The 109,240-nt window shown below is 70.9% G+C and carries 114 protein-coding genes (1 of these 114 cut by a window edge); 47 read left to right on the top strand and 67 right to left on the bottom strand.

Going from position 1 to position 109,240, the window contains the following annotated elements; genetic code table 11:
* The 4 genes from J3S20_RS00565 to J3S20_RS00550 all read right to left on the bottom strand — a co-directional run.
* Positions 1-272, bottom strand: partial view of a xanthine dehydrogenase family protein molybdopterin-binding subunit gene (locus tag J3S20_RS00565; RefSeq protein ID WP_216833742.1) — the beginning only. The gene continues 2,041 nt to the left of window position 1, outside the view; the window shows 272 of its 2,313 coding nt (coding positions 1-272); the start codon lies at positions 270-272; the stop codon falls past the left edge of the window.
* Positions 273-335: 63 nt separating this feature from the next.
* Positions 336-659 (bottom strand): hypothetical protein, encoded by a 324-nt coding sequence (locus tag J3S20_RS00560; protein WP_216833741.1) that lies wholly within the window; start codon positions 657-659, stop codon positions 336-338.
* Between the two features lie 11 nt (positions 660-670).
* Positions 671-3,001, bottom strand: coding sequence for a xanthine dehydrogenase family protein molybdopterin-binding subunit (locus J3S20_RS00555; RefSeq protein ID WP_216833740.1), 2,331 nt, complete (start codon positions 2,999-3,001; stop codon positions 671-673).
* Between the two features lie 78 nt (positions 3,002-3,079).
* On the bottom strand, positions 3,080-4,282 hold the full coding sequence (locus J3S20_RS00550) for an MFS transporter (RefSeq protein ID WP_216833739.1): 1,203 nt from the start codon (positions 4,280-4,282) through the stop codon (positions 3,080-3,082).
* Between the two features lie 190 nt (positions 4,283-4,472).
* Between J3S20_RS00550 and J3S20_RS00545 the strand changes: the two genes are divergently transcribed.
* The 3 genes from J3S20_RS00545 to J3S20_RS00535 all read left to right on the top strand — a co-directional run bounded on the left by J3S20_RS00545 (position 4,473) and on the right by J3S20_RS00535 (position 7,146).
* On the top strand, positions 4,473-5,507 hold the full coding sequence (locus J3S20_RS00545; RefSeq protein ID WP_216833738.1) for a YeiH family protein: 1,035 nt from the start codon (positions 4,473-4,475) through the stop codon (positions 5,505-5,507).
* Between the two features lie 62 nt (positions 5,508-5,569).
* Complete coding sequence (locus J3S20_RS00540; protein ID WP_216833737.1) at positions 5,570-6,049, top strand: DUF302 domain-containing protein; 480 nt, start codon at positions 5,570-5,572, stop codon at positions 6,047-6,049.
* A gap of 2 nt (positions 6,050-6,051) precedes the next feature.
* Positions 6,052-7,146: a YeeE/YedE thiosulfate transporter family protein gene (locus J3S20_RS00535; RefSeq protein WP_216833736.1), complete on the top strand. Its 1,095-nt coding sequence runs from the start codon at positions 6,052-6,054 to the stop codon at positions 7,144-7,146.
* On the opposite strand, the gene J3S20_RS00530 is transcribed toward J3S20_RS00535, so the two are convergent.
* Together J3S20_RS00530 and J3S20_RS00525 are read right to left on the bottom strand one after the other, a co-directional pair.
* Positions 7,143-8,069, bottom strand: a complete 927-nt coding sequence (locus tag J3S20_RS00530; RefSeq protein ID WP_216833735.1) for a bifunctional riboflavin kinase/FAD synthetase — start codon at positions 8,067-8,069, stop codon at positions 7,143-7,145. The two genes, J3S20_RS00535 and J3S20_RS00530, sit on opposite strands and share 4 nt — an antisense overlap.
* Positions 8,069-8,662 carry an LOG family protein gene (locus J3S20_RS00525; protein ID WP_343215124.1) on the bottom strand — a complete coding sequence of 198 codons (594 nt, stop codon included), beginning with the start codon at positions 8,660-8,662 and terminating at the stop codon, positions 8,069-8,071. Before J3S20_RS00525 ends, J3S20_RS00530 begins: the two co-directional genes overlap by 1 nt.
* Positions 8,663-8,776: 114 nt before the next feature.
* Between J3S20_RS00525 and J3S20_RS00520 the strand changes: the two genes are divergently transcribed.
* From J3S20_RS00520 to J3S20_RS00505, 5 genes are read left to right on the top strand one after another with little or no spacing between them, the layout of a single operon-like run.
* On the top strand, positions 8,777-9,916 hold the full coding sequence (locus J3S20_RS00520; protein WP_216833734.1) for a M20 family metallopeptidase: 1,140 nt from the start codon (positions 8,777-8,779) through the stop codon (positions 9,914-9,916).
* Positions 9,917-9,919: 3 nt separating this feature from the next.
* Positions 9,920-10,828: a serine hydrolase domain-containing protein gene (locus J3S20_RS29985; protein WP_246602213.1), complete on the top strand. Its 909-nt coding sequence runs from the start codon at positions 9,920-9,922 to the stop codon at positions 10,826-10,828.
* Positions 10,829-10,832: 4 nt separating this feature from the next.
* Positions 10,833-11,156, top strand: a complete 324-nt coding sequence (locus J3S20_RS00515) for a YnfA family protein (protein ID WP_246602301.1) — start codon at positions 10,833-10,835, stop codon at positions 11,154-11,156.
* Positions 11,157-11,168: 12 nt separating this feature from the next.
* Positions 11,169-11,843, top strand: coding sequence for an SDR family NAD(P)-dependent oxidoreductase (locus J3S20_RS00510; protein ID WP_216833732.1), 675 nt, complete (start codon positions 11,169-11,171; stop codon positions 11,841-11,843).
* Between the two features lie 12 nt (positions 11,844-11,855).
* A complete protein-coding gene (locus tag J3S20_RS00505; RefSeq protein WP_216833731.1) occupies positions 11,856-13,199 on the top strand; it encodes a tetratricopeptide repeat protein in 1,344 nt (447 codons plus the stop codon).
* 6 nt (positions 13,200-13,205) lie between these two features.
* On the opposite strand, the gene J3S20_RS00500 is transcribed toward J3S20_RS00505, so the two are convergent.
* Positions 13,206-13,826, bottom strand: coding sequence for a calcium-binding protein (locus J3S20_RS00500; protein ID WP_246602212.1), 621 nt, complete (start codon positions 13,824-13,826; stop codon positions 13,206-13,208).
* Positions 13,827-13,925: 99 nt separating this feature from the next.
* Positions 13,926-15,026 carry a M20/M25/M40 family metallo-hydrolase gene (locus tag J3S20_RS00495; protein ID WP_216833730.1) on the bottom strand — a complete coding sequence of 367 codons (1,101 nt, stop codon included), beginning with the start codon at positions 15,024-15,026 and terminating at the stop codon, positions 13,926-13,928.
* A 50-nt stretch (positions 15,027-15,076) separates the two neighbouring features.
* On the opposite strand from J3S20_RS00495, the gene J3S20_RS00490 reads away from it, so the two are divergent.
* From J3S20_RS00490 to J3S20_RS00480, 3 genes are all read left to right on the top strand, one after another.
* Positions 15,077-16,201, top strand: coding sequence for a pyridoxal-phosphate dependent enzyme (locus tag J3S20_RS00490; RefSeq protein WP_216833729.1), 1,125 nt, complete (start codon positions 15,077-15,079; stop codon positions 16,199-16,201).
* Positions 16,201-17,313 (top strand): alanine racemase, encoded by a 1,113-nt coding sequence (locus J3S20_RS00485; protein ID WP_216833728.1) that lies wholly within the window; start codon positions 16,201-16,203, stop codon positions 17,311-17,313. Before J3S20_RS00490 ends, J3S20_RS00485 begins: the two co-directional genes overlap by 1 nt.
* A gap of 73 nt (positions 17,314-17,386) precedes the next feature.
* On the top strand, positions 17,387-17,809 hold the full coding sequence (locus J3S20_RS00480; RefSeq protein WP_216833727.1) for a hypothetical protein: 423 nt from the start codon (positions 17,387-17,389) through the stop codon (positions 17,807-17,809).
* 10 nt (positions 17,810-17,819) lie between these two features.
* Here the strand turns inward: J3S20_RS00480 and J3S20_RS00475 are convergent, their stop codons facing one another.
* The 10 genes from J3S20_RS00475 to J3S20_RS00430 all read right to left on the bottom strand — a co-directional run bounded on the left by J3S20_RS00475 (position 17,820) and on the right by J3S20_RS00430 (position 27,217).
* Positions 17,820-18,467: a trimeric intracellular cation channel family protein gene (locus tag J3S20_RS00475; RefSeq protein WP_216833726.1), complete on the bottom strand. Its 648-nt coding sequence runs from the start codon at positions 18,465-18,467 to the stop codon at positions 17,820-17,822.
* Entirely contained in the window at positions 18,468-19,694 is a 1,227-nt protein-coding gene (locus tag J3S20_RS00470; protein WP_216833725.1) for an MFS transporter, read from the bottom strand. It abuts the gene before it with no gap.
* A 353-nt stretch (positions 19,695-20,047) separates the two neighbouring features.
* Complete coding sequence (locus J3S20_RS00465; protein WP_216833724.1) at positions 20,048-21,046, bottom strand: calcium/sodium antiporter; 999 nt, start codon at positions 21,044-21,046, stop codon at positions 20,048-20,050.
* Complete coding sequence (locus tag J3S20_RS00460) at positions 21,043-21,399, bottom strand: hypothetical protein (protein WP_216833723.1); 357 nt, start codon at positions 21,397-21,399, stop codon at positions 21,043-21,045. The genes J3S20_RS00465 and J3S20_RS00460 overlap by 4 nt, the downstream gene beginning before the upstream one ends.
* 128 nt (positions 21,400-21,527) lie before the next feature.
* Positions 21,528-22,772: a UDP-N-acetyl-D-mannosamine dehydrogenase gene (wecC, locus tag J3S20_RS00455; protein WP_216833722.1), complete on the bottom strand. Its 1,245-nt coding sequence runs from the start codon at positions 22,770-22,772 to the stop codon at positions 21,528-21,530.
* Positions 22,754-23,890, bottom strand: coding sequence for a non-hydrolyzing UDP-N-acetylglucosamine 2-epimerase (wecB, locus tag J3S20_RS00450; RefSeq protein WP_216833721.1), 1,137 nt, complete (start codon positions 23,888-23,890; stop codon positions 22,754-22,756). Before wecB ends, wecC begins: the two co-directional genes overlap by 19 nt.
* The gene (locus J3S20_RS00445; protein WP_216833720.1) at positions 23,887-24,768 is read right to left on the bottom strand and encodes a LysR family transcriptional regulator; all 882 of its coding nucleotides are present in this window, start codon (positions 24,766-24,768) and stop codon (positions 23,887-23,889) included. Before J3S20_RS00445 ends, wecB begins: the two co-directional genes overlap by 4 nt.
* Positions 24,769-24,889: 121 nt before the next feature.
* Positions 24,890-25,597 (bottom strand): DUF2076 domain-containing protein, encoded by a 708-nt coding sequence (locus J3S20_RS00440; protein WP_216833719.1) that lies wholly within the window; start codon positions 25,595-25,597, stop codon positions 24,890-24,892.
* 126 nt (positions 25,598-25,723) lie between these two features.
* The gene (locus tag J3S20_RS00435) at positions 25,724-26,146 is read right to left on the bottom strand and encodes a CoA-binding protein (RefSeq protein WP_216833718.1); all 423 of its coding nucleotides are present in this window, start codon (positions 26,144-26,146) and stop codon (positions 25,724-25,726) included.
* Positions 26,147-26,470: 324 nt separating this feature from the next.
* Positions 26,471-27,217: a maleate cis-trans isomerase family protein gene (locus J3S20_RS00430; RefSeq protein ID WP_216833717.1), complete on the bottom strand. Its 747-nt coding sequence runs from the start codon at positions 27,215-27,217 to the stop codon at positions 26,471-26,473.
* A gap of 201 nt (positions 27,218-27,418) precedes the next feature.
* Between J3S20_RS00430 and J3S20_RS00425 the strand changes: the two genes are divergently transcribed.
* Positions 27,419-28,408, top strand: coding sequence for a Bug family tripartite tricarboxylate transporter substrate binding protein (locus J3S20_RS00425; protein ID WP_216833716.1), 990 nt, complete (start codon positions 27,419-27,421; stop codon positions 28,406-28,408).
* Between the two features lie 6 nt (positions 28,409-28,414).
* Here the strand turns inward: J3S20_RS00425 and J3S20_RS00420 are convergent, their stop codons facing one another.
* The 5 genes from J3S20_RS00420 to J3S20_RS00400 are packed head-to-tail and all read right to left on the bottom strand — an operon-like array spanning position 28,415 to position 33,306.
* Positions 28,415-29,398 (bottom strand): Bug family tripartite tricarboxylate transporter substrate binding protein, encoded by a 984-nt coding sequence (locus J3S20_RS00420; RefSeq protein WP_216833715.1) that lies wholly within the window; start codon positions 29,396-29,398, stop codon positions 28,415-28,417.
* Positions 29,399-29,447: 49 nt separating this feature from the next.
* A complete protein-coding gene (locus tag J3S20_RS00415) occupies positions 29,448-30,836 on the bottom strand; it encodes an amidohydrolase family protein (RefSeq protein WP_216833714.1) in 1,389 nt (462 codons plus the stop codon).
* On the bottom strand, positions 30,833-31,774 hold the full coding sequence (locus tag J3S20_RS00410; RefSeq protein WP_216833713.1) for an AEC family transporter: 942 nt from the start codon (positions 31,772-31,774) through the stop codon (positions 30,833-30,835). The genes J3S20_RS00415 and J3S20_RS00410 overlap by 4 nt, the downstream gene beginning before the upstream one ends.
* A 6-nt stretch (positions 31,775-31,780) precedes the next feature.
* Positions 31,781-32,419, bottom strand: a complete 639-nt coding sequence (gene gmk, locus J3S20_RS00405) for a guanylate kinase (RefSeq protein ID WP_216833712.1) — start codon at positions 32,417-32,419, stop codon at positions 31,781-31,783.
* Positions 32,419-33,306, bottom strand: a complete 888-nt coding sequence (locus J3S20_RS00400) for a YicC/YloC family endoribonuclease (RefSeq protein ID WP_216833711.1) — start codon at positions 33,304-33,306, stop codon at positions 32,419-32,421. The genes gmk and J3S20_RS00400 overlap by 1 nt, the downstream gene beginning before the upstream one ends.
* 56 nt (positions 33,307-33,362) lie before the next feature.
* Between J3S20_RS00400 and J3S20_RS00395 the strand changes: the two genes are divergently transcribed.
* Positions 33,363-34,148 carry an SDR family NAD(P)-dependent oxidoreductase gene (locus J3S20_RS00395; RefSeq protein ID WP_216833710.1) on the top strand — a complete coding sequence of 262 codons (786 nt, stop codon included), beginning with the start codon at positions 33,363-33,365 and terminating at the stop codon, positions 34,146-34,148.
* A 99-nt stretch (positions 34,149-34,247) separates the two neighbouring features.
* Here the strand turns inward: J3S20_RS00395 and J3S20_RS00390 are convergent, their stop codons facing one another.
* From J3S20_RS00390 to J3S20_RS00375, 4 genes are read right to left on the bottom strand one after another with little or no spacing between them, the layout of a single operon-like run.
* The gene (locus tag J3S20_RS00390) at positions 34,248-35,129 is read right to left on the bottom strand and encodes a DMT family transporter (RefSeq protein ID WP_216833709.1); all 882 of its coding nucleotides are present in this window, start codon (positions 35,127-35,129) and stop codon (positions 34,248-34,250) included.
* A gap of 10 nt (positions 35,130-35,139) precedes the next feature.
* Positions 35,140-36,117 carry an endolytic transglycosylase MltG gene (gene mltG, locus J3S20_RS00385; protein WP_216833708.1) on the bottom strand — a complete coding sequence of 326 codons (978 nt, stop codon included), beginning with the start codon at positions 36,115-36,117 and terminating at the stop codon, positions 35,140-35,142.
* 52 nt (positions 36,118-36,169) lie between these two features.
* Positions 36,170-37,459 (bottom strand): beta-ketoacyl-ACP synthase II, encoded by a 1,290-nt coding sequence (gene fabF, locus J3S20_RS00380; protein WP_216833707.1) that lies wholly within the window; start codon positions 37,457-37,459, stop codon positions 36,170-36,172.
* A gap of 36 nt (positions 37,460-37,495) precedes the next feature.
* Positions 37,496-37,735 carry an acyl carrier protein gene (locus J3S20_RS00375; protein ID WP_092963667.1) on the bottom strand — a complete coding sequence of 80 codons (240 nt, stop codon included), beginning with the start codon at positions 37,733-37,735 and terminating at the stop codon, positions 37,496-37,498.
* 326 nt (positions 37,736-38,061) lie between these two features.
* Here J3S20_RS00375 and J3S20_RS00370 point away from each other — a divergent pair, with 326 nt between their 5' ends.
* Positions 38,062-38,280, top strand: a complete 219-nt coding sequence (locus tag J3S20_RS00370; RefSeq protein WP_216833706.1) for a hypothetical protein — start codon at positions 38,062-38,064, stop codon at positions 38,278-38,280.
* A gap of 133 nt (positions 38,281-38,413) precedes the next feature.
* Here J3S20_RS00370 and fabG read toward each other — a convergent pair whose 3' ends face one another.
* From fabG to fabD, 3 genes are read right to left on the bottom strand one after another with little or no spacing between them, the layout of a single operon-like run.
* Entirely contained in the window at positions 38,414-39,151 is a 738-nt protein-coding gene (gene fabG / locus J3S20_RS00365; protein WP_216833705.1) for a 3-oxoacyl-[acyl-carrier-protein] reductase, read from the bottom strand.
* Positions 39,151-40,041: a GNAT family N-acetyltransferase gene (locus J3S20_RS00360; protein ID WP_216833704.1), complete on the bottom strand. Its 891-nt coding sequence runs from the start codon at positions 40,039-40,041 to the stop codon at positions 39,151-39,153. The genes fabG and J3S20_RS00360 overlap by 1 nt, the downstream gene beginning before the upstream one ends.
* Entirely contained in the window at positions 40,038-40,997 is a 960-nt protein-coding gene (gene fabD, locus J3S20_RS00355; RefSeq protein WP_216833703.1) for an ACP S-malonyltransferase, read from the bottom strand. Before fabD ends, J3S20_RS00360 begins: the two co-directional genes overlap by 4 nt.
* A 236-nt stretch (positions 40,998-41,233) precedes the next feature.
* Here fabD and rpsF point away from each other — a divergent pair, with 236 nt between their 5' ends.
* The 21 genes from rpsF to J3S20_RS00250 all read left to right on the top strand — a co-directional run bounded on the left by rpsF (position 41,234) and on the right by J3S20_RS00250 (position 59,468).
* Positions 41,234-41,719 (top strand): 30S ribosomal protein S6, encoded by a 486-nt coding sequence (gene rpsF / locus J3S20_RS00350; protein ID WP_216833702.1) that lies wholly within the window; start codon positions 41,234-41,236, stop codon positions 41,717-41,719.
* A 6-nt stretch (positions 41,720-41,725) separates the two neighbouring features.
* Positions 41,726-42,013 carry a 30S ribosomal protein S18 gene (gene rpsR / locus J3S20_RS00345; protein WP_216833701.1) on the top strand — a complete coding sequence of 96 codons (288 nt, stop codon included), beginning with the start codon at positions 41,726-41,728 and terminating at the stop codon, positions 42,011-42,013.
* Between the two features lie 39 nt (positions 42,014-42,052).
* On the top strand, positions 42,053-42,979 hold the full coding sequence (locus tag J3S20_RS00340) for a hypothetical protein (RefSeq protein ID WP_216833700.1): 927 nt from the start codon (positions 42,053-42,055) through the stop codon (positions 42,977-42,979).
* Positions 42,980-43,003: 24 nt separating this feature from the next.
* Complete coding sequence (gene rplI, locus J3S20_RS00335; protein ID WP_216833699.1) at positions 43,004-43,576, top strand: 50S ribosomal protein L9; 573 nt, start codon at positions 43,004-43,006, stop codon at positions 43,574-43,576.
* A 182-nt stretch (positions 43,577-43,758) separates the two neighbouring features.
* Entirely contained in the window at positions 43,759-44,970 is a 1,212-nt protein-coding gene (locus J3S20_RS00330) for an SAM-dependent methyltransferase (protein ID WP_216833698.1), read from the top strand.
* 321 nt (positions 44,971-45,291) lie between these two features.
* Positions 45,292-46,830: a replicative DNA helicase gene (locus J3S20_RS00325; RefSeq protein WP_216833697.1), complete on the top strand. Its 1,539-nt coding sequence runs from the start codon at positions 45,292-45,294 to the stop codon at positions 46,828-46,830.
* A complete protein-coding gene (locus J3S20_RS00320) occupies positions 46,820-47,293 on the top strand; it encodes a GNAT family N-acetyltransferase (protein WP_246602211.1) in 474 nt (157 codons plus the stop codon). The genes J3S20_RS00325 and J3S20_RS00320 overlap by 11 nt, the downstream gene beginning before the upstream one ends.
* Complete coding sequence (gene alr / locus J3S20_RS00315; protein WP_216833696.1) at positions 47,290-48,384, top strand: alanine racemase; 1,095 nt, start codon at positions 47,290-47,292, stop codon at positions 48,382-48,384. The genes J3S20_RS00320 and alr overlap by 4 nt, the downstream gene beginning before the upstream one ends.
* Positions 48,385-48,388: 4 nt before the next feature.
* Positions 48,389-49,189 carry an MlaE family ABC transporter permease gene (locus tag J3S20_RS00310; protein ID WP_216833695.1) on the top strand — a complete coding sequence of 267 codons (801 nt, stop codon included), beginning with the start codon at positions 48,389-48,391 and terminating at the stop codon, positions 49,187-49,189.
* Positions 49,186-49,983, top strand: a complete 798-nt coding sequence (locus tag J3S20_RS00305; RefSeq protein ID WP_379793600.1) for an ABC transporter ATP-binding protein — start codon at positions 49,186-49,188, stop codon at positions 49,981-49,983. Before J3S20_RS00310 ends, J3S20_RS00305 begins: the two co-directional genes overlap by 4 nt.
* A gap of 106 nt (positions 49,984-50,089) precedes the next feature.
* Positions 50,090-50,476: an antitoxin Xre-like helix-turn-helix domain-containing protein gene (locus J3S20_RS00300; protein ID WP_216833693.1), complete on the top strand. Its 387-nt coding sequence runs from the start codon at positions 50,090-50,092 to the stop codon at positions 50,474-50,476.
* Entirely contained in the window at positions 50,473-51,165 is a 693-nt protein-coding gene (locus J3S20_RS00295) for an RES family NAD+ phosphorylase (protein ID WP_216833692.1), read from the top strand. The genes J3S20_RS00300 and J3S20_RS00295 overlap by 4 nt, the downstream gene beginning before the upstream one ends.
* Positions 51,166-51,167: 2 nt before the next feature.
* Positions 51,168-52,595 carry a DNA repair protein RadA gene (gene radA / locus J3S20_RS00290; RefSeq protein ID WP_216833691.1) on the top strand — a complete coding sequence of 476 codons (1,428 nt, stop codon included), beginning with the start codon at positions 51,168-51,170 and terminating at the stop codon, positions 52,593-52,595.
* A 54-nt stretch (positions 52,596-52,649) separates the two neighbouring features.
* Entirely contained in the window at positions 52,650-53,624 is a 975-nt protein-coding gene (locus J3S20_RS00285; protein WP_216833690.1) for an NAD-dependent epimerase/dehydratase family protein, read from the top strand.
* A 67-nt stretch (positions 53,625-53,691) separates the two neighbouring features.
* On the top strand, positions 53,692-54,252 hold the full coding sequence (locus J3S20_RS00280) for a CvpA family protein (RefSeq protein WP_216833689.1): 561 nt from the start codon (positions 53,692-53,694) through the stop codon (positions 54,250-54,252).
* A gap of 9 nt (positions 54,253-54,261) precedes the next feature.
* A complete protein-coding gene (gene purF, locus J3S20_RS00275; RefSeq protein ID WP_216833688.1) occupies positions 54,262-55,746 on the top strand; it encodes an amidophosphoribosyltransferase in 1,485 nt (494 codons plus the stop codon).
* Between the two features lie 68 nt (positions 55,747-55,814).
* Complete coding sequence (locus J3S20_RS00270) at positions 55,815-56,546, top strand: SDR family NAD(P)-dependent oxidoreductase (protein ID WP_216833687.1); 732 nt, start codon at positions 55,815-55,817, stop codon at positions 56,544-56,546.
* A gap of 7 nt (positions 56,547-56,553) precedes the next feature.
* Positions 56,554-57,318: a substrate-binding periplasmic protein gene (locus tag J3S20_RS00265; protein WP_216833686.1), complete on the top strand. Its 765-nt coding sequence runs from the start codon at positions 56,554-56,556 to the stop codon at positions 57,316-57,318.
* A gap of 88 nt (positions 57,319-57,406) precedes the next feature.
* Positions 57,407-58,402, top strand: a complete 996-nt coding sequence (locus J3S20_RS00260; RefSeq protein WP_216833685.1) for an aldo/keto reductase — start codon at positions 57,407-57,409, stop codon at positions 58,400-58,402.
* Between the two features lie 10 nt (positions 58,403-58,412).
* On the top strand, positions 58,413-59,009 hold the full coding sequence (locus J3S20_RS00255) for a TetR family transcriptional regulator (protein ID WP_216833684.1): 597 nt from the start codon (positions 58,413-58,415) through the stop codon (positions 59,007-59,009).
* A 54-nt stretch (positions 59,010-59,063) separates the two neighbouring features.
* A complete protein-coding gene (locus J3S20_RS00250; RefSeq protein WP_216833683.1) occupies positions 59,064-59,468 on the top strand; it encodes a host attachment family protein in 405 nt (134 codons plus the stop codon).
* An 18-nt stretch (positions 59,469-59,486) separates the two neighbouring features.
* Here J3S20_RS00250 and der read toward each other — a convergent pair whose 3' ends face one another.
* The 3 genes from der to J3S20_RS00235 form a co-directional block, all read right to left on the bottom strand.
* Complete coding sequence (gene der / locus J3S20_RS00245) at positions 59,487-60,821, bottom strand: ribosome biogenesis GTPase Der (RefSeq protein ID WP_216833682.1); 1,335 nt, start codon at positions 60,819-60,821, stop codon at positions 59,487-59,489.
* Positions 60,822-60,917: 96 nt separating this feature from the next.
* Entirely contained in the window at positions 60,918-62,249 is a 1,332-nt protein-coding gene (locus J3S20_RS00240; protein WP_216833681.1) for an outer membrane protein assembly factor BamB family protein, read from the bottom strand.
* Positions 62,246-62,896, bottom strand: coding sequence for a tetratricopeptide repeat protein (locus J3S20_RS00235; RefSeq protein ID WP_216833680.1), 651 nt, complete (start codon positions 62,894-62,896; stop codon positions 62,246-62,248). Before J3S20_RS00235 ends, J3S20_RS00240 begins: the two co-directional genes overlap by 4 nt.
* A 97-nt stretch (positions 62,897-62,993) precedes the next feature.
* Between J3S20_RS00235 and J3S20_RS00230 the strand changes: the two genes are divergently transcribed.
* Positions 62,994-63,380, top strand: a complete 387-nt coding sequence (locus J3S20_RS00230; protein WP_216833679.1) for a hypothetical protein — start codon at positions 62,994-62,996, stop codon at positions 63,378-63,380.
* Between the two features lie 20 nt (positions 63,381-63,400).
* Here the strand turns inward: J3S20_RS00230 and J3S20_RS00225 are convergent, their stop codons facing one another.
* The gene (locus J3S20_RS00225) at positions 63,401-64,639 is read right to left on the bottom strand and encodes a hypothetical protein (protein WP_216833678.1); all 1,239 of its coding nucleotides are present in this window, start codon (positions 64,637-64,639) and stop codon (positions 63,401-63,403) included.
* Between the two features lie 303 nt (positions 64,640-64,942).
* Entirely contained in the window at positions 64,943-66,265 is a 1,323-nt protein-coding gene (locus tag J3S20_RS00220; RefSeq protein ID WP_216833677.1) for a dihydroorotase, read from the bottom strand.
* Positions 66,266-66,437: 172 nt separating this feature from the next.
* Between J3S20_RS00220 and J3S20_RS00215 the strand changes: the two genes are divergently transcribed.
* Positions 66,438-66,911 carry a cupin domain-containing protein gene (locus J3S20_RS00215; RefSeq protein ID WP_216833676.1) on the top strand — a complete coding sequence of 158 codons (474 nt, stop codon included), beginning with the start codon at positions 66,438-66,440 and terminating at the stop codon, positions 66,909-66,911.
* A gap of 141 nt (positions 66,912-67,052) precedes the next feature.
* Here J3S20_RS00215 and asnB read toward each other — a convergent pair whose 3' ends face one another.
* Genes asnB through J3S20_RS00200 form a run of 3 tightly spaced genes read right to left on the bottom strand, consistent with a single transcriptional unit; the run spans position 67,053 to position 70,765 of the window.
* The gene (gene asnB / locus J3S20_RS00210; RefSeq protein ID WP_216833675.1) at positions 67,053-68,816 is read right to left on the bottom strand and encodes an asparagine synthase (glutamine-hydrolyzing); all 1,764 of its coding nucleotides are present in this window, start codon (positions 68,814-68,816) and stop codon (positions 67,053-67,055) included.
* Positions 68,817-69,866 carry a glycosyltransferase gene (locus J3S20_RS00205; protein ID WP_216833674.1) on the bottom strand — a complete coding sequence of 350 codons (1,050 nt, stop codon included), beginning with the start codon at positions 69,864-69,866 and terminating at the stop codon, positions 68,817-68,819.
* On the bottom strand, positions 69,863-70,765 hold the full coding sequence (locus tag J3S20_RS00200) for a glycosyltransferase family 9 protein (RefSeq protein ID WP_216833673.1): 903 nt from the start codon (positions 70,763-70,765) through the stop codon (positions 69,863-69,865). The genes J3S20_RS00205 and J3S20_RS00200 overlap by 4 nt, the downstream gene beginning before the upstream one ends.
* A gap of 94 nt (positions 70,766-70,859) precedes the next feature.
* Between J3S20_RS00200 and ygfZ the strand changes: the two genes are divergently transcribed.
* The gene (gene ygfZ, locus J3S20_RS00195; RefSeq protein ID WP_216833672.1) at positions 70,860-71,684 is read left to right on the top strand and encodes a CAF17-like 4Fe-4S cluster assembly/insertion protein YgfZ; all 825 of its coding nucleotides are present in this window, start codon (positions 70,860-70,862) and stop codon (positions 71,682-71,684) included.
* A 10-nt stretch (positions 71,685-71,694) separates the two neighbouring features.
* Here ygfZ and J3S20_RS00190 read toward each other — a convergent pair whose 3' ends face one another.
* The gene (locus J3S20_RS00190) at positions 71,695-72,318 is read right to left on the bottom strand and encodes an isochorismatase family protein (protein WP_216833671.1); all 624 of its coding nucleotides are present in this window, start codon (positions 72,316-72,318) and stop codon (positions 71,695-71,697) included.
* The gene (locus tag J3S20_RS00185) at positions 72,315-73,514 is read right to left on the bottom strand and encodes an FAD-dependent oxidoreductase (protein WP_216833670.1); all 1,200 of its coding nucleotides are present in this window, start codon (positions 73,512-73,514) and stop codon (positions 72,315-72,317) included. Before J3S20_RS00185 ends, J3S20_RS00190 begins: the two co-directional genes overlap by 4 nt.
* A gap of 102 nt (positions 73,515-73,616) precedes the next feature.
* On the opposite strand from J3S20_RS00185, the gene J3S20_RS00180 reads away from it, so the two are divergent.
* Positions 73,617-74,435 carry a S49 family peptidase gene (locus J3S20_RS00180; RefSeq protein ID WP_216833669.1) on the top strand — a complete coding sequence of 273 codons (819 nt, stop codon included), beginning with the start codon at positions 73,617-73,619 and terminating at the stop codon, positions 74,433-74,435.
* A gap of 3 nt (positions 74,436-74,438) precedes the next feature.
* Here the strand turns inward: J3S20_RS00180 and J3S20_RS00175 are convergent, their stop codons facing one another.
* Positions 74,439-74,624 (bottom strand): tautomerase family protein, encoded by a 186-nt coding sequence (locus tag J3S20_RS00175; RefSeq protein WP_216833668.1) that lies wholly within the window; start codon positions 74,622-74,624, stop codon positions 74,439-74,441.
* Positions 74,625-74,678: 54 nt separating this feature from the next.
* Here J3S20_RS00175 and J3S20_RS00170 point away from each other — a divergent pair, with 54 nt between their 5' ends.
* Both J3S20_RS00170 and J3S20_RS00165 read left to right on the top strand, forming a co-directional pair.
* A complete protein-coding gene (locus J3S20_RS00170; protein ID WP_216833667.1) occupies positions 74,679-75,365 on the top strand; it encodes an alpha/beta fold hydrolase in 687 nt (228 codons plus the stop codon).
* Between the two features lie 42 nt (positions 75,366-75,407).
* Positions 75,408-75,827: a YybH family protein gene (locus J3S20_RS00165; RefSeq protein ID WP_216833666.1), complete on the top strand. Its 420-nt coding sequence runs from the start codon at positions 75,408-75,410 to the stop codon at positions 75,825-75,827.
* Here the strand turns inward: J3S20_RS00165 and J3S20_RS00160 are convergent.
* Entirely contained in the window at positions 75,778-76,212 is a 435-nt protein-coding gene (locus J3S20_RS00160) for a ketosteroid isomerase-related protein (RefSeq protein WP_216833665.1), read from the bottom strand. The genes J3S20_RS00165 and J3S20_RS00160 overlap by 50 nt on opposite strands.
* A gap of 106 nt (positions 76,213-76,318) precedes the next feature.
* Here J3S20_RS00160 and J3S20_RS00155 point away from each other — a divergent pair, with 106 nt between their 5' ends.
* The 5 genes from J3S20_RS00155 (at position 76,319) to ppdK (ending at position 82,765) form a co-directional block, all read left to right on the top strand.
* Positions 76,319-77,188, top strand: a complete 870-nt coding sequence (locus J3S20_RS00155; protein ID WP_216833664.1) for a glycine--tRNA ligase subunit alpha — start codon at positions 76,319-76,321, stop codon at positions 77,186-77,188.
* Between the two features lie 52 nt (positions 77,189-77,240).
* Positions 77,241-77,501 (top strand): type II toxin-antitoxin system VapB family antitoxin, encoded by a 261-nt coding sequence (locus J3S20_RS00150; protein ID WP_216833663.1) that lies wholly within the window; start codon positions 77,241-77,243, stop codon positions 77,499-77,501.
* Positions 77,498-77,887, top strand: a complete 390-nt coding sequence (locus tag J3S20_RS00145) for a type II toxin-antitoxin system VapC family toxin (protein WP_216833662.1) — start codon at positions 77,498-77,500, stop codon at positions 77,885-77,887. Before J3S20_RS00150 ends, J3S20_RS00145 begins: the two co-directional genes overlap by 4 nt.
* Positions 77,887-80,028: a glycine--tRNA ligase subunit beta gene (gene glyS / locus J3S20_RS00140; protein ID WP_216833661.1), complete on the top strand. Its 2,142-nt coding sequence runs from the start codon at positions 77,887-77,889 to the stop codon at positions 80,026-80,028. The genes J3S20_RS00145 and glyS overlap by 1 nt, the downstream gene beginning before the upstream one ends.
* A 64-nt stretch (positions 80,029-80,092) precedes the next feature.
* Positions 80,093-82,765, top strand: coding sequence for a pyruvate, phosphate dikinase (gene ppdK, locus J3S20_RS00135; RefSeq protein WP_216833660.1), 2,673 nt, complete (start codon positions 80,093-80,095; stop codon positions 82,763-82,765).
* A 416-nt stretch (positions 82,766-83,181) separates the two neighbouring features.
* On the opposite strand, the gene J3S20_RS00130 is transcribed toward ppdK, so the two are convergent.
* The 16 genes from J3S20_RS00130 to J3S20_RS00055 form a co-directional block, all read right to left on the bottom strand.
* On the bottom strand, positions 83,182-85,197 hold the full coding sequence (locus J3S20_RS00130) for a DEAD/DEAH box helicase (protein WP_216833659.1): 2,016 nt from the start codon (positions 85,195-85,197) through the stop codon (positions 83,182-83,184).
* Positions 85,198-85,219: 22 nt separating this feature from the next.
* A complete protein-coding gene (locus J3S20_RS00125; protein WP_216833658.1) occupies positions 85,220-86,689 on the bottom strand; it encodes a BREX system ATP-binding domain-containing protein in 1,470 nt (489 codons plus the stop codon).
* Positions 86,686-87,963, bottom strand: coding sequence for a BREX system ATP-binding domain-containing protein (locus J3S20_RS00120; RefSeq protein ID WP_246602287.1), 1,278 nt, complete (start codon positions 87,961-87,963; stop codon positions 86,686-86,688). Before J3S20_RS00120 ends, J3S20_RS00125 begins: the two co-directional genes overlap by 4 nt.
* A 20-nt stretch (positions 87,964-87,983) precedes the next feature.
* Positions 87,984-88,874 carry a hypothetical protein gene (locus tag J3S20_RS00115; RefSeq protein WP_216833656.1) on the bottom strand — a complete coding sequence of 297 codons (891 nt, stop codon included), beginning with the start codon at positions 88,872-88,874 and terminating at the stop codon, positions 87,984-87,986.
* 19 nt (positions 88,875-88,893) lie between these two features.
* On the bottom strand, positions 88,894-91,188 hold the full coding sequence (locus J3S20_RS00110; protein WP_216833655.1) for a helicase domain-containing protein: 2,295 nt from the start codon (positions 91,186-91,188) through the stop codon (positions 88,894-88,896).
* A 179-nt stretch (positions 91,189-91,367) separates the two neighbouring features.
* Positions 91,368-93,200 carry a glycoside hydrolase family 55 protein gene (locus J3S20_RS00105; RefSeq protein ID WP_216833654.1) on the bottom strand — a complete coding sequence of 611 codons (1,833 nt, stop codon included), beginning with the start codon at positions 93,198-93,200 and terminating at the stop codon, positions 91,368-91,370.
* A 10-nt stretch (positions 93,201-93,210) separates the two neighbouring features.
* A complete protein-coding gene (locus tag J3S20_RS00100) occupies positions 93,211-95,211 on the bottom strand; it encodes a phage tail protein (RefSeq protein WP_216833653.1) in 2,001 nt (666 codons plus the stop codon).
* A 1-nt stretch (position 95,212) separates the two neighbouring features.
* Positions 95,213-95,566 carry a DUF6950 family protein gene (locus J3S20_RS00095; RefSeq protein ID WP_216833652.1) on the bottom strand — a complete coding sequence of 118 codons (354 nt, stop codon included), beginning with the start codon at positions 95,564-95,566 and terminating at the stop codon, positions 95,213-95,215.
* The gene (locus J3S20_RS00090) at positions 95,563-96,138 is read right to left on the bottom strand and encodes a hypothetical protein (RefSeq protein WP_216833651.1); all 576 of its coding nucleotides are present in this window, start codon (positions 96,136-96,138) and stop codon (positions 95,563-95,565) included. The genes J3S20_RS00095 and J3S20_RS00090 overlap by 4 nt, the downstream gene beginning before the upstream one ends.
* On the bottom strand, positions 96,138-96,824 hold the full coding sequence (locus tag J3S20_RS00085; RefSeq protein WP_216833650.1) for a hypothetical protein: 687 nt from the start codon (positions 96,822-96,824) through the stop codon (positions 96,138-96,140). The genes J3S20_RS00090 and J3S20_RS00085 overlap by 1 nt, the downstream gene beginning before the upstream one ends.
* Positions 96,821-98,989 (bottom strand): tape measure protein, encoded by a 2,169-nt coding sequence (locus J3S20_RS00080; RefSeq protein WP_216833649.1) that lies wholly within the window; start codon positions 98,987-98,989, stop codon positions 96,821-96,823. Before J3S20_RS00080 ends, J3S20_RS00085 begins: the two co-directional genes overlap by 4 nt.
* A 1-nt stretch (position 98,990) precedes the next feature.
* Positions 98,991-99,227, bottom strand: coding sequence for a hypothetical protein (locus J3S20_RS00075; protein WP_216835504.1), 237 nt, complete (start codon positions 99,225-99,227; stop codon positions 98,991-98,993).
* 77 nt (positions 99,228-99,304) lie between these two features.
* A complete protein-coding gene (locus J3S20_RS00070) occupies positions 99,305-99,682 on the bottom strand; it encodes a hypothetical protein (protein ID WP_216833648.1) in 378 nt (125 codons plus the stop codon).
* 315 nt (positions 99,683-99,997) lie between these two features.
* Positions 99,998-101,956 (bottom strand): DUF3732 domain-containing protein, encoded by a 1,959-nt coding sequence (locus J3S20_RS00065; protein WP_216833647.1) that lies wholly within the window; start codon positions 101,954-101,956, stop codon positions 99,998-100,000.
* The gene (locus J3S20_RS00060) at positions 101,953-102,438 is read right to left on the bottom strand and encodes a three component ABC system middle component (RefSeq protein ID WP_216833646.1); all 486 of its coding nucleotides are present in this window, start codon (positions 102,436-102,438) and stop codon (positions 101,953-101,955) included. Before J3S20_RS00060 ends, J3S20_RS00065 begins: the two co-directional genes overlap by 4 nt.
* Positions 102,435-103,406, bottom strand: coding sequence for an ABC-three component system protein (locus tag J3S20_RS00055; RefSeq protein ID WP_216833645.1), 972 nt, complete (start codon positions 103,404-103,406; stop codon positions 102,435-102,437). The genes J3S20_RS00060 and J3S20_RS00055 overlap by 4 nt, the downstream gene beginning before the upstream one ends.
* 101 nt (positions 103,407-103,507) lie before the next feature.
* Here J3S20_RS00055 and J3S20_RS00050 point away from each other — a divergent pair.
* Positions 103,508-104,667, top strand: a protein-coding gene (locus J3S20_RS00050; RefSeq protein WP_246602210.1) for an IS3 family transposase whose coding sequence is annotated in 2 segments (ribosomal slippage) — positions 103,508-103,769 and positions 103,769-104,667 — 1,161 coding nt in all. Because the reading frame shifts where the segments join, the coding sequence is not laid out codon by codon here.
* On the opposite strand, the gene J3S20_RS00045 is transcribed toward J3S20_RS00050, so the two are convergent.
* From J3S20_RS00045 to J3S20_RS00005, 9 genes are all read right to left on the bottom strand, one after another.
* Positions 104,616-104,909 carry a hypothetical protein gene (locus tag J3S20_RS00045; protein ID WP_216833644.1) on the bottom strand — a complete coding sequence of 98 codons (294 nt, stop codon included), beginning with the start codon at positions 104,907-104,909 and terminating at the stop codon, positions 104,616-104,618. The two genes, J3S20_RS00050 and J3S20_RS00045, sit on opposite strands and share 52 nt — an antisense overlap.
* A 302-nt stretch (positions 104,910-105,211) precedes the next feature.
* Positions 105,212-106,168 carry a phage tail tube protein gene (locus J3S20_RS00040; protein ID WP_216833643.1) on the bottom strand — a complete coding sequence of 319 codons (957 nt, stop codon included), beginning with the start codon at positions 106,166-106,168 and terminating at the stop codon, positions 105,212-105,214.
* A 21-nt stretch (positions 106,169-106,189) separates the two neighbouring features.
* Complete coding sequence (locus J3S20_RS30670; protein ID WP_216833642.1) at positions 106,190-106,618, bottom strand: hypothetical protein; 429 nt, start codon at positions 106,616-106,618, stop codon at positions 106,190-106,192.
* Positions 106,615-107,337, bottom strand: coding sequence for a DUF6441 family protein (locus J3S20_RS31025; protein WP_216833641.1), 723 nt, complete (start codon positions 107,335-107,337; stop codon positions 106,615-106,617). The genes J3S20_RS30670 and J3S20_RS31025 overlap by 4 nt, the downstream gene beginning before the upstream one ends.
* Before the next feature lie 3 nt (positions 107,338-107,340).
* Positions 107,341-107,649 (bottom strand): head-tail joining protein, encoded by a 309-nt coding sequence (locus J3S20_RS00025; RefSeq protein ID WP_216833640.1) that lies wholly within the window; start codon positions 107,647-107,649, stop codon positions 107,341-107,343.
* Between the two features lie 6 nt (positions 107,650-107,655).
* Positions 107,656-107,931, bottom strand: a complete 276-nt coding sequence (locus J3S20_RS00020) for a hypothetical protein (protein ID WP_007005774.1) — start codon at positions 107,929-107,931, stop codon at positions 107,656-107,658.
* On the bottom strand, positions 107,928-108,578 hold the full coding sequence (locus tag J3S20_RS00015; RefSeq protein ID WP_246602283.1) for a structural protein: 651 nt from the start codon (positions 108,576-108,578) through the stop codon (positions 107,928-107,930). Before J3S20_RS00015 ends, J3S20_RS00020 begins: the two co-directional genes overlap by 4 nt.
* Before the next feature lie 2 nt (positions 108,579-108,580).
* Complete coding sequence (locus J3S20_RS00010) at positions 108,581-108,931, bottom strand: DUF2190 family protein (protein WP_149537207.1); 351 nt, start codon at positions 108,929-108,931, stop codon at positions 108,581-108,583.
* 78 nt (positions 108,932-109,009) lie between these two features.
* Positions 109,010-109,240: phage major capsid protein (locus tag J3S20_RS00005; protein ID WP_456305685.1), on the bottom strand; the 231-nt coding region annotated here is incomplete at its 5' end.

The following is a 109,240-nucleotide window of genomic DNA, read 5'->3' as shown; positions in this document are numbered from 1 at the left end:
GCGGCGTCGCGGATCTCCGTGACCGCCGGATTGTGGCCGAGCCCCGCCACCTCCGCCGCCGTGAAGACTGCGACCACGCCCGGCAGGGCGCGCGCCGCGCCCGCATCCACGCCCAGGATGCGCGCATGGGCGTGCGGGGACCGCACGAAGACGGCATGCAGTGCGCCCGGCGCGGCAAAATCGCTGGTGAAGCGGCCGCCGCCGGTCAGCAGGCGGGGATCCTCCAGCCGGCGGAGCGGTTGGCCGAGGCCGGGAAGGACGTCGAAGGCCATTTGGCTGCCCTGGTTGGTTGGCTGCCGCCAAACTGACCGATCCGCGGCCCTATGGCGAGGCTGCTAGGTGCCGCCCAGCCCGCGGGCCGCCCAGCGCAGCAGGCGGCCGCGCAGGCCGGGGGCGCGTTGGATCGCCTCGCGCAGCGCGCGCAGCTCCGCCTCGGCCTTGGCGCGGGCGGCGGCGGCTTCCAGCGCCTGGCCGCGCGCCACCTGGCGGGCCGCCTCCAGCTCCGCCAGGCGGTTGCGGGTGAAGGCGTCCATGCCCTCCGCCTCGATCCGCGCCAGCCGCGCCTGCGCCTCGCCCAGCTCCGCCCGCAGCGCGGACAGGCCGGGTTCGGCAACCGGCGCCCTGGCGCGGGGGCGCGGCGCCTTCGGCTTGCGGGCCAAGTCGCGCCGCCTCAGCCCGGCCCGCCGGCCTGCAGCGCGGCCCATACCTTCTGCGGCGTCGCCGGCATGTCGATATGCGAAATGCCGCGCTCGGCCAGCGCATCGGCCAGCGCATTCATCACCGAGGGCAGCGCCCCGGCGCAGCCCGCCTCGCCGCAGCCCTTGGCGCCCAGAACATTGGTGCGCGCCGGGCTCGGCTGGCTGGCGAAGCCGAAGAAGGGTGCGTGTTCGGCGCGCGGCAGGCCGTAATCCATGTAGGACCCGCTCAGAAGCTGGCCGGAGTCGTCATAGGCGGTGGCCTCCATCAGCGCCTGGCCGATGCCCTGCACGATGCCGCCATGCGCCTGGCCCGCTACCAGCATCGGGTTCACCAGCACGCCGAAATCGTTCACCGTGGTGTAGCGCACCACCTGGGTCTCGCCCGTCTCCGGGTCCACCTCCACCTCCGCCACATGGCAGCCATTGGGGAAGGCCGATTCCTCGTACTGGTCGGTGTGGGACACATCGAGCGCGCTGGAGGCGCCCGTCTCGCTGCGCAGCTGCGCCGCCAGGTCCATGATGCCGATGCCGCGGTCGGTGCCGGCGATGGTGAAGCGCCCGGCCACGAATTCGATGTCCTCCACCGCCGCCTCCAGCAGGTTCGCCGCCAGCGGCTTGCCTTTCTCGATCACCAGCGCGCTGGCGGAGGCGATCGCCGTGCCGCTGGCCATGATGGAGCGGGACCCGCCGGTGCCGCCGCCGGCGATCAGCAGGTCGCTATCGCCCTGTTCCAGGCGGATGCGATCGAAGGGCACGCCGAGCCTATCCACCAGCACCTGCGCGAAGGCCGAGGCATGGCCCTGGCCATAATCCAGCGTGCCGGTGAGGATGGTGACGCCGCCATCCGCATCGAAGCGGATGCCGCCCATCTCCTTCGATGCCGGCGCCGTCACTTCCAGATACTGCCCGATGCCGATGCCCCGCAGCTTGCCACGCGCACGCGCCTCCGCGCGGCGCTGCGCAAAACTGTCCCACTCCGCGGCTTCCAGCGCCCTGTCGAGCAGCAGCGGGAAATTGCCGCTGTCGTAGCGCATGCCGCTTGGCGCGTCGTAGGGGATGTGGTCGGGCGTGATCTGGTTGCGCCGGCGCAGCTCGACGCGGTCGATGCCCATCTCCCGCGCGGCCTGATCCACCAGACGCTCCATGTAGTAGTTGCCCTCCGGCCGCCCGGCGCCGCGATAGGCCCCGACGGGCGTGGTGTTGGTGAAGACGCAGCGCGTCGAGACCTCCACCAGCGGCGTGCGATAGACGCCGATGACGTTCTTCACCGTATTGGCGGTGGAGGGGATGGTGGTGGCGTTGCTCAGATAGGCACCGAGATTGCCGAAGCCGGTGACCCGCAAAGCAAGGAACTTGCCTTCCGCATCCAGCGCCAGCTCCGCCTCCATGTCGTGGTCGCGGCCGTGGCTGTCGGCCAGGAAGCTCTCGGAGCGGCTGTCGGTCCACTTCACCGGGCGGCCGAGCTGGCGCGCGGCGTGGAGCAGGGCCGGATATTCCGGATAGACGCTGGCCTTCATGCCGAAGGACCCGCCGACATTCCCGGTCAGCACGCGCAGCGCCTCCGGCTTCACGCCCATCACCTTGGCGATGCCGGCGCGCATGCCGAAGACGCCCTGGCTGCCCATGCGCAGCACGTAGCGATCCTCCTCCCAGCTCGCGATGGCGGAACGCGGCTCCATGGGGGAGACGACGATGCGGCTGTTGCGGATGGACAGCTTCGTGACATGCGCGGCACCGGCGAAGGCCGCCGCCACCGCCGCGGCGTCGCCATAGTGGAAATCCACCACCTGGTTGCCCGGCACATCGTCATAGAGCTGCGGCGCGCCGGGGGACGCGGCCTCCCGCATATCGGTCACGGCGGGCAGGGCCTCCACGTCGAGGATCACCGCCTCCACCGCGTCCCGCGCCTGCTTCGCCGTCTCGGCGACGACGATGGCCACGGGGTCGCCGACGAAGCGCACGCGGCTGGTGGCGAGTACCGGCTGGGTCGGCAGATGCGCGGCGCTGCCGTCGCGGTTCTTCTGGCCGACGGAGGCCGGCATGGGGCCGATGCCCGCCGCCTCCAGGTCCTGGCCGGTATAGATCGCGACCACGCCGGGCAGGGACCGCGCCTCGGCCAGGTCGATGCCGCGCAGCACGCCATGCGCATAGGGGCTGCGCACCATGGCGGCGTGCAGCTGGCCGGGCAGGGAAAGGTCGTCGCTGTAGCGGCCCTCGCCGCGCAGCAGAACCGGGTCCTCCTTGCGGGAGACGGATTGGCCGATGCCGAACTTCAGCTGCGCGGGGTCGAGGGGCAGGTTCATGCGGGGATCCTCAGGAGCTTTGCCCCCAAGGTGGGCGGGTATGCTGCAACGCGAAAGCCCCCCGGCGGCCTTCCCGCGTCACTTCGTCGCGGCATGCGGGATTCGCAGCCAGGCCAGGGGGGCCAGCGCCAGGCCCCCAAGCACCAGGAATCCCGCCGCCGGCCCGCCGGTGCCGGAGAGCAGCGCGCCGAACAGCGCGGGGCCGAGGCAGGCGCCGAGATAGATCATCATCATCACGCCGGAGGTCGCGGCCGCCACCTTCCCGGGACCCGCCAGCCGCGCCGTCTCCGCCAGGCAGATGCCGTTCCAGCCGAAGGCGGCGAAGCCGAAGAGGCCGGCCACCAGCCAGACCAGCCAGACCGGCGTGGCCGGCCCCAGCCCGATGCAGGCCAGGCAGGCCGCGGCCATCAGCGCGCCGAGCCCGCAGAGCACCACCGCCGGCGCCACCCGGTCCGCCACCCAGCCCAGCAGCAGCCGCGCGGCGATGGAGACCAGCAGGCCGATGGTCAGCGCCAGCCCCGCCGCCGCGATGGTCCAGCCCGCGACGGTCACCAGCACGGTCGCCAGGAAGGCGGAGAAGGTGAATTGCACGCAGGCGAAGCACAGCGAGGCCAGGCCCAGCCGCATGGTCGGCCCCCCCCGCAGCACCGCCGCGAAGGGCGCCAGCAGCCCCAGCCCGCCCTTGCCCGGCGCCAGCGAGCCCTGGTCCAGCCGCCAGCGCCAGGGCTGCACCGCCATCGCCGCCAGGCCCAGCAGCAGCGCCAGGCCGAGGCAGGCGGCCTGCCAGCCCAGCGTCGCGGCCAGCAGCGGCACCATCACCCCCGCCGAGGCCCCGCCCACCGGCACCGCCACCTGCTTGATGGAAAAGACCCGGTTGCGCAGATGCGGCGGCGCCAGCTGGGACAGCAGGGCGGAGCTGGCGGGGTTCGCCGGGCCATAGGCCATGCCGACCAGCAGCGCGCTGGCCGCCAGAGCCAGCGGGTGCGCCAGCGCCAGGGCCAGCAGCCCGGCCGCCGCACTCGCCAGCATCGCCTGGTGCAGCCGCACCGGCCCGAGGGCGGCCACAAGCTGCGGCGTGGCCAGGGTGGAAACGGCGCCGGCGCCGAAGAGGATGGAGGCGTACCAGCCGACCGCCGCCTTGGGCAGGCCGATATCCGGCAGCACCAGCGCCGCGGTCACCGGCAGCACCAGGGAGGACAGCACCACCAGGGCCTGCGCGCCCAGCGTGACGCCGATGGCCTGGCGCAAAAGGGCGATCTGGGCCTCGGGCATGCCGGCCATGCGCAGTCCTTGAGCGGGGGCATGACCGGCATGCCGTGAATGAGGGGGACTGTCCATGCCCCCGGCCTGCCCCCCGCTTGGCTGGCGCCAGGGTGGGGCCTATACGGAAAAAGGCCGAAAATGCTCCCAGGGCGCGGCTTCGTAAAATGATCCTGCCTTTCGCAAGCCGGATCGGAGTTGGAGATCGGGCATGGCGGGCGTGGCATCGGACGGACAAGGCAAGCCCTCCGGCTGGGGGCCGAAGCTGCGCCGCCTGGCGCCGGGGCTGCTGGTGTGCCTGGCCATCGCCGTGGTCTCCGTCTGGCTGCGCAATGCCTCGGGCATCGCGGCGCTGAATCCGGTGGTGATCGCGCTGCTGGTGGGGCTGGCCTGGCGGTCCGCGCGGGGGCGGCAGCCGGTACTGGATCCGGGGCTCGCCTTCGCCATCCGGCCGCTGCTGCGCTTCGCCATCGTCATCCTCGGCCTGCAGGTGACGGCGACGGAGGTCCTGGCGCTCGGCCCCGGGGCGCTGGCGCTGGCGGTGGTGGTGGTGGGGGTGACGGTGCCGGCGGCGATCTGGCTCGGCCGGCTGCTGGGCGTGCCATCGGGCCTCGCCGCGCTGCTCGGCATGGGCACCGGCATCTGCGGCGCCTCCGCCATCGTCGCCACCAACCAGGTGGTGCGCGCGAAGGATGAGGACGTGACCTATGCGCTGGCCGTCATCACCCTGTGCGGCACGGCCGGGCTGGTGCTGCTGCCGCTGCTGGCCGGGCCGCTGGGGCTTTCGCCGCTGAGCTACGGGCTGTGGGCCGGGGCGTCCCTGCATGAGGTGGTGCAGGCGGTGGGTGCGGCGGCGGCCGGCGGGCCGGAGGCCGCGCAATCCGGCACGGTGATGAAGCTGGCCCGCGTCATGCTGCTGGCGCCGGCGATCATGGCGCTGGGCTGGTGGGTGGCGCGCGGCGCGGCGCAGGGCGGCGGCACGGCCAAGGTGCAGGTGCCGTGGTTCGCCGTGTACTTCCTCGGCATGGTGGCGCTGGTCTCCACCGGGCTGGTGCCGCGGATCGCCATCGATGCCTCCCGCTTCGCGGTGCCGCTGCTGATGGCGGCGAGCGTCGCGGCGCTGGGCCTGTCCACCGACCTGAAGGCGCTGCGGGCGCGCGGCCTGGCGCCGCTGGGGCTGGGCGTGGCGCTGAGCCTGCTGATCGCCGCCATCGCCTTCGTGGGCGTGACGCTGATCGGCGTCTGATCCTGCCGTAACCGCCACCGCCCCTGCCGCGAAGTGCGGGGGACAGGGCGGGAGACGGGGCCATGAGGATCGCACGGCGTGGCTTTCCGGGGATCGCCGCCCTGCTGCTGCTGCTGGCGCCCCAAGCCGTGGCGCAATCCGATGACGGGCTGGTGACGGTGCCGAGCCGCCATTCGCCGGCCGAGACCCTGTCGCGCTTCGAGGCCGCGGTGCGGGCGGCGGGCTGGGTGGTCTTCACCCGCATCGATCATGCCGCCGCGGCGCGGGAGGTGGGGATGGAACTGGCCCCGCGCACCGTCCTGCTGTTCGGCAATCCGCGCGCCGGCACCCCCGGCATGGCGGCCACCCCGACCCTGGCGCTGGACCTGCCATTGCGCGTGCTGGTCTGGCAGGATGCGGCCGGCCAAACCTTCCTCACCCGCAGCAGCGGCAGCGACCTGGCCCGGCGGCTTTTCGGCCGGCATGGCGTGACGGTGCCGGAACAGGGCCAGGCCGCCACCGAGGCCTTCCTCGCCAACCTGGCGCGCCAGGCCACCGAATAGCCATGTCCGCCGTCCTGCCTCTGCCCGTCGCAAGGCCGCATTGGCCGGGGCTGGCGCTCGGGCTGGCCGGGGTGGCGCTGGTGGCGGCGCGGTTGCCGGCCGGCATGGCGCCGGTCTTCGCCGTGGCGCTGGCGCTGGGCCTCGCCTTCGTGCTGCTGGACTACGGCTTTGCCGGCGGCTTCCGCGCCTTCCTGCAATCCGGCGACGGGCGGGCGCTGGGGGCAAGCTTCATCGCGCCGGCGGTCGCCGCCCTGGTGGTGCTGCCGGTGGGGCTGCTGGCCGAGGGGTTCGGGCGCTTCGTCGCACCGCTCGGCCTGCCGCTGCTGGTCGGCGCGGCCATCTTCGGCGTCGGCATGCAACTGGCCAATGGCTGCGGCTCCGGCACGCTGGTGGCGGCGGGGCAGGGGTCGCGGCGGATGTGGGTGGCATTGCCCTTCTTCTGCCTGGGCGGGGTGCTGGGCAGCCTGCTGGTGCCGGCGGCGATGCGGCTGCCGGATCTCGGCGTGGTGGATCTGGGCGCGCTGCTCGGGCCGTGGGGCGGGCTGGCGGCGACGCTCGCCATGCTGCTGGCCGGCGCCCTGCTGGTGCTGCGCGGCGCCCGGCCGCGCGCGGCGGAACTGCGCGCCGGGGCGATCATCGGCGGCCTGGCGGGGCTGATGTTCCTCGCCTCCGGCCTGCCCTGGGGCATCACCACGGGGCTCACGCTCTGGGGCGCCAAGGCGGCGATGATGATGGGGGCGGATATGCCGGCCGCGCCCTTCTGGGCCGAGGGCTGGGCGCGCGCGGCGCTGGACGGGTCGCTGCTGGCGCTGGATTCGTCACTCGCCGATATCGGCCTGCTGCTGGGTGCGCTGCTGGCCGCGGCGGCGCAGGGGAGGCTGCGCCACCGCCAGCCGGTCAGCCTGCGCGGCGCGGCGGGGGCGGCGCTGGGTGGGGTGCTGATGGGGGTGGGGGCGCGGCTCGCCTATGGCTGCAATGTCGGCGCCTTCCTGGGCGGCGGCGCCTCCGGCAGCCTGCATGGCGTGATCTGGGTGGCGGCGGCGCTGCCCGGAAGCTGGCTCGGCATCCGGCTGCGGCCGGTCTTCGGCCTGAACTAGACCCCGAGAACCCGCCGCGCCTCCGCCGCATCCGCCGCGATCGCCGTCTTCAGCGCCTCCAGCCCATTGAAGGTGGCGTCGGGGCGCAGGTAGCGCACCAGGCGCACGCCGATCTCCTGGCCGTAGAGGTCGCCGCTGAAGTCGAACAGGTGGGTTTCCAGCCGCGTCACCGGATCCCCGCCCAGCGTCGGGCGGCGGCCGACATTGGCGACGCCCGGCACCACCCGGCCATCGGCCAGGGCGACGCGCACCGCATAGACGCCCCGCGCCGGCTCCAGGTGCCGGCCGAGCAGGATATTCGCGGTGGGCCAGCCCAGCTCGCGGCCCAGCTTGTCGCCGTGAAAGACCTCGCCGCGCACTTCCCAGTCCCGGCCGAGCTCGGCGGCTGCGCGGTCGGGGTAGCCGTCCTGCAGGGCGCGGCGGATGCGGGTGGAGGAGATGGGCCCGCCCTCATCCACCACCGGCGGCACCACCGTCAGGCCGATGCCGCGCGCTTCCGCCAGGGTCGCCAGCAGATGCACGTCGCCGCCGCGGCGGTGGCCGAAGGCGAAGTCGGCGCCGCAGGCCAGATGCTTGGCGCCTACCGCCTGGTGCAGCACCTGGTCCACGAAGGCCTCGGCCGGCATGGCGGCGAGCCGTGCATCGAAGGGCAGGGCGAAGACGATTTGCACGCCCTGCGCGCCGAGCGCCTGGGCCTTGGCGGGCAGCAGGGTCAGGCGGAAGGGCGGGTCCTCGGGCCGGAAATGCTCACGCGGATGCGGCTCGAAGGTCAGTGCCGCCAGCGGCAGGTCCGGCCGCGCGGCATGGGCGGCGCGCAGCACCGCGGCATGGCCCAGATGCACGCCATCGAAATTGCCGAGCGCCACGGTGGCGCCGCGGGCCGCCTCCGGCACCGCGTGCCAATCGGCCAGGATCGCGGGCATCACGCCTGTTCGGGCCGCAGCCAGGGCTGGGTGCCGGGGGGCGGGGCGAAGGCGGCCAGCTTGTCCAGCGCCTCCGCGACGGTCGTCGCCCGCATGGCCAGCGGCCGCTGCGCCTCGCGGACAAAGCCCTCGCGCTGCATGAAGTCCAGCACGTCGAGGAAGGGGGTCCAGAAGCCGGCGACGTCCAGAAAAACCACGCCCTTGGCCTGGATGCCGAGCTGCGCCCAGGTCAGGGCCTCCACCGCTTCCTCCAGCGTGCCGAAGCCGCCGGGCAGCACGATGAAGCCGTCCGACAGCTCGGCCATCTTTGCCTTGCGCTCATGCATCGTATCGACGACGTGCATCTCGACCCCGCCGCCATGGCCGACCTCGCGCTTCAGCAGGCCGTGCGGGATGACGCCGATCACCTCCGCCCCGGCGGACAGCGCGGAATCCGCGGCGATGCCCATCAGCCCCACCGCGCCGCCGCCATAGACCAGGCCGAGGCCGCGGCGGGCGACTTCGCGGCCCAATTCGCGGGCGGCCTCGGCATAGTCTTCCCGGGCGCCAACCATGGAGCCGCAGAACACGCATACCCGCTTCGGTCTGGTCACGAAATGGTCCTCATGCTGCGCCGCCGCATGGCTGCGTTAGCCGGGCGGGGTTGGATCGACAAGGCCGGGTTGGTTTGCCAGAACCGGGCAGCCCAATAGCAGATGGATCGCCCCATGCCCGCCACCACCCTCGGCACCTCCGAACGCCTGCTGGAGGAGCTGCGCCTCTGGGTGGAGCAGGAGACGCCGACCACCGATCCGGCCGCGGTGAACCGCCTGGTGGACCGCTGCGAGGCGGAGCTGCGCGCCGTGGGCGGCGAGGTTTCGCGGCTTCCGGGCCGGGACGGATTCGGCGATACGCTGGTCTGCCGCACGCCTGGCCAGGCCGGCAGCAACCTGCCGCCGGTGATGGTCTCGGGCCATCTCGACACGGTCTGGGACCACGGGACGCTGGCCGGGCCGATGCCCTTCCGGGTGGAGGGCGACAAGGCCTTTGGGCCCGGCATCTACGACATGAAGGCGGGGTCCTTCATGGCCTTCCACAGCGTGCGCGAAATCCTGCGCCAGAAGATCCCGACGAAGCGGCCGATCGTGCTGCTGCTGACGCCGGATGAGGAGGTCGGCAGCCCGACGAGCCGCGACATCATCGAGGACACTGCCCGCGGCGCGCGGGCCGTGCTGATCCCGGAGCCCGCCGGTGCCGGCGGCGCCTGCGTCACCGCGCGCAAGGGCGTGGGGCGCTTCGTCATCAAGGTGCGCGGCGTCTCGGCGCATGCCGGCGGCAACTGGTCCGAGGGCCGCAGCGCCGTGGTCGCCCTGTCGCGCCTGGTGCTGAAGATCCACGAACTGACGGACCTGGCGGCCGGCATCACCACCAATGTCGCCCCCGTCTTCGGCGGCACCCGCCCCAATGTCATCCCGCCCGAGGCCGGGGCGGAGGTCGACCTGCGCGTGCCGACCATCGCGGAAGGGGAGCGGCTGGAAAAGCTGATCCTTGGGATGGCGGGGGAGGAGGATGGCATCCGCATCGAGATTTCGGGCGGCATGAACCGGCCGCCCTTCGCGGAGAACGGGGAAATCCTGGCGCTGTATGAGCAGGCCAAGGTGCTGGCCGCCGCGGCGGGCTATACGCTGCCGAAGCAGCATCGCGGCGGCGGTTCGGACGGGAATTTCACCGCGGCGCTGGGCATCCCGACCCTGGATGGGCTGGGCTGCACCGGCGCCGGCGCCCATGCGCCGCATGAGCACATCGTCTGGACCGACCTCGCCGCCCGCTGCGCGACGCTGTGTGGGCTGCTGGAATCCATCGACTGAACCATGCCGTCGCCGCAGCGCATCACCGCCCTGGTCCAGGGCGGCAGCGTCAGCACCGATGCCGATGCGGTGGTGCCGTGGTGGAGTTTTGCGAAAACCGTCCTCGCAGGCGCCGCGCTGGCGCTCGTGGCGGAGCAGCGCCTGCGCCTCGATGCGCCCCTCCGCGGCCGACCCTTCACGCTCCGCCAGCTCCTGCAGCATCGCGCTGGCCTGCGCTGCTACGGCACGCTGGCGGCCTACCACGCCGCCGTGGCCGCAGGGGAAGCGCCCTGGCAGGCTGAGGCGATGCTGCGGCAGGTCGATGCCGACACCCTGGCCTATGCGCCCGGGCAGGGCTGGGGCTATTCCAACATCGGCTACCTGCTGGTCCGCACCCTGGTCGAGGAGCTGACAGGCGCGGCTCTCGGCCCGGCCCTGGAGCGCCTGGTGTTCGGACCACTTGGCATTTCAGGGGTCACGGTCGCGCAGGCGCCGGAGGACCTCGACGCAACCGCCTGGGGCAATGCTCGGCGCTACCATCCCGGGTGGGTGTACCATGGCTTGCTGGTCGGGCCGCCGGGCTCGGCCGCCCTGCTTCTGCACCGTCTGCTCGGTACGGACTTCCTGCCATCCGAACTTGTGGCGGCGATGCAGCTGGCCCACCCGCTGGGCGGTGCCATTCCAGGCCGACCGTGGCAAACGGCGGGCTACGGTCTCGGGCTCATGATCGGACAAGGCGAGCCGGCGGGCACCTATATCGGCCATACCGGGGGCGGCCCTGGCAGCGCCTCCGCCGTCTATGCGCTGGCTGGGAACGGCACGGAGGGGCCAAGCCGGCGCACGGCCGCCGCCTTCGCCGCGGTTGACGATCCCGGATTGGTCGAGGCCCAGGCCATGCGCATCGCGGCCGGCGGATCGGTTCGCGAAGGATGAGGCCCTGAGCGCCTTCCCCCTCTACGCCCTGGCGGCGCTGGCCGAGATCGCCGGCTGCTTCGCCGCCTGGGCGGTGCTGCGGGAGGGACGCAGCACTTGGTGGCTGCTGCCCGGCCTGCTGTGCCTGGCCTTCTTCGCCTGGGCGCTGACGCGGATCGATACGCCATTCGCCGGCCGCGCCTTCGCGGCCTATGGCGGGGTCTATATCGCGGCCTCGCTGGGGTGGATGTGGGCGGTGGAGGGCGCGCGGCCGGATCGCTTCGACCTGCTGGGTATGCTCCTATGCCTCGGCGGCGCGGGCGTCATCCTGCTGGCGCCGCGGGGATAGGGAAACAGCCGCATGCCCAAGGCTCTCATCGTCGGCGCCGGTCCGGGCTTCTCCGCCAGCCTCGCGCGGCTGCTGGCCCGCGAAGGCTATGAGGTGGCGCTGGCCGCGCGGGATACGCAGAAACTGGCGGCGCTGGCCGCCGAAACCGGCGCCAGCCTGCATCGCTGCGACGCCAGCGACCCGGCGCAGGTCGCGGACCTGTTCACAAGACCCGAGGCGGCGGAGGCGGAGGTGGTGTCCTACAACGCCTCCTTCCGCGTGCGCGGCCCGACGGTGAAGCTGGCGCCGGAGGATGTGCGCCGCACGCTCGAAGTCTGCGCCTTCGGCGCCTTCCTGGTGGCGCAGCAGGCCGCCGCCCACATGCTGCCACGCAAGGCCGGCACCATCCTGCTGACCGGCGCCTCCGCCGGGGTGAAGGGCTATGCCCGCTCCGCCCCCTTCGCCATGGGCAAATTCGCGCTGCGCGGGCTGGGCCAGGCGCTGGCGCGGGAACTGCATCCGCAGGGGGTGCATGTGGTCCACATCGTGGTGGATGGCGGCATCCGCAGCGAACGCCGGCCCGATCCGGGGCAGGATACGCTGCTGGACCCGGACGCCATCGCCACCGCCGCGCTGGCCGCCATCCGCCAGCCCCGAACCGCCTGGTCCGCCGAGATCGAACTGCGGCCCTGGGTCGAGACTTTCTGAGGGGAAACAGCAATGACCACCGACGCCCAGGGCAATGCCATGACCGTCGCCTCGGCCGAGGCGGCGCGGGCCTTCGACCATGCCATCGAGGGTTTTCTGAAATACCGCTTCGACACCGGACTTCGCCTGAAGGCATTTCTCACCGCCGATCCCACGGCGCCGCTCGGCCAGGTGATGGCCGGCAGCTTTGCGATGCTGGCCTATGACCGCGCGCTGCTCGGCCGCGCCGCGGGCTCGCTCGCCAAGGCGCAGGCCCTGCCGGCCAATGCGCGGGAGAAGGCGCATATGGCGGCGCTCTCCGCCTGGATCGACGGCACGCCGGAAAAGGCGCTGACCATCTGGGAACAGATCGTGGCGGAGCATCCGCGCGACCTGCTCGCCTTTCGCCTGCACCATTTCTGCGCTTTCTGGATGGGCGCGCCGGAACGCATGGTGACGCTGGTGGAGCAGGTGATGCCCGCCTGGTCGGATGAGACGGCGGGCTATGGCAGCGTGCTCGCCTGCCGCTGCTTCGCGCATGAGGAAACCGGCAGCTACACCATCGCCGAACATGCCGGCCGCGACGCCGTGGCGCTGGACCGCGGCGACCTCTGGGCCGCGCATGGCGTGGCGCATGTGCTGGAAATGCAGGGCCGCCGGACCGAGGGCCTGGACTGGATCGCAGCCCTCGAGCCGAACTGGGACGGCGGCAACAACCTGATGCACCACCTGTGGTGGCACCAGGCCATGTTCATGGCGGAGCAGCGCGATTTCGACGGCGTGCTGCGCCTGTACGACACGCGCTTCCGCAACCGCGAGTCAAAAGTCCACCTGGCGCAGCCGGACCTTTATATCGATGTGCAGAACGCCGCCTCCATGCTGTTCCGCCTGCAGCTGCGCGGCATCGCGGTCGGCGATCGGTGGGAGGAGCTGGCGGAGAAGGCGGAGGCCCGCATCGGCGACACGCTGTCCGCCTTCACCCAGCCGCATTGGATGATGGCGCTGGCCGCCAGCGGGCGGCGGGAAGCCGCGGCGCGCATGCTGGCGGCGCTGGAGGAGGCGGCGCGCGGCAATACCCACCACGCCCGCATCCTGCGCGACGCCGCCCTGCCGGCAACGCGCGCCGTGGCGCTGCATGCCGAGGGCCGCTTCGACGAGGTGTGCCGCGTGCTGCGCCCGGCCCTCGGCGACCTGCACCGGCTCGGCGGCAGCCACGCGCAGCAGGACGTGCTGGAGCAGATCTTTGTGGATTCCGCCATGAAGGCGGGGCGCATCGCCGATGCGCGGCTGGCGCTGGAGCGCGCGGCCGCGAAATCGCCGGTGCCGCCGGCGCGGCGCATCGGCTTTGCCGAGGCCGCGCTGGCAGTGGCCTACTGACCCGCGCTACGGGATGACGTCGGGGTGCACATACAGCGCATCCCCGTCGGACAGGGTCAGCTTCTCGAAGCCCGAGAAGCGGAAGGTTTCGCCGTTGATGGTCAGGCTGCCGGTAATGCCCGTCAGGTCCAGGCTGCCATTCACCATCGCCGGGGTGGGGAAGCCGGGGTCGGGCACCAGCCCGGCCAGCACCTGGTCGATGGTGAGGCCGGTGCGCTCCAGCCGCAATTCGTCGGTGCCGCTGCCGCCGGTGAGGATGTCCGCACCATCGCCGGGGCTCCAGATCACGACATCGTCGCCGGCCCCGCCATCCACCACGTCGCGGCCGCCATTGCCGGCCAGCGTGTCGTCGCCGTCGCCGCCATGGATCATGTCGCGGCCATCGCCGCCCAGGATCATGTCACTGCCCCCGCCGCCGAAGGCGTAGTCGTCGCCGCCGCCGGCGATGATGATCTGCTGGTCGTTGTCGCCCATAATCATGTCGCCCTGCCAGGTGCCGATCCGCACCTCGGCATCCGGATTCTGCTCCCACAGCGTGGGCGGCTCGAAGGCGGCGCTGCCGCCCACGACCTGGTCCAAGGCCGCGTCATCCAGCGCCGCGAGGGGCGGGCTCTTGGGGGACGTCATGGCAGCTCCTTCCTCAACCGGCGCGGGGCCCGGATGCCACGATCCGCCGCCCCGGTGAAATGGGAAATTCCTATCGCCGCCACTGTCATTCCCATGGCCCTAGGCGCCCGCCAGCGCCCGCCCGAAGACCGGCACGGCGTCCACAAGATCCTGCGCCCGCACATATTCGCGCGGCGTATGCGCCATGGCGATGTCGCCCGGGCCGAGCACCACGCAGGGCGCCAGCGCCTGCAACTCGCTGGCATCGGTGCCATAGGGGGCGGTGCGCGGGGCGCGGTTGGTCAGGCGCGTGGCGCGGGCGACGAAGGGGTGGTCCGCCGGCAGTTCGGGGGGAAAACCCTCCATCTGCTCCGCCAGCTCCACCCCGGCGTCCCGCGCCGCCTGGCGCACGGCCTGCAGGATGGGCTTCGGGTCCACCTTGGCGCTGTAGCGGAATTTTATCTGGGCGGTGGCCTTGGCGACGGTGACGTTCATCGCGGTGCCGTGGTTGTCGAGGATCAGGTTGAAGTCGGAGAACGGAGGGTCGTAGTCGGCATCCTGCAGCGCGGGGTTCGTGCGCAGCTCGTCATGCACCGTGCGCATCGCGGCCAGGAAGGGCAGCAGCTTCCAGTTCGCGTTCGTGCCCTTGCCGGTGGAGGAATGCGCCTGCACGCCATGTGCCGTCGCGGTGAAGGCGATGTGGCTGCGATGGCCGCGCACCGGCACCAGGCTGGTCGGCTCCACCACGAAGATGCCCTGCAGGTTCAGCGATTTCGCAAGCGCGCTGTCGCGGGCGATGCGGCGGGCGCCGGCCTTGGTGGTTTCCTCATCGGTGGTGATCAGCAGCGTGGCGCCGACATCGGCGGGTGCGCGCTGGGCGGCGATGATGGCGGCCGCCACCTGGCCCTTCATGTCGACGCTGCCGAGGCCGTGCAGCAGCCCGTCCGCATCCAGAAGCGGCGCCCAGGGATCGCTCTCCCACCCCGTCGCCGGCACCGTGTCCATGTGGCCGGACAGCGCATAGCCGCCGCGCGGCCCCTTATGGGCCACCAGCACACGCTTCGCGACGCCATTGGCGTCCGTATAGTCCAGCCGCTCCACCTCGAATCCCGAAAGCTCCTGCTCGATGCGGTCGGCGACCGGCAGGTTCGAAAGGCTGGATCGGCTGTCGATCGCGATGAGGTCGGCTGCCAGGCGCAGCACCGGGTCGTTGAGGGTCATGCGTGGCAGGGTCGCTTGCCGGGGCCGGGCGGGCAAGGGAGGATGGCGGCATGACCCCGCAACTCTACCTCGACCCCCGCAGCGGCCGGACCTGGCCGCTCGACACCCCCCGCTGGTGCGGCGACGACCAGGCGCCCCTGCTGCTGACGATGCGGCAGGGCCTGTCCCGCGCCGAGATCGAGACCGGCACCCGCAGCATCTGGCGCTACGCCGCCGCGCTGCCCTGGCGGCCCAAGGCACCGATCAGCATGGGGGAGGGCTGCACGCCGCTGGTGGAACGCGCCCTGCCGGGCGGCACGGCGCTGCTGAAATGCGAATGGTTCATGCCCACCGGCAGCTTCAAGGACCGCGGCGCCAGTGTGATGCTGTCGCTGCTGCGCGACCAGGGGGTTTCGGCCGTGCTGGAGGATTCCTCGGGCAATGGCGGCGCGGCGGTATCCGCCTATGCGGCAGCGGGTGGGATGCAGGCCACCATCTTCGTCCCCGCCAGCACCAGCCCGGCCAAGACCGTGCAGTCCCGCGCAGCCGGCGCCGCCATCGAGCTGATCCCCGGCAGCCGCCAGGACTGCGCCGATGCGGCGCTCGCGAAGTCCGCGGAGCTTTTCTACGCCAGCCACAACTGGCAGCCCTTCTTCCTGGAGGGCACCAAGACCCTCGCCTATGAGCTCTGGGAGGATCTGGGCTTCAGGGTCCCCGACAATGTCATCGTCCCCTGCGGCGCCGGCTCCAACGTGCTCGGCTGCTGGCTCGGATTCTCGGAGCTGCTGCGGGCCGGCCAGATCGGCCGGCTGCCCCGCATCTGGGCCGCACAGCCGGCCAATTGCGGGCCGATCGCGCGCGCCGCGCTCGGCCTGCCGGCCGTCGCGGCGCAGCCCACCATCGCGGAGGGCACCGCCATCGCCCAGCCGATCCGCCTGCCCGAATGCCTGACCGCGCTGCGCGAAAGCCAGGGCGGCGCCGTGCTGCTGGAGGAGGCGGAGATCGCCGAGGCCGCGCTCGCCTTGGCCCGCACCGGCCTCTATGTGGAGCCCACCTGCGCCCAGGCCGCCGCCGCCTTTTCGAAATTGCGCGCCGAGGGCCGCATCGCGGAGCGGGAGACCAGCGTGGTGGTGCTGACCGGCACCGGCCTCAAGGCCACGCCGCGATTCGCGGAACTGCTGGGGGTCGCCATCTGATGTCGCTGGATCACCTGCCCACCCCCTGCCTGCTGCTCGACCTGCCCATCCTGAAGCGCAATATCGCGCGCATGGCGGAAGCCGTCGGGCGGCATCCCGGCGTGCAGCTGCGCCCGCATATGAAGACCGCGAAATCGGCCGCGGTGGCGCAGCTGGCCGCGCCGGGCGGCGGCCCCATCACCGTCTCCACCCTCGCCGAGGCCCGCTACTTTGCTGCGCTCGGTTTCCGCGACCAGGTCTATGCCGTCGGCATCACGCCGTCGAAGCTGGACGCCGTGGCCGCGCTGAACGCCGAGGGCGGACAGATCAAGATTATCACGGATGACCTGGAGACGGCGCAGGCCATCGCCGCCCATCCCGGCCGCCTGCCCACCCTGATCGAGGTGGATATCGGCGAGGGTCGCGCCGGCGTGGCGCCGGAGAGCGAGGCGCTGCTGCAGATCGGTGGCGCACTCGGCAAAAAACTCGCCGGCGTGCTCTCCCATTCCGGCCATTCCTATGCCGGCCGCAGCGAGGCCGCGATGGCGGAGCTGGCGGAGATCGAGCGCGCCGGCATCGTCCGCGCCGCGACCCGGCTGCGGGAGGCGGGGCATGCCGTGAAGATCGTCTCCGCCGGCGCCTCCCCCACCGCCATGTATGCCGCGCATCTGGACGGCGTCACGGAGATGCGGGCCGGCGTCTACATGATGGGCGACCTGCTGCAGGCGCAGCTCGGCGTGCATCCGCTGGAGGATATTGCTGTCACCGTGCTGACCAGCGTCACCGGCCGCTACCCCGCGCGCAATGCCGTGCTGGTGGATGCCGGTGCCCTGGCTTTGTCCAAGGACCGCAGCACCGAAACCGCGCCACGCGACTGGAAGTTCGGCCGCGTGCTGGATGCCGCCGGCCAGCCGAGCCTCGGCGATGCCATGGTGGTGCGCGTCCACCAGGAGCATGGCGAGGTCCGCGCGACGGAGGGCGGCACGCTCGACCTTGACCGGCTGAAGGTCGGCACGCGCCTGCGGGTCGCACCGAACCACGTCTGCCTGACGGCCGCGGCGCATGACCGCTACCATGTGCTGGACGAGACCGGCCAGGTGGTGGCGGAGTGGGAGCGGGTGAACGGCTGGTAATTCCGTTCCGAATTGTTACAGACCTTGTGCGCCGGGGCGCGGCTTTGGCAGGCTGCGCGCCTCGTCACCCGCCGTGAGCCCGCCCATGGCCGCCCTGCCGCGTCGCGCCGCCCTCTGCCTGCCCGCCCTGCTGATCGCCGGACAGGCGCGGGCCGGCGGCCGGGTGCCGCCCTTTCCGGACTGGATCGGCCGCACGGCGCGGCTGCGCAGCGAGGCCGGGGATGCGCGGCTGCTGCTGGCCGCCGATGGCAGCGGGCTGATCGCGGTGCGCGCCTTCTTCGCCTGCCGGCCGCTGCCCGTCCTGTCCTGGCGGATCGCCGCCAATGGCCAGGAACTGGCCTATCGCCGCGCCAGCGCCCTGGTCCCCGGCCGGGTCATCGCGGGCATGGCCCGTATCGATGCGGAAGGCGCCGCGCTGCACTGGATCGAGGCGCGGGAGGAACTGGCGGAATTCGAGGGTTTCGTGGCGGCGGAGGCCGCGCGCCACTGCGGCTGAGGCGCGCGCCTCACCGCTCGTCCGGATAATCCCGCGCCGGCCGCGGCTTGAAGGCCGGCAGCGACCAGCCGCGCCAGATCGCGGCAGCGCGGATGCCGAAGCCCAGCGCGATGCCGGCCATCAGCGAAAGGTCGCGCGGCAGGGGCGCAAGCCGCAGCGCCACATAGGCAGCGGCCGCTGCCGCGGCGGCGGTGATATAGATCTCCTTGCGCAGGATCAGCGGCAGCTCCATGCAGACCACATCGCGGATGATGCCGCCCACGGTGGCGGTGACGGTGCCCAGCAGCACCGCCGCCCAGGGCTCCGCCCCCGCGATCAGCGCGATCTCCGCGCCCAGCACGGCGAACAGCGCCAGCCCCAGCGCATCCGCCCAGAGCAGCGCCTTGAAACGGCTCTCGATGCGATGCGCGAAGAAGAAGACCAGCAGCGCCGCCACCGCCGCGATGGCCGGCAGTTCCGGCTGCCGCAGCCAGAAGACCGGCGTGCGCCCCAGCAGCAGGTCGCGCACCGTGCCGCCGCCGAAGCCGGTGATCATGCCGATCAGCACGAAGCCCACCACGTCCAGCTGCTTGCGGCTGGCCACCAGCGCGCCGGATGCGGCGAAGACGGCGATGCCCAGAAGGTCGAGGACCTGCAGCGCCGTGTCGAAGCGGCCCACCTACTCCGCCGGCACCGCGAGCGGCCGCGCCGCCAGCGCCGCCGATTTCGCCTGCCCCATGCAGAGCAGGGAGGCCAGCAGCAGCGCGGCCGCCAGCGGCAGCACCAGCGCCGCCTGGCCCAGGTCGATCAGCCAGCCGAAGGGCACAGGCGTGATGGCCCCGCCAAGCGGAAGGCCGGAGGAGACGAAGCCAAACACCTTGCCCATCTGCCCCGGCGGGATCGCGTCCTTCAGCATCACGTCGCGCGGCGTGCGGGAGGAACCGAGCGCCAGCCCCGCCGCCCCCGCCACCAGCGGCAGCAGCCAGTCCGGCATCCGCACCAGCCCCATCACCAGCAGCAGCGTGGCGGAAATCAGCGTCAGCACGACGATGAAGGCCAGGTGCTTCTTCGACCGGTCGGCGAACCAGCCGCCCACCAGCACGCCCCCCGTGGCGCCCATCATGTAGCCGGTCAGCGCCAGGGAGGCGACGGCCACCGGCGTGCCCCAAAGCTCCCCCAGCACGGTGATGGAAAAGGCCTGGATCGCCGTGCCCGCCATGGCCGAGAGCAGGAAGAAGCCGAAGAACAGCAGGATGGGCCGCGACAGCAGCAATTCGCGGCCGGTCGGGCCGCCTGCCTGGCGGGCCTTGGGCTTGGCCTGGTCCATCAGGATGCGGCTCTGCCACAGGATGGCCAGCACCACCGGCACGCCGATGAGGCCCAGGATCAGCAGCGCCGGCCGCCAGCCCATCACCAGCAGCATGGCCGCGATCACCGGCGGCCCCGCGGCGAAGCCGAGATTGCCCGTGAAGGTATGCATGGCAAAGGCCCGGCCGATGCGGCTCGGATGGATCGACCCGCCGAGGATCGCGTAATCCGCCGGGTGAATCACCGAATTGCCGACACCGGACAGCACCGCCAGCAGCAGGATGGCCCAGTAGCCGGGGGCAAAAGCCATGGCGCCGATCGACAGCGCCATCAGCAGCACGCCGCCCACCAGGAAGGGCCGCGCGCCGTGCCGGTCCACCAGGAAGCCCACCGGCGTCTGCAGCGCCGCCGTCACGCCGCTCATCAGCGCCACCGCCAGGCCGAGGGCGGCGAAGGAGACGTCGAATTCCTCGCGCCAGACCAGGAACAGCGGCGGCAGGCACAGCATGTAGAAATGGCTGAGGAAATGCCCGGTGCCGATCAGCGCCAGGATGCGCGCATCCTGGCCGGGTGGCGGCGTCTCAGGAAGGGAAGGCATGCCGGACCAGCGCTCCGCGGCGGGGTCCGACAGACTGCATCCGACCGGGCGGCGCGGTCAAACCACCTGCGACGCCACGCCGCGCTTCATCCGTGTAGCGCCTCCATCGCCCCGCGCAGTGGCGCGAGCAGGTCAGACATCGGGCCGGGATCCGGCCGCGGCGCGAGGTTAGGGACGGCCGCGCCGCGGGGTCAACCGGGCGACCAAGGCCGCGCAGCACGGCCTGATCCAGCACGTGGAAGGCGCGGTGCGGCACCAGGATGGCGAGCACATCCGCAGGGGTGGGTGGCCACAATGCCGTGCGGGCTCCGCAGTCTGCGGCAAAGCCGCGCCCGGCCGAGCCCGGCGGTCCATCAGGCCGGCCAGCTCCAGGCCAGGTAGCCCGCATAGAGCGCCACCAGCAGCGCCCCCTCCCGCCGCCCGATGCGCCAGCCGCTGCGCGCCAGCACCAGCAGCAGCAGGGACACGCCGAGCATCACGAACATGTCGAAGCCCGCGATCTCCGGCGGCACCGCGGTCGGCGCGATCAGCGCCGTGGCGCCGCCGATGCCGAGCACGTTGTAGATATTGGAGCCCAGCACATTGCCCAGCGCCACATCCGCATGCCGCCGGAAGGCCGCGACCAGGGAGGTGACGAGCTCGGGCATCGAGGTGCCGACGGCCACGATGGTCAGGCCGATCACGCTCTCGGAGACGCCAAGGCTGCGGGCCAGCCCCGTGGCACCCTCCACCAGCAGCCCGCCGCCGCCTACCACCAGCGCCAGCCCCACCACCACGAAGCCGATCGAGGCCGGCACGCCGCGCCAGAAATTGTCGGTGACGATCGGCGCATGGACGGCAAGGCCCCCCGGATGCACCTCCTCCATGGCCTGCGCCTTCTCGAAGGCGGCCGTGTGGTCGCCGGTCGCGGCGCTTTCCTGCCGCCAGGCATAGGCGATGTAGCCCGCCAGCCCCAGCAGGAAGACCACCCCCGCCATCCGGTCCAGCGTCCAGAACAGCCCCACCCCCAGCAGCGCCGCCGCCACCAGGGCGCCCAGCATGCCGTCCCGTCGCAGGGCGGCGGAGGGGACGGCGATGGGGAAGACCAGCGCCGAGATGCCCAGGATCAGCAGGATATTGGCGATATTGGAGCCGACGATATTGCCGATCGCGATGCCCGGCGACCCCGCGAGCGAGGCCTGCACGCTGGTCACCAGCTCCGGCGTCGAGGTGCCGAAGCCCACCAGGGTCAGCCCGATCATCAGCGGCGAGACGCCCAGCCGCTCCGCGATCCGTACCGCGCCGCGCACGAAGAGCTCGCCGCCCAGCACCAGCAGGACGAGGCCAGCCAGGATCAGCAGGGTGGTGCTCATGCAGCCGGGCCCGCGCGCCGCGGCCAGGCCAGCGCCGCGATTCCGCCCAGCGCCACCAGCGCCGTCGCGGCGCGAGAGGCGGTGGCCGCGCCGGCCTCGCCCGACAGCAGGGCGGGCAGTTGCATCAGGGCGGAGCCGCCGCCGAACAGCGCCAGGCCGCAGATGACAAGCCCGGTCACCTGCGCCGGTCGCGGCCTCTGCCAGGCGGCGAGAATGGCGAGCGCGCCAAGCCCCGCCGGGATCAGCGCGGTCCAATGCACCGGCGGCGCCGGCAGCAGATAGCCGGCGAGGCCAATGGCCAGCAGCAGCGCGCCCAGGATGCGGAGCGTCTTGGCGGGATGGGTGGCGGTCATCTCGAACCCCTTCCGAGTCATGCGGCCAGGCCGCGTGGCCGGTTCGACATCACGCCCGCCGCCCGGAAGCCGCGCGGCGCCAGAGGGGCCCGAACCGCCGCAGCAGTTGGGCCGCACCGCCCAGGCTTTCAAGCCGGTTGCAGCAGCCCCACCGCATCCACCACCAGGCGGCCCGCGAAGGCCGCGCGCGGCAGCGCCCGGAAGGCGGCATGCGGCACCAGGATGGCCAGCACAACCGCCTCGGCCAGCGCCGCCTCCGGCTGCACCAGCGCCACCCCGGCCCGCCCGGCCAGCGGCGGCGGCAATGCGCGCAGCATCGGATCGCAGCACAGCACCCGTCGCGTCCCCTCGCGGGACAGTGCCTCCGCAATCGCCAGTGCCGGGCTGGCGCGCAGATCCTCGACATCCGCCTTGTAGGTCAGGCCGAGGCAGGCGACGGTCGCACCCGGCGGCGCCAGGGCGCGGATTTCCGCCACCACCTGGCCCGGCCGCGCCTCATTCACCGCGCGGGCGGTGCGGATCAGCGGGCTGTGGTCCGGCGCGGCCTCGGCCAGGAACCAGGGATCCACGGCGATGCAATGCCCGCCCACCCCCGGCCCGGGCCGCAGGATGGACACGCGCGGATGCCGGTTGGCCAGCGCGATGGCGGCCCAGGGGTCCACCTCCAGCCCGCGGCAGATCCCGGCCAGCTCGTTCGCGAAGGCGATGTTCAGGTCGCGGAAGGCGTTCTCCGCCAGCTTGGCCAGTTCCGCCGTGCGGCTGTCGGTCAGCCAGCACCGGCCGGTGACGAAGCCGGCGTAAAGCGCCCGCGCGCGTTCGGCGCAGGCCGGCGTCAGGCCGCCGATGATGCGGTCATTCGCCACCAGCTCCCGCAGCATGGAGCCGGGCAGCACCCGTTCCGGGCAATGCGCCAGGTGCACGCAGCCGGGCGGGGCGGCGCCGCCGCGGCTGGGAAAACACAGATCCGGCCGGGCGGCAGCGAGCCTTCCGGCCAGCGCCTCCGTCGTGCCCACCGGGCAGGTGGATTCTAGGATCACGAGGTTACCCGGCGCCAGGAAGGGGGCGATGGCATCCGTCGCCGCCTCCACGCAGCTGAGATCGGGGCGGTTCCCGGCGCCCAGCGGAGTCGGCACGGCAATGACGAAGACGTCGGCGGGCGCCGGCACCGCCTGGGCGGTGAGCCGCCCGGTGGTCACCGCCGCGGCCAGCAGCATGTCCAGATCCGGCTCCCGGAAATGCGCCTGGCCCGCCGCCACCGCGGCGACAACGCCAAGGTCGGTGTCGCAGCCGATGACCGAATGGCCCCGGCTGGCCAGCATCGCCGCCGCCGGCAGCCCGATATAGCCCAGCCCCATCACGCAGAGGCGCTGCATCGCGCCTCCCACCAGGCGCCGATCGCCGATGCGATGCGTTCCGAGGCGCGGCCATCGCCGAAGGGGAAGATCGGCCGGGACATGGCGGCGAGCCGCACCGGGTCCTCCAGCAGGGCGCGGGCGGCGGCCAGGATGCCCTCGGTCGAGGTGCCGACCACCTCCGCCGCGCCGGCTTCCACCACCTCCGGCCGCTCCGTCACCTCCCGCAGCACCAGCACGGGGCAGCCCAGCGCCGGCGCTTCCTCCTGCATCCCGCCGCTATCCGTCAGCAGCAGGCTGGCGGCGCGCATCAGCGCGACGCTGTCGCAATAGGGCAGCGCGCCCAGCAGATGCACGCGCGGCAGGCCGGCCAGCCGGCCCGTCACCGCATCCCGCACCGCGGGGTTCGGGTGCAGCGGCCAGACGATTTCCACATCCTCGCGCTGCGCCAGCGCCGCCACCGCCTCCGCGATGCGCAGCAGCGGCGCGCCCCAATTCTCCCGCCGATGCGCGGTGACCAGCAGCAGGCGCCGCCCCGGCGCGATGGCCACGGGCACCACCCCGGTGCGGCGGGCGCGGAACAGCGCATCGATTCCGGTATTGCCGGTGACCAGCACCTGGCCGCTGCCGTATTCGGTGCGCAGATGCGCCGCCGCCTGTTCGGTGGGGGCGAAGCGCAGGACGGCCATGGCATCGATGGCGACGCGGTGGAATTCCTCCGGCCAGGGATTGGCGAGGTCGCCGGAGCGCAGCCCGGCCTCCACATGGCCGACCGGCACGCCGGCCTGGTGCGCCGCCAGGGCGGCGGCGAAGGCGCTCAGCGTATCGCCCTGCACCAGCACCAGGTCCGGCCGCGCCGCGGCGATGGCGCTGGCCACCGAGGTCAGCAGATAGCCGGTGAGCAGCGGCAGGCCGCGGCCCGGCGGCAGCGCGCCCAGTTCGATCTCCGGCCGTTCCCCGAATTCGGCCATCACATCGGCCACCAGCGCCGGATGCTGGCCGGTGGCGCAGGCGGTGGGGCGGAGGCGCGGGTGGTCGCGCAGCGCGGCCAGCACCGGCATCATCTTGATCGCCTCCGGCCGCGTGCCGAAGACCACCAGGATGCGGCAGCCCGGCAGGGGCGGGGGGAAGGCGTTCACGGCGCCTGGGTCCCCAGCGGGGTCCCCGGCGAGGTCCCCAGCGTCTCGCGGATGAAGCCGACCAGCGGCGCCACCACCTGGCTGCGGCCCTCGGCATCGCCGAAGACCGCCATTTCCACCACGCCCAGCTCCGGCAGGCCCGTCACCTCCCGCAGCCCGGCGGGGAAGCCGCTGCGGCCCAGCACCGTCAGCGCGAAGCCGGCCTGGGCGGCGGCCGCGAGCCCCAGCAGGCTGTCGCAGGTGAAGACCGGCTCGAAGGCCAGGCCGGCACGGGCCAGGGCGCGCAGGGCGCGCTCGCGGAACATGCAGCCCTCCGGCAGCAGGGCGAGCGGCAGGGGGCGGTCGGGCGGCTGCTGCCAATCCGGTGCCGCGGCCCAGACCACCGGCTCGGTCCAGATCGGCACGCCCGCCACCTCCCCATCCCGGCGCTTGCCGAGCACCAGGTCCAGCGCGCCGGCCACCTGCTTGGCGCGCAGGTCATGACTGCGGCCCACCTCCACCTCCAGCCGCGCTTCCGGATAGGTGCGGGCGAAGCGGGCCAGGATATGGGCCAGGCTGCGCGGCACGAAATGATCGGCGACGCCAAGCCGAAGCCGCCCGGCCACCGCGGGCGCCACCATCCGCCGCACCGCCTCATCATTCAGGGCCAGCATGCGGCGGGCATAGGCCAGCAGCGTCTCGCCTTCCGCGGTCAGCTCCACCCGGCGGCTGGTGCGCCGGAAGACGGGGCGCCGCACCAGATCCTCCAGCCGCTTGATCTTCAGCGAGACCGCCGACTGCGTCAGGCCCAGCAATCCGCCGGCCGCGGTGAAGCCGCCCTGCTCGGCGACCATCACGAAGCAGCGCAGCAGATCGAGATCGAGGTCGGGGACACGCATGATCCGCCAATGATGGTGAATCAGACGTAAACGAGCAACTGCCGGTTGAAGGTGCTCTGGATCTGGTTACATGAAAAGGGGCGCGGTCGCCCGCGCCCCCGATCGACCTGCCACCGGCTGGTCAGATGTCCTCGTCGTAGCCACCGCCATCGTCATAGGCGCTGGCATCGTCCTGATAGGCCGTCGCATCCTGCTCCCCACCCGGATCGGTCCAGGGGGAGGAAGTGGGCACGGCTTCCTGGGCGAAATCGCCGGCCGCGGCCGTCGCCGCCTCCGCCGTGCCACCGCCCAGCGCACCCATCAGCGCATTGCCCAGCATCATGCCGCCGGCAACACCCACCGCCGTCATCATCGCGGTGCGCATGAAGCCGCCGCTATTGCCCTGCTGCAGCGCCTGCGGATTGTAGCCCGGCGGATACTGCGGCTGCGGCTGCGGCCGGGTGCGCATCATCGGGCGCTGCTGCTGGCCACCCCCGAACAGGCCACCGAACATGCCGCCGCGCGGCTGCTGCTGGGCCTGCTGCGCCTGGACCTGCGCCTGCTCCAGCTCCCACTCCAGCTGCTGGATGCGGTTCTGCATCTCGACCAGCGCATGCTCCTGCACGAAAGCAGTCTGGGTGATGCGGTAGCGCGCCTCCGGATAACGGGCGAAAAGCTCGCCGATCAGCCGGTCAGCCTCCGGATCCACCGGCGGCAGCGGCTGCGCCGCCTGCTGCTGGCCCCCGCCCAGCGCCCCCCAGGGCGAGGCCGGGCGCGGCGGCGCCGCGCCAGCAGCGCCGCTCACCCGCTCCACATAGCCGGTGATGATCCGGCGTTCCTCGTCCGTCATGATCCCTTGCTTCCTCTGCCAGATGCCGGCCCGCGGTCCGAGGTGGCCCGATATGTTACCGGCATTTCATCCGGAGGCGGAGTTGGCCCGCCGGGCCGCCGATTTCAAGCGGCGCGAAGGTGACGTTCAGTGACCGATAAGCGCCAGCAGGCCCAGCCGCCGCCATTCGATCACCGGGCAACGATCCATCACCACCTGCACCCCGGCCGCCCGGGCCCGCGCCGCCGCAGCCTCATCCACCACGCCCAGCTGCAGCCAGACGGACCTCGCACCCAGCCGCACCGCCTCATCCACCACCGCGCCCGCCTCCGCACTCCGGCGAAACACATCCACCATGTCGAGCGGCCCCGCCGCCTCCAGCCCCGCCACCACGGGACGGCCATGAACCTCCTTCCCCACCAGGGTCGGATTCACCGGCACCACGTCATACCCCCGGTCCAACAGGAACCCGAACACCCCATGACTCGGCCGATCCACCCGGTCCGAAGCCCCCACCACGGCAATCCGCCGCGTGCCCAACAACAACTCGCGCATCCGCACATCATCCATCCGGCCAGCATGCGCCGGCCGGGCGCGGTGTGAAAGGGAGGCAGGGCGGGGAGGGGTGGTCCGCGTGATACGCGGGGAGGGCGCTGCCCTCCCCGCACCCCTCCCGCCAAGGGGCAGTGGCCCCTTGGAACCCTTCGAATCATGTGCAGGAAGGGAGAGGGGCCAGCTGGACCGCTGAACATGCGTTTCCTCCGGCCCCTCTCCCTTCCTGCACAAGGTCCCGTGGTCCAGGAGGCCACTGCCTCCTGGTGGGGGGTGCAGGGGGGCAAGGCCCCCCTGCAAATCAAGCAGGGACCACCCCTCTCCCGATCCCCGCCTCGCCTGTCAGAACCGTTCGAGCAGGCTGCCGCAGCCGGTGACTTTGTCGGTGATGTTGCGGGTGCGCAGCGCGTGCCAGTAGGTGGCGGTGTTGATGGCGATGACGGGTTTGCCGAGCCATTGTTCGGCCATGGCGGCGAGTTTCACCATGGAGAGGTTGGTGCCGACCTGGATGATGGCGTCCACGTCGTCGCCGTCGATTTCCTTGATGCCTTGGACGCAGCGGGCCGGGGTTTGGGCGGCGATGTCGGTCCAGGAGGTGCAGCGGAAGGCGGTGTCGCGCACCACGGTGAAGCCCATGTCGCCGAAGTAGCGGGCCACTTCGATGTTCATGGCGGGCCAGTAGGGGGACATCACGGCGATGCGCTTGATGCCGCCATAGGCGTTGAGTGCGGCCGTGCAGGCGTGGCTGCCGACGCTGATCTTGAGGCCGGAGACGTCTTCCACTTCCTTCACGAAGCGGTCCGCGCCGCGGGCGCCGTCGAAGAAGGTCACGGCGGACATGCCCATCACCAGGTGGTCCGGCAGGCAGGTCATGACGGAGCGCACGGCGTCGAGCGTGTTGCGGCCGATGAGTTCGGCGCCGGCGCGGAAGGTCTCGTTGGAGACGGCGTCGGCGTTGGGGGTGAAGATGCGGCTGTAGTGGTTGGTCACGCCGGCCGGTCGCATCATGTCGAAGTCCGGCTGCACCACGGTGTTGGTCGAGGGGCCCATCACGCCGAATTTGCAGCGCCAGCCGAGCACGTCACCCATCAGTCTCTCCATATCCCATGTGCGGGTCGGGTGCGGGCCACCCGGTCTGCCCCTGCGCGTGCAGCGTGCCACAGCGTGCGGCAGGCGCCAGACCCCCGCCCGCCGCAGGCGTAGAACTTGCCCGAATTTTCGCCAAGCTTCCCCTTGCGCGAAGCCTGGTCGCAACGTCTCATCCCGCCGGAAGGCTTTCCGGAGAAGAACATGTCTGCGATCCCCCTTTCGCGCCGTGCGGCGCTGCTCGGCCTGGGTGCCTGCGCGATGCCGATGGTCGGCCTCAGGGCCCAGGGTTTGGGCGATTGGCCGAACCGGCCGATCCGCTGGGTGAATCCGGGGCCGGCCGGCGGGGCGGGGGATGTGATTTCGCGGCTGATCGCGGACCGGCTGCAGGCGAAGCTCGGCCAGCCCATCGTGGTGGACAACCGGCCGGGCGCGGGCACCAATATCGGCATGACGCAGGTCGCCCGTGCGGCGCCGGATGGCTATACGGTGGGCCTGGCCAGTATCGCCGCCAATGCCGCGAACAAGTGGCTGTATCGCAACATGCCCTTCGACCCCGAGAAGGATTTCGCGGCGGTCGGGCTGATCGCGCTGGTGCCGAATATCGTGGTGATTCCGCCGAGCGTGCCGGCGCGGACGCTGCAGGAATTCATCACCTGGGCCAAGGCGCAGAACCGGCCGATCAATTTCGGCTCGGTCGGCGCGGGGTCGTCGCAGCACCTGGCGGGGTCGCAGTTCCAGATCATCACCGGCGTGCCGCTGCAGCACCTGCCCTACACGAATGGCGGGCAGATGAATTCAGACCTGATCGAGGGGCGGCTCGACCTGCTGTTCCAGTCGATCTCGGCGGTGACGCAGATGGCGCAGGCCGGGCGGATGCGGCCGCTGGCGGTGAGTGGCGCGGCGCGGGTGGAGGCCTTTCCGGACCTGCCGACGATGCAGGAGCAGGGCGTGGACATCACCTCCACCGGCTGGTTCGGCCTCTGCACGCCGGCGGGGGTGCCGGAGCCGATCCTGGCCAAGCTGGATACGGAGCTGCAGGAGATCGTGCAGGATCCGGCGCTGGCGCAGCGCCTGTCCGCCGGCGGGGCCATTCCGCGCGCCATGGGGCGGGCGGATTTCGCCCGCTTCATGGCGGAGGAAAGCGCCAAGTGGCGCGTGGTGATCCAGGCGGTCGGCGCCAGCGTGGATTGAGCCGGCCTACTGCCGGGCGGCGCCGGAGATTTCCACCAGGCGCCGCCAGGCGGGGGTTTCGCGCGCGATCTGCGCGGCCATCGCCGCCGGGCTTTCGCTGACCACGGCGTCGTAGCCGAAGGGGCGCAGCGCGGCGGCGAAGCTGGGGTCCTGGCCGACGCGGCGGATCGCGGTGGACAGCCGCTGCACCTCGGCCTCCGGCGTTGCGGCGGGGGCCATGATGGCGTTCCAGGACCGGATGTCGATCGAGGCCAGTGCGGGGGTTTCGGCCAGCGCCGGCACCTCGGCCAGGAAGGCGAGGCGGGTGCCGGAGCTGACGCCCATCGCCTTCATGCGGCCGGAGGCAATGTGCGGCAGCAGGGCCGCCGGCAGGTCCGCGGTGGCTTCCACCGTGCCGTTGATGACGTCCATCGCCTGCTGCGCGCCGCCGCGATAGGGCACGCTGGTCAGCTCCACGCCGGCGGCGGTGTTGATGGCCGACAGCGCGAGATGCGTGACGGTGCCGATGCCTGCATTCGCCACCCGCACGCCGCCGGGATTCGCGCGTGCCCAGGCCAGCAGCGCGGCCATATCCGTCCAGCCATGGCGCTGCGCGACATCGCTGCCCACGGCCAGCACCACGGCGCTGTCTGAGATCTGGCTGATCGCGCGGAAATCCTTCGTCACGTCGAAGGGCATGGTCGGCTGGATGAAGGGCGCGGCGCAGAGCGTGGCGGCGCCGATCACGCCGATGATGGTGCCATCCGCCGGCCCTTTGGCCACCGCATCGGCGCCGATCAGCCCGCCGCCGCCGGCGCGGTTTTCGACCACCACGTGCTGACCCTCCAGCAGCGGGGTCAGGCGTTCCGCCAGCAGCCGGCCGAGGCTGTCCACGCCACCGCCGGGCGGGAAGGGCACGACGACCCGCAGCGTGCGGCGCGTCTGTGCCAGGGCGAGGGAGGGGGCGGCGAGGGCACCCAGCAGGGTGGCACGGCGGGTGAGGCGGGGCATGTGCGGAAATCCTCCCGGGGCAGCCGTTACCCTAGGGAGACAAACGCGCTTAGTGCAATGCTATCGCCGCCCGCGCCGCGATCGATGCCGGAATCGCACCGCGCCGCGCAGCCTCGCGCCAGACGCGCTCGATGGCGGTGCGGCCGCGGCGGGTGACGGCGGTGGCGTCGGCCGTCAGGACCTTTCCGTCGCGCAGCAGCACGCGGCCTTCCACCATCGCCAGCGTCAGGTCCGCCGAACTGCCATTGGTGATCAGCGACTTCAGCGGATCCCAGACCGGCTGGTAGCGGGAGGAGCCGAGGTCGAACAGGATGAGGTCCGCCCGCGCGCCCTTCGCCACCAGGCCGAGATCCTCGCGCCCCAAGGCGAGTGCCGCGTCACGCGTCGCCGCGCGCAGGAGGCGCGGCGCCGAAAGGCCATGCGGCGTGCCGGACTGCACCTTGGCGAAGACGGATGCGGTGCGGAGTTCGTGCAGCATGTCGAGCGTCACGCCATCCGTGCCGATGCCGAGGCGCAGCCCCGAAGCCTCCATCCGCGCCAGCGGCACGAAGCGGCCGGAGCGCGCAAAGGCGAGGGGGCAGGAGGCGAGGGCCGCACCCGCTTCCGCGATGGCCGCCATCTCCTCATCCGTCGCGAACATGCCATGCGCCAACACCACCCCGGGCCGCAGCAGGCCCATGTCGCGGAGATGCGCGATGGAGCCCTTGCCGTGCGCGGCGGTGACCTTCTCGATCTCGATAAGGTTCTGGGCCGCGTGGATGGAGACGATCGTCTGTCGTTCGCGCGCGGCGGCATCGATAGCGCGCAGCAGCTCCGGCGTGCAGCTGTCGGGACCATGCGGGCCGAAGCCAACGCGCGTGACGCCACCGGGGCCTTCGTCAAAACGGTCGAAGAGTTTGAGGATGGCGTCAAAGCCGGTGTCGCTGGTCGGGCTGTAGGTCGGCTTGCCGTCCGGCGTCATGCCGACCGGCGCGGAGAACAGGTAGGGGCAGGACCAGCTGCGCAGGCCGAGGCGTTTCGCGCGTTCGATGAAGGGCCATTGCGCCACGCGATAGACATCGAGCAGCGCGGTGGTGCCGCTGCGCAGGCCCTCGAGCAGCGCCATCTCCGCCGCATCGCCGATTTCCTCCTCCGTCATCACGGCGGCGGCGACATCGCCGAGTGGCATCAGCAGCGCATAGACGATGTGGCCGGGCAGGTCGCCGGGGGCCAGTTCATCCGCCAGGCCGCGGAACAGCGGCGCGGAGAGGGCGTGGTTGTGCAGGTTGATGAAACCCGGCAGCAGCAGCGCATCCGGCGCCACGATGCGCTCGGCGTCGAGGGTCGGAGATCCGGCGACCACATCGGCCACCACGCCGTCCCGCACGATGACGCTGTGGCCGGTGCGCAGGCCGTTCTCCGCGTCCCAGACCCAGCCGGGTTCAATGATGAGCGTCAAGGCAGGATCCCCCGGAAATGCCCGATCAGGGCAGAGAGCGTCAGCACGGACAGCGCCGTGGTCACCACCACCGCCGCGCCCGAACGGTCGGTACCCGTGGCGTAGCGCCGCGCCAGGATGAAGGCATTGGCGCCGGTGGGCAGCGCCGCCATGGTGACGGCGACGGCCATCTCGATCGGCGGCAGGTCGAGCCACAGCGCCAGGCCCCAGACCAGCGCCGGCAGCGCCAGCAGCTTCACCACGACGATGGCCGCCGTCTCCTGCCACAGCGCCGCGCCCGCGATGCCGGCCAGGCCGCCGCCGAGGCAGAACAGCGCCAGCGGCGGCGCCGCCGCGCCCATCATCTCCAACGTGCGCCGCGCCACATCCGGCAGATGCAGCCCGAGCAGCGTCCAGAGGAAGGCCGCCACCACCGCCAGGACCACGGGATTGCGCAAAATGCCCTTCAGGCTGGCGCCGAGCACGCGGCGCCAGGGGGCATTGGCGTGCAGGCCGACCTCGGTCAGCACCGTCGCCTGGCCCAGCAGGATCATGGTGGTGAAGGCCAGGATGCCCAGCATGGGCGGCACGCCGGCGGGGCCGTAGGCGGCGACGATGATCGGCACGCCCATCATCACGGAATTGCCGAAGATGCAGGACAGCGCAAAGAGGGATGCCTCGCCGAGGTTCAGCCGGAACAGGCTCCGCCCGAAGGCCACCGCCAGCCAGAACATGACGACGGAGCCCGAGAGCAGGGCGAGCGCCGCGCCGCCGCCGCCTTCATGCGGCCGGGTGCCGCCGGCGAACAGCAGCGCCGGCGCGGCCAGGCCGAAGACGAACAGCGTCATCGCCTTGAAGCCCTCCTCCGAGACCAGCTGGCGCTTCGCCGCGGCGAAGCCCAGCAGGATCATGGCGAAGACCGGCAGCACCACCTCCACCACGCCCGCCAGGCTGCCCATGCCGCGCTACCCCTGCAGAAGCGTGTCGATGAATTCCGGCAGCCAGGGCTGGCGCGCGCGGGTGTTGCGGGCAGCGTGCAGGATGGCGCGCACCTCCGCCACCGTGCGGTCGAAGTCGCGGTTCACCAGCACATGGTCGAAGTCGGACCAATGCGCGATCTCGTCCTTGGCGGCGACCAGGCGGCGGGCGATTTCCGCCTCGCTGTCCTGGGCGCGGCCGCGCAGGCGGCGCTCCAGCTCCGCCATGCTGGGCGGCAGCAGGCAGATTCCCACCACATCGCCCGGCAGGCGGTCCCGCAGCTGCAGGTGGCCCTGCCATTCGATGTCGAAGAGCACGTCGCGCCCGGCGGCCAGGCTCGCCTCCACCGCCGCCCGCGGCGTGCCGTAGGACCGGCCGATGAATTTGGCGTATTCTAGGAATTCACCGGCCTCGACCATCGCGTCGAACTGGCCTTGCGTGCGGAAGAAGTAGTGCACGCCTTCCAGCTCGCCGGGCCGTGGCGCGCGGGTGGTGGCGGAGACGGAGAGCGAAAGCTCCGGCTCCATCTCCAGCAGGGCGCGGGAGACGCTGGTCTTGCCGACGCCGGGGGCGGAGGCCAGCACCAGGCAGACGCCGCGGCGCGGCGCATGGGTGGTGGTGGTCATCACTCGACGTTCGCCGCCTGCTCGCGCAGCCGCTCGATCGCCGCCTTCAGCTCCAGGCCCACGCGCGTCAGCGCCACGTTGGCGGACTTGCTGCACAGGGTATTCGCCTCGCGGACAAATTCCTGCGTCAGGAATTCCAGCTTGCGGCCGATGGCCTCGCCAGAGGCCAGCAGGGTGCGGGCCTCGGTGATATGGGCCGAAAGCCGGTCCAGCTCCTCCCGCACATCGGAACGCTGGGCGAGCATGGCGACTTCCTGTGCCAGCCGCTCCTCCGGCACCCGGGCGCGGACATCGCCCTCGCCGAGGAGGCTGGCCAGGTTTTCCAGCAGCCGGGCGCGCTGGGCGGCGGGCTGGCCGGCGGCCTCCACCGCCGCGGCATCGCGCAGCGCCGCGATCTCCCCCAGCAGCGTGTCCAGGATTTTTGTCAGCTGCGCGCCTTCGCGGGCGCGGGAGGCGACGAGGCCATCCAGCGCCACGGCGAAGGAGGCCGCCAGGGCCTTGCGCTTGGCTTCCTCCGCGCCCTCATCGGGCTCGGACATCTCGGCGCGGAGTACGCCGGGCAGGGAGAGCACCGCCTCGGCCGTCGGCACCGGGGCGCCGGGCAGGCGGGCCGAGACCTCCAGCACCAGCTGGATCGCGGCCTCCAGCGCCACCGGGTCCGGCGTCAGCCGCGGCGCCCGGTCCTCCCGCTTCAGGGTCAGGGTGGCGGAAAGGTTGCCGCGCTTCAGGCGCTTGCCCACCGCCTCCCGCAGCGGGGCTTCCAGCACGTCGAGGCCCGGCGGCAGGCGGAGGCGGACATCGAGGCCCCGGCCGTTGACGCTGCGCAACTCCCAGACGAAGGAGGAACCGTCCGGCAGCGTGCCGCTGTCGCGGGCGAAACCGGTCATGGAGGCAAGGATGCTCATGCGCGCCTTGTCCACCCGACCGCTGGGAAGGGCAAGGCATGGGGCGCGATTCCTGGAATGGCGTGCTGATCACCGGCGCCTCCTCCGGCCTCGGCCGCGCTTTGGCCGAGGCCTGCGCCGGGCCCGGCGTCACCCTCCACCTGTCCGGCCGCGATGCCGGGCGGCTGGAAGCGGTTTCGGAAGCCTGCAGGGCGCGGGGCGCCACGGTGCATCCGGCGGTGCTGGACGTGACGGATGCGGCGGCCATGGCGGGCTGGATCGCCGGCGCCGGGCGGCTGGACCTGGTGATCGCCAATGCGGGCGTCTCGGGCGGCACCGGGGATGCGGTGGAACCGCCGGCCCAGGCCACGCGAATCTTCGCCACCAACCTCGGCGGCGTGCTGAACACCGCCCTGCCGGCCCTGGAAAAAATGGCGGGGCAGGCGCCGGGGGCGGAGGGCCTGCGCGGGCGGGTGGCGGTGGTGGCGAGCCTCGCCGCCTTCGTCGCCGCGCCGGGCGCGCCGGCCTATTGCGCCAGCAAATCCGCGGTGCAGCGCTGGGCGGAGGCGACCGATGCCAGCCAGCGGGCGCGCGGCATCCGCCTGCACGCCATCTGCCCCGGCTATATCCGCACGCCCATGACAGCCCGGAATCCCTTCCCGATGCCCTGGCTGATGACGCCGGAGCAGGCGGCGGAGCGCACGCTGGCCGGCATCGCGGCCGGCAAGGTCCGCGTGGCCTATCCGCGCCGCCTCTATGCCCTGTCGCGGATCGCCGGCGCCCTGCCGCCGGCCTGGCGCAACCGCCTGATGTCGCAGCTGCCGGCCAAGCCGGTGGAGAGCTAGAGCACAATCCGTCCTCTCGGACGGATCTCGTGCTCTAGAAGTTATTGTTTCTAAAGCACGAAATCCGATAACACTAATTCAGTGTTATCGGATAGTGCTTTAGCGCCGGGACGTCGCCAGCCAGACTCCGGCCAGCACGATGCCGCCGCCGACCAGCACGAGGGGAGAGGGAAACTCGCCCAGCAGCAGCGCGCCCACCGCGGCGGCGAAGGGCGGCTGGATATAGCCGACCATGGAGGCATCGGTGACGCGCGCGCGCGCCAGCAGCCGCAGGAACATGGTCAGCGGCAGGGCGGAGGTGACCACGCCCAGCAGCGCCAGCACGCCATAGACCCAGCCCGGCTGGGCATAGGCCCCCGCCCCGCTGAAGGGCAGGGAGAGCGCGCCCGCCGCCAGCCCCGCCACCACCTGCTGCCCCAGCACGATCTGCGGCGCCCCGCCGATCCGCGCCTTGCGGGCATAAACCGTGCCCGCCGCGTAGAAGACGCCCGACAGCAGGATCAGCAGCCCGCCGGTGAGGCTGGCGCCGCCGGACAGCGCATCCGGCCCCAGGATCACCGCGATGCCGCCAAAGCCCAGCAGCAGCCCGGCCAGGCCGCGCAGCCCGGGCCTTTCCTCCCGCAGCACCACGGTCGCGATCAGCGCCACCAGCAGCGGCGTGCCGGCATGGATCAGCGCGGCCGGCGCCGCCTGGATATGGCCCAGCGCGAAGGCGGTCAGCAGGTTCGGCGCCCAGCCATTGCAGGTGCCCAGCACCAGCGCCGGCAGGGCATAGCGCCGGATCGGCCCCTTCAACTGCCCGCTCACCGCCAGGAAGGCCAGCACCGCCAGCGCCGCGAAACCGCCGCGCACGGCGGCCAGCGCGAAGGGGGACATCTCGGCGGCGATCAGCCGCAGCAGTGGGAAGGAGGATCCCCAGAGGCCGCCGATCACCAGCAGCCGCCACCACAAGGCGGGGCCGCTGAGCAGGGGGACGGTCATCGCCCCGCCTTCATCGCTGGGGCGCGCGGGACCTCTCGATCTCCCGCCAGCGCGCCACGTTGCGGTTATGCTCCTCCAGCGTGCGGGCGAAGGCGTGGCCGCCGGTGCCATCGGCGACGAAGTAGATGAATTCGGTCGCCTCCGGCCGCGCCACGGCGCGCAGCGCCTCCCGCCCCGGGCTGGCGATGGGGGCGGGGGGCAGGCCGCGGATCCGGTAGGTGTTGAAGGGGTGGTCGCGGTCCAGGTCGGCGCGCGTCAGCGCCCGGTCCAGCACCCCGCCATCGGCGGCGGCATAGGCGGCGGTCGGGTCCGACTGCAGCGGCATGCCGCGCCGCAGCCGGTTCAGGAAGACGCCGGCGACCAGGGCGCGCTCATCCCGCTGGCCGGTCTCGCGCTCCACGATACTGGCCAGGATCAGCGCCTCCCGCGCCGTGTCGATCGGCAGGTTCGGGGCGCGGGCGGCCCAGATCTCGGCCAGCGCCTGGTCCATCGCCTGCTTCGCGCGGCGCAGCAGGGCGGCGCGGTTGTCGCCCCATTGATAGGCATAGGTCTCGGGCAGGATCTCGCCCTCGGCGAAGCTGGGCGTATCGCCGGTGAGACCCTCCGCCTGCTCCAGCAGCCGAGTGATCTGCTGCACGGTCAGGCCTTCCGGGATGGTCAGGCGGCGCTGCACCGGGCGGGCCTCGCGCAGCACCTGCAGCACATCGCGCAGGCTGGCGCGGGCGGGGAACTGGAATTCGGCGGCGCGCAGCGGGCCCTGCCCGCGGGTCAGCCAGGTGGCGGCCAGGAAGGGCAGCGGCTGGGCGATGATGCCGCGCTCCGCCAGGGCATCGGCGATGGTGGTGGTGCCGCCGCGGGGCACCACCATCTGCACCGGCTCGGCCAGCGGGCCGGGCGCGGTCCATTGCTCCCGCGCATACCAGAAGGCCCCCCCGGCGCCGGCGGCCAGGATCAGCAGGAACAGCAGGAGGGCGATCAGTCGGCGCATGGCTTATGACTGGCCTCGGAAGCCGCCCCTGGCAAGGCGGCTGACCGGAACGTCAGGCTGCCTTGCGGAAGATGATGCTGGCGTTGGTGCCGCCGAAGCCGAAGCTGTTGGACAGCACGGTGTCGATCTTGCGCGGCTGGGCTTCCAGCGCCACCCGGTCGATCGGGCTCTCGCGGGAGGGATCCTCGAGGTTCAGCGTCGGCGGGGCGACGCCGTCGCGGATCGCGAGGATGGAGAAAATGCCCTCCACCGCCCCGGCCGCGCCCAGCAGATGGCCGATGGCGGATTTGGTGGAGGACATGGCGAGGGACTTCGCCTCATCGCCCCAAAGCCGCTCCACCGCCTGCAGCTCGATGTCGTCACCCATGGGGGTCGAGGTCCCATGCGCATTGACGTACTGGATCTGCGACGGCTCCACGCCGGCCGACATCAGCGCCGCGCGCATGGCGCGGAAGGCGCCGTCGCCATCCTCGGTGGGGGAGGTGATGTGATAGGCGTCGCCGGACATGCCGTAGCCGATCACCTCGGCATAGATCTTGGCGCCGCGGCGCTTCGCGTGCTCCAGCTCCTCCAGCACCACCACGCCGGCGCCCTCGCCCATCACGAAGCCGTCGCGGTCGCGGTCCCAGGGGCGGCTGCCCTTGGTCGGCTGGTCGTTGAAGGCGGTGGACAAAGCGCGGGAGGCGCAGAAGCCGGCCATGCCGATCTCGGCCACCGCGGCCTCGGCGCCGCCGGCGACCATCACATCCGCGTCGTTCAGCGCGATGAGGCGCGCGGCATCGCCCAGCGCATGCACGCCGGTGGCGCAGGCCGTGACCACCGCGTGGTTCGGGCCCTTGAAGCCGTATTTGATGGAGACATGGCCGGAGGCCAGGTTGATCAGCGCGGAGGGGATGAAGAAGGGCGAGATCCGCCGCGTCTTGCCCTGCTGGATCAGCGTCGAAGCCTCGAAGATGGTCGGCAGGCCGCCGATGCCGGAGCCAATCATCACGCCGGTGCGGCAGCGTTCTTCCTGCTGGTCCTCGCCCGGGGCCCAGCCGCTATCCTCGACCGCCTCGGTGGCCGCCACCAGCGCGAGCTGGATGAAGCGGTCCATCTTCTTCTGGTCCTTGACCGGGATCCACTCGCTGATGTCGAGCTTGCCCTCGGCCCTGGTGCCGACCGGCACCTGGCCGGCGATCTTGGCCGGCAGGGCGCTGGTGTCGAAGTTCTGGATCGCCGCCAGCCCGCTTTCGCCGGCCAGCATGCGCTTCCAGACGTTTTCCACACCCAGGCCGAGCGGGCAGGCGATACCCATGCCCGTGACGACGACGCGCCGCGGCGCAACGAGATGACCGAACACCGCTGCTTCCCTTACCTAGCCATCAACCGCTTGAAATCAGGCGGACTTCTGCTTCTCGATATAGTCGATCGCGTCCTTCACGGTCGTGATCTTCTCGGCGGCGTCGTCCGGGATCTCGACCCCGAAGGCCTCCTCGAAGGCCATGACCAGCTCGACGGTGTCGAGGCTGTCCGCGCCCAGATCGTCGATGAACGACGCCTCGGTGGTCACCTTCGACTCCTCGACGCCGAGGTGTTCCACAACGATCTTCTTCACCTTGTCGGCGGTGTCGCTCATCCCGCGATGTCTCCTGCTGGTCGCTGCCGTGCCGCGCATCTGCCCGAAACCCCGCCCAAAGCGGCGGGAGCTGGGGTGGGGGCGGCGCGGCTTAACATGGAAGCGTCACTTGGCCTAGGCGGCGGCGCGGCGCAAGCGGTCGGGCCCCGGGAAACGCGGCTTTCCTGCAGCGAAAGCCGCCTGTGTCAGCCGCGCCACGCCCGCGATACCGATATTGCAGCTGCGAAGCAGGCGGAAAGGGCGGCGAAGCGGGGGCGAAACCGGCCCGGTGCCATAAGGCGGCACGCGGCAGGCCGGCCTGGTCCGCCGCCAGAAGGAAAGCCCCGATGTCCGCCAGCCTCGCCGCCCCCGAAACAGCGCCCGAAGCCGCCCCCGAAGCCGGTCTGCGCCCCCGCCTCGCCCCGATGCTGTCCTGGCTGCTCGCCCCCCTCCGGGCGCTGCACCAGCCCTGGCGCGTGGACCTGCTGGCCTATGACCCGCATCTGCTGCGCGACATCGGCCTGACGCAGGAGGAGGCGCTGCGCATCGCCGGCGGCCGGCGCTGAGCCTTCCGATCCGGCCGATCACCCTGACGCCCATCCTGCGCTGTTCGGCCGCATCGGCTTCGAGCCGGGGTCGCCGGAACCAGCCGGATTCGCGCGGCGGCAGGGTTTCGTCAGATGGTGGCTGAAACCGGCGTCAGATCATCGCCATGCCGCCATTCACATGGAGGGTCTGGCCGGTGACCCAGGCGGCCTCGCCGCTGGCGAGATAGGCGACGGCGGCAGCCACATCCTCCGGCGCGCCCATGCGCTGGGTCGGTATCTTCGTCAGCAGCGCGGTGCGGGCGGCCTCCGGCAGGGCGTCCGTCATCGCGGTCTTCACGAAGCCGGGTGCGACCACATTCACCGTCACGCCGCGGGTCGCCACTTCCTGGGCGAGGGACTTGCTCATGCCGATCAGCCCGGCCTTGGCCGCCGCGTAATTCGCCTGGCCGGCATTGCCGGTGACGCCCACGATGCTGGCGATGGAGATGATGCGGCCGGAGCGGCGCTTCATCATGCCGCGCAGCGCGGCGCGGGCCAGGCGGAAGGGGGCGGTCAGGTCCACCTCCAGCACCGCGTTCCAGTCGGCATCGCCCATGCGCAGCGCCAGCATGTCCCGCGTGAAGCCGGCATTGTTCACCAGGATATCCAGCGGGCCGAGCTCCGCCTCCACCTTCTCCACCAGGGCGGCGGGGGCCGCGGGGTCGGCCAGGTCGGCGGGGGCCACCAACACCCGCTCCCCCAGCGTCCCCGCCAGGGCCGCCAGCTCCGCCTCCCGCCGCCCGGTGATCGCCACCCGCGCGCCTTGTGCATGCAGCGCGGTGGCGATGGCGGCGCCGATGCCGCCGGTGGCGCCGGTGACCAGGGCCACCTTGCCGGTGAGGTCGAACATCAGGTCTCTCCGTCCGTAAGGCGCTTCATGAGGTAGTGCCGGCTATGGCCGGGCGGGAAGTCGTCGAGCCGGCCGAACTGCCGGTAGCCCAGGCTTTCGTAGAAGGGCAGGGCCTGGAAGCTGAAGGTATCGAGCCAGATGCCGGCGCAGCCGCGCGCCCGCGCCTCCTCCTCCGCCCGCTGCATCAGCAGCCGGCCGAGGCCCTGGCCGCGCAGCGCTTCCGGCAGGAAGAAGTACTGGATGAACATCCAGTTGAAGAAGCTGTAGCCGTAGAGCCCGCCCGCCGGCTGCGCCTCGTCCGGCGCATGGACCGCCAGGCTGAAGGGCGCATGCCCATGCGGGCCGGCCTGGGCCACCGAATGGGTGCTGAGGCCGGCCAGCAGCACCGGGACCAGGGAGGCCCCGCCCGGGGCGATGGTGGCGCGCGGGGCGGCGGCATCCGGCCAGGGGATCGCGACCGGCCCAGGCGCATCCAGCCGCTTGGTCATGCTGAAGCGGGTCTGGCCGGGCGGGCAGTCCTCGATCTGGCCGATGACGGCAAAGCCCAGCTTCTCGTAGAAGCCGCGCGCCTGGAAGCTGTAGGTATCCAGCCGGATGCCGATGCAGCCGCGCCGCCGCGCCTCGGCCTCCGCCGCGGCCATCAGCTTGCGGCCCCAGCCGGCGCCGCGCAGGGCGGGCGGCACCGCCAGGTTCTCGATGTAGCACCAGCGCCAAGCGGTGGCGCCGAGCAGCCCGCCCACCACCGTGCCCGCCGCATCCCGCAGCGGCAGCGTCAGCCCCTTCCGCTCCCAGGGATGGCCGGCTTCGGCATTCGCGGCCCAGAGCGCGTCCCGGACCGCCTTCTCCTCCTCCGCGCTGGGCTGGGAGGTGAGGTCGAACCAGTGCGTCACAGCGACTTCAGAAAGGCTTCGATCTCGGCGGGGGTGCCGATCGCGCTGGCCTTGGCCTCCGGCGCCAGGCGCTTCATCAGCCCGGTCAGGACGCGGCCCGAGCCGATCTCGACGAACTGCTCGCAGCCCATCGCGCCCATGGCCAGGATGCATTCGCGCCAGCGCACCGTGCCGGTGACCTGGCGCACCAGCAAGTCGCGGATCTCGACCGGGTCGGTGGCCTTGGCGGCGGAGACATTGGCGACCAGGGGGACCAGCGGCGTGCGCATCTCGGCCTCGGCCAGCGCCTCCGCCATCGCATCGGCGGCGGGGGCCATCAGGGCGCAGTGGAAGGGGGCGGAGACCGGCAGCTTCATGGCGCGCTTCACGCCGGCGGCCTTGGAGCCCTCGATGGCGCGGTCCACCGCCGCGGCATGGCCGGAAATCACGATCTGGCCGCCGCCATTGTCATTCGCCACCTCCACCACCTGGCGTTCGCCGGTGGCGGGGTCCTCGGCGGCGGCGGCGCAAATGGCCTGGGCCTGCTCCAGCTCGGCGCCCAGCAGGGCGGCCATGGCGCCTTCCCCGGCGGGGACCGCCTTCTGCATCGCCTCGCCGCGCAGCCGCAGCAGGCGGGCGGTGGTGGACAGGTCGAAGGTGCCGGCGGCGGCGAGCGCCGCGTATTCGCCCAGCGAATGGCCGGCCACCAGCGCCACGCGGTCGCGCAGCAGGAAGCCGCCTTCCTTCTCCAGCACCCGCAGCACCGCGATGGACATGGCCATCAGCGCCGGCTGGGCATTGGCGGTCAGCGTCAGCTCCTCGGGCGGGCCCTCAAACATCAGCCGGGACAGCTTCTGCTTCAGGGTCTCGTCCACTTCCTGGAAGACCTCGCGGGCCGCGGGGAAGGCGGCTGCGAGGTCGCGGCCCATGCCGGGGGCCTGGCTGCCCTGGCCGGGGAAGGTGAAGGCGAGCGCCATTTTTTCGGTCCGTGCGATCTGGCTGGGCGTTTTAAAGGGGGGCGGTCGCGCGGCCTAGGGCGGTGTGGGTCGCGGCGTCAAGCCCGAGTCGAAATTGCTTGCCGCGCCGCCCCCACCATGCTTTACGCCCCGCTCCCCTGCCGGGACCCGAGGCATCGGTCCCGGCTATGCCCGTTTATGCGCGACCCGAGCATGGTGCCCGGGCCCGTGGGGTTGAGACAGCCGGAGGGAATCGGATGCCCTTGTATGAATGCGTGCTGATTGCACGCAATGACGTCACGCAGGCCCAGGTCGAGGCGATTGCCGACCAGGTGCAGGCGACCCTCACCGAAATGAACGGCGGCGAGATCAAGAAGCGGGAATATTGGGGCCTGCGCGGCCTCGCCTACCGCATCAAGAAGAACCGCAAGGCCCACTACATGCTGCTGGGCCTGGAATCGACCCCGGCCGCCCTGCTCGAGGTGGAGCGCCAGCTCGGCCTGAACGAGGACGTGCTGCGCAGCCTGACGCTGCGGATCGACGCGATCGACGACGCCCCCTCGGCCATCCTGGCCCGCCGCTCCGACGACCGCGAGCGTGACCGCGGCTTCCGCGGCCCGCGCCCGGCCGGCCGCTTCGGCTCCGGCCGCACCGGTGGCCGCGAGCGTGACGACCGCGAGGAATTCCGCGCCCGTCCGCGCGACGAACTCGATATGGGCCCCGGCATGGGCGGCGAGGAGTAATCCATCATGTCCGATCGCAACGAAGACATCGCCCTGAACCCCGCCCAGCGGCGCCCCGCCGTCGGCGCCCGCCGGCCCTTCTACCGCCGCCGCAAGTCCTGCCCCTTCTCCGGCCCGAACGCGCCGAAGATCGACTACAAGGACGTGCGCCTGCTGTCCCGCTTCCTGAGCGAGCGCGGCAAGATCGTGCCGAGCCGCATCACGGCGGTCTCCGCCAAGAAGCAGCGCGAGCTGGCGAACGCCATCAAGCGCGCCCGCTTCCTGGCGCTGCTGCCCTACGTGATCAACGACTGATCACGCGGCACGGCCGAGGGCAGTATGGTGACGGGCAGCATGGACGAGGAGCAGGGGAAGGGTCGCGGCGGCATCGCCGCCGATCCGCGCCTGCTCGCGGCCGCGTCTGCCGGCCTGGCCTCCGCGGTGCTGGCCCTCTGGGCCTTCCGCGGCCTGCCGGGCGGCGCCTTCGCCCTGTGGCTGGCCTCCCTGCCATTGTTCATGGCGGGCATCGGCTTCGGCGGCTTCACGATCCTGGCCTCCCTGGCCGTGGCAAGCCTGGTGCTGCTGCTGCTGGGCAGCGCCACCGGGCTCGGCCTGTTCCTGGCGCTGTTCGGCGTGCCGGCCGCGGCCCTCGTGCTGGCGGCCGGACGGCCCTTCGCGCTCAGCCTTCCCTTCGCGCTGCTCGGCCTGATTCCGGCCGCCGGCGTCCTGCTGGCGGCCTTCCTGCTGGGCGATGCGCCCGGCGGGCTGGAAGGCGCGATGCGGGAGGCGGCGGAGGTCGGGCTGCAGCGCATGGGCCTGCCGGCCAATGACGGCCTGGTCGAGGAGCTGGTGCGGGTCAAGGCCGCCGCGATCGGCTTCTGGGTGGCGCTGGCGCTGCTGGTGAATGCCGCGGCCGGCGCGGCCCTGCTGAAGCGGGCCGGCGTCCTCGCCACCACCCCCGCCTGGCGGGAGGCGCGGCTGCCGGGCTGGTACCCGCTGCTGCCGGCGCTGGCCGGCGGCTTCTGGCTGGCGGCGGAGGAAGGCGGCGATGCCGTCACCCTCTCCCTGCTGCTGGTGCTGCTGGTGCCGGTCTTCCTGCATGGCCTCGCGGCCCTGCACCGCGCCTCGGCGGCCATCCGCGGGCGCGCCTTCGTGCTGGGCGGCGCCTATGCCGCGTTGCTGATCCTCTCGGTGCCCGTGGCGCTCGGCGTCGCGGGCTACGGCTTCTACGATATTTTCAATGGAACCCGGGCCCGGCGCAGCGCGCCCCCCCGGGTCTGAACCCCTGATTTGAACGGTGCAGCCATGATCGAAGTCATCCTGATGCAGCGGGTCGAAAAGCTCGGCCAGATGGGCGAGCTGGTGAAGGTCCGCCCCGGCTACGCGCGCAACTTCCTGCTCCCCCAGGGCAAGGCGATCCGCGCCAACAAGGACAACCTGGCGCGCTTCGAGCGTGAGCGCGCGCAGCTCGAGGCGCAGAACCTGAAGCGCCGCGAGGAGGCCGAGCGGGTGGCCGAGCGCGTGCACGGCCTGTCGGTCGTCATCATCCGCTCCGCCGGCGAAAGCGGCGGCCTCTACGGCTCCGTCTCCGGCCGCGACATCGCCGATGCCTGCAAGGGCAGCGGCCTGACGCTGGAACGCAGCCAGATCCTGCTGGAACAGCCGATCAAGCAGCTGGGCCTGACCCAGGTGCGCGTGGCGCTGCACCCGGAAGTGGTGATCGAAGTCGGCGTGAACGTCGCCCGCTCCGTCGAGGAAGCCGAGAAGCAGGCCCGCGGCGAAGACCTGCGCGCCGCCGACCAGGCCGAGGAAGAGAGCCTGGAGGCCGAACTGGCCGCCGAGCTGGCCGAACTCGGCGCGGCCGCCGACCGCGACTGACCGGCGCGCCGGCCGGGACGGGCCCCACCCCGTCCCGCCGGCGATCCGCAAATCGTGAACGGGGCCTCGCCCCCTCGCGCCGACCTTGGCCGCTTGAATCAGCCTTAACGAAATTGCCATATCGGACCCCGGTCGGGGTCCGGTGGGATGCCGTGCGAGACCCCGCAGGAGGGGTCGCGCCTATGCTGCACGCCATGCTGTCCCGCGCCATCCGCCACGGGCGACTGACCGTGCACGACCCCGATGGCCGCATCCGCCACTATGGCGACGGCGCCGGCCCAGAAGCCGGCATGCGCATCCTGACCCGCCGCGCCGCGCGCCGCCTGATCACCAATCCCGGCCTGTCCTTCGGCGAATCCTACATGAACGGGGAGATCGAGCCGCTGGAGGGCCGCCTGCTCGACCTGCTCGAACTCCTCATGGTCAATTGGGCGCCCGGCGCCACCCACCCGGCCGAACAGCTGCACGCCCTATGGCGCCTCGCCCGGCGACGGATCGACCAGTTCAACCCCGCCGCCCGTGCCCGCCGCAACGTCGCCCACCACTACGACCTGAACGGCCGGCTCTACGCCCTGTTCCTGGACCGGGACCGGCAATACTCCTGCGCCTACTTCCCGACCGGCCAGGAAAGCCTGGAGGAAGCCCAGGCGGCCAAGAAACGCCACATCGCCGCGAAACTGCGCCTCGACCGGCCGGGACTCGAGATCCTCGATATCGGCTGCGGCTGGGGCGGCATGGCCCTGACGCTCGCCCGCGACCACGGCGCCCGCGTCACCGGCATCACCCTGTCCCAGGAACAACACGCCGAAGCCCGCCGGCGCGCCGAGGAAGCGGGGCTTTCCGACCACTGCCGCTTCGAACTGATGGACTACCGCGACTGGACCCGGCCAGTGGACCGGATCGTCTCCGTCGGCATGTTCGAACATGTCGGCATCACCACCTACACCGCCTTCTTCCGCACCATCCGCCAGGCCCTGCGCCCGGATGGCGTGGCCCTGGTGCACGCGATCGGTCGCAGCGACGGACCCGGCAGCACCAATCCCTGGCTCACCAAATACATCTTCCCCGGCGGCTATTCCCCGGCCCTGTCCGAAGTGCTGCCCGCGGTGGAACGCAGCGGCCTGCTCACCACCGATATCGAGATCCTGCGCCTGCACTACGCCCTGACACTTCGCGAATGGCGCCGCCGCTTCGCCGCCAACCGGGACGCCATCCAATCGCTCTACGACGAACGCTTCTGCCGCATGTTCGAATTCTACCTGGCCGCCAGCGAAGCCAGCTTCCGCCAAGGCGGCCTCATCAACTGGCAACTCCAACTCACCCGCCGGATCGACACCCTGCCCCTGACCCGGGACTACATGGTGGAAACGGAACGGGCTTCGGCCATGGCGTGATCGGGTTGATTGCAAGGAGGGCTCCGCCCTCCCTGCACCCTCCCGCCAAGGGGCAGTGGCCCCTTGGATCCCTTCGATTCATGTGCAGGAAGGGAGAGGGGCCGTAGCGACCGAATGTTCGGTGGTCCCGCAGGCCCCTCTCCCTTCCTGCACAAGGTCCCGTGGTCCAGGAGGCCACTGCCTCCTGGTGGGGGGTGCCGGGGGGCAAAGCCCCCTGGCAGTCACCCGCGCCGTCCATGGCCGAAACCGTCCCCGTTATCCACAGTGATCCACAGGCTGGGTGGGGCGCGTGCGACTCGGGGGGTGGGGTAGAGTGGGGGGATGAACACCTTTGGCTCTTCGTCTCCTGGCGTTTCCGGTGGTTTTGGTGGGGGTGATGGGCTGTTGGGCCTGTCGCAGCGTTTGCCGCCGGCGAATCTGGAGGCTGAGCAGGCGCTGTTGGGCGCGCTGCTGGCCAACAACAAGGCCTATGAGCGGGTGTCGGAGTTCCTGGCCGCCGATCATTTCGCCGATGCCGTGCATGGCCGGATCTATGCGGCGATCCAGCGGCGCATCGAGGCTGGGCATCTGGCCGATGCCGTGACCTTGCGGGCGGAGTTCGAGCATTCGGGCCTGCTCGATGAGGTGGGCGGTTCCGCCTATCTCGGCCAGCTGCTGACGGCGATGGTCGGCGTCATCAATGCCGGCGAATACGGCAAGGTGATCCATGACGCCTGGCTGCGCCGGCAGTTGCTGGACCTGGGCGAGGTGATGGTGAACCGCGCTTTCGGCGCGGAGCCGGAGCTGGACGGCAAGCTGCAGATGGAGAGTGCCGAGCAGGCGCTGTTCGACCTGTCGCGGGCCGGCGAATCGGGCGGCGGTTTCGTCAGCTTCGAGCGCGCCCTTGCCACCGCGGTCCAGCATGCGGAGAAGGCCTTTTCCAATCCGGGCGGCGTGGCGGGGTTGTCCACCGGGCTGCGGGACCTGGATGCGAAGCTGGGTGGCTTGCATCCCTCGGACCTACTGATCATGGCGGGGCGACCCGGCATGGGTAAGACGGCGCTGGCGGTGAAGGTGGCCTTCGGCGGCGCGCGGGCGATCCTGCGGGAGGCGAAGGAGAAGGACCCGCATGCCGTGCCGCGCGGCGGCGTCGCGATCTTCTCGCTGGAAATGAGCTGCGACCAGCTGGCGACGCGTCTTCTGTCGGAGGAGAGCCGAATCTCGGGCGACCGCATCCGGCGCGGCGAGATCAGCCAGCGCGATTTCGACAAGTTCCTGGAGGTGAGCCGCGAGCTGCAGCAGCTGCCGCTGTTCATCGATGACACGCCGGCGATCACGATCTCCGCCTTGCGGACGCGCTGCCGGCGCTTGCAGCGGACCCGCGGGCTGAACCTGATCATCGTCGACTACCTGCAGCTGATGCGCCCGGCGGCGGGCAGCAAGCCGGAGAACCGGGTGCAGGAGATCAGCCAGATCACCCAGGGTCTGAAGGCCATCGCCAAGGAGCTGTCGGTGCCCGTCATCGCGCTGTCGCAGCTGTCGCGCGCGGTGGAGCAGCGGGAGGACAAGCGGCCGCAGCTGGCGGACCTGCGTGAATCCGGCTCGATCGAGCAGGATGCCGACGTGGTGATGTTCATCTACCGCGACGAATACTACCTGCAGGCCCGCCAGCCGAAGGAGCTGAGCTTCGACAATCCGCAGAAGTTCACCGAGGCGGTGGAGAAGTGGCAGAAGGACATGGAGGATGCGCACAACAAGGCGGAGCTGATCGTCGCCAAGCAGCGGCATGGCCCGACCGGCACCATCCGCCTGTTCTTCGAGGCCGAGTTCACCCGCTTCGGCGACCTCGATACGCATCATGATGGTGGCTATGGCGACTGAACCGCGCGCTGCGCTGATCATCCGGCCGGTGGCGCCGGCGGATCATGCCGGGTGGCTGCCGCTCTGGCTGGGCTACAATGCCTTCTATGGCCGGTCCGGCGACACCGCCCCGGCCGAGGCGCAGACCGCGCTGACCTGGTCGCGCTTCTTCCAGGCGCTGGAGCCGATGGAGGCGCTGGTGGCGGAGGTGGAGGGGCGGCTGGTCGGCCTCGCCCATATCATCTTCCACCGCAACACCAGCCTGCCGGGCGCCAGCTGCTACCTGCAGGACCTTTTCGCGGCGCCGGAGATGCGCGGCCGCGGCATCGGCCGGGCCTTGATCGAGGGCGTGTACGACCGGGCGCGGGCGGCCGGCGCCGGGCGGGTCTATTGGAACACGCATGAGACCAACCACGCGGCCATGCGGCTCTATGACCAGGTGGCGCGGAAATCCGGCTTCGTCGTCTATCGGCACGACCTGTGAGCGGGCCGGCGGCGGGGCAGGGGGTGCTGACGGTCGATCTGGATGCCATCGTGGCCAATTGGCGCGACCTGTCCGCCCGGCATGGCGCGCCCTGCGCCGGGGTGGTGAAGGCGGATGGCTATGGGCTGGGCGCGGCGCCGGTGGCGCGCGCCCTGCTGGCGGCGGGCTGCCGGACCTTCTTCGTCGCGCATCTGACGGAGGGGCTGGCGCTGCGCGCCGCGCTGGGCGCGGGGCCGGCCATCATCGTGCTGAACGGCTTTCCGCCGGGGGCGGATGAGGCGGCGGGGCTCTGGCCGGTGCTAAACAGCCTGGGCGATGTGGAGGCCCATGCGGCGGCCGGGCGGGCCGATGGCCAGGCGCGGCCGGCGCTGCTGCACCTGGATACCGGCATGTCCCGCCTCGGCCTGGATGCGGCGGAGCAGGCGGCGCTGGCCGAGGATCGCGGGCGGCTGGCGGGGCTCGACCTGCGCTTCGTGATGACCCATTTGGCCTGCGCGGATGAGCCGGCGCATCCGCTGAACGCCCTCCAGGCGCAGCGCTTCACGGCCGCGGCGGCGGCCATCGCGCCCGGCGTGCCGCGCAGCTTCGCCAATTCCTCCGGCCTGTTCCTGGGCAAGGACTTCCGCTCGGACCTCGCCCGTCCCGGCTGTGCGCTCTATGGCATCAACCCGACGCCGGCGGCTGCGAACCCCATGCGGCAGGTGGCCACGGTCGAGGTTCCGGTGCTGCAAGTGCGAGAAATCGGGGCCGGCGACACGGTCGGCTACGGGGCCGGTTACACGGCGACGCGCAACGTGCGGGTCGCCACCGTTGCGGCGGGCTATGCCGATGGCTACTTACGAAGCCTGTCCGGCCGGTCCCTGGCGCTGTTCCAGGACCGTGCCGTGCCGCTCATGGGCCGGGTCTCGATGGATTTGACGACATTCGATGCGAGCGACTTCCCCGATCTGCAGCCTGGCTGCCGGCTGATGCTGGTGGGTGGGGCGGGGAATACGCCGGACGATATCGCCGCCCGCTGCGGCACCATCGGCTATGAGGTGCTGACCTCGCTGGGGTCCCGCTACCAGCGCCATTACCTTGGCGGCGTCTGAGATCTTGGAGCGCACCCTCTCGGACCGCCTGCTGGACCCGGTCGCGGCGCTCGGCCGCGCGGTCATCGGCCTGCTGCGGGCCACCGGCGCCATCGCGCTGTTTGCCGGGGAGGCAATCAGCCATCTGGTGCGGCCGCCCTTCTATGGGCGCCTGTTCCTGAAGGCCTTCGTCGAGATCGCCTGGTTCAGCCTGCCGGTGGTGGCGCTGACCGCGGTCTTCACCGGCATGGTGCTGGCGCTGCAATCCTATACCGGCTTCTCCCGCTTCAATGCGGAAGGCGCGGTGGCCAATGTGGTGGTGTTGTCCATCACCCGCGAACTGGGCCCGGTGCTGGCCGGGCTGATGGTGGCCGGCCGCATCGGCGCCGCCTTCGCGGCCGAGATCGGCACGATGCGGGTGACGGACCAGATCGACGCGCTGTCCACCCTGTCCACCAACCCCATGAAATACCTGGTGGCACCGCGGCTGCTGGCCGGCACGCTGGCGCTGCCGTTGCTGGTGCTGGTGGCGGATACGCTGGGCGTGATGGGCGGCTGGCTGATCGGCACGCAGCAACTGGGCTTCGCTTCCGGCGCCTATCTCAAGGCGACCTTCGACTTCCTGCAGGTGGCGGATGTGGTCTCCGGCCTGATCAAGGCGGCGGTCTTCGGCTTCGTCATCACGCTGATGGGCTGCTGGGCGGGCTACCGGTCGGGTGGCGGGGCGCAGGGCGTGGGGCGGGCCACCACCTCCGCCGTGGTCGCCTCCTCCATCCTGATCCTGGCGCTGGACTATATGCTGACCGCGGTGCTGTTCAGCCGATGATCTCCACGCGCCAAGGCACGATGAGCGACGTCCCGAAGATCCGCCTGCGGGGGCTGCGCAAGGCGTTTGGCGCCAAGCAGGTGCTGGATGGCGTGGACCTCGATATCCGCGCCGGGCATTCCATGGTGATCCTGGGCGGCTCGGGCTCCGGCAAATCGGTCACGCTGAAATGCATTTTGGGGCTGATCACCCCCGATGCCGGCACCATCGAGATCGATGGGCGGGATGTGTCCAAACTGTCCCGGGTGGAGCGGGAGCAGGTGAACGACCGCATCGGCATGCTGTTCCAGAACGGCGCGCTGTTCGACAGCCTGCCGGTATGGGAGAATGTAAGCTTCAAGCTGCTGGCCCAGCGCCGCATTTCCCGCCGCGCCGCCCGCGACAAGGCGGCGGAGGTGCTGGCCCAGGTGGGCCTGGCCGCCAGCGTCGGCGACCTCTCGCCGGCGGAGCTTTCGGGCGGCATGCAGAAGCGCGTCGGACTGGCCCGCGCCATCGCGGCCGAGCCCGACATCATCTTCTTCGACGAGCCGACCACGGGGCTGGACCCCATCATGGGCGCCGTGATCGATGGGCTGATCGTGGATGTGGTGAAGCGCCTGGGCGCCACGGCGGTGTCGATCACCCACGACATGGCCAGCGCGCGGCGCATCGGCGACGACGCGGCGATGATCCATCGCGGACAGATCATCTGGCGCGGGGAGGCCCGCAGCCTGGGCGATACGGGCAACGCCATGGTGGACCAGTTCGCGCGCGGGGAGCGTGAGGGGCCGATCCAGATGGAGCTGCGGAAGTAGCGTGGCGGTGAACAAAACTTGAACTCACCACCATCTGGTGCCATCTTCGGCACCAGATGGAGCGTGCCATGCAGATCCAGCCCAACCTCCCCAGCCCGCCCCCCCCGTGACTTTCGCCTCCGAGGCCGAGCGCGAGCGGTTCATCCCCGTCGCCCTGAAGGCGCTGCTGCGGCTGGCGGAGGCCTGGCATTTGACGGGGCAGGAGGCGGCGGCCCTGCTCGGCGTCTCCGCCACCACCTGGGACCGCATGCGCGCCGGCCGCTGGAGCGGCAGCCTGTCGCAGGACCAGCTGACCCGCGCCTCCGCCCTGATCGGCCTGTTCAAGGGCCTGCACCTGCTGTTCGGCGATGCCATGGCCGATCGCTGGCCGCGCCTGGCCAATCGCAACCCGCTCTTCGGCGGCCTGTCGCCGGTCGCGGCGATGATCGAGGGTGGCATCCCCCGGCTGATCGAGGCGCGGCGGCATGTGGATGCGATGCGCGGCGGGCTGTGAAGGGCTTTCCCCTCCGCACGGAGGCGCTGCCCCGCACCACCCGCCTGGTGACCACCGCGCGGCTACGGGAGTCCGTGCTGCGCGCGCTGATCGACACCGATGAGGAATTCGCCCTGCTGGCGGCGCTGGAGGGGGCGACCAGCGCCCGGCTGAATGCCGCCTCCGGCCTGTTGCCCGGCCTGCCGCCGGAGGATCTGGTGGCGCGGGTGCCGCATGCCGCCGTCGTCAACGCCGCCTTCGCCTATGCCCGCCCGCGCGGCCTGAACCGCTTCAACGGGCCGGAGCGTGGCGCCTGGTATGCGGCGCTGGCCGCCCGGACGGCGCTGGCCGAGGTGGCCTTCCACCTGACGGGACACCTGGCCGAGACCGGCGTCTTCGAGGCCGAGGTCGATTATGTGGAAATGCACGCATCCTTCGCCGGTGCCTTCCTGGACCTGCGCGGGGCGGCGCCGCGGCCGGCCTGCCTGGATCCGGACCCGGCCATCGGCTACCCCGCCGGCAATGCGCTGGCGGTGGAGGTGATGGCGGCGGGGCATAACGGCATCCTCTATCCCTCGGTCCGCGATCCGGGCGGCACCTGCCTGGTGGCGCTCTGGCCGCATGCGGTGCAGTCCCCGGCCCAGGGCGCCATCTGGCGGCTGCGCTGGTCCGGCCGCCCCACCCCCCATATCGAACAGGTCAGCGGCTGAACATGGCCAAGCCCGTCTCCCGCTACGTCTGCCAGGCCTGCGGCGCGCCGCACCCGAAATGGCAGGGCCGTTGCGATGCCTGCGGCGAGTGGAACACCCTCCAGGAAGAAGTCGCCGAACAGCGCGGCCCCGGCCCGGCCGCCAAGGCCGCCGGCGGGCGGCGGGTGGAATTCGTCGGCCTCAAGGGCAAATCCGCCCCGCCGGCCCGCATCCTGACCGGGATCGCGGAGCTGGACCGCGTGCTCGGCGGTGGGCTGGTGCCGGCCTCCGCCGTGCTGGTCGGCGGCGATCCCGGCATCGGCAAGTCCACCATCCTGCTGCAGGCCGCCGCCCGCATCGCCTCCTCCGGCCGCCGCAGCCTGTACATCTCGGGCGAGGAGGCGGTGGAGCAGGTGCGGCTGCGCGCCGCGCGCCTCGGCCTGACCGATTCCCCCATGGGCCTGGCGGCGGCCACCAGCCTGCGCGACATCGTCGCCAGCCTGGAGGGGGAGGGCGATGTGGCGCTGGTCATCATCGACTCGATCCAGACCGTCTGGCTCGATGCGCTGGACTCCGCGCCCGGCACGGTCAGCCAAGTGCGGGCCTGTGCCGCGGAATTGATCCGCCTCGCCAAGGCGCGCGGCTTCGCCATCGTGCTGGTCGGCCATGTCACCAAGGAAGGCACCCTGGCCGGGCCGCGGGTGCTGGAGCACATGGTCGATGCGACGCTCTATTTCGAAGGCGATCGCGGCCACCAGTTCCGGATCCTGCGCGCCGTGAAGAACCGCTATGGCGCGACGGACGAGATCGGGGTCTTCGAGATGACGGAGCGCGGGCTGGTCGAGGTGGCCAATCCCTCCGCCCTCTTCCTGGCGGAGCGCCGCGGCAATGTCTCCGGCAGCGCCGTCTTCGCGGGCATCGAGGGCACGCGGCCGGTGCTGGTGGAGGTGCAGTGCCTGCTCTCGCCGAGCTCGGGCGGCAGCCCCCGCCGGCAGGTGGTTGGCTGGGATTCCGGGCGTTTGGCCATGCTGCTGGCGGTGCTGGAGACGCGCTGCGGCCTCGGCGTCGGCATGAACGACGTCTATCTGAACGTGGCCGGCGGGCTGCGCATCGCGGAGCCCGCGGCGGATCTCGCCGTGGCGGCGGCGCTGATCTCGGCGGCCACCGACCGGCCGACCGACCCCGGCGCGGTCTATTTCGGGGAGGTCGGCCTGTCGGGCGAGGTGCGCCAGGTGAGCCAGGCCGAGACCAGGCTGAGGGAGGCCCAGAAGCTCGGCTTCACCGCCGCCACCCTGCCGCGCCGGGTCGCGCGGGGCAGCGGCACCCCGCCGGCGCTGCCCGGCCTCAAGCTTTCGGAGACCGGACATCTGGCGGATCTTGTCGCCATTTTCGCCGCGAAGACGGTGAAGCGCCCGCCGGCGGCCGAAGCTTCCGGCGCGCCCAAGGCTTGACGTGGAGGCCCAGCTGACGGCGGTACAGCGACTTTAGGAGGGAATCGAGACAGGATGACGATTCTCGTCACGGGAGTTGCGGGTTTTGTCGGATCGCATGTCGCCGCCGCGCTGCTGGCGCGGGGCGAGCGCGTGATCGGGCTGGACAACGTCAACAGCTACTACGACGTGACGCTGAAGGAGGCGCGGCTGGCCCGGCTGAAGCCGCGGCCGGGCTTCACCTTCCTGCGCCTGGACCTGGCGCAGCGCGACGCGGTCTTCGAGGGCCTGGCGCCGGAACTGGCCGGCATCACGGAGATCATCCACCTGGCCGCCCAGGCCGGGGTGCGGCATTCCATGATCGACCCCTATGCCTATGTGGCCTCCAACGTCATGGGCCATGTGGTGCTGCTGGAGGCGGCGCGGCGCATGCCGGCGCTGCGGCACCTGGTCTATGCCTCCTCCTCCTCGGTCTATGGCGGCAATACGAGGCTGCCGTTCCGGGAGACGGATCCGGTGGAACTGCCGGTCTCCCTCTACGCCGCGACCAAGCGGGCGGATGAGCTGATTGGGCAGGCCTATAGCCACATCTACGGCCTGCCGCAGACCGGGCTGCGCTTCTTCACCGTCTATGGCCCCTGGGGCCGGCCGGACATGGCCTATTACAGCTTCGCCCGCGCCATCGCGGCCGGGGAGCCGATTACCCTGTACGAGGGCGGCGAGCTGAAGCGGGACTTCACCTATATCGACGACATCGTGCAGGGCGTGATCGGCTGCCTGCCGCATCCGCCGGCGAATGGCGACCGCGCCCGCCTGCTGAACATCGGCAACAACCGGGCGGAGCGGGTGCTGACCCTGGTGCGGCTGCTGGAGGAAGGCCTCGGCCGCCGCGCCATCATCCAGGACGCGCCGCGCCCGGTGGCGGATGTGGAGGAAACCTTCGCGGATATCTCCGCCATCCAGGCGCTCGCCGGCTTCGCGCCGACCACGACCCTGACGGAGGGAATCCCGAAGTTCGTGGCCTGGTTCCGCGACTGGCACGGGGTGTGAGGTGGCTGTCGCGCGGCGCGCCGCGCCACCATGACACCCGCCCCCCCGCCCGCTATAGGCTCGCGCGATGACCTGGGTTGATGCCGTCGTCCTCGCCGTGCTGCTGCTCTCGGCCGGACTCGCCTATTTCCGCGGATTGGTGCGCGAGGTTCTGGGCATCGGCGCCTGGGCGGGGGCGATCGTGCTTGCGCTGGTCGCGGAACCCGCCGTCACGCCCATCATGGCGCAGCATATCGAACTGCCCTGGCTGGCCACCGGTGTCGCCGTCGGCGCCGTCTTCCTGGTGGTGCTGATCATTCTCAAGCTGCTGATCGCTTGGCTGGCCGGCCATGTGCAGCGCTCGGCCCTGGGTGGCGTGGATCGCGTGCTTGGCCTGGTCTTCGGACTGGCGCGGGGTGCTTTCGTGATCGTGATCGCCTATATCGTGGCGGGCCTGGTGCTGCCTGCGACGGATCGCTGGCCGGACCCGGTCCGCCAGGCGCGGTCCCTGCCGCTTGCGGCGAAGGGGGCGGCCTGGGTGGTGGAGCATCTGCCTGAAGAATTCCGCCCGCGCCTGCCGGAAGGCACGGGTCGCCAGGACCCCAGCATGGACCAGCTGCTTCGCCCCCCCGCGCGCAGCCGGATCTGAAGGACGCGCATGACCCAGGCCAGCCAGTGGGATATCGGTGACGATGACCATCCGCATGAGGAATGCGGCGTCGTCGGGGTCTGGGGCAGCGCCGATGCCGCGGCGCTGACCGCGCTCGGCCTGCATGCCCTGCAGCATCGGGGGCAGGAGGCGGCGGGCATCGTCTCCCTGGCCGGGCAGGGGGGCAGCCAGGGGCAGTTCCACGCCCATAAGGGCCGCGGCCTGGTCGGCGACAATTTCGGCGATGCCGCGGTGATTGCCCGGCTGCCGGGCCATGCCGCGGTCGGCCACAACCGCTACGCCACCACCGGGGAAACCGCGCTGCGCAATGTGCAGCCGCTTTATGCCGATTTCGAATTCGGCGGCTTCGCCGTGGCGCATAACGGCAACCTGACCAATGCGCATGTGCTGAAGCGCGCCCTGGTGCGCCGCGGCTGCCTGTTCCAGTCGACGACGGATTCCGAGGTCTTCATCCACCTCATCGCCATCAGCCTGTATTCCACCGTGATCGATCGGCTGATCGATGCGCTGAAGCAGGTGCAGGGCGCCTACAGCCTGGTCGCGCTGCACAATGGCGCGCTGATCGGCGCGCGGGATCCGCTGGGCGTGCGGCCGCTGGTGCTGGGCAAGCTCGCCGCCGGCGGCCATGTGCTGGCCAGCGAGACCTGCGGCCTGGATATCGTCGGCGCCGAATTCGTCCGGGACGTGGAGCCGGGCGAGATCGTGATGATCGACGATGCGGGGGTGCGCTCCATCCGCCCCTTCGCCCGCCCGGCCAACCCGCGCTTCTGCATTTTCGAGTACATCTACTTCGCCCGCCCCGATTCCATCGTGGAAGGCACCCCGGTCTATGACACGCGCAAGCGCATCGGCGCGGAGCTCGCGCGCGAGTCCGGCGTCGAGGCCGATGTCATCGTGCCCGTGCCGGACAGCGGCGTGCCGGCGGCGATGGGCTATGCGACGGAAGCCGGCATTCCCTTCGAGCTCGGCATCATCCGCAACCATTATGTCGGCCGCACCTTCATCGAGCCGACGGACCAGATCCGCAACCTCGGCGTGAAGCTGAAGCACAGCGCCAATCGCAGCATGATCGAGGGCAAGCGCGTGGTGCTGGTGGACGACAGCATCGTCCGCGGCACCACCAGCCGGAAGATCGTGGAGATGGTGCGCCAGGCCGGGGCGACGGAGGTGCATATGCGCATTTCCTCCCCGCCCACCACGCATTCCTGCTTCTACGGCATCGATACGCCGGAACGCGCCAAGCTGCTGGCGGCGCAGCACGACGTGGCGGAGATGGCGCGCATCATCGGCGCGGACAGCCTGGCCTTCATCTCCCTCGATGGCCTGTATCGCGCGCTCGGCAAGCCGGGGCGGGATGCGGCGGCGCCGTCCTATTGCGACGCCTGCTTCACCGGCGACTACGCCATCCCGCTGACCGATGCGCAGGACAATTCCGAACGTCCGCTGCCGCTGCTGCAGGTCGCCAACCGGTAGCCGGACCCACTGCGCGGTCGGCCGCGACGTCACCCCCATCGCTGCGCCTTTCGAACTGGGACCCTGCCGTGAGCCTTCCGCTTGAGAATCGTGTTGCCCTGGTCACCGGCGCCTCCCGCGGCATCGGCGCCGCGCTCGCCGTGGAACTGGCGCGGATGGGCGCGCAGCTCGTGCTCATCGCCCGCACCCAGGGCGGGCTGGAGGAGACGGATGACGCGATCCGCGCCGCCACCGGCCGCGGCGCCACGCTGCTGACGCTGAACCTGCACCGGGATGCGGAAAAGCAGCTGGACCTGATCGGCCCTTCGATCATGGAACGCTTCGGGCGGCTGGACATCCTGGTCCACAATGCCGGCGTGCTGAACAAGCTGACCCCGGTGGCGCATATCGAGCCCAAGGACTTCGCCGAGACGGTGGGCGTGAACATGGCCGCCGCCTGGCGGCTGATCCGCACCTGCGACCCGCCGCTGCGCGCGGCGGAGGCCGGGCGCGCCGTCTTCGTCACCACCGGTCGGGTGCTGCGGCCCAAGGCCTATTGGGGCCTCTATGGCGCCACCAAGGCGGGGATGGAGCACCTGGTGCAGACCTGGGCGCAGGAAGTGGCGAGCACGAAGCTGCGGGTGAACCTCTTCGACCCCGACATCGTCGCCACCAAGCTGCGCGCCCAGGCCATGCCGGGCGAGGATCCCGCCACGCTGACCCAGCCGGCGGAGGTGGCGCCGGCGCTGGCCGCGCTCTGCCTGCCGAGCGAGACCCGCAACGGCGAACGGGTGGTCTTCGTGCCGCCGCCGAAGCACTGAGCGCAGGATGGCACCCGCCCTGAAGCGCCGCGGCCTGGCCGCCCTCGCCTCGGGGCTGGCGCTGCCCCTCCTGGCGCTGCCCCGCCTGGCGCGGGCCGATGCGCCGCTCGAGGTCATCGCCTCCGACATCCGGCCGCTCTCCTTCCCCGGCACCGACCCTTCCACCCCAGGGCGGCGCGGCATCACGCTCGACATTCTGGCCGAGGCCATCCGCGCCATCGGACGCAGCCCCCGCTTCACCTTCCTGAGCTTCGGCGATGCGGTGGACCGCGCGCGCAGCGTCCCGGGCACGCTGATCTGCCCGCTCGGCCGCACCCCGGCGCGGGAGGCGCAGTTCACCTGGGTGGCCAAGGTTGTGGAGGTGCCGCAGGCCATGGGCACGCTGCCGGGGAAGCCGGTGCTGGACCTCGAAGGCGCGCGCGCCGTGCCCCGCATCGGCGTGGTGCGCAACGGGCTGCAGGAGGTGTTCCTGCGGCAGAACGGGCTGGACAATCTGCTTGTGCTGGAGACCGGGCGGGACCTGGCCCTGGCGCTCGCCGAGGGCCGCATCGCCGCCTGGTATGCGACGGAGCCCGAAATCCACCAGCAATTCAACGCAATCGGCCGCCCCGGCGGCGTCCGCACCGGCCCCGCCTTGCAGAGCATCGCCGCCTGGCTCGCCGCCCATCCGGACCCGCGCGACCAGCCCATCGCGGCGCTGCGCGGCGCCATGGCGCGGCTGGAGGCGGATGGGACGGTGGCGCGCATCTATCGGAGCTATGCCAGCGGCTGAGCGCTTTTCTTAGAATGACAAAATCTGTCTCTTGTCATTCGTCATGCTCGCGGCTATCTCCCCGTCACCCCAGTGACGGAGCCATCCCATGGAATACCGCAACCTCGGCCCCAACGGCCCCCGCGTCTCCGCCCTCGGCCTCGGCTGCATGGGCATGTCCCATGCCTATGGCCCCTCCGACGAGGCCGCCTCCATCGCCACCATCCATGCGGCGCAGGAGGCCGGGATCACCTGGCTGGACACCGGCGATTTCTACGGCATGGGCCACAACGAGATGCTGCTGCGGGAGGCGCTGAAGGGCGGCCGCCGCGACCGCGTCTTCCTGGCCGTGAAGTTCGGCGCCCAGCGCGACCCGACCGGCGCCTTCATCGGCTTCGACACCCGCCCCGCCGCGATCAAGACCGCGCTGGCCTATACGCTGCAGCGCCTCGGCACCGATCATATCGACCTCTACCAGCCCGCCCGCCTCGACCCCGCCGTGCCGATCGAGGAGACGGTGGGCGCGATCGCGGATCTGGTGGCGGCCGGCTATGTCCGCCATATCGGCCTGTCCGAGATGGGCCCCGCCACCATCCGCCGGGCGCATGCCACCCACCCGATCGTCGCGCTGCAGATCGAATATTCGCTGATGTCGCGCGCGCCGGAGGCGGAGATCCTGCCGGTGCTGGAGGAACTCGGCATTGCGCTGAACCCCTATGGCGTGCTGTCCCGCGGCTTGTTGGGCGGCAGCCTGCCCGCCGGCCGCGGCGACTTCCGCACCCATTCGCCGCGCTTCCAGGGGGAAAACCTGGCCCGCAACCGCAAGCTGGCCGAGGCCCTGGCAGCCTTCGCGGCGGAGCGCGGGGCGACCGCGGTGCAGATGGCCTTCGCCTGGGCGCTGGCGAAGGGGAAGCATGTCGTCCCGCTGGTCGGCGCCCGCACCCCGGCGCGGCTGCAGGAAGCGCTGGGCGCGCTGGAACTGCGGCTGACGCCCGAGGACATCGCCGCGCTGGAAGCGGCCGTCCCGGCCGAGGCCGTGGCCGGCACCCGCTATCCGGCGGAGCATATGGGCTCTCTGGACAGCGAGCGCCGCACGGCTGCATGACCAGGATGCGATGACCGATTCCGCCACACGCGACCCCGCCGCGCTGCGTATGCTGGATGCGGCGGAGGCGCTGATCCGCCGCCATGGCCCGGCCAAGGCGACCGTGGTGGATGTCGCCCGGGCGCTGGGCATGAGCCATGGCAATGTCTACCGCCACTTCCCCAGCAAGGCCGCGCTGCGGGAAGCGGTGGTGGCGCGCTGGCTGCATGCGGTGGTGGAGCCGCTGGAGCCGATCCTGGCCGATCCCACCCCGGCGCCGGAGCGGCTGATCCGCTACATCCGCACCCTCGCCGGGCTGAAGCGCCAGAAGGTGCTGGGCGATCCGGAGCTTTTCGCCGCCTACCACCTGCTGGCCGAGGAGCACCGGGACGCGGTGGCCGCCCATGTCGCGACGCTGCGCGGCCACCTCGCCACCATCCTGCATCAGGGCACGGCGGCGGGGGATTGGCGCGTGGCGGACCCGGAGGGCACGGCGGTGCTGCTGCTGGAGGCCACCATGCGCTTCCACCACCCGCACCATGTCCGCGACCAGGCCGGGGACGAGACCGCCCCGGCGCGGCTGGAGGCGATCCTCGGCCTGCTGGTGAAGGGGCTGCGGCCGAACTGAGCGGGGTGCTGGCGCGTTGGTTTCTGATGCGGCCCTCGCCGTGCAGGAGTTCCCATGCAGCTTCCCAGCAATGCCTATGTCGCCGTCGCCGATGGCGAGAAGCTGAACCTGTTCCAGAACACCGGCGATGCCGGCGCGCTGCAGCTGACCGCGATGCAGGTGCCGGAGGTGGACAGCGAGAACAAGGGCTCCGGCGGCCGCCATGCCAGCAGCTCCGCCAACCCCTCCGACAGCCAGCAGGACGAGGACGGCTTTGCGGCGGGCGTGGCCGAGATGCTGAACAAGCAGGTCATGGCCGGCCATGTCGAGGGCCTGGTCATCATCGCCGCGCCGCGCACCCTCGGCGAACTGCGCAAGCACTACCACAAGACGCTCTCGGCCAAGCTGCTGGGCGAGATCCCGAAGGATCTGACCGGCCATTCCCTGAAGGACATCGAGGCCGCGATCGCGGCGGCCTGAGGCCTTCGGCCGGGGGGGCTACTCCTCCTCGGCGTAGGGATTGTCCGTCCCGCGCAGATGCAGCCGGATCGGGACGCCGGGCATGTCGAACTGCTCGCGAAAACTGTTCACCAGGTAGCGGCGGTAGTCCTCGGGCAGCTGCTCGGCACGAGTGCCGAAGACGGTGATGGTGGGCGGGCGGGCCTTGGGCATGGTGGCGTAGCGCAGCTTGATGCGCTTGCCCTCCACCAGCGGCGGCTGGTGGCGTTCCTTCATCGTCTCGAACCAGCGGTTCAGCTCGCCGGTCGGCACGCGACGGTTCCACAGCTCATAGACCGTGCGCACCGTCGGCATCAGCTTCTCCAGTCCCCTTCCATTCGCGGCGGAGATGGGGACCACGGAAATCCCCTTCATCTGCGCGAAGCTGCTCATCAGCGTGTCTTCGAGTTTTCTCCGGGTTGCCGTGCGGTCCTCGACGGCATCCCACTTGTTGAAGGCGATCACCAGCGCGCGGCCCTCGCGCTCCGCCAGCCGGCCGATCCGCAAATCCTGCTCGTCCATGCCCTGCAGGGCATCGACCACCAGGATCACCACCTCCGCCTCCTTCAGCGCGGCGATGCTGGCCTCCGTCGACATCTTCTCGAGGTGCTTCTCGATGCGGGCCTTCTTGCGCAGCCCGGCCGTGTCGACGATGCGGATCGGGCCCTCGGCGTCGCGGAATTCGACGGCGATGGCATCGCGCGTCAGGCCGGGCTCCGGGCCGGTGATCATGCGCTCCTCGCCCACCAGGGCGTTCAGCAGCGTGGATTTTCCGGCATTCGGGCGGCCCAGGATGGCCAGCCGCAGCGGCCGCTCCCGGTCTTCCTTGCCCCGCCGCGGCTCCGCCTGCAGCCGGTCCCGCACCTCGTCGTGCAGATTCCCAAAGCCGTCGCCATGCTCGGCGGAGACGGCGATGGGATCACCGAGGCCCAGCTCATAGGCCTCCATGGCGGCTTGCATGCCGAGCCGCCCCTCGGCCTTGTTCGCCACCAGTAGCACGGGGCAGGGCGCCTTGCGCAGCCAGCTCGCGAAGGCGCGGTCGGCGGCGGTCAGGCCGGTGCGGACATCGACCACGAACAGCACCAGGTCCGCCTGGCGCAGCGCGCTTTCGCTACTCGCGGTCATGCGGCCGGCCAGCGTATCCGGCGCCGCCTCCTCCAGCCCCGCCGTGTCGATCAGCCGCACGGGCACGCCGCCGATCTCGGCCTCGACCTCCTTGCGGTCGCGCGTGACGCCGGGGGTGTCGTCCACCAGCGCGATCTTCCGCCCGGCCAGGCGGTTGAACAGGGAGGATTTGCCCACATTGGGCCGGCCGAGGATGGCGACGGTCTGCATGGTATTCCAAAGGTCCGCGCCGCGCGGTGCGCGCGGCCGGTCCCCTCATAGCACCGCGCGCGCCATATGGCCCGTGCGCGTCGCGAATGGCGGCCTTTAGCGCAGCCCCATCAGCGTGCCGTCATCGCCCAGCAGCACCAGCGTGCCCTGCGCCACCGCGCCCGGCAGGGTGACGCCGGCCGAAAGCGGCACGCGGCCGGCGATGCTGCCATCGCCCGGCGCCAGCATCAGCAGTTCGCGCTTGCTGGAGGGGACCAGCACGAAGCCGCCGGCCAGGATCGGCATGCCGAAGCGCGCCGCTTCCTCCCGCCGCCGCCCGCCTTCCGGCGAGGGGTCGAGCTCCCGGACCCAGCGGATGCGGCCATCCTCCCGCCCCACCGCCGCGGCCTCTCCAGCGCGGGTGACGGCGAAGACCCAGTCGCCGGTCGCCGCCGGGCCGGTGCCGCCGCCGAAGGTGCGTTCCCACAGCCGCCGGCCGCTGCGCAGGTCGACCGCGATGGTGGTGTTGGACAGGCCGGAGGCGAAGACGCGGCCGCGATCGATCACCGGCAGGCCGGTGATGCCGACGATATCGGCCAGGCTGGTGGCGCCGGTGGTGCCGAGGCCCTCGGACCACAGCACGCGGCCATCGGTGGCGCGCACCGCCGTCAGCTCCCCGGTGCCGAAGCCGGCCACCACCACCTCGCCCTCCACCGCCGGCGCGGGCAGGCCGAGCGGCAGGGTGGTCAGCGCGCCGGCGCGATGGGTCCAGAGCCGGCGGCCATCCTCCACGGACAGCGCCAGCAGGTGGTTCTCCAGCGTCACCACGAAGATCCGGCCGCCCGCCACGGTTGGCGCGCCGCGGGTCGGCGCCGGCGTGCGGACGCGCCAGCGCACCGCGCCATCCTCGGGTGACAGGGCCAGCACCTCCGCCATGCCGGTCGCGACATAGAGCACGCCATCGGCGAAGGCGGCGCCGCCGCCCACCGTGCCGGCGCTTTCATCCTCCGGCGTCGTCTCCACCCGCCAGCGGCGGCTGCCATCAGCCAGCGCGAAGGCGGAAACCTGGCCGGAGGCATCGACTGCATAGACCGTCTCGCCGGCGATCACCGGCCCGGCGGTCAGCTGGGACCGGTAGCCGGAGCCGCCGCCGATCGAGGCGCGCCAGGCCTGGCGCGGCTCCGCGCCGAACTGGGCATGGCCGGGCGCATGGCTGGGCGTGCCACCCGTCTGCGGCCATTCCGCGAACGGGCTGGGCGGCGGCAGGGAGACGCTGCCCTCCGCGCTCGTATCGGCTTCCAGCGGCGGATCGGCGCGCAGCACGCTGCGACGTTCCCCGGGCAGCGGCACCTTGCGGCTGCCCCAGATCCCATCGAGCGCCGAGCAGCCGGAGAGCAGGGCAGCCGCGCCCAGCAGGCCGGCGCGGCGGGAGACAGAATGATTCATCATGAGCCGAGCCCCGCCGCCAGCCGCTGCGCGCGTTCGCGCAGCCCGGGTGTCGCCGCCGCATCCGCGGCCAGCGCCTGCAATTGCTGCCGCGCCTCCGCCGTTTCGCCGCGGCGGATCGCGACCAGCGCCGCCAGTTCGCGCGCTGGCGCCTGCCAGGCATTGCCCGGCTGGGTCAGCGGCGTGATCCGGGCCGCGAGCTGCGCCGGGTCCCCGGTCTCCAGCGCATGGCCGACATAGAGAAGGTTTGCCAGATCCCGGTACAGCGTCTCGGCCCCCGTATCGCCTGCCAGCTGGTCCCACAGCGCCAGGGCGGCGGCGCGGTCGCCGGTCTCCGCCTTCAGCGCCGCGGCGCGCAGCCGGGCCAGGGTGCGATAGCCGTCGGGCGCTTCCCGCGCCAGGGCGGCGAAGCCATCCGCCACCGCCGGCAGGTCGGCGCCGGGGGCTTCCGCGGTGCGGTGCAGGGCGAGGAAGGTATTGGCGGCGGTGGCGGCCTGCCGCGCCTCGTTCCAGCGCCAGGCCTGCAGGCCGCCGACCGCGGCCACCGCCACCAGCACGACGCCGAGGGCCAGCCCGCCCCAGCGCTTCGCCAGGCGGCGGGCGCGATCGGCGCGGAGGTCTTCCTCGATCTCGTCGAAGATATCGGGCACGGGCAATCCTCTGGTCGGAAGCAGGTCTGGTCAGCCGGGGGCCGGACCATAGCCGCGTGTACAGGCCACGTTAAGCCCGCCCGCCTACCCTGCCCCCATGCGCCGCCCCGCCGCCCGCCCCGATCCTGCGCAGACCCGGCCGCCGAGGGTGGCCCGGACCGGGCTGCTGCTGGCCGTGCCCCTGGCCCTGCCCCTTTTGGCCGGCTGCCAGATCGGCCCCACCGTCAGCGCCACCGCCGGGCCGGTGCTGGTGGCCAGCGGCGCCTCCCTGATCCTGACCGGGCGGACGCCGGTCGATCATGTGGCGAGCTGGGCCACCGGCCGCGACTGTTCCCTGGTGCGGGTGGAGCGGCGTGAGAGCTGGTGCGCGCCGGAGCCCTCGCCGCCAACGCCGCAGCCCTTCTGCACCCGCTCCCTCGGCGCCGCCGATTGCTGGACGGTGCCGCCGCTGACCGGCCAGCGGGGCGTGGCGGATCCGCCCTGAGGGAGCGCTTGTGAGGCGCTTCAGGCCAGCGGGCCGCGCCAGAGCTGGATGCCAGGCTGCGCCGTCGTCACCGGCAGGCCAGGCTGCAGGCGGGCGGGGCGTTCCGCGACCAGCTTCCATTTCGCGGCGCCGAGGCCCTTGATGGCCGCCGCTTCCTGGGCGCGCGTTTCAAGCCGCAGCATCATCCAGCGTACCCGCGCATCCAGCAGCGGCTGGGCGCGCTTGAGCAGGCCGCCAATCACCCGCGGCCCGCTCACCCGGACATAGTCCCAGGCCTCCTGCCGCTCCAGCAGCCCCTGCACAAGGGCGCCGCCTGGCGGCAGGCTGTCCGGGTCGGTGGTGACGGCCGCCTGCAGCAGCCGCGTCTCGCCGGCCTGCAGCCCCTTCGCCTCCAACGCCGCCAGCAGCCGGCGGAAATTGCCGGGATGTGACTCCGTCGCATGCAGCACCGGGGCCAAGCCGCGGCCGCGGGCGGCGAGGGCGCCGGCGAGCGGCAGATCGGCCTGCGACGCGCCGAGGAACAGGGCGCGCCAGCTTTCCTTCGCCTCGTCCAGGCTGCGCGCCAGGCCCAGCCAATCCGCGCCATCCCCCGCCGCCTCGGCCGGCATGGCGCTGCCATGCACCGCCTCATAGGCGGCTGCGATCTGCGCCGGGGCGAGCGGGTCCGCGTCGGGCTCCGCCGGCTTGGCGGGAGGGGCGAGGCGAGGCTTCGAAGGTGGCACCGGGGCCTGGGCGGCGGATTTGAGTACCGGCTTGCTGGCCAGGATCGCCTCGGCGCTGGCCAGCGCCTGTGCGGGCGCCGGACCGGGCAAGGGGGCCTCGGATATCGGCGCCTCGGGGGTGGGCGGGGCCTGGGGCGGCTGCAGGGGCGCGGCGCCGAGCGCGCTGAGGAGCGGACCTTCCCAGATCGCCGGCGCCGGCTGCGGCGGTGCCTGCTGCGCCAGGAAGGAGAGCAGGCCACCGGAAGGGGCCGCGGGTTCCGCGGGCGGTGCGGGGCGCGGGGCGGGCGGCAGGCCAGGCGGCAGGCCAAGCGGCAGGGCGGGCGGCGCGGCGGGGGCGAGGTTCAGCAGCGCGGCCAGCGGGCCCAGCTCATGCACCGGCTGTGCCTGTGGCTCCGCCCGCGGCGGCAGGGCGGCCGCCAGCAGGCCGCGCGGCGGCGCTCCGGCAGGCTCGGCCGCCGCGGCGCTGAGCGCGGCGAGGGTGGTGCGGGCAGCGGCGGGGGGCGGGACGGGCGGCTTCGCGGCTGTGATCGCAGGCACGGAGTCCGCCGGCGGGATGGCAGAGGCCGGCTCCGCCGGTTGGGATGCAGGGGCCGGCTCCGCCGGTTGGGATGCAGAGGCCGGCTCCGCCGGTTGGGATGCAGAGGCCGGCTCCGCCGGCGGGGATGCTGAGGCCGGCTCCGCCGGCGGGGTGGGCTGGTCCGGCGCCAGGGAGGCCCGCAGCCGGGCCGCCCAATCCACGACTTGTTCGTCCTGCTGCGCCATCACCGCCTCCGCTTCCCGTGATCGGCTCTACCAGCCGCGCGAGGCCGTCTCAACCGCCCAGGTCATCCGCGCCGGCGATCAGGGGGCGAAGCGCGCGGGGGTGCCGAGCGGCTCGCCGAGCACCGCATCCTCCCGCATCACCGCCTGGCCGCGGATGATGGTCATCACCGGCCAGCCGGTGCAGCTCTGGCCCGCAAAGGGCGTCCAGCCGCAGGGCGAGGCGATCCAGCTTTCCTCGATGGTGCGGGTCTTCTTCATGTCCACCACGGTGAAGTCCGCATCGTAGCCCGCGGCCATGCGGCCCTTGCCGACCAGCCCATAGACCCGGGCCGGGCCGGCATTCAGCAGGTCGACCAGCCGGGGCAGGGACAGGCGCCCGGCATTCACATGGTCCAGCATCAGCGGCACCAGGGTCTGCACCCCGGTCAGGCCCGCGCCGCAATCCGGCCAGGGGCGTTCCTTCGCCGCGCGGCTGTGCGGCGCGTGGTCGGAGCCCACGGTGTCCACCGTGCCATCGGCCACCGCCGCCCAGGCGGCGGCCATGTGGCGCGCATCGCGGATCGGCGGGTTCATCACGGCATAGCCGCCGAGGCGGTCATAGGCCTCGTCCGTCTGGGTCAGGTGGTTCAGCAGCACCTCCACCGTGCAGACGTCGCGGAAATCCTTGAGGTAGGACAGTTCCTCGGCGGTGGAGACGTGCAGGATATGCGCGGGGCGGCCGGTCTTGCGGGCCAGCGCCATCAGGCGCCGCGTGCCAAGGAAGGCGCATTCCACGTCGCGCCATTCGGCATGCATCCGGTGCGGCATGCCGGTGGTGTAGGCGGGCTTGCGCGCCTGCAGGCGGTACTCGTCTTCCGAGTGGTAGCTGATGCGTCGGCGGCCGCTGCGCATCACGGCCTCGAGGCTCGCATCATCCTCGACCAGCAGGTCGCCGGTGGAGCTGCCGGCAAACACCTTCACGCCACACACATTCGGCTCGGCTTCCAGCGCGGCGAGCTCGGCGATGTTGGACTTGGCGGCGCCGACATAGAAGCCGATGTCGCACCAGGCGCGGCCGGCGACGAAGTCCCGCTTCCAGTCCAGCTTCTCCCGCGTCGTGATGGAGGGGTTGGTGTTCGGCATGTCGAAGACGGTGGTGAGGCCGCCGAGCACGGCCGCCTTGGTGCCGGTCGCGATGGTCTCCACCGCCGCATCGCCGGGCTCGCGCAGATGGACGTGGCTGTCGATCAGGCCGGGCAGCACATGCAGGCCTGTGCAGTCGATGGTCTCGGCCGTGGCGGCGGTGCGCAGGTCGCCGATGGCGGCGATGCGGCCGGCACGGACGCCGACATCGGTGGCCTCCATCCCCCAGGGCAGGACCACGGTGCCGCCACGCAGGACGAGGTCATAGGTCTGGGTCATGGCGGCGGTTTCCTCTGCTGTCGAGGTTTCTATAAGCGGCCTGGAGCGCGCGGCACAGCCACTCAGGGGCTGGCCGGGCGTGATGGCGGAGCGGACCTGACCGTTCCACGCTGGCACTGAGCTGGGAGATGTTGCAGGCTACCATCCCCACGAAGCGTCGGGCCCGAAATCCATGCCGACCGATCAGCGATCCTTGGAACAGCTTTGGTTCCTGAACACGCAGGTCATCCTGCGCATCCGCCACTCGGACGGGACCGATGGCCTATCGGTGCTCGAGCACCGCGTCCCCTTCGGCGATTCGCCGCCACTCCACATCCATCGGAACGAGGACGAGGTTTTCCACGTGCTTGAGGGGGAGCTACGCTTTCTTGCCGGCGGGCGGGAGGTCCGCGCCCGTGCCGGCGATAGCGTCCTCACGGTGAAGGGCGTCCCGCACACCTACCGGGCCGAGTCCCAAGAGGGAGCGCGTTTCCTGACGATCGTGCGGGGCGGCGATTTCGAGGGCCTCGTCCGCGCGCTCGGCCGACCGGCCGAACGGGACGGCCTGCCCGATGCCGCGGGGCCACCCTCGCCCGAGCAGGCCCAGGCGCTCGCCGAGGCCTGCCTTCGCCATGGTGTCGAGCTGGTCGGGCCGCCCCTGGGATAGAGCATTTTCAAGCCTTGCGGCTTCGCAAGGCGACTCGGAAAATACGTTGGGGAAAAGGCTAGAGCCGTTTCATCGTCTTCGCTTTCGGCGAAACGGCTCTCGCGGGCACGGACAACCTGCCCCTTCCCACGCGACACCCACTCACCCGCCCAGCACCTGCCACACATCCCCCGAAACATCCCGCCGCTCCACATGCGCGCGGTGCCACAGGGCGTAGAACAGCAGGTGCCAGGCGGCGAAGCCGCGGTGCTTGTCGCCGGCCGCATGGCGGAACAGGGCGGCGACGCGATCCGGCTTCGCCACCTCCGCCACCCCCGGCTGCGCCGCCACCAGCGGGCCGAGCCGGTCCCCCACGCCCCCGATCCAGGCCGCCACCGGCACCGTGAACCCCTGCTTCGGCGCAAAAGGTTTGGAGGCCGGCGCATGCCGGGCCATCCAGGTCCTCAAAAGCCATTTGCCGGTGCGGCCGCGCACCTTCAGCGAATCCGGCAGGCGGAAGGCGCACTCCGCCACGGCGGGGTCCAGGAAGGGCGTGCGGCCCTCCAGCGCATGCGCCATGAGGCAGCGGTCCAGCTTGGCCAAAAGGTCGTTTGGCAGCCAGTCGGCGATGTCGGCGGCCTGGGCGGCCTGCAGGCGGGAGCGGCCGGGCAGGGCGGTGGCGGCCTCGGCGGCGGTGATGCCGTCCCGCCAGGTGCGGGGCGCGTCGCGCAGCACGTCCTTCACGTGGTCGAAGGCCCCGGTGGCGCGCGGCCGGCGGCCCCAGAGCCACCAGGGGCGCATGGCGCTGCGGTAGCGGCCATAGCCGCCGAAGAGCTCGTCGCCGCCCTCGCCGGAGAGCACCACCTTCACATCCTGCCGCGCCCGGCTCGCCAGGAACCAGGTGGGGATGATGGCGTAGTCCGCCGCCGGATCATCCATCGCCGCCACGATTTTCGGCAGTTCGCGCCAGACCTCGGCCTCGGTCACCGTGATGGTGGTGTGCCGCGCGCCGTGGGCCTTGGCGGCGGCTTCGGCGGCGGCGCGTTCATCCGCCGCGCCGGGCACGTCGAAGCTGGCGGTGAAGGCGCGCACGGGCTGGCTGTTCAGCCGCGCCATCATCGCCAGCACGGCCCCGGAATCGATGCCGCCCGAGAGGAACAGGCCATAGGGCACGTCGGCGCGCTGGTGCAGGCGGACGCTGTCCTCGAAGGCGGCGTCCAACCGGGCGAGGGCCTCCTCCTCCGTCACCGCCACCGGCCCGCCCTCCGGCAGCGCGGCGCGGCGATGGCGTTCCACGATGGCGCCATCCGCGATCACCACCGTCTCGCCGGGAAGAATGCGAGAAATGCCGGCAAAGATGGTCTCGGCGCCGGTGGTGAATTGCAACTGCAGCAGCTCGTCCCGCGCCTCCGCCCGCACCACCGGCTGGACGAGCCCCGCGGCGAGCAGCGCCTGGGGTTCGGAGGCGAAGGCGATGCCGCCCGCGACCTCGGCGATGTACATCGGCTTGATGCCGAAGGGGTCGCGCGTCAGGATCAGGCGGCGCGTGGCGCGGTCGTGCAGCGCGATCGCATACATGCCGCGCATCGCCTGCGCCGTCGCCGCCACGCCGTCGCGGCGATAGAGGTGCAGCGGCGGCTCGCAATCGGACCCCGTCGCGCAGACCAGCGCATGGGCCTCGCGCAGCTCGATGTAGTTGTAGACCTCGCCATTGGCGACGAGGGTGGTGGGCCCGGCGAATAGCGGCTGGTCGCCGGTGGCGAGGTCGATGATGGCGAGGCGGTTATGCGCCAGGCCGACATTGTCCGCGATGTGCACGCCCTGCCCATCCGGCCCGCGATGCGCCAGCGCGGCCAGCATGGCGTGCAGGATCTTGGGGTCAGGCGTCAGGCCCTGCTTCAGGGCGAGGCCGGCAATGCCGCACATCTAGGCCGCTTCCCTTCGTGCCGCCGCTTCGTCGAGGAAGGCCGCCCAGGCGGCCAGGGCCGGCGCCTCCGCATGCCGGGCGATGAAGCCGGCGCGGCCGGCGGCGGCGAGGCGATCCGCCATGGCGGGGTCGGCCAGCAGCTGGCCGATGGCCTCGGCCAGCGCGGCATGGTCGCCGATCGGCACCAGCCGGCCCGTCTCGCCGTCCCGCATCACCTCGCGCGGCCCGTCCGCGGCGGTCGCCACCACGGGGCGATTGGCGGAAAAACCTTCCAGCACGACATTGCCCAGCGGCTCGATACGGGACGGCACGACCAGCATCCGGCTGGCCGCCAGCAGCGCCCCGACATCCTGGCGCCAGCCGAGGAAGGCCACCCGCCCGCCGAGGCCGAGTTCCCCCGCCAGCGCCTCCAGCGCCCCCCGCTCCGGCCCTTCGCCCGCCAAAGCGAGATGGACCTCGGCCGGCAGCCGCGCGACGGCACGCAGCAACGTGGCAAAATCCTTGTTGGGGTGGAGGCGGCCCATGGCCAGCAGCGGCACCGCGCCGGGCGGGAAGGGCAGGGTGGCGGGGGGCGCGCCGGCGAGGTCGGCGGCGAAATTCGGCATCAGCCGCACGCGATCCGCCGGCCAGCCCTGGCTCGCGATCCAGTCGCACAGGCCCTGGGTATTGGCGGCCAGCAGGTCGCAGGCGCCGTAGTGCCGCAGCGCATAGGCGCCGCCCAGCCTGCCGGCCATGGCCCAGCCATCGCCCGGCCGGGTCGCGGCGCGGGCAAAGCCGGCGGCGCGGTTCATCCAGGCGACCACCACCTGCGGCCGGAAGCCGAGCAAGGCGCGCCGCAGCCGGCCGGCCGTCAGCCAATCGAGCGGCCCGCCGAAGCCGAGTTGCAGCGGCGCCACGCCCCCTGCCTCGAGCCTTGCGGCGCGGCCGGGCTCGCGCCGGATGACCGCCAGCACGTCGAGGCCGGCGCGATGCTGGGCGAGGACGAGGCGCTCGAAGAAGCCCTCCGCCCCGCCCTGCACGGCGCCGGCCATGACATGCGCCACCCTCATGCGGCGAGCAGCCGGTTCGCGGCCGCCAGCACGCGGGATTGGGGCAGGTCGGTCATGGGGGATTCGAAGGGCGGGCCATCGGCCTCCACCGCCAGGGCACGCGGGCCGCAGGGGCCGTATTCGGCGGCGCTGCTGCGGCCGAACAGGCCAAGTGTCGGCGCGCCGGCGGCGGCGGCCAGGTGCATCAGCCCGGAATCATTGCCGAGGAACAGCGCGGCGCGGCGCATCACGGCGGCGACTTCCGGCAGGCTCAGCCTGCCGACGAGGTCCACGGCATCCGGGAAGGCGGCCAGCACCGGCGCGGCCATCTCGCGCTCCATCGTGCCCGGCCCGCCCAGTACCGCGATGCGCGCGCCGGCCAGCGCGCCGCCCGGTGCCGTCAGCGCCTGCGCCACATTCACGAAGCGCTCCGCCGGCCAGACTTTTTGCACCCAGTTGGCGGTGGGGCCGAGCACCAGCCAGGGGCCACCGGGCAGCAGGGTTTCCGCGCGCGTCTCATCCTCCGGCGCGGTCCAGACCACGGGCAGCGGCGGCGGCGCCAGGCCCATCAGCGCGCCGAGATGGGTCAGCCGATGCCCCGGCCGCCTGCCGCCCTTGCCGGTCAGGCGCTTGCGCGCCGGCACCATCCAGGCCAGCGCCGAGGCCCGCAAATCCACGACCAGGTCCCAGCGCGTGGTCGCCACCTGCCGCCAGAGATCCAGCCAATGCAGGGAGAAGCGGCGCTTGGCGAGGACGATCAGCCGCTCCAGCCCCGGCATCCGCGCAAAGACGCCGGCCGCGGCGGGGCCGCAGGCGACCGTGATCCGCGCCCCGGGATGGGTGCGGAGCAGATGGTCCAGCAGCCCGGTGGAAAGGACCGCATCGCCGATCCGGGTGGCGGTGACGAAAAGGATGCGCATGCAGGGCGCGCGCATAGCACACCCGCCGGAATCGCCCCAACCGGGCCCCCAAGGGGACATTGCATCGCCGCTTCGGCTCGCCCATCTGGGCTGCATGCCGATAGCCCATCTGACCGGACGTGGCGTTGTGGAGGTGACCGGCCCCGACCGCGTCGCCTTCCTGCAGGGCCTCGTCTCCAACGACATCGCCGCCGCCGGCCCGGGCCGGGCGGTCTGGGCCGCGCTGCTGACGCCGCAGGGCAAGTGGCTGGCCGATTTCTTCGTGATGGCGGAGGCCGAGCGCCTGCTGCTGGATGTGGAGGCGGCCCAGGCCGGGATGCTGATCCAGCGCCTGGCCCGCTTCCGCCTGCGCGCCAAGGTCTCGCTGCGCGATGCCTCGGCCGAATTCGCCGTCATGGCCGGCTGGGGCGACAGCGTGCCGCCGGCCGGCACGCTGGCCGCGCCGGATCCGCGGCTGCCCGAGGCCGGCTGGCGCTGCCTGTCGCCGGTGGGCCCGGCGGCCGATGCCGAGGAAGCGGAGTGGGACCTGCATCGCCTGCGCCTCGGCCTGCCCGATGGCTCGCGCGACCTGGAGCCGGAAAAATCCGTGCTGCTGGAAGGCGGCTTCGACGAGCTCGGCGGCGTGTCCTGGACCAAGGGCTGCTACATGGGCCAGGAGCTGACGGCGCGGACCAAGTATCGCGGCCTGCTGAAGCGCCGCATCGTGCCGGTGACGGTGGAAGGCGGCCTGCCGCCGCGCGGCACGCCGGTGCTGCGGGACGGGGTGGAGGTGGGCGAGATGCGCTCCGCCCGCGATGGCCACGGCCTGGCGCTGCTGCGGCTGGATGTGCTGGCGGCGGGCGGCGCGCTTTCGGCAGGTGGTGCCGTGCTGACGCCGCGCGTGCCCGGTTGGATGAAGCTGCCCGCCGCCGCGGAGTGATGCGGAGACCTTACCCCGCCGCCGCCTCGATCTCCGCCCGCGTCATCAGATCCGCGTATTTCTGGCCCATGTCGAAGAGGTTCGCCTCATGCGGCCCGATCGCGCGGTCGCCGACGCAGTCCGTCGCGACGATGGTGCGGAAATTGTGCTGCAGGCTGTCCACCACCGTCGCGCGCACGCAGCCGCTGGTGGTGCAGCCCGTGACCACCAGCGTGTCCGCGCCCTGGTAGCGCAGCCAGCTCGCCAGGTTGGTATCGAAGAAGCCGCTGGCGCCCTGCTTGCGGACGATGTGCTCACCCGCCACCGGCGTCAGCTCCGGCACGATCTGCGACAGCGGCGAATGTTCGGTCAGCTTCAGCAGCGACGGCGCCTTCAGGGTGAAGACGCCGGCATCCGAGCCGTCCTCGGCATAGACCACACGGGTATGCGCCACCGGCCAGCGATGGGCGCGCGCGAAGGCCAGCAGCTTCACAGTCTGCGCGATGGCGGGCGCGATATTGCCGCCGCCGAAATGCGCGGGATCGGCAAAGCCCACGACGAAATCCACCATGACCAGCGCCGGGCGCTGGCCCATGCCGGCGGATTTGCCCATGCCCTGGCGGTGGTAGATCTCGGCCTCGGGATGTCCGCTCATGCCACATTCTCCAGGTCGCGCAGGGATTGGATCATGGAAGAGCGCAGCAGATAGGCGCGGTGTTTTGCGGGATCCGCCACCGTCGCGCGCAGCTCCTCGTGATAGGCCTGGCGCGCCGCCGGGTCGCGCTGGTTCAGGATCTGCCGGTTGCGCAGCGCCTGCTGCTGCACGACGTCGAGCGCCACCTTGCGGCGCTGGCGCTGGTAGCGGCCCATGCTCTCCAGCGGCGCGCCCTGCCACACCTTGGTCAGCTTCTCCGCCAGGTTGAAGGCATCGTGGATGCCGCCATTCATGCCCATGCCGCCGAGCGGGTTGTTGATATGGGCGGCATCGCCGGCCAGGAAGATGCGGCCATGGACATAGTCGTCCACCACTCGCTCATGCACCCGGTAGCCGGTGCGATGCACCACCTCATACCCCGCCGGGTTGGGCACCACCGCCTGCAAGCGCGCATTCATCCGCGCCGGCGCCGTCATCGCTTCCTCCGTCTCGGTCGGATCGGTCGGGAACAGCACGCGCCAGAGGGACGCCGTGCGCAGCAGCACGAACCATTCCTCGGGGTCGGAGATGTAGGAGATATCCGCGAGGTCCGGGATCGCCTCGTGGAAGGGGAAGGTGGTCGACAGCGACAGGAAGATTTCCGGGATGGTCTGGCCACGGAATTCGGTGCCGACCGCGCGGCGCACGGCGCTGCGCGCGCCATCGGCGCCGATCAGGTAGGAGCCCGTCAGCTTTTCCGTGCTGCCATCGGCGCGCTCGATGGTCAGGGTCACGCCATCCGCGTCCTGCGCCGCATCGGCGGCGCGGGCGTCGTAGATGAAGGTGACGTCGGGATTCGCCGCCATGCGGTCGCGCAGCATCTGCGTCAGCCGCCACTGCTCGCATTGCAGCCGGTAGGGATGGTTCGTATCGGCCGAGAGAACGCCCATGTCGAAGGTGGCGATGGGGCCGGTGGCGCGGTCGCGGAACTGCCAGTTCGGACAGACCAGCCCCTGTTCGATCAGGCTGTCCACCACCCCGAACTTGCCGAGCATGTCGAGCGTCGGCGGGTGGAAGGTGGAGGCGCGGAGGTCGGTCGGCAGGTCCTTCGCCTGTTCCACCACGGTGACGGGAATGCCCTCCCCGGCCAGATAGGCGGCGGCCACCATGCCAACCGGGCCGGCACCGGCAATGAGGACGGGAAGCGGCTTGGTCATGCGGAGCCTCGGCTGTGTTGTCCGGACAATGACCTGTCGGCGGGCCCGGCGGAAGGGGGGCGGGATGCTTGTCTGGACCTGCGGCGGGCGCATCTATCGGGGATGAACCTGCCCTTCCTGTCCAAGCCGCCCCGCATCGCCGTGCTGCGCCTGTCCGGCGTGATTGCCGCCCGCGGGGCGAGTGCCTTCGCCGCCCCGGGGATCAGCGCGCAAACCACCGGCCCGCTGCTCGACCGCGCCTTCGGCATCAAGCGTCTGGCGGAACTGGCGCTGGTGATCAACTCGCCCGGCGGGTCCCCGGTGCAGTCCAGCCTGGTGGCCCAGCGCATCCGCCGCCTGGCCGACCAGAAGAAGGTGAAGGTCACGGCCTATGTCGAGGATGCCGCGGCCTCCGGCGGCTATTGGCTGGCCTGCGCGGCGGATGAGATCGTGGCCGACCCCGCCAGCATCCTGGGGTCCATCGGCGTGATCAGCGCCGGCTTCGGGCTGGAGGAGGCCATCGGCCGCATCGGCGTGCGCCGGCGCATGCACACGGCCGGCAGCGAGAAGAGTTTTCTCGATCCCTTCGGCCCGGAGCGGCCGGAGGATGTGGCGCGGCTGGAACAGCTGCTGGCGGAGCTGCACGAGACCTTCCGCGACTGGGTGCGCCGCCGGCGCAGCGCCCGGCTGAAGGCGCCCGAGGCCGAGCTGTTCAGCGGGCGCTTCTGGTCCGGCAAGCGCGCCGTGGAGCTGGGCCTGGCCGACCGGCTTGGGGAGGTGACGGCGGAACTCCGCGCCCGGCATGGGGAGAAGGCGCAGCTGATCCCCATCGGCCCGCGCCGCCCGCCCTGGCCGCTGCGGCTGATTTCGGGCGCCGCGCTGGCGGAAGGGGCGATGGCGGCGGTGGAGGACCGGGCGGCCTGGGCGCGGCTGGGACTTTGACTCCTACCGCTCGCTGCACAGCACGCCGCCCTTGGCCTTCGAATCCTTGTCGGATTCGACGATCTGGATGGTCACGGATTCCGGCGCCACGCTGAAATTCTTCACCATGGCCTCGGTCATGTCCTTGACCAGGCCGCGCTTCTGTTCGGTGGTGCGGCCGGCAACGGCATAGATGATGATCTCGGGCATGGCGGTCTCCTTCAGCTTTCGATCCTGCGTCCCTTCAGGGCAGAGGCCAAGCGCGTGGCGGTAGTGCTGTTGCCCGGCTTCATGCTGGATGCCGGGCTCTGGGACGAGATGACGCCGCTGTTGGCCCCGCTCGGCCCGATCCACCATGGCGACCTGTTCCAGGACGACACGCTGCAGGGCATGGCGGAGCGCGTGCTGGCGGGCGCGCCGGAGCGCTTCGCGCTGGTCGGCTTCTCGATGGGCGGCTTCGTGGCGCGGGAGGTGGCGCGGATGGCGCCGGGCCGGGTGCAGGCGCTGGTGCTGGTGGCGACTTCCGGCCGCGGCGACAGCGCGTCCCAGCAGGCGCGACGCGGGGCGATCTCCGGCCGGGCCTTCCGGGGGATGAGCCGCGGCGCCATCGCCCGCGGGCTGCATCCGGACCGCGCCGGGGATACGGTCCTGGTGGACCGGCTGCGGGCCATGGGGGACCGGCTGGGCGGGGAGGTTTTCGGGCGCCAGTCGAGCCTGCCGCGTCCTGCCTTCGACACGCGCCTAGCGGAGATCGCCTGCCCCACCCTGGTGGTGGCCGCCGCCCAGGATGCGCTGCGCAGCGTGGCGGAATCGGAGGAGTTGGCGGCCGGCATCCCCGGCGCCCAGCTCCGCGTCATCGAGGGCAGCGGCCATATGATTCCCATCGAGGCGCCCGGGGAACTCGCCCGGCTGATCCTCGATTTCACCGGGCCGGCATTGCGCCAAGCCTGATCCGGCGCGAGAGAGGCGCGCGTACCCCCGGAAGGCCGCAGGATGACCCAGGACGAAGCCGATATCCGCAAGCTGGTCCAGCGCTGGTTCGACGCGACCCGCGCCGGGGACCTCGAGACCGTCGCCGGGCTGATGACCGAGGACGTGGTCTTCATGGTCCCGGGCAAGGACCCCTTTGGCCGCGAGGCCTTCCTGGCCGCGGCGCAGGCGATGCGCGGCGTGAAGATCGAGGGCGCGAGCACGGTGCAGGAGGTGGAGGTGCAGGGCCACCTCGCCTGGGTGCGCGGCCAGGTGACCGTCTCCGTCACCCCCTGGCATGGCGGCGCCATGAAGCACATGGCGGGCAGCACGCTGTCCATCTTCCGGCGCGGGCCGGATGGCGCCTGGCGGCTGGCGCGGGACGCGAACCTGCTTACGCCGGGCCCGGCCGAGCCCCCTCCGGCGGAGCCGACACCTGGCTGATCCAGTCCGGCAGGTTGTAGTGGGTGGCGATGCGGGCGATTTTCCCGTCGCGGATGGTCAGGAAGGCGCCGGCGGGCAGGGCGTAGCGCTGGCCATGCGCCTCGGGCAGGCCGTCCTCGGTGCGGAGATACTGGCCGAGCACGGTGAATTCGGCGGCGGCGCGGCTGCCGGAGGCATCGACCATCACCACCAGATCCGCCAGCTGTTCGGCATAGGCGGCATCCATGCCGGCCATGAAGGCGGCGAAGGCCGGCTTGCCGGTGCGGCGGGTGCCCTGGTTCGGGTCGTGGATCACATCCTCCGTCAGCAGGGCCAGCATGGCGGCGCGGTCACCGGCATTGAAGGCGGCGTAATAGGCGCGGATCAGGCGCTCGGCATCGGTCATGAAGGGGCCCCTTGCTTGCCGGGCTGCCCGGCCGCTTGCTTGCCGGCCTGCCCGGCCGGGGGGTATTGAAGCGGTCGAAACCTCCCCGGCAAGACCTGTACCCGGCATGTCCGCAAAACCTCCCTCCTTCCAGGACATCATCCTGCGCCTCCATAATTTCTGGAGCGCGCAGGGCTGCCTGATCCTGCAGCCCTATGACATGGAAGTCGGCGCCGGCACCTTCCACCCGGCCACCACGCTGCGCGCGCTGGGCACGAAGCCCTGGTCGGCGGCCTATGTGCAGCCCTCCCGCCGGCCCTCCGATGGCCGCTATGGCGAGAATCCGAACCGGCTGCAGCACTACTACCAATATCAGGTCATCATGAAGCCGAGCCCGGCCGATGCGCAGGACCTGCTGCTGGCCAGCTACCGCGACCTGGGCCTCGATCCGATGAAGCATGACTTCCGCTTCGTCGAGGATGACTGGGAAAGCCCGACGCTCGGCGCCTGGGGGCTGGGCTGGGAGATCTGGTGCGACGGAATGGAGGTCGGCCAGTTCACCTATTTCCAGCAAGTCGGCGGCATCACCTGCGAGGTGCCGTCCTTCGAGATGACCTACGGGCTGGAACGCCTGGCCATGTTCATCCAGGACGTGGACGATGTGTATGAGCTGGATTTCAACGGCCGCGGCGTGAAGTACGGCGAGGTGTTCCGTCGCGCCGAGGTCGAATACAGCCACCACAATTTCACCGGCGCCGACACCGCGATGCTGTTCCAGCATTTCGCCGACGCCGAGCGCGAATGCCAGTCGCTGCTGGCCTATGACCCGCCGCTGGCCCTGCCGGCCTATGACCAGTGCATCAAGGCCAGCCACCGCTTCAACCTGCTGGACGCCCGCGGCGCCATCAGCGTGACGGAACGCGCCGCCTATATCGGCCGCGTCCGGGCGCTGGCCAAGGGCTGCTGCGAGGCCTGGGTCGCGGGCGAGACCGCGTGACTTTATCGCGTTCTTCTACCATGATGCGCTGCCATTCTACCATGAGGGCGCCATGGGCCAGTTGAACATCAAGGACGATGCGCTGATCGCCGATGCCAAGGCGCTGGCGGAGTTGCTGGGCACCAGCACCACCGCCGCGTTGCGCGAGGCGGTGCAAAGCCGTCTGGCGAGCGAGCGGGCGGTGCGGAACGACAGGGCGCGCCGGAAGTACGAGGCGCTGATGGCGATCGGTCGCGAATCCGCCAAGCTGTTCCCGCCGGTGGGCAGCAGCGATCACAGCGATCTCTATGACGAGAACGGCCTGCCCAGGTGATCGTCGATACCTCCGCCTTCATGGTGATCCTGCGGCAGGAGCCGGAGGCCGAACGCTTCACCGCGATGCTTGCCGATGCCTCGGACGTGGCGCTTTCCGCCGCCACGCTGCTGGAACTCGGCATGGTGGCGGAGGGCCAGGCCGGCCCGGCCATCCGGCCGCGGATGGACCAGCTTCTGGCCGATGCCGGGGCGGAGGTCGTGCCGGTCACGGAGTCCCAGGCGCGGCTGGCGCTGGAAGCCTGGCGCCGCTACGGCCGCGGCCGCCACAAGGCCGCGCTGAATTTTGGCGACTGCTTCGCCTATGCCCTGGCGCGGGAGCGCAATGCGCCGCTGCTGTTCAAGGGCGCTGATTTTTCCGAGACCGATGTGAAGGCCGCGATCTGATGCCGGAGTTTCTGCTCGAACTGTTTTGCGAGGAAATTCCGGCGCGCATGCAGGCGCGGGGCGCCGAGGATCTTGCCAAGGCCTTCGCCACCGCCGCCGCGCCGCTGCTGGAAGGCGCACCGAAACCCTTCTACGGGCCGCGCCGCATCGGCCTGTCCGCGACGCTGCGCGCCGAAGTCACCACCGAGGGCAAGGAGGAGCGCGGCCCGCGCACCGCGGCGCCACCGGCGGCGCTGGACGGTTTTCTCCGCAAGCACGGCGCCACGCGGGAACAACTGGTGGACCAGAACGGCTTCTGGGTGCTGCAGAAGCCGGGCGAAACCATCGCCGCCGCGGCCCTGCTGGCGCAGGTTCTGCCGGGGCTGATCCAAAACTTCGGCTGGCCGAAATCCATGCGCTGGAACGGCCCCTTCACCTGGGTGCGCCCGCTGCATCGCATCCTGTGTCTGCTGGACGGGAAGGTTGTGCCCTTCTCCATCGCCGCGCTGCCGGGGATGGAAAGCGGCACCCTCACCGAGGGCCACCGCATCATGGCCGCCGCCGACCGCGTCTTCGCGGTGAAGGGCCTCGCCGATTACGAGGCCGGCCTGCGCGCCCGCTTCGTGGAGCCCGATGCCGCGGCGCGCATGGCGCTGATCGAGACAGGATTGGCGAAACTCGCCGCCGAACAGGGCGTCGCCGTGGTGCCTGATCGCGGGCTGCTGGAGGAGGTGGCCGGGCTGGTCGAATGGCCGGTGCCGCTGCTCGGCCGCATCGACGACGCCTTCATGGACCTGCCGCCCGAGCTGATGCGCACCACCATGCGCGTGAACCAGCGCTATTTCTCGCTGGTGAAGCCGGATGGCGGCGCGGCGCCCTTCTTTGGGCTGGTGGCGAATATCGCCGCCACCGATGGCGGCGCCACGCTGATCGCGGGCAATGAGCGCGTGCTGCGCGCCCGCCTCTCCGACGCCCGCTTCTTCTGGGACCAGGACCGCAAGCAGCGGCTGGACGACTTCCTGCCGAAGCTGGAGACGGTGGTCTTCCACGCCAAGCTGGGCACGCAAGGGCAGCGCGTGGCGCGGCTGGAGCGGCTGGCGCGCTGGCTGGCGCCGCATCTGGGCGCCGATCCGGCGCTTGCTGCCCGCGCGGCAAAACTGGCCAAGGCGGACCTGGCCTCGGGCCTGGTCGGCGAATTCCCGGAATTGCAGGGCACCATCGGCCGCTACTACGCGCTGCACCAGGGCGAGGACGCCCGTGTGGCGGAGGCGATCGGCACGCAGTACCGGCCGCTCGGCCCGGGCGATGCGGTGCCGAGCGAGCCCGTCGCCATCGCCGTGGCGCTGGCGGACAAGCTCGACATGCTCGCAGGCTTCTTTGCGGTGGACGAGCGCCCGACCGGCTCCGGCGACCCCTTCGCGCTGCGCCGCGCCGCGCTGGGCATCATCCGGATCATCCGCGAGAACCGCCTGCGGCTGCGCCTGGAAGACGCGCTGGCCGAGGCCTTCTTTGGCTTCCCCCAGGCGCTGGGCGAGACCGCCAGCCCCGAATTCGGCATGGCCGTCGCCCAGGACAAGCTGAAGACCGGCTGGCAGCCCGCCCCCCGTGGCGCCCACCCGCCGATGGTCGCCGCCTTCGCCGCCGGGCTGCTCGACTTCCTGGCCGAACGCCTGCGCGTGCAGCTTCGCGCCGAGGGCGCCCGGCACGACCTGGTGGCCGCCGCCTTCGGTCAGGGCGGGGAGGACGACCTGCTGCGCCTGCTGTCCCGCGCGGAGGCGCTGAAGGCGCTGGTGGAAGGCCCGGATGGCCCCAACCTTCTGGCCGCCGCCAAGCGCGCCGCCAACATTCTGCGGATCGAGGACAAGAAGGACGGGCCGCATGCCGGCCCCATCGACCCGGCCCTGCTGGTGGCGCCGGAGGAGCAGGCGCTGGCCGCGGCGCTGGACCAGGCCGAACCCCTGGTCGCCCAGGCCTTGCTTGCCGAAAATTTCGGCGCCGCCATGTCCGCCCTGGCCGCGCTCCGCGCCCCGCTCGACGCATTTTTCGAAAAGGTCATCGTCAACGACCCCGCGCCCGCAACCCGGGCCAACCGGCTGCGCTTGCTCGCACGGCTCAGGGGCGGCATGGATACGGTCGCAGACTTTTCCAGGATCGAAGGCTGAGCCACGGCGCCTCCCCCACTCCCCTGGGGGCTCCGTAACAGTCCAAACAGGAGAACGCCGTCCAATGACTCAATGGGTCTACAGCTTCGGCGCCGGCCACAATGAAGGCCGCGCGGACATGCGCAACCTGCTGGGCGGCAAGGGCGCGAACCTGGCCGAGATGGCCAGCATCGGCCTGCCGGTCCCGCCGGGCTTCACCATCACCACCGAGGTCTGCACCTATTACTACGACCACGGCCAGTCCTACCCGCCGGAGCTGAGCAACGCCGTCGACACCGCGCTCGCCCGCATCGAGGCCGCCGTCGGCGCCAAGTTCGGCGACCATCACAAGCCGCTGCTCGTCTCCGTCCGCTCCGGCGCCCGCGTCTCCATGCCCGGCATGATGGACACGGTGCTGAACCTGGGCCTGAACGATTCCACCGTGGAAGGCCTGGCCGCGGCTTCCGGCGATGCGCGCTTCGCCTGGGACAGCTACCGCCGCTTCATCCAGATGTTCGGCTCCGTCGTGCTGGGCGTGGATCACCACCGCTTCGAGGAAATCATCGAGCATGTGAAGCTCGATGCCGGCGTCTCCGAGGATACCGAGCTCAAGGCCCAGGACTGGCACCGCGTGGTCGCCGGCTACAAGGACATGGTCGAGGAGGTGACGGGCAAGCCCTTCCCGCAGGACCCGAAGGCGCAGCTCTGGGCCGCGATCGGCGCGGTCTTCGGCAGCTGGATGAACCCGCGCGCCAATACCTATCGCCGCCTGCACGACATCCCCGCGCAGTGGGGCACCGCCGTGAACGTCCAGGCGATGGTCTTCGGCAATATGGGCGAGGATTGCGCGACGGGCGTCTGCTTCACCCGCGACCCCTCCACCGGCGAGAATTTCTTCTACGGCGAATACCTGATCAACGCCCAGGGCGAGGACGTGGTGGCCGGCATCCGCACGCCGCAGCCCATGGCCGAGTCCCGCGCCAAGCCCGGCGAGCGCAGCATGGAAGTCGCCATGCCGCAGGCCTATGCCGAGCTGGTCGCCGTCCGCGAAAAGCTCGAGAAGCACTACGCGGATATGCAGGACATCGAGTTCACGGTGCAGCAGAACAAGCTGTACATGCTGCAGACCCGCAACGGAAAGCGCACAGCCGCCGCCAGCCTCAAGATCGCCGTCGACATGGCCCGCGAAGGCCTGATCGACCGCACCGAGGCCATCAAGCGCGTCGACCCCAAGGCGCTGGACCAGCTGCTGCACCCGACGCTGGACCCGAAGGCGCCTCGCAAGGCGATCGCCAAGGGCCTGCCCGCCAGCCCCGGCGCTGCCTGCGGCGTCATCGTCTTCTCGGCGGATGAGGCCGAGGCCCGCGCCGCCAAGGGCGAGGCCGTCATCCTGGTCCGCATCGAGACGTCCCCCGAGGACATCCACGGCATGCACGCCGCCCGCGGCATCCTGACCACCCGCGGCGGCATGACCAGCCACGCCGCCGTGGTCGCCCGCGGCATGGGCCGGCCCTGCGTCGCCGGCGCCGGCTCCGTCACCGTGGATTATGCCGGCCAGACGCTGACCGCCGGCGGCAAGCGCCTGGCGGCCGGCGAGACCATCACCCTCGACGGCGCCACCGGCGAGGTCTTCGCGGGCACCGTGGCGATGATCGAGCCGCAGCTCTCGGGGGATTTCGCCACGCTCATGGAATGGGCCGATGGTGTGCGCAAGATGAAGGTGCGCGCCAATGCCGAAACCCCACTGGATGCCGAGACCGCCCGCAAATTCGGCGCCGAGGGCATCGGCCTCTGCCGCACCGAGCACATGTTCTTCGACCCGGAGCGCATCGGCGCCGTCCGGCAGATGATCATGGCGGATACCGAGGACGGCCGCCGCGACGCCCTCTCCCGGCTGCTGCCCTTTCAGCGCGAAGATTTTCTTGAATTGTTCAGGATCATGGCGGGGCTGCCGGTGACGATCCGGCTGCTCGATCCGCCGCTGCATGAATTCCTGCCGCACAAGGACAGCGAGATCGCCGAGGTGGCGCAAAGCCTCGGCGCCGATGTCGCGGCCATGCAGCGCCGCGCCGCCGACCTGTCCGAAGCCAACCCCATGCTCGGCCACCGCGGCTGCCGCCTTGGCCTGACCTATCCCGAAATCTACGAGATGCAGGTCCGCGCCATCTTCGAAGCGGCCATCGCCATCGCCAAGGAAACCGGCAAGGCGCCCGTGCCGGAAATCATGATCCCGCTCGTCGCCCTGCGCCGCGAGCTGGAAATCCTGCGCGCCCTGGTCGACCGCGTCGCCCAGGAAGTCTTCGCCGAAACCAGCCACCACATCGTCTACCAGGTCGGCACGATGATCGAACTGCCGCGCGCCGCCCTGATCGCCGACAGCATCGCCGAATCCGCCGACTTCTTCTCCTTCGGCACCAACGACCTGACCCAGACGGTCTTCGGCCTCTCGCGCGACGACGCCGGCAAGTTCCTGCCCTTCTACGTGGAGAAGGGCATCCTGCCGAAAGACCCCTTCGTCTCCATCGACATCGACGGCGTCGGTGCCCTGGTGCAGATCGCCGCCGAACGCGGCCGCAAGACCAAGCCCGACCTGAAGCTCGGCATCTGCGGCGAACACGGCGGCGACCCCGCCTCCATCCACTTCTGCGGCGCCACCGGCCTCGACTACGTCTCCTGCTCCCCCTACCGCGTCCCAGTCGCCCGCCTTGCAGCGGCCCAAGCGGCGCTGACGGGCACGGGTGGAGATCGGACGGCCTGAAAGGGCGCTGAAGATCGGCGCTGCTGATGGCAGGGAGGGCGCCGCCCTCCCTCCGTCGTCGCAGCGCCGCGACCGGAGGGAATCTTTCAGGTCCTGCGCACCTTCGGGCGGGTGCGCGGCATGTGCGGGCGTGGAAGAACGGCTAGGACGAAAGCTTCAACGGCAATCGGCGTGACACGCTGCTGGACCGCGAGATGTTCCATTCACGCCGGGAAGCCGGGGTGCTGATCGAGCGCCGGCGACACCGCGACTCCACCGGCAGGCCGCAAAGGGCGCCAGGCGATCGGCCGCCGGCGGCTGCGCCGGTGTGGACCAACGGGCGCGCGCAGCAGATCTGGCCACGGCGCACCCGGAAGATGGTGTAGGATTTGAAACCCAGGCCAACACGTCTCTCGCAGGTGTTCGCTGCACTTCTCCTACCGTGCGTCCGCTCCCGGGGGCGCTCCGGTTGGAGGCATGGAGCCGATCTGGTCGATTGCCTCGATGCGGTCCAGCCAACGCCAGAATGGCTTCCAAGGAATCGAGCTTCGCTTCTCCAGAGCGGCGAGCCGCGGCGATAGCTCGTTGAGGTATCGGCTCGGACTTGTGAATTTCGTCGCCGTGCTCAGCGGCAAGTCGCCTGCCTCCTCCGCAGACCGAGCCAGCTCGCGTATGAAGTCGAGCGAAACATCGAGCAGATGGACCGGGCCGGCCACGCTGTCAGGCGTAACCGCAAAGCGCCGGTCGGGAAGCTGCCGGGCGAATAGGGCCCCGAGGAGCGTGTTGTACGTCTCCCCACCCCATGTCACGAGCTCTGCTCCGCTCAAGTGCCACCGCACCGGATCGAAACCGCGCTGGCGAGCCAGCCCCCAGATAACGCTCCGGCTGACCGGCAGCGCCGGTCCGGTGCCCTTGATCCTAGCAAGCGACTGCGAACGTGCCGCTGCGCCGCCGAGGTACGCTCCGCCTTCAGAGCCCGCCAACAAACGTCGCATCGAACCGCCGTGGAAGATGGCGCCCCCTGCCGTGGACTCGTCGGCATCGCGAATGGCCGTCTTGCCGGTCCGAATATCGACCACGGCGCTTCCGACCCGGCTGGCAATGACCGTGTGGATCTGACCGGCGTCGGCCTCGTCCATGAGCCGATCGCACGGGATGAGGGCCCCACGAACATCGGCGAGGCAGCCGGTTTCGACCATGTCGTTGATGACGGCCTTATGATCATCTGCACCGGCTTCGGCGCAGAGCGCGGCTGCGGACAGCGGTCGGTCCTGGCGCGTCGCCCTCCAACAGAGGCTCAGGATCTGCTGGAAGCGCACCGAGGGACGGTCGTACTCGTGGATATCGTCGAGTTCACCGCGGCGGCCGCAGTCCACAAGGGCCCGTATCAAGCGCTCGTCGTTTTCCGTCGCCCGGAAAGCTACAACACGGCAGACATCGCTGCGGCGATTGCCGCGCCCTATACGCTGCAGAAATCCGCTGACGCTCCGGGGCGGATCGCTCAGGACGACCGTGTCAACGTCGCCGATGTCGATGCCGATCTCCAGCGTGGTAGTCGCAACACACACGCCGTAGCGCTTCCTGCGCATCTCGTCCTCGACGCGCTCGCGCTCTGTTGCCGCTAAGGCACCGAAGTGGAGGTGGACGGGCCAGCGGGTACCCTCCAGTTCCCGATGGAGGTGGGCCGCCAAGCCATGGGCCCCGTTCCGGGAGTTCGCGAAGACAAGCACCTTCTCGGCGGCAGCCCGCTGCAGCCAGCGCGCGAGGGCGCCTGCACGTTCCCTGTCGGGGTCTCCGTCCGCATCGATGTCGACGAACTGCAGCTCGATGTCCCGCGATGCACCGTGAGACAGCACCTTTGCCCCGGCACCGAGCCAGGTCTCCGCGACGCCAGCCATGTCGTCGAGCGTCGCTGTCATACCAACGAGCTGGAACCTATCTCTAGGTGACCCGGAAGGTGCGGCCGCTTTCCGAATCCGCGCGATGACATGCCGGAGTTGCTGCCCGCGCGGCTGCCCGTGGAGCAGATGGATCTCGTCCACAATGACGGCGCGGACCCCAGACAACGTCTCTGGACGGCGGAGTTGGAGGGAGTCGAGTGCCTCCGGCGTTACTAGAAGGCAAAACGCACCTGAGGCTGTTCGGAACTCGTGCCGGTCGCCCGTGTACCGTGCGACCGCGCCAGCCTGCCTCGTCTCGAGATAGGTGACGAGACGTTCGTAAAGGTCGTTGACGAGAGCCTTCGTGGGGGCAACGTAGATTGTAGAGAGATCGCGGCGCTTGAAGGTGATATGGCGCTGATAGAGTGGCGTCACGGCAGCCTCGGTCTTGCCCGAGGCGGTCGGCGCCGCGAACAGCACATTGTGGCCCCTCACCACCTCGGGCATCACCATGGCCTGACCTGCGTAAGGCTGACGCCCGGTGAAGAATACCGGGAACGCGTCCGGCATCATCCGGGCCAGGTCGGAGCGGCTACTAGTCATCCCAGGGCAGGCCCTCGCCCGCGACCTGGCGCGCGGCGTCCTGAACGATGGCTAGAAGTTCTTCACCGCCTACGAGCCTCGGCTGACTCATCAGCACGGCGGCCGGAAAGCCCGCCATCTTTGTCCAGTTGCGCAGGAGCTTTTCCGACTGCGGCGTCTGCTCGAAGTGCTCCCTCAGAGCGCCGGCGATGCGGCCGCGCAGGCCAGGATCGGAGAGCACCCCTACCTTGGGGCCCAGGCGCCCCGCCGCCTCAGCGAGGAACGCCTCCGACCAAGCCTCGTAATCCTCAGCGCTTGGCGGCTCGAGCTGGACCACATCTTCGGGCGAGTGGATCAGCACGCTCATCTCGCCGGCCTTCCGGCGCAGGTCCTGCGTGTCCTCGCCCTCCGTCAAGCCGACGAAGAGGCTGAAGTGCGGACCCTCCCGCCAGAAAGGCGGCGCGTCGGCAAGCAGGTGGGGGTAGTCGGACTGAGGGTCGCGAAGGTCCTGCCGCGGCCGGTGAGCACACCGCGCTAGGATGTCGAAGAAATTGTTGGCCCTGATATATCTGTTCGCCGAGTAGGTACGGACGTGCTCGGCCTCGTCGATGATGATGGCAAGGCCGCGGTATCCAAGGGCCTGCAGCACCTCGTGAAGGACCACGAGTTGGTAGGCGTAGAGCAGTCCAGTGTCCTTGGATTGCGGCATGGCCGGTATCGTGTCCCGATGGCCGGCCCGCCAGGTCGCGGAGCGGATGGCGCTGATCTGCTTCACCTGGCCAGCAAGCCAGCTGACCGCAGAGACGTACTCATGATCGTCGCGGCGGTGGGAGAGATACTGGAGCGCGTCGAGGCCCTTGCTGAACCATGGGGAACCGCGGAAGTACCGAAGCGACCGAACCGTGGTCCAGTTGTCACGCATCTCCTTGATGAGGTCAAAGAAGTCCTCGCTCCGCGTACCGTCGGCCCGCATGGGGAATTCAAGCCCGGTGATAAGCTCCTGGAAGACCGAGGATGGCTTCGCTGGGTCAGCGGCCTTTGGGTCGAGTTCTAGCGACGCTGTGACCCATCCCTCACGCAGAGCGATTGCCTTCACCAAGCGGAGGTGGTGCGATTTGCCGGAGCCATAATAGCCCATAAAGACGCGGGATGCCCCCTTCTTTGGGGCATCCCTCAGCAGAGCACGAATGCCGTCGGAGACTTCATCGCCACCGATGGTGAGCTTCACCAGCTGCTCCGGATCGGCAGGAACGACGCCGAGATTGACCGCCTCGAAGGAGCGCCGGAAAGCGAGATCTGTCGTTGGCCCATTTGTCGCCGGCACTGCCGCGGCAGCACTGCCGTTAGCCTTGATGACGAGTTCGGCGACGTTCACGTCCAGAGTCTCGCCAAAGAAGTCGACAGTGGCGGTCTCGCCGAGAACAGCTAGCACCTTCCCGATGCCGAACTCCGCGTGTTCGACCTGAGCGCCGGCGGAGATCACGTGCCATCACCCTCCAGAGGCGGCTCGTTGTTGTTGACGAAGTCGCTCGCCTGCTCCGCGCTGATGGAGTGTTGCGTCTCGCGCTGCCCTTCGAGGAAGCGGCAGTACTGGTAGACGAAGAAGCGGGGCTTCGGCGTCTCGAAGAGGATGGCCTTCTGCGCAGCGACGATCGCCTTCATGTTGGTCGCTTGGACCGCCTTATCCCAGGTGACGCCGTAGGCCTTGCTGAACACCGAGAGCAGGCGCTCGCCGATGCTGTAGATCACGTCCTCAGAGTTCGCCTCCTCGATATTGATCAGCGGCACCTGCGGGCTGCCTTTCGAGAACGCCTTATTGCCGATGCGGTCCTGGAGGGCGCGGTACGTGCTGATCACCTCGGAGCGGAAGTCGGGCGTAGCGGCGTACAAGAACATCACGCCGCCGAACTCGCCCTCCGCATTCTGATTGATCATGGTGAGAAGGTTCTCGATCGCCTGCTTCTGCTTGGCAGAGCCACGGCGGAAGGAGGACGTGCGCGTGCCCTCGTCGAAGGCGATGAGGAAGCCGCGGTAGCCCATTCTGCTCCGTAGGAACGCAATCACGGTCTTGAGGCGGCGGAACGCATTGTCGTCCCGCACCGGCTCGAATAGCCCCAGGTTCTTGAGCGCGGCCGAACGGACATTGCCCCCGCGGATCCAGGAGATCAGCTCACTGTCGGCAACAGCCTCTTTCGCTCCGCAATTCGTCTTCAGAAACCGCAGGCTGAGCGCCGTGAGTGCGGAGGCCATCTGAGGGTCGGGCGCGCCCTTCCAGAGGCCACCGATCTGCTGCTCGATCTGGCGCTGAACGATCTCGGGCACGTCGTTACCTGGCTCGGCGCCGAGCTGTCGGATGCGTCGCCCGATCCAGCAGTCGATGAGAATCTCGATTCCCTTGTCATCGCGCTGGGCTTCTGCCGGAGGGCTGAAGCACTCCATGATCGCCGCGAAGATCGCCGCTGGCGAGTTGAAAGGGCACTCGTTCCCTACTGTCACAAGCGCAGTCACCACGTTCTGCTCGCTGGCGCGCTGCGCGAGGCTGTTGATGAACTGCGTCTTGCCGCTACCGTAGTCGCCCTCCAGGTACTTGAAGCAGCCGATCCCGTCCGCCAGCTCGCCGCGGAAGTAGTTCTGGTCGAGAGCGTCCAAGATGTGATCTGTGCCGACATTGATGAAGTGCGAGTACTTACCGGGAGCGATTGGTGCGTTCAGGAGGTTGCGCACCAGGCGTCGCGCGTCACTCGCGTCGAGGAGCATTTCCACGTTCGACCTTCCTCTCAGCTCGACTGCTTGCGGATGTAGATCATGGGGCGCACGACCGTGCCTTCCGGATTGCTCGGCACGAAGAAGGCGCGCGACTTGGGCCCGTGGGCCTGATTGAGCGTTGCCGGCACGAGTTCGAAGCTCTCTCGCTGTCCGGATGCGTCGCGGTGGCGACGCCAGTTGATAAGGTTCGCGATGAACACCGCTTCCGGGACGTCCTCGAAGTTGCGGCGGGATGGGCTTCCCCAGAAGCGCTCATCCTGCGCCGCGACCTTGAAGAACCGCGCGACGTCCGCGATGAACACGTTGTCGCCCTCACCGAAATGGTGGGCCATCGTCCAAGCGAGCGACAGCCGGCCGAGGAACCGGTCCACTGGCATGGTCCACTTCTCGACGATGCGTTCGGAAGCGGCGTAGGCGCTGACAACGTAGTCAATGTCGGCCGGAATTTTCGCGATGACCGGGTAGTGCGGCGTCATCGACCACGCCCAGTTCTGGCCGCCCTTGTCGGGCACGAGGACGAGCCGGCCGGCGAAGAAGTGGTTATCCTTACTGCCAGTCGAGACGCCTTCCAGGCGGTGAAGAACCTGCATGGCAAAGCGCCGCCGGTTCTCCGGGTGCCGCATGTGGTCGGTGTGCGCGTCCACGGCGCGGCGCGCGTCGGCGATCTCACTCTGGACCCCAGGATCGCGGGATGCCTCGTCGGGTAGAGAGAGCGCAAGGAGCTCCTGCTGCCGCTCGATGGTTGCCGGCGGCATGTCCAACCCTTCAGCCCGGGTTTGTCCTTGGCCGAGGATACGCGGCAGGCGCGCCGAGAGGATGCCCTTCGCGTTGGCCAGCAGGCCTGTGCGCTCGACGAAGCGCTCCAGCTGCGGGAACAAGGGTGGGCTCTGGGTGTGGGACATGCTGGAGAGGTTCCGGAGGTCAAGACTGGGTGACGTCGAAAAGAGACTTGTCGACCTTGCGCAAGAGCGGAGGGTACTCGCTGCAGATCAGTGCGAGGCGCCGTGCTGGGCGTGACAGGGCCACGTAGGCGCGGTTGAGGGTGAAATTCAGCGCCGCCGTCTCCACGTCCTCCAGCCCGAGCACGATGCAGGCATCGAACTCGAGGCCCTTGATGCGCTCGACGGAGGTGGTGAGAAGGCCTGCGCCAATGGCAGACCACGCCGGTGCCAGGAGCACGCCCGACTTCTCCAACTCTGCCCGCAGCCTGTTGAGCGACTGCTCGTCTTCGTTGATCTGCAGGAGAGCCACGCTGCTCACGACGTCGGAGCGCCGTAGCACTGACGCAATCTGCTTAATTCTCAGCGCGTGGTCCTGCGGTTGAGCGATGATGAGCTGCGGCTTCTTGTCCTCCATATCCGCGTTGACGTCGAAGGTGGGACGCTCCCTAAAGGCAGCCTCGTAGAAGCCCCGCAAGAACCGGCCGATCTGCTTGCTCTGCCGCATGTTGCGGGCGAACGGATAGAACTGCTCCACGCCGCTGCCCCGCAGCGATCTGCCCACGCCCAGCGCGTGCGGAGTCGCCATGCCGTGCACGGGACTTACGATCTGCTGGAAGTCAGCCGATACCGTGAGCGCGCCATCGGGGTCGACCAGTGAACCGAGCAGCGAAGCCTCCGCCACGCAGAGGTCCTGGGCCTCGTCCATCGCGATGTGGGTCCAGCGCTCGCCGGCACTCGTCGCGGGCGCAATGGAGGAGGGCATCTCACGAAACCGGGCCTGTGGGTCCGTCGGCTCCGGTAGAGCAAAGCGCAGGAGCCACGCGAGCCAAGGACGGTCCTCCGGTCCGTAAACTCTCTCGGCCCACTCCCCGACAGCCTGGGCAAGGATCTCGGCCTCCTTCACCCGCGCGCCGGTGCCGCGGCGCACCCGAAGCGCAGCCTCGGACTCACGCCCCCCGAAGTACGCGGCAAGGGCGGACAGCGGGTCGTAGACAGAGAAGAGCCAATGTTGGAACTGCTCGTCGAACTTGCTCCTGGCGCGCGCCGACAGTTTCTCGCGGGCCGCGCCGTAGGCCCTCGACACCTCGGAGTAGACCGCGCCCATGGTCAGCGGGGATTTCAACGGATCGATCCCGGCGGTCGCCGAACCGGCGACGCGTGCCAGCGCCGCGGCCAAGGCCTTCAGCTGCGCGGCGCTGTCCTTATCGGCGGCAACCCAGTCAGCCGCTGCTGCCGCGCCAAGCCTATCTGCGATCTGACGCTCATAGACCTGCCAGAGACGGCCCAGGTCGTGATGGTCCGATAGACCGAGGATGGCGGCCCGTGCCGCAGCATCGAGCTGCGAGAGCTTCTTCTGCCGGGGCCGAGCGTTGTGCTTGTAGATCCAGACCTGTTCCAGGTAGCCGTCCACAAAGTCACCGACAGACTCGACCACGGACGTGGGGATGGCGAGCTGATTGGCGAGGAGGGCCTTCGCCTGCTCGGCAAGGTTCTCGTTGGCGAGAAACACGCGGGTCAGCTCGGGCGTATACGGCACCAGACGACCGCCGCCGTCGCGCTGGTCCTGCTGGTCGTAAAGGAAGCGTATGCGCTGGAAGGCGACCGTGGTCTTCCCGGATCCTGGTGCGCCGGTGACGATCATCAGGCCCGACATGCGCGAGATGAAGGCGTGCACCTGGTCCTTCGTCATGCTCAGCTTCACGGCCTTGAGGCCGGTCTTCGCAGGAGTGACAGCCCTCGCAGGCCGCACGGCGCCGCCGGGCTGGTAGACCGCGGAGAGCTGCGGCGACGTGGCGTCGAAGCGGGCCTTCGCGAGAGGCTCCACGCTGCGCAGGCGGTAGCCGTTCGCCTTTACGTCCTTGTAGTCGCCGATGTCCGTCGCAAGGGCGATCTGGACGCCGGGGTGGGTCCAGGCGAGCACGTTGATCGTGCCGTCCGTCCCCTTCAGGACCTCGTTCGTCGATGCGGCCGCGTTGGCGTACCAGAGTTGCTCTTTCCCCTGGATCTTGCCGTTCTCCCCGACGACTTCCGCGTACACCTCGACCATGGCCTGGAAAGGCTCTGAGGAGATCGCCTCCAGGGTGGCCCGTCGCTGCGAGGCGTAGTCCATCCGGCTCCTGTCGTGATCGGTCAGCCCGTGCAGGCCGCCGACGGGCTCAGGGCCGCCGCGGAAGCGCGCGAGCTCGTACTGCGCCGCGCCCACCGCCGCCTCGGCGTTCCGCTGGTCGCGCGACACGCGCTTCTCCAGTTCCGACTGAGGCGCAACCGCGTCCATCGCCCATCCCTTAAATTGCCCGGGCGCAAGATGATTGATGCCAAATCGATTTGCAAGCCGATCTGATATCGCTTATGTCGGTGTCTCGCGCGCGCGCGCGAGGGCTGCGCCTCGGCCGACGAACCTAGTCTGATTCAGCAGTGCCCGTTGCGCGGTGTCCGGGTGGTCAATCAGACGCCTCAACCGAATCGCCGCTTCACCACCTGCACCGCCAGCGGCGACGCTGCGAGGTCCACCGTCGACGCGCTGACGTTGCGCGCGGTGACGCGCACGCTGTTGTTGCTCCACACGTGGCAGTCCAGCACGAAGGCGATGCTGCTGGTGTCGAGCGAGGCGTCCGCGAAGTCGCCCCGGCGCGCGCCGGGCACCGTGACGTCGATGTTGGCCGTCGCGCCGGGGCCGAGGCTCGGCAGGTCCCAGCTCGTCTCCAGTGCCAGCGTCCGCGTCCCGGCCGGCACTGAGGGGCAGCCGTAGAGGATCGCTGGCGCGTCCTCCGGCAGGCCGTAGAGCCGCAGCGCCTCGAGCTCGATCTGCCCGTCGAAGCCGATGATGCCGATCTGCGCGAAGGCGACGCCCGCCCCGAGCCGCACCGTCTGCCGCCGGTTCAGCGAGCTGTCCTGCATCACCGCGCCGGCCTGCCAGCTCTTCGAGGCGGTGTCCCACTGCATCGTGGTGCCGGAGGCCAGCACGTCCTGCGGCTGGTTCTCCCGAACAGTGCCCGCGCCGTCGAAGGGTCGCACGCAGAGCCGCCCGCCATCGGCGCCGCCGACCAGCCAATGCGCCAGCGCGAATTCCTTCGCGTGCGTGGTCTGCACCACGAAGGCGACGCCGCGGTTGGCGTTCAGCAGCAGCCCCCGCCCGGTCGCCGCGATGCCGTCCAGCCCGTTCCAGGACAGCGCCGCCATGGTGGTCTCGGTGGTGGTCGAGGTCGCGATGATGCAGGCCCCCTCGACGCCGATCTCGGTGTTGCTTTGGCGGAAGGCCGCGGCGCGCAGGTTCGGGATGTTCGCCAGCAGCCGGGTCAGCCGCGACGCTGGCGCACGGTGACGGTTGTAGACGGCGTTCCCCGACCGGGTGGCCGTGGCGGTGTAGTCGATGCCGATGGCGTAGGTCTGCGCCCAGGCCACCTCGTACTCGCAGTCGGTCGCCGCCCCGGTGTGCCGTGCCGCGAGCGGCGAGCACGCCTCCATGCGCATCCCCCGCGCGATGATCGCGGTGCCGTTCGTCTCGTTCAGGAAGGGGATGGCGAGGTTCGGGTCGAGCTGGCGGAGCTCGAAGTTCGGCCCGTCGAAGATGTGCCGGTTGTGGTTGTTGTAGGCCCCGGCCTGCCGCGAAAAGCGCACCCCGAAGCGGTCGATGGTCGGGTTGATCCCGGTCGCGCAGGCGAAGTGGCCGCCGTAGTAGCGGATCGAGGTGTTCCAGGCGGTGGCGGTGGCGCAGTGTGCGTCGAGCCCGTAGCGGTTGTTCAGGATGCGGCCGAGGATCAGCGTGGTGTCCTCGAAGCCGCGGCCGTCGCCCAGCGTGCGCAGCCCGATCGTGAAGCCTGAGACCAGGCGGAGGTCGAGCAGCGAGGAGTCGAGGTTGCGCGCGAGGATGCCGATGTCGGCCTCGCTCGCCCAGTCGGACTGGATCTGCCGCGTGACCTGCAGGTTGAGGTAAAGCTTCTCGCCGTTGCGGGTGGTGCCGCCGTCGCCCAGCGTCAGCACGGTGGCCGGCGCGTTGGCCGCGCCGGAGTACTGGATCACCCCCTGCATGATCAGGCCGCGGGCGCCGCCGCCGAGCGTGACGCCGGCGTCGACGATCCAGGTGCCGGGCGGGATGATCGCGAACTTGCCGTCTGCCGCGGCGCGATCGAAGCAGGCCTGGATGGCGGCGCGGTCGTTGGCTGCGCCATCGCCGAGGCCGCCGAAGTCGCGCGGCAGCACCGCCTCGCGGTCGCGCAGGTACTTCGCGAGATCGGTCTTGGAGATGTTCTGGCCGAGGACCATCAGGTCGTCGATGCGGGCGGCCATGTCGCGGGTCCTACAGAGCGGTGGCGGTGATAGGCCCGGCGAGGGCCGAGACGTTGCCCTCGGCGGAGACGGCGCGGAGCCAGTACCAGCGGGCCTGGCCCGCGGTGAGGCCGGTGCGGTCCCAGGGCAGCGCCGTGGGCTCGGTCGCGAGCTTCACTGCGGCTGCGAGGCTGGCGCTGCTGGCCTCGAACACCTGCAGCCGGACGGCATCGGCCGGGAAGCCGCCCGAGAGACGCACGCCGCCGGTGATGCCGAGCGCGGCGGGCGCCGTGACGGCGCCGGGGATGGCCGCCTCCCGCCAGCCCGACACTGCCCCGCTGCGGGCCACCGCGCGCGCCCGGAAGGCGGTGGGCTCGGTGGTGGGGATAGACGCCGCGGTCGCGCCCAGCGCGCCGCCGTAGCCCTGCCAGGTGGCGACGGAGGCGGGGCGGAACTCGAGCTCGTAGCCGGCCAGGTAGGCGCTGCCGACCGCGGACCAGGACACGCCGAGAGCGGCGAAGGCGGCGCCGAGCGGCGTCTCAACGGCGATGCTGGTGGGGGCAGCGATCACCCCGGGGTTCGGCAGCACGACCGAAGGGCTGTCGCCGGCGGCGCGCTCGTCCACCGCCGGGTTCCAGTCCCAGACTGCCGGGTCCTCTTCGGAGAGGGTGAGGTCCACGCCGCCATCCGGCGACAGCCGCCAGCCCGTCACCCGCGCCGGGAACGGCCCGACACGGTCGAGGGCGACCGTCACCCCGTCCCAGGGCCGCAGCCGCAGCGCCGAGAGGTTGGCCGGGAAGGCCACCTCACGCTGGCGGCGGATCCGCTCCAGCTCAGCCTTCATCAGGCGCTGCACGGTCGCCACCGAGGTGGTCAGCGGGAACTCGAGGTCGCGGTAGATCTGCTCGCCGCCATCTTCGGCCACGTAGTTCGAGGCGAGCAGCGGCGGCGCATCGGTCGGCTGCCAGTTCTTCGCCGGGTCGACGTAGACGGCGCGCACGCCGTTGAAGAGATCCCGCCGCGGCCGGCTGCCCTGGATGGTGACGTCGCCCCGGAGATCATCCGAGGTGAGCGTCGCGGCCGGCAGCGCCGGCCCGCCGGCGTGGATGAAGAACCGCCCGCCCGAGACGACCAGCGCGCCAGCCATGGCGGCGACCAGCTTGCGGGTGATGGCGATCTTGCCCTCGCCGAGCGACACGCGGCCGTTGACGGTGTAGCGCCGCTCGGTCACCCCGGCGCGGGTGCCGATCAGCTCGTCGCAGGTGTTGGCCGCGGCGATGAGGGCCGGGATGTCGATGTCGTCCCAGGACGCTTTCCAGCCAAAGGGCGCGGTCAGGTACCAGGCGAGGCAGAGGGCCGGGTTGTCCGACCAGCCGGTCACCCCCGTCCGAGGATCGAGGATGGTGTCCGCCCCCTCGACCAGGGCGGCGATGTTCGGCGGGCCGGAGGGGAAGGCCTCGGCGGTGATCTTGAGGCGGACGGCGACGTAGGCGCGGCCGCGACCGCGATGATCGGCGGTCCACTTGCCCCCCGTTTCGGCGATCAGGTTGGTGTTGGCGGCCTGGTCGGGAGCGCCGAGGTGGCGGTCGATGCGCACCAGGCCGGCGAACTTCGCGTCGGTGGCCAGGGTGTCGCCGAGCCAGAGATCGCCGATGGCGCGGACGCGGTGCGCGGCGAGCACGACGACGGCGTAGAACCAGCCGTCGGCGCGGCCGGCATCGTCGGTGGCGGAGTGGATGAAGACGATCGGCCCGCCGACCTTGCAGCGGCCGAAGACGATCTGGTGCTCGGTGATCGGCTGGCGGAAGGACTGCGTGCGGCCGGCGCCGGGCGCGGTCGGGTCGTCGCCGGGGCGCGGCGAAGCCGAGGACGTCGGCGCCGTCGGCCGCTTGGCCGGGAAGACCGAGGCGCCGATGGTGGAGACGACGAAGGCCGCCCCGGCGCCGACGATCGCGCCGATGATGCCGCCGCCGACCGCGGCCGAGGCGACGCCGCCGGCGACGACGGCGATCAGCGGAACGGCGGCGGGCATGTCAGCCGATCCTCCAGGCGATGGTGCAGAGCGTGATCGGCGCGCGCAGCAGGCCGCGCGGCCCGACGAAGGCGACTCGGCCAGCGTCCAGCACCACGCCGAGGCGGTCGGGATCCGGGGCGAGGACGATGTCGCCCATGCGCGCCAGCAGGGGCGCGATGCGCGGGAAGCCGGCGCTGTCGGCAGAGCCCGCAAGATGAGGGAGCACGTGGAAGGCAGGCCGCTCCCCCGTCACCGCCTCGACCGCGGCCAGAGCGAAGCGCCCGCAGTTCCAGCGATGGGCGTCGAAGGCGCGCGTCTCCACCGCCGACAGCAGGGCTGCCAGCCGCACCGCCCAGTCCGGTCGCCGCGTCACTGCGCGGGCAGCCGGATTTCCGCCTCCTGCAGGGCGGGGACGTATTCGAAGAAGCGGTCGCCCGGGTATTCGGCCTGCTGGTCGGCGTCGGTGTAGCGGCGCACCTCGGCGCGCTCGAGGTCGACGAGCCGGCTCTCGCAGGTGAGCGCGACCCGCGGCTCGGCGCCGTCGGTCACTTCCATCGTGTCCATCAGCCCCGCCCAGAGCGGGAACGGGTCGGCGACGAAGGCGCCCTCGGCGTCGAGCAGCGCGCCCCAGAGCCGCGCCGGCCGCAGCCGGAAGCTCCGCTCGGCGAGCGCGATGTCCACCACCTCCTGCGGCACGGGCGACAGTGCCAGCGTCAGCCGCACGGCGCGTAGCTCCACCGTCTCCTCGACCTCACCGACGGCGCCGATTGAGCCGACGCCCTCGAACAGCTTCCCCGCCCAATTGAGCTGGCCGAGGCCCGTCCAGGCGCGGAAGGGCCCGGAGGCGAAGTCGAGCTCGACCAGCACGACGGGGGCGGCGACCGGCGAGGTGGCGGAGGAAGCCGCATGCGGTGACAGCCGCGGCGTGCCGTGCGTGTCGGACACTACAGCGCCTCCTCGAGGCGGATGGTGATCGCCGTGAAGCGGCCCGGCCGGGTCGGGTTGGCGGCCTCGTCGTCGGACACCAGGCGCATGGCGACGGTGGGCCTGGTCAGCACCAGCGGCTGGTTGATCAGCAGCGCGTCGCGCAGCGGTGGCGCAATCGGGATGGTGGCTGTGCCGGCGCCGGACGCCGTCACGGTCTCGGTGGCGATGTAGAGCCGACCCGCCAGGCCGATGAGGTCGCCGGCGCCGACCGCGACCCCGTTCGGCCACCAGCCCCCGGTCTGGATCGCCAGCGCCCCGCGTGGCGCGCCGGCGGCAAGCGCCGGGTTGCCCGAGCCCACCACGAAGCCCGTGCCGTCGGTGAAGATCGTCGCGTCGGAGTAGGAGAACGGCCCGCTCGGTACGTCGCCCTGGCTACGCGGATCGCCGGTGCGGAACTCCCGCCGCCAGTCCCAGATGCGGACGGTGTTCACCGAGCCGGCGAGCGCGGCGAGCAGCCCTTCGAGCAGGCCGGCACGCACGCGGTCGAGCGGGTCGAAGGTCGCCTGCGCGACCCAGCGCGCGCCCTCCCGGCGGAGCACCTGCGTGGCGCGGGTGACCGGCGAGACGAAGCGCGTGGTGTTGTGCTGCAGGTAGAAGGTCAGCCGCGAGGGCCGCAGCGCCTCGGGCCAGGCGTATTCGGTCATCCGCGCACCGTCTCGTAGGCGCTGCCGCCGCGGCGAATGGCGTCGAGCGTCATCGCCGAGGCCTGCCGTGCGATCTGCCCGGCGAGCAGCCGCAGCCGCGCCTCGACGCCGGCGTCCGCCCCGCGCGCGTCGATATTGATGGTCTGCTGGACGACCGGCCCGCCCGGCGCCATGCCGTTGGGTAGCACGGCGCCACCACGGTCCGGGACGAACCACTCGGGCCCGCGCTCGCCGACGATGTAGGGCTGGCCGGCGGCGACCGGCCCGCCCTCCGCCCGAAAGAGCCCGCCGAGCCAGGAGCCGATGCCGTCGAACCAACTGCCGGCGCCGAGGCTGGTGAGACCGGCCGAGACGGCGTTGCCCAGCGGCTCGGTGATGGTGCGGCGCGCGATGATGCGGGTGATGTCCTGCAGCAGGCCCTGCATGACCTTCGACAGCTTGTCGCCGCGTACGATCGCGTCCTCGAAGGCGGAGGAGAACGCGAAGCCGAGCTCTCGCGCCGCCTCGCGTGTGCCCTCGGTGCTGCGCTGGAGGCGGCGCTCGGCCTCCTCCAGATCCTCCAGCGCGCGCTGCGCCTCGCGCCCGATCGTCTCGTCGGGGATCGGCCGGCCGGCGCGCTCGGCCCGCTGCACCAGGTCGCCGAGCCGCTCCAGCCGGCGCTGGTAGCGCTCATAGGCGGTCTCGTTGTCCTGGATCAGGCGCTCGCGCTCGCGCAGCAGGTCGTTCAGCTGCCGCTCGGCGTCGCGCGCCTCCCGCGCGCCCTCGGTGCTGGCGCGGCGCACAGCGGCGACGCGCGGCTCCAGCCGGCGCAGCGCCTCGTCGCGCTCCTGCAGCGCCAGCGTCTCGAGGCGGGTGCGCTCGGCGGCGGTGACGCCACCCGCGGCCTCGGCCTCACGCAGCCGGCGGACGCGCTCCTCGTATTCGCGGTTGATCCGGAAGCGGTCGTCGAGGTCGCGGGTGAGCTCCTGGACATCCTGCGTGGTGCGGCGGCGGCGGGCGTCGGCGGCGGCCTGGCCGGCACGCTCCTGCTCCTCGAGGCGGCGGTTCAGCGACTCCCGCTCGGCGGTATCGATCTCGGCCAGTGTGGCGAAGTAGTCGCGGCGCAGCTCCTCAAGGCGCGCCCGGCTGTCGACGCCGGCCTGCTGCTCGGCCGCGCCGACCAGGCCGGGGCGGATGCTGCCGCGGCGGACCGGGGCGCGCAGGCTGTCGCGGCCGTCGCCCTCGCTCTCCAGCCGGCCGATCTGCGCCGACAGCGCCTCGGCCTGGCGGCGGAGGCCGGCGAGGCGCTCCTCCTCGCTGCGCAGGCCTGCGCCCTGGCGGACGCTGTCGACGGCGCGGGCTGCCGCCGAAAGCGCCCGGGCGAGCGCGTTGGACAGGCCGATGGCGCGATCGAGCTGGCCCAGAAAATTCTCGGTCGCCGCCGTGAGCTGCCCGAAGGCGCGGCCAAGCGAGAGCGGCGCGCGGTCGAGCTCAGCGCCGAGCCGCTCGGTGGCGCGCAGCAGCGCAGGGAACACTCGCTCGGCGGTGAGCTTGCCCTCGGAGCCCAGCTTGCGGAGTTCGCCGATCGAGACACCGAGCTCGCGTGCCAGGCCCTCAGCCAGCAGCGGCATGGCCTCGAGGATGGAGCGCAGCTCGTCGCCCTGCAGCACGCCAGAGGCGAGCGCCTGGGCGAGCTGCAGCGTGGCGGAGGAGATCTCCTGCGTGGACGCGCCGGAGACGATGGCGACGCGCTGCAGGCCGCCGACGAGGCGGACCACCTGGTCCGACGTGGCGCCGATCTCGCGGGCCGCGATCGAGAAGCGCTGGAAGGCGTCGACGCTCTCCGACACTGCGACGCCGGTGGAGAGCGCGTTGCGATACAGCGCCTCGTAGACCTGCCCGGCGCGCTCGACCGAGCCGGTGGCGTTCTGCAGGCGGGAGAGGCCCTGGGTGAGCGCATCGCCGGCCTGGACCAGGGCGCGCGCGGCCACTGCCACGCCGGCGATCTGGATGCCGCGGGTGGCGACGTCGAGCAGTTCGAGGGAGCGGGAGGCCCGCTCGGCGCCGCCCTTGATCTGGTCGAGGGAGCGCTGGCCGGTTTCGCCGACCTCGCGCAGCCCGGCCTTGACCCGGGCGGCGTCGTCCAGCGAGAGGCGGACCGAGACGCGGCGGGTGGCGTCGGCCATGTCAGGTCGTCTCCCCCTCGCGGCGGGCGGCACTGCCCTCGGCCATGCCGATGCGGATGGCGAGCAGCAGTTCGGCGGCCGCCCATCCCGAGGCACCGAGGTCGCGCGCGGCGGCGAGCGCGCCGGCGGTGTCCAGCGTCAGGCCGGCCATGGTGACCTCGGCGCAGGCCGTGCCGGCGGCCCAGCAGGCGTGGCCCTGGACGCTGGTGGGCGCGTGCGCGGCGTAGGGGCAGGCCACGGCGCAGTCGCGGCCGAGGGCAGCGCAGCCGCGGCAGTATTCGGGCCCGCGGCCGAAGTGCCAGGCGGCGCGAGCCCTCAGCCGTTTCCCTCGGCGGCCACTGCGGCGATCGGGGCCGTCGCGCGGTCCCAGAAGGTGGCGGCGATGTCGTCGAGGTCCATCAGGCGCTCGACCGCCTCGGGCGACAGCGGCAGCGGATTGCCGGCGGCATCGCCGACGCCCTCCCAGCCGGTGACGGCGTGGCGGGCGAGAGCTTTCACCAGGAAGGCGAAGGAGAGGCCGCGCGACATGTCGGGGTCGAGGTCCGGATCGGCGATGCGGACCGCGGCGAGGCGGCGCGCGGCGGCGGCCTGCGCGGCGGCCATGACGGCGGTCGTCACGGGTCGGATCTCCACGCGGACGCCGCGCGGCAGGTCGAGCCAATACGGCTCGGCCGGGAGGTCGAGAGTGAGCATGAAATTCTCCGGTTCGCAGGGAACCTCGGGCTGGGCGGGACCGCTCACAACAAGATCTGAGGGTGAGAGGACAAGCCCGAGAGCTGAGCATGAGTAAGCCAGCCATCACTGGTGACGGCAGATATCGGCCGAGATGAGATCCGCTACAGGACGTCCGAGGTCGCAGAGCGGCCGATGGAGCCAAGCTGCAGCGCCGCAACACGTAGCATTCGCGGCTTGCAGCATGCACAAGCACGCTGCGGGGATCCAATTGCCACAGGAAAACGCGATGCGCTGCATCGCGAAGCGGTCAGGAGGATTCCCAAGCCTGTACGGCTACTCGTCCCCGCGAGTTGCCCAATCGAGCGGGATGAGAGCCCTTCCCGACGCTCGCGTCCACCTTTCCCGCGTTGCGGCGACATAGCGCGGATCATCCGCGAAGTAGGCGTGCTCGATCAGCAGAACCTGCAGTCCCTTGCGGCGCGCCGTCTCAGTGAACAAGAAGTCGATGTGCTTGCGCATCGCCTGCACATCTTCATCCTCCTCGCCGCCAGAGATTTCCGCCTCGTCCTCATCCTCACCGCTCGTCGGGAAGTAGGGCCGGCTGATCTGGTCAAGCACAAGCAGGCCCGGCACCGGCGCGCTCACCGACTCGAAGTAGCGTTGGAGGGCGAAAGACAGCGCGATATGAATCGCCAAGTAGTTCTGGTCCGATCCGACATCTGGGAGCCGCAGCACAGCGCCGCTGTCAGCCTCGATCACTGTCACCTCTGGCTGGCGGGACGAGAAGTCTAACTCCGACCCGATGCAGGGCGCCACCGTCGGCAGCGACGCGAAGGCCTCGGAGGCGAACTGAGATATCTTCGCCTCGGCCCGCCGCAGCTTGATCTCCTTCGCCTCGCGATCAACCCGCGCTTCCAGTTCGGCGATCTCGGCCCGCAGCACGCTCAGGTCGCGCGAGGCCTGATGTGGCTCGTCCACGCTTGCCTCAAGAAAGTACGAGATCCGGCCGAGCAGATGCGCGCGAACTTGGGCGAGATCAGCCAAACGGCGCGTCTCCTCCGTCTGGCGGAGCCAAGTCTGGATCTGATCGTCTACACGGCGAAGCTCGGCGTTGAGTCGCCCGATCTCCTCTTCAAGAGCGCGATCGTGCTCGACAAGCCTAGGCCTCACCCGCTCAACCGCAACGCTTTCCGAACGCACCTTCGTAAGGGTCACCTGCAGCGCCTTCGCGGTCTCGCGTCCGCGCTCCGATGGAGCCTCGCAAAGCGGACAAACCCCGTCGATGCCTTCTAGGTGCAGGTGTTCGGCCAGCATGAGCTTGTCGCGCTGACGCGCGACGGCACTCTGGAAGCCCGTTGCCTCACGGAGCGCTGTGCGTGTCGCTTGTAAGCCCCGGCGGCGTGCGCTGAGCTCCGCCAGGACTTCACGGCGACGCCGGTTGAGTTCAGCAAATTCGCCTTCTTCTGGATAGACGCCGGCCTGCAGCTGCGTTTGAGATACGGTCTTCAACTCGGCCAGGAGCGCAGCCTCCGATGCCTCGGGTGACGGCGGCCTCGCGATACCGATGCGGTGCGCTTCCGCGAGAAGACTGGTCGCGCGTTGCTTGAGCGCAGTCTCAGCAGCCGCGCGCGAGCGCGCTCTCGCCTCCTCCTTCTCGAGCGCCCGCTGCAGCTGCCGCAGCCGGCGCTCTTCGACGGCACTCGCCTCGTCGCTCGCGCGCAGGAAGTAAGGCATGGCTGCCACGATGTCGCGCGCCTTGTCCGCCTTCTCCAGGCCGTGCAGGAGTGTGGACTCGCTGTAGATGACCTCCTTGGTCACGAAGAGGTATGGCGTGACATGCCGCACGGTCGCGCGCCCGCGCCCTCCGGCAACATCCGCCTCCGAGGCCACGTCACCGATCCCGAACGCGCGCTCGATGAAGGCCTTCGCAGCCTCCAGCGTCGTGGCACCCTCGAAGTCATCGCTTGTATTGGGTAGGGGCAAATCTCGACCGGCGGACGCGAACATGCGCGTGCTTGTCGCCTGGCCAACGGGCGGGATGACGCGCCCGACAATCATCTCCGCGTCGCCCGCGACCCACTTGACGCCAACCGCGACGCTGCGCCGGCGCACATGCGCCGGCAGCTCGCATCTGCTCGATCCAAGACAGTAGTCGATTGCCTTGATAAGCGTCGACTTGCCAGTGCCGGAGGCGCCCGTAATGATATTCAGGGCGTCGGGCACGAAGGACACATCGCGACGCTGGCCTGACACGCCGAGGAAGAAAATCGTAGCGATGTTCCAGCGTGTCATGCCGTCAAGCCCATCATGTCAAAGACCGTCCGCGTCGAGCCGGCGCTCGCAAACCAGTACCCCAGACGCCCAGCATGCTTGATCGCCTGCGCCGGCTCCCCTCCGAGTGCCCTGATGACGCTCGGTTTGATCTTCTTATCGCCAAGCCTCAAGCGCGCGCCTTCCTCCATGACCAGGACGCGTGCGAAGCAGCCGAAGCGGATCGCCTCAGTGACGATGTCCATTGAGGCGTTGATGCGTTCGGCGAGACCAATCTGTACCTGAGGGCTTCGGTCCAGCCATTCGAGCAAGCCGGTGTTCTTGTTCGTCCCGTCGAACGCGCCAGCTAGTTCCCCAGATAATGCGACCGGCAGAGCCAGATACGCTATTGGCGTCTCCGGTCCCTCGGGCCGCGCGGACGAGTACGCCTTCGTGAACTCGATGAGCACGGAAGCGCAATAGGCGGGGTTCGTCTCGGCATAGACGTCGTGAGTCGTCTTCACTCGTCACCCCCGAGCAGCTTCTGATACTCCGGGTGCCATCCGACCTTCAAATTGATCGCGAGTACCTGATAGCTCCCGCGAACGTAATACGCCGCACCCCATCCTTCCGCGATCGGGCGGACAGTCGTCGGCGCGTCGTAGTGCGTCCAACGCAGGAGCTTCAGCCCTAACGCGCATTTCTCGTCATCCTTGAGCGCGGCGCAGGCATCGGCCATCTCGGCATGCCGATCGGACCAGTGCTCGCGCAGCACCTGATCGTAGTCGGTGATCCTCGTCGCCATGGCGGGGTTGCCAGTGAGCCAGCGAGCCCGCTGCTCGCGCGCCTTCCACTCCTCCCGGATTGCCCGCTCAAGGTCGTAGGGCTTGCCCTTCACCAACTCGATCTGGCGCGCGAGCATGCCGTCGGGCTGATAGTCCTGTGGGTGGCTCACGGTCTCGAACTCGGGAACAAGCTTGGCCTGCTCGATGTCGGCGACGATCGCCATGATCTGGGCCTGTAGCTCCGCGCGCGTGACGACGCGCTCGCGCTCGCCACAGAGTGAGTAGACGACCTGTCGATCCCACCATTCGACGAGGCGGCTCGCTACCGCTGCACGATGCTCCGGGAGCACCAACTGGAAGTGCTCAGCGATCCTCTGCTCCACCTCGGCCACGGTCGGGCTGTCCGGTCGGATCTCAATGCGGCGAAGCAAATTCAGGCGCTCCGCCTCGGTCAGACCAAGAAAGGCGGAGCAACCATCAATACGATCGGCATACGGTAGCTTCTTGCTAGCCTTGGCGGCAGCGTCACGTGCCTCCATGACGCGTTCAGCCTCGGCCGTCATCGCCGCGGCCAGTTCGGACCGATCGGCTTGATGGGTCGTGAGCGCGAGCAGCGGGCTGTCTTTGGGAATGCCTCCCACAGTGACGAGGTGCAGCGTCGTTTCAGCCAAGGTCAACGATGGCAGCGCGTCAATCCAGACCTTCATGGTTCGCCACAGCGATCCAGACCTAACCGTGATCGAGGATGGCGTAGTGGAGTTGACCCGGTTTCGTGGACACCCCGAGGCTTGAGACGGAGGTGTCTGAGATGCCGAAATTCAGGGTGCCCTACCCGCCGGAGTTCCGGCGGCAGATGGTGGAGTTGGTCCGATCGGGACGAACACCTGAGGACCTTTCGCGCGAGTTCGAGCCGACGGCGCAGTCGATCTGGAACTGGGTGCGCCAGGCGGAGCGCGATGGCGGCACCCGCAAGGACGGCGGCGTGACCAGCCGGGAGCTCGAGGAACTGTCGAAGCTTCGGCGTGAGAACCATCGCCTGCGCCAGGAGCGCGACATCTTGGCAAAGGCGGCGGCCTGGTTCGCGCGGGAAAGGACCCCCAGCGGGTCTTCGAATTCATGAGCGCGCACCAGGCCGAATTCCCGATCGCGACCATGGCCCGCGTGCTGGGCGTCTCGGTGTCTGGCTACTACGCGTGGCGCAGCCGTCCAGCCTCGGCCCATGACACTGCCGATGCGGCGCTGCTGCGCCGGATCCGCACCGTGCATGCCGCCTCGCACGGCACCTATGGCGCACCGCGGGTCCATGCCGAACTGCAGGCCGAGGGCACGGCCGTGGCCCGCAAGCGGGTGGCGCGGCTGATGCGCGGGGCCGGGCTGCGCGGCGTCTCCCGGCGCCGCTTCCCGACAACGACGCAGCGCGAGCCGAGCCACCGGCCCGCCAACGACCTGGTCGGCCGCGACTTCCGGGTCGCGGGCCCGAACCGGCTCTGGGTGGCCGACATCACCTACGTGCCGACCGCGGCGGGCTTCCTGTTCCTCGCTGTCGTGCTGGACGCCTGGTCGCGCCGGATCGTCGGCTGGGCCATGGCAACCGACCTGCGCACGCGCCTGGTGCTGGACGCGCTCGACATGGCGGTGACGACGCGGAAACCTGCCGATGTCGTGCACCACTCGGATCAGGGCAGCCAATACACATCCGTGGCGTTCGGCTTGAGATGCAAGGAAGCGGGCGTCCGCCCCTCCACCGGCTCGGTCGGCGATGCGTATGACAACGCCATGGCCGAGGCGTTCTTCGCCACCCTCGAGTGCGAGCTGCTGGACCGCCGCAGCTTCCGATCCCAGGCCGAGGCGCGGATGGCGGTGTTCGCCTTCATCGAGGGCTTCTACAACCCGACCAGGCGCCACTCGGCCCTGGGCTACCTCTCGCCCATCGAATACGAAGCCAGAGCCATGGCCGAGAACGACTGATCCCTACCCGCTGACCGTCCACGGAACTGGGGCAACTTCATAGCGCTGATCGAGTGCTTGAGCTGATAGAGTAACTTCTGGCCGTCGGCCTTCAGCTCGACGTCATCGAGCTGCTCGATGCCGATCGCCGCGTCGTCTGTGCTCAAGGTAACCAGGGTCAGAAGCGCGTAGAAGGCTTGATACCAAAAGCCTAAAGCTGCGCCTTCAGCCGCGTGCGTATCGGTCGTCTGATCCTGCGCCATACGGCTGTCGTCCAGATGCTGCCACCTCGGGCCGTTATGGCTACCGAGACGTCGAGGGACGAAACGACGGCCAACCGGATGAGGGTAAGCGCGGGCATTCATCTCGTCAAAGAGGATCCGGAGCCGAATCTAGTCTGGACGGCTGCGTGTTGTTGCCTGGCTCTGGCCAGCAAGGCCTGCCAAGGCGCCACCTGCCTCCTCGGCAGTATCTGACTCCTCCACTCGATTATTGTAAGGTAGAAGAAACGCGACGCAGCCTTCCTGCGATCAGATCTTACGAGCCAGTATATCCGCTCCGCGCGTCACGCGTACTCCGTCCCTGCCTGCTGGTTCTTCAGCACTGCCGTCACCATCCGCGTCGCCGTCGCGTTGAAGGCGGCACGGAACTCGAAGCTCGCCTCGACGCCCGCAGGCCCCTCGATCGGTGTCTTGGCCAGCGCCAGATAGACCTCGTGCAGCGTGAAGGTGAGGCTGCGGTTGGCGTCGATGGTGAACGCGAAGGCGAACTCCGCCGCCGTGCCGTTCTGCGCCTGGGTCAGCAGCGTGGTGTCCGCGAAGCGTGCGGTGATCTGGCCGGTGGCGCGCGCGATGCCGGGATCCGCGCCCTCGATGCGGCGGTCGGCACGGATGGTGCGCACCGCCTCGACGCTGTTCGAGTAGGCGAGCCGCGCGCCCGTGACCTGTGCCAGCGCCGAGCCGGCGCGGCTGATCGAGCCTTGCGCCTTGTTGAAGGCGGTGTAGGCCGCGGCGACCGGCGTGCCGCCCGAGGACGAGCCGGCGCGCGTCGAGCCCTGGGCGATCAGCTTGACAGTCGCGGTGGCCGGCCCGGTTGGGCTGAAGTCGATCTCCAGCGCGTCGGCCCGCACGCCGGCGCAGACATCGTAGCTCGGCACGTCGGGGTAGCCGATCTCGATCGCCTGCGAGGGCAGCGTCGCGGCACCCGAGCCGAAGGTGTGGGTGAAGTTCGGGTTGGTGCCGGTGGTGGTCGGCGCGCCGAGCAGCAGCCGCAGCCAGTGGCCGATGTTGATCAGGTCGACCGGCACCACGACGTCCCCCTCGACCGTGACGGTGTCGAAGAACGGCGCGGCGGGATCGCGATTGCCGCCGAGGCCGATGACGTCGGCGTCCAGCAGCGGCTGCTCGGCGCCGAGGTTGCAGGAGAGGAAGGGCACGCGCCGCCAGTTGCCGCCGGGCGCGGTGCCGTAGGTGACCTCGGGGATCATGAGTAGGCGCGAGTTCGCGCCGATGGCACGGGGCATGGGGCGTCTCCGGGAGCGGGATCAGGCCAGCGGCGAGCCGGCGACGGTGAAGGACAGCGTGACGGGGACGGACGCGGCGCGGGCCGCGGCGGCGCCCTCGGTCTCGGCATCGTCGAAGGAAGGCGCGCCGGGCTGCGCCCACTCGACCGCGCCGCCAAGGGTGCGGTCGCCGGCGATCGTCGCTGCGATGTCGACCAGCAGCGCGTCGAGCAGCGCGCTCGTGGCCGCGACAACCTCGACTTCGGCGCGGTGCTCGACCGCCCAGGCGAGTGGCGAGAGGATCGCGGTCTCCTCCACCGTCTCGCCGTCCCGCACCACCACGAGCCCGCCGGTGGGCAGGCGCTGCGGCACGGTCTCGTTGCGGAGGACCTTCGGGGCGGGATTCCGCGCGGCCAGGGCGGCGCCCAGGCGGGCGTGCAGGGCGACCAAGGCGGTCTCGCGCACACTCATCCGGTCCTCGCCGTTTCGGCTTCCCAGGCCGCCACGAAGCGCCGCGGTAGCCGCCGCAGGGCGCGCAGCGACGCCCCACGCACGTCGAGGCGCTTGGCCAGCTTCACCTGGGGCAGCAGGAGAAACATCGGCACCATCCCCTGTTCGAGCAGCCCGCGGGCCCAGGCCTCGCGGCCCTTGCGATTGGCGGTGCCGACCTCGGCGACGCCGCCGGCGATCAGCCGCGTGCGCCGCCTTCGCCCCGTCGCCGCGCCCTGGCGCAGCGGCAGGCACCAGACGAAGCCCCGCCCTGAGCGGAACGGCCGGAGGAAGCCCTGGCCGGAGGCGACCATCTGGGCCGGCGTGACGCGCAGCCCCTTGTCGCCGCGGCCGCGCCAGCCGCGGGCCGCGTTGAAGGCGGTGGCGATCGCCAGGAACCGCCCCCCGCCCTTCGGCCGGATCAGCGCCCCACGCTCGAAGGCGTCGATCACCAGCGGCGTCTTGCTCCAGACCAGGCCGGCGGCGCGCATCGACACGCCGGTGCGCGGGAAGACCTGTGAGCGCCAGGCATTGGCGATGCCGCGCGCCTTGCCGCCCAGGGATCCGGTGACCTGCTGGCGGAGCTCCCCCTTGAGCGCGTCGGTCTCAGCGCGCACGGCGCGAGAGGCAGCACGCTCACCGGCGCGGACCTCCTCCGCGAGCGCCTTGCGGAGATCCCCGACGACAGCGGAGAGGCGCACGGCCTACCGCCGGCACAGCACACGCCAGGCGACGCCGGCGGTATCCCGTTCGGCGCTGTCCACGGTGAGCAGGTCCGGGCCGATGCTGAAGGTGTCGCCCGGCTCGATCGCTGGCAGGGCCGCGATGGCGACCGTCAACACGTCGGTCGCGCGCAGCACCGGAGTGTCGAAGGCGTCCACCACGCGATCAGGGCTGGAGCGCAGGACGCGAATGGGGAGAGGCGCGCCGGTGCCCGCGGCGCGGTAGGTCGCCTCGACGCTCAGGTTCGGGTCGGCGGCGAGCACCGCAAGTGCATCGTCGAAGACGCCCATGTCGGATCAGCCGAGCCCGAGCCATGAGGCGAGCTTCGCGCCGACTGCGGCGCCCACGATTCCGCCGGCTGCGGCCGCGCCCGTCGCCGGGATCGCGGGCGACGCGCCCGGCACCCCGCCGGCCGCCAACGACAGCCGCGCCGTCAGGCCAGCCATCGCCTTGACCAGCTCGGTCACCGTGCGCGTCAGCTCGCGCATGTCCTTGTCGCCCTCCGCCAGCCGCCGCTCGATCTCGGTCAGGCGGGTGACGATGGTGCCGAGTTCGCGGTCGTGGTCCGTCATCGGGTGACCTCCCGCTGCCGCTGCAGCCGCTGGTGGATGGTCCAGACTGCGGCGCCGATCACCGCGGCGGCGACGCCCCAGGGGCCGAGCGCCCGCAGGACCGAAGCCAGGCCCTCGGCATGCGGCGCCAGCGTCGTGACGGCATCGACCACCGCCGCCGCCGTGACGCCGGCGACCACCGACCCCGCCGCCGCGCGGACCGTCCCGCTGTGGGCGAGGCCGGGCTGCACCAGGCCGGCCATGCGCAGTCCCTCCGCGATCGTCTCCGGCGCGTAGGGCATGCCGCCGAGCTCATGGCGGATGATCGCCTCGACCAGGCCGCGCATGGTGCCGGCATCGTGCAGGTCGATCGGGTCGTCGAGCCCGATCCCCAGCCGCGCGGCGACCGCCGCCTGGTAGGCGCGGGTGTCGTTCTCGCTGCTCGGCGCCCAGCGCGCGACGATGCCGCGGACCGTGCGCAGCCCATGCCGGTCCTGGTAGCTCTGCAGCAGCAGGGCCAGCGCGCGGATGCCGTGCTGGTGCGAGCGGAAGCGGCAGAAGCGCCCGTCCGAGGGCGGCGTCTCGAGGCCGAGCCACTTGTTCGTGGCGACGTGCTCGATGTTGCCGGGGTTGCGGTTGCGGTAGCCCCGGCTGGCCTTGGGATCCATGGTCACGCCCCCGAGGCCGGCACGCGGGCCAGCATGACGCGGACCGTGGCGTCGGCCGCGAGGGCGGCGACGGTGACAACGCCGACCTGGAAGTTGCCCGTCGCGGTGGTGGTCAGGCGCCGGTTGGTGTTGTCCCAGAAAACGCGCGTGCCAGCGGCCATGGCCTGGGTCGGATCCTTGGTGAGCTCGAACTCGCCGCGGGTCTCGCACTCGACGGTGGCGTTCTGCGCGGCGTCGGCCGCGGCCACGCCGAAGAAGGCGCCGACCAGCATGCCCTGGCCGGAGAGGATGCCGCCGGCATAGGGCACGACCATGGGGACGGAGCGCGCGTCGGGACGGATGCAGTTGCGCATGGGGATGGGGTCTCCAGAAACGCAGAAGCCGCCCGGGTGGGCGGCCTCTGCATCGGGTCACGAGGGGTGGTTGGGTGATCAGGTGCCCGGATTGAACCAGGCGCCGCGCCAGTCGATGGCGCCCACGCCGAAGTCGAAGATTACGCTGACCTCGACGCCATCCGCGCCCTGCACCGGGCCGGTGGTGACCTGCGGCCCCTCCGCCCCGTTCAGGTAACCGTAGACGTAGACCGGCGCCGAGAGCGGGTCGGAGAAGAGGTACCAGCGGTTCGCCCCGATGAGCGGCTCGACGAGCGGCTGGACGAAGCC

This window comes from Falsiroseomonas tokyonensis (assembly GCF_019024325.1).
GTDB classification, from domain to species: domain Bacteria; phylum Pseudomonadota; class Alphaproteobacteria; order Acetobacterales; family Acetobacteraceae; genus Falsiroseomonas; species Falsiroseomonas tokyonensis.
Note: the sequence above shows the minus strand (reverse complement) of the source record. Positions and strands in the feature narration are given on the sequence as shown.

Excerpts from the sequence above, each read along its gene's own strand:
- J3S20_RS00155 (WP_216833664.1), top strand. The coding sequence starts at position 76,319 with ATGTCCGCAAAACCTCCCTCCTTCCAGGACATCATCCTGCGCCTCCAT.
- J3S20_RS00485 (WP_216833728.1), top strand. The coding sequence starts at position 16,201 with ATGTCGCTGGATCACCTGCCCACCCCCTGCCTGCTGCTCGACCTGCCC.
- J3S20_RS00100 (WP_216833653.1), bottom strand. The coding sequence starts at position 95,211 with ATGCCCGCCGCCGTTCCGCTGATCGCCGTCGTCGCCGGCGGCGTCGCC.
- J3S20_RS00285 (WP_216833690.1), top strand. The coding sequence starts at position 52,650 with ATGACGATTCTCGTCACGGGAGTTGCGGGTTTTGTCGGATCGCATGTC.
- J3S20_RS00180 (WP_216833669.1), top strand. The coding sequence starts at position 73,617 with ATGAACCTGCCCTTCCTGTCCAAGCCGCCCCGCATCGCCGTGCTGCGC.
- J3S20_RS00530 (WP_216833735.1), bottom strand. The coding sequence starts at position 8,069 with ATGCCCGCGATCCTGGCCGATTGGCACGCGGTGCCGGAGGCGGCCCGC.
- mltG (WP_216833708.1), bottom strand. The coding sequence starts at position 36,117 with ATGCGCCGACTGATCGCCCTCCTGCTGTTCCTGCTGATCCTGGCCGCC.
- J3S20_RS00495 (WP_216833730.1), bottom strand. The coding sequence starts at position 15,026 with ATGACCCTCAACGACCCGGTGCTGCGCCTGGCAGCCGACCTCATCGCG.
- J3S20_RS00470 (WP_216833725.1), bottom strand. The coding sequence starts at position 19,694 with ATGCCTTCCCTTCCTGAGACGCCGCCACCCGGCCAGGATGCGCGCATC.
- J3S20_RS00535 (WP_216833736.1), top strand. The coding sequence starts at position 6,052 with ATGTCCGCCGTCCTGCCTCTGCCCGTCGCAAGGCCGCATTGGCCGGGG.
- J3S20_RS00020 (WP_007005774.1), bottom strand. The coding sequence starts at position 107,931 with ATGACGGACCACGACCGCGAACTCGGCACCATCGTCACCCGCCTGACC.
- J3S20_RS00165 (WP_216833666.1), top strand. The coding sequence starts at position 75,408 with ATGACCCAGGACGAAGCCGATATCCGCAAGCTGGTCCAGCGCTGGTTC.
- J3S20_RS00105 (WP_216833654.1), bottom strand. The coding sequence starts at position 93,200 with ATGGCCGCCCGCATCGACGACCTGATGGTCCTCGGCCAGAACATCTCC.
- J3S20_RS00305 (WP_379793600.1), top strand. The coding sequence starts at position 49,186 with ATGATCTCCACGCGCCAAGGCACGATGAGCGACGTCCCGAAGATCCGC.
- J3S20_RS00250 (WP_216833683.1), top strand. The coding sequence starts at position 59,064 with ATGCAGCTTCCCAGCAATGCCTATGTCGCCGTCGCCGATGGCGAGAAG.
- J3S20_RS00430 (WP_216833717.1), bottom strand. The coding sequence starts at position 27,217 with ATGGGTGACGTGCTCGGCTGGCGCTGCAAATTCGGCGTGATGGGCCCC.
- J3S20_RS00340 (WP_216833700.1), top strand. The coding sequence starts at position 42,053 with ATGGACGAGGAGCAGGGGAAGGGTCGCGGCGGCATCGCCGCCGATCCG.
- J3S20_RS30670 (WP_216833642.1), bottom strand. The coding sequence starts at position 106,618 with ATGAGTGTGCGCGAGACCGCCTTGGTCGCCCTGCACGCCCGCCTGGGC.
- J3S20_RS00130 (WP_216833659.1), bottom strand. The coding sequence starts at position 85,197 with ATGATGCCGGACGCGTTCCCGGTATTCTTCACCGGGCGTCAGCCTTAC.
- rpsF (WP_216833702.1), top strand. The coding sequence starts at position 41,234 with ATGCCCTTGTATGAATGCGTGCTGATTGCACGCAATGACGTCACGCAG.
- J3S20_RS00505 (WP_216833731.1), top strand. The coding sequence starts at position 11,856 with ATGACCACCGACGCCCAGGGCAATGCCATGACCGTCGCCTCGGCCGAG.
- J3S20_RS00240 (WP_216833681.1), bottom strand. The coding sequence starts at position 62,249 with ATGATGAATCATTCTGTCTCCCGCCGCGCCGGCCTGCTGGGCGCGGCT.
- J3S20_RS00115 (WP_216833656.1), bottom strand. The coding sequence starts at position 88,874 with ATGTCCCACACCCAGAGCCCACCCTTGTTCCCGCAGCTGGAGCGCTTC.
- ygfZ (WP_216833672.1), top strand. The coding sequence starts at position 70,860 with ATGCCGATAGCCCATCTGACCGGACGTGGCGTTGTGGAGGTGACCGGC.
- J3S20_RS00280 (WP_216833689.1), top strand. The coding sequence starts at position 53,692 with ATGACCTGGGTTGATGCCGTCGTCCTCGCCGTGCTGCTGCTCTCGGCC.
- J3S20_RS00460 (WP_216833723.1), bottom strand. The coding sequence starts at position 21,399 with ATGACCGCCACCCATCCCGCCAAGACGCTCCGCATCCTGGGCGCGCTG.
- J3S20_RS00055 (WP_216833645.1), bottom strand. The coding sequence starts at position 103,406 with ATGAAGGTCTGGATTGACGCGCTGCCATCGTTGACCTTGGCTGAAACG.
- J3S20_RS00025 (WP_216833640.1), bottom strand. The coding sequence starts at position 107,649 with ATGGGCGTCTTCGACGATGCACTTGCGGTGCTCGCCGCCGACCCGAAC.
- J3S20_RS00400 (WP_216833711.1), bottom strand. The coding sequence starts at position 33,306 with ATGACCGGTTTCGCCCGCGACAGCGGCACGCTGCCGGACGGTTCCTCC.
- radA (WP_216833691.1), top strand. The coding sequence starts at position 51,168 with ATGGCCAAGCCCGTCTCCCGCTACGTCTGCCAGGCCTGCGGCGCGCCG.
- J3S20_RS00375 (WP_092963667.1), bottom strand. The coding sequence starts at position 37,735 with ATGAGCGACACCGCCGACAAGGTGAAGAAGATCGTTGTGGAACACCTC.
- J3S20_RS00010 (WP_149537207.1), bottom strand. The coding sequence starts at position 108,931 with ATGCGCAACTGCATCCGTCCCGACGCGCGCTCCGTCCCCATGGTCGTG.
- J3S20_RS00175 (WP_216833668.1), bottom strand. The coding sequence starts at position 74,624 with ATGCCCGAGATCATCATCTATGCCGTTGCCGGCCGCACCACCGAACAG.
- J3S20_RS00435 (WP_216833718.1), bottom strand. The coding sequence starts at position 26,146 with ATGGATGATGTGCGGATGCGCGAGTTGTTGTTGGGCACGCGGCGGATT.
- J3S20_RS00320 (WP_246602211.1), top strand. The coding sequence starts at position 46,820 with ATGGCGACTGAACCGCGCGCTGCGCTGATCATCCGGCCGGTGGCGCCG.
- J3S20_RS00510 (WP_216833732.1), top strand. The coding sequence starts at position 11,169 with ATGCCCAAGGCTCTCATCGTCGGCGCCGGTCCGGGCTTCTCCGCCAGC.
- J3S20_RS00425 (WP_216833716.1), top strand. The coding sequence starts at position 27,419 with ATGTCTGCGATCCCCCTTTCGCGCCGTGCGGCGCTGCTCGGCCTGGGT.
- J3S20_RS00220 (WP_216833677.1), bottom strand. The coding sequence starts at position 66,265 with ATGACCCAGACCTATGACCTCGTCCTGCGTGGCGGCACCGTGGTCCTG.
- J3S20_RS00370 (WP_216833706.1), top strand. The coding sequence starts at position 38,062 with ATGTCCGCCAGCCTCGCCGCCCCCGAAACAGCGCCCGAAGCCGCCCCC.
- J3S20_RS00080 (WP_216833649.1), bottom strand. The coding sequence starts at position 98,989 with ATGGCCGACGCCACCCGCCGCGTCTCGGTCCGCCTCTCGCTGGACGAC.
- J3S20_RS00520 (WP_216833734.1), top strand. The coding sequence starts at position 8,777 with ATGCCCGCCACCACCCTCGGCACCTCCGAACGCCTGCTGGAGGAGCTG.
- J3S20_RS00205 (WP_216833674.1), bottom strand. The coding sequence starts at position 69,866 with ATGAGGGTGGCGCATGTCATGGCCGGCGCCGTGCAGGGCGGGGCGGAG.
- J3S20_RS00015 (WP_246602283.1), bottom strand. The coding sequence starts at position 108,578 with ATGGATCCCAAGGCCAGCCGGGGCTACCGCAACCGCAACCCCGGCAAC.
- J3S20_RS00500 (WP_246602212.1), bottom strand. The coding sequence starts at position 13,826 with ATGACGTCCCCCAAGAGCCCGCCCCTCGCGGCGCTGGATGACGCGGCC.
- J3S20_RS00410 (WP_216833713.1), bottom strand. The coding sequence starts at position 31,774 with ATGGGCAGCCTGGCGGGCGTGGTGGAGGTGGTGCTGCCGGTCTTCGCC.
- J3S20_RS00555 (WP_216833740.1), bottom strand. The coding sequence starts at position 3,001 with ATGAACCTGCCCCTCGACCCCGCGCAGCTGAAGTTCGGCATCGGCCAA.
- gmk (WP_216833712.1), bottom strand. The coding sequence starts at position 32,419 with ATGACCACCACCACCCATGCGCCGCGCCGCGGCGTCTGCCTGGTGCTG.
- fabG (WP_216833705.1), bottom strand. The coding sequence starts at position 39,151 with ATGTTCGACCTCACCGGCAAGGTGGCCCTGGTCACCGGCGCCACCGGC.
- J3S20_RS00230 (WP_216833679.1), top strand. The coding sequence starts at position 62,994 with ATGCGCCGCCCCGCCGCCCGCCCCGATCCTGCGCAGACCCGGCCGCCG.
- J3S20_RS00040 (WP_216833643.1), bottom strand. The coding sequence starts at position 106,168 with ATGCCCCGTGCCATCGGCGCGAACTCGCGCCTACTCATGATCCCCGAG.
- J3S20_RS00490 (WP_216833729.1), top strand. The coding sequence starts at position 15,077 with ATGACCCCGCAACTCTACCTCGACCCCCGCAGCGGCCGGACCTGGCCG.
- J3S20_RS00395 (WP_216833710.1), top strand. The coding sequence starts at position 33,363 with ATGGGGCGCGATTCCTGGAATGGCGTGCTGATCACCGGCGCCTCCTCC.
- wecC (WP_216833722.1), bottom strand. The coding sequence starts at position 22,772 with ATGCAGCGCCTCTGCGTGATGGGGCTGGGCTATATCGGGCTGCCGGCG.
- J3S20_RS00120 (WP_246602287.1), bottom strand. The coding sequence starts at position 87,963 with ATGCTCCTCGACGCGAGTGACGCGCGACGCCTGGTGCGCAACCTCCTG.
- ppdK (WP_216833660.1), top strand. The coding sequence starts at position 80,093 with ATGACTCAATGGGTCTACAGCTTCGGCGCCGGCCACAATGAAGGCCGC.
- J3S20_RS00150 (WP_216833663.1), top strand. The coding sequence starts at position 77,241 with ATGGGCCAGTTGAACATCAAGGACGATGCGCTGATCGCCGATGCCAAG.
- J3S20_RS00045 (WP_216833644.1), bottom strand. The coding sequence starts at position 104,909 with ATGGCGCAGGATCAGACGACCGATACGCACGCGGCTGAAGGCGCAGCT.
- J3S20_RS00160 (WP_216833665.1), bottom strand. The coding sequence starts at position 76,212 with ATGACCGATGCCGAGCGCCTGATCCGCGCCTATTACGCCGCCTTCAAT.
- J3S20_RS00440 (WP_216833719.1), bottom strand. The coding sequence starts at position 25,597 with ATGACGGACGAGGAACGCCGGATCATCACCGGCTATGTGGAGCGGGTG.
- J3S20_RS00325 (WP_216833697.1), top strand. The coding sequence starts at position 45,292 with ATGAACACCTTTGGCTCTTCGTCTCCTGGCGTTTCCGGTGGTTTTGGT.
- J3S20_RS00085 (WP_216833650.1), bottom strand. The coding sequence starts at position 96,824 with ATGACCGAATACGCCTGGCCCGAGGCGCTGCGGCCCTCGCGGCTGACC.
- J3S20_RS00110 (WP_216833655.1), bottom strand. The coding sequence starts at position 91,188 with ATGGACGCGGTTGCGCCTCAGTCGGAACTGGAGAAGCGCGTGTCGCGC.
- purF (WP_216833688.1), top strand. The coding sequence starts at position 54,262 with ATGACCCAGGCCAGCCAGTGGGATATCGGTGACGATGACCATCCGCAT.
- rplI (WP_216833699.1), top strand. The coding sequence starts at position 43,004 with ATGATCGAAGTCATCCTGATGCAGCGGGTCGAAAAGCTCGGCCAGATG.
- J3S20_RS00070 (WP_216833648.1), bottom strand. The coding sequence starts at position 99,682 with ATGCTCACTCTCGACCTCCCGGCCGAGCCGTATTGGCTCGACCTGCCG.
- J3S20_RS00330 (WP_216833698.1), top strand. The coding sequence starts at position 43,759 with ATGCTGCACGCCATGCTGTCCCGCGCCATCCGCCACGGGCGACTGACC.
- J3S20_RS00465 (WP_216833724.1), bottom strand. The coding sequence starts at position 21,046 with ATGAGCACCACCCTGCTGATCCTGGCTGGCCTCGTCCTGCTGGTGCTG.
- glyS (WP_216833661.1), top strand. The coding sequence starts at position 77,887 with ATGCCGGAGTTTCTGCTCGAACTGTTTTGCGAGGAAATTCCGGCGCGC.
- J3S20_RS00255 (WP_216833684.1), top strand. The coding sequence starts at position 58,413 with ATGACCGATTCCGCCACACGCGACCCCGCCGCGCTGCGTATGCTGGAT.
- asnB (WP_216833675.1), bottom strand. The coding sequence starts at position 68,816 with ATGTGCGGCATTGCCGGCCTCGCCCTGAAGCAGGGCCTGACGCCTGAC.
- J3S20_RS00215 (WP_216833676.1), top strand. The coding sequence starts at position 66,438 with ATGCCGACCGATCAGCGATCCTTGGAACAGCTTTGGTTCCTGAACACG.
- J3S20_RS00265 (WP_216833686.1), top strand. The coding sequence starts at position 56,554 with ATGGCACCCGCCCTGAAGCGCCGCGGCCTGGCCGCCCTCGCCTCGGGG.
- J3S20_RS00185 (WP_216833670.1), bottom strand. The coding sequence starts at position 73,514 with ATGACCAAGCCGCTTCCCGTCCTCATTGCCGGTGCCGGCCCGGTTGGC.
- J3S20_RS00545 (WP_216833738.1), top strand. The coding sequence starts at position 4,473 with ATGGCGGGCGTGGCATCGGACGGACAAGGCAAGCCCTCCGGCTGGGGG.
- fabD (WP_216833703.1), bottom strand. The coding sequence starts at position 40,997 with ATGGCGCTCGCCTTCACCTTCCCCGGCCAGGGCAGCCAGGCCCCCGGC.
- der (WP_216833682.1), bottom strand. The coding sequence starts at position 60,821 with ATGCAGACCGTCGCCATCCTCGGCCGGCCCAATGTGGGCAAATCCTCC.
- J3S20_RS00200 (WP_216833673.1), bottom strand. The coding sequence starts at position 70,765 with ATGCGCATCCTTTTCGTCACCGCCACCCGGATCGGCGATGCGGTCCTT.
- J3S20_RS00065 (WP_216833647.1), bottom strand. The coding sequence starts at position 101,956 with ATGACACGCTGGAACATCGCTACGATTTTCTTCCTCGGCGTGTCAGGC.
- J3S20_RS00260 (WP_216833685.1), top strand. The coding sequence starts at position 57,407 with ATGGAATACCGCAACCTCGGCCCCAACGGCCCCCGCGTCTCCGCCCTC.
- J3S20_RS00540 (WP_216833737.1), top strand. The coding sequence starts at position 5,570 with ATGAGGATCGCACGGCGTGGCTTTCCGGGGATCGCCGCCCTGCTGCTG.
- rpsR (WP_216833701.1), top strand. The coding sequence starts at position 41,726 with ATGTCCGATCGCAACGAAGACATCGCCCTGAACCCCGCCCAGCGGCGC.
- J3S20_RS00390 (WP_216833709.1), bottom strand. The coding sequence starts at position 35,129 with ATGACCGTCCCCCTGCTCAGCGGCCCCGCCTTGTGGTGGCGGCTGCTG.
- J3S20_RS00190 (WP_216833671.1), bottom strand. The coding sequence starts at position 72,318 with ATGAGCGGACATCCCGAGGCCGAGATCTACCACCGCCAGGGCATGGGC.
- J3S20_RS00445 (WP_216833720.1), bottom strand. The coding sequence starts at position 24,768 with ATGCGTGTCCCCGACCTCGATCTCGATCTGCTGCGCTGCTTCGTGATG.
- J3S20_RS29985 (WP_246602213.1), top strand. The coding sequence starts at position 9,920 with ATGCCGTCGCCGCAGCGCATCACCGCCCTGGTCCAGGGCGGCAGCGTC.
- J3S20_RS00550 (WP_216833739.1), bottom strand. The coding sequence starts at position 4,282 with ATGGCCGGCATGCCCGAGGCCCAGATCGCCCTTTTGCGCCAGGCCATC.
- J3S20_RS00420 (WP_216833715.1), bottom strand. The coding sequence starts at position 29,398 with ATGCCCCGCCTCACCCGCCGTGCCACCCTGCTGGGTGCCCTCGCCGCC.